The sequence below is a fragment of the Methylorubrum subtropicum genome, from assembly GCF_038442325.1.
GTDB lineage: Bacteria > Pseudomonadota > Alphaproteobacteria > Rhizobiales > Beijerinckiaceae > Methylobacterium > Methylobacterium subtropicum.
In genome coordinates this window covers 1-86,334 of the sequence record NZ_JBBXMW010000021.1, presented here as the reverse complement: position 1 = coordinate 86,334, position 86,334 = coordinate 1, and the positions used below count along the sequence as shown (strand labels likewise).

79 protein-coding genes, 1 tRNA gene and 3 pseudogenes are annotated in these 86,334 nt (G+C 70.5%); 41 read left to right on the top strand and 42 right to left on the bottom strand.

The genetic code is table 11. The annotated features are described in order from the left end of the window. Positions 1 to 133: 133 nt before the first annotated feature. Positions 134 to 559, bottom strand: a complete 426-nt coding sequence (gene mscL, locus AAHG03_RS22550; protein WP_342153372.1) for a large conductance mechanosensitive channel protein MscL — start codon at positions 557 to 559, stop codon at positions 134 to 136. A gap of 344 nt (positions 560 to 903) precedes the next feature. Here mscL and tam point away from each other — a divergent pair, with 344 nt between their 5' ends. Next, a complete protein-coding gene (tam, locus tag AAHG03_RS22545; RefSeq protein ID WP_342153370.1) occupies positions 904 to 1,683 on the top strand; it encodes a trans-aconitate 2-methyltransferase in 780 nt (259 codons plus the stop codon). Between the two features lie 111 nt (positions 1,684 to 1,794). Then, positions 1,795 to 2,013, top strand: coding sequence for a Flp family type IVb pilin (locus AAHG03_RS22540; protein ID WP_342153369.1), 219 nt, complete (start codon positions 1,795 to 1,797; stop codon positions 2,011 to 2,013). 6 nt (positions 2,014 to 2,019) lie between these two features. Here the strand turns inward: AAHG03_RS22540 and AAHG03_RS22535 are convergent, their stop codons facing one another. The 3 genes from AAHG03_RS22535 to AAHG03_RS22525 all read right to left on the bottom strand — a co-directional run bounded on the left by AAHG03_RS22535 (position 2,020) and on the right by AAHG03_RS22525 (position 6,323). Further along, the gene (locus tag AAHG03_RS22535) at positions 2,020 to 2,844 is read right to left on the bottom strand and encodes a DUF937 domain-containing protein (protein WP_342153382.1); all 825 of its coding nucleotides are present in this window, start codon (positions 2,842 to 2,844) and stop codon (positions 2,020 to 2,022) included. A gap of 151 nt (positions 2,845 to 2,995) precedes the next feature. Further along, on the bottom strand, positions 2,996 to 4,432 hold the full coding sequence (locus tag AAHG03_RS22530; protein ID WP_342153367.1) for an MATE family efflux transporter: 1,437 nt from the start codon (positions 4,430 to 4,432) through the stop codon (positions 2,996 to 2,998). Then, positions 4,425 to 6,323, bottom strand: a complete 1,899-nt coding sequence (locus AAHG03_RS22525; RefSeq protein ID WP_342153365.1) for a monovalent cation:proton antiporter-2 (CPA2) family protein — start codon at positions 6,321 to 6,323, stop codon at positions 4,425 to 4,427. The genes AAHG03_RS22530 and AAHG03_RS22525 overlap by 8 nt, the downstream gene beginning before the upstream one ends. 494 nt (positions 6,324 to 6,817) lie before the next feature. Between AAHG03_RS22525 and ispH the strand changes: the two genes are divergently transcribed. Next, the gene (gene ispH, locus AAHG03_RS22520; RefSeq protein ID WP_342153363.1) at positions 6,818 to 7,840 is read left to right on the top strand and encodes a 4-hydroxy-3-methylbut-2-enyl diphosphate reductase; all 1,023 of its coding nucleotides are present in this window, start codon (positions 6,818 to 6,820) and stop codon (positions 7,838 to 7,840) included. Positions 7,841 to 7,921: 81 nt separating this feature from the next. Beyond that, positions 7,922 to 8,893 (top strand): homoserine kinase, encoded by a 972-nt coding sequence (gene thrB / locus AAHG03_RS22515; protein WP_342153361.1) that lies wholly within the window; start codon positions 7,922 to 7,924, stop codon positions 8,891 to 8,893. Between the two features lie 172 nt (positions 8,894 to 9,065). On the opposite strand, the gene AAHG03_RS22510 is transcribed toward thrB, so the two are convergent. Further along, positions 9,066 to 9,548 (bottom strand): peroxiredoxin, encoded by a 483-nt coding sequence (locus AAHG03_RS22510; RefSeq protein WP_342153359.1) that lies wholly within the window; start codon positions 9,546 to 9,548, stop codon positions 9,066 to 9,068. 142 nt (positions 9,549 to 9,690) lie between these two features. On the opposite strand from AAHG03_RS22510, the gene AAHG03_RS22505 reads away from it, so the two are divergent. Continuing rightward, a complete protein-coding gene (locus tag AAHG03_RS22505) occupies positions 9,691 to 10,299 on the top strand; it encodes a YqgE/AlgH family protein (protein WP_342153357.1) in 609 nt (202 codons plus the stop codon). Positions 10,300 to 10,428: 129 nt separating this feature from the next. Here AAHG03_RS22505 and AAHG03_RS22500 read toward each other — a convergent pair whose 3' ends face one another. From AAHG03_RS22500 to AAHG03_RS22480, 5 genes are all read right to left on the bottom strand, one after another. Further along, positions 10,429 to 11,472 carry a sulfate/molybdate ABC transporter ATP-binding protein gene (locus AAHG03_RS22500; RefSeq protein ID WP_342153355.1) on the bottom strand — a complete coding sequence of 348 codons (1,044 nt, stop codon included), beginning with the start codon at positions 11,470 to 11,472 and terminating at the stop codon, positions 10,429 to 10,431. Between the two features lie 4 nt (positions 11,473 to 11,476). Continuing rightward, entirely contained in the window at positions 11,477 to 12,373 is an 897-nt protein-coding gene (gene cysW, locus AAHG03_RS22495) for a sulfate ABC transporter permease subunit CysW (RefSeq protein WP_342153353.1), read from the bottom strand. Next, positions 12,366 to 13,220, bottom strand: a complete 855-nt coding sequence (gene cysT, locus AAHG03_RS22490) for a sulfate ABC transporter permease subunit CysT (RefSeq protein WP_342153351.1) — start codon at positions 13,218 to 13,220, stop codon at positions 12,366 to 12,368. The genes cysW and cysT overlap by 8 nt, the downstream gene beginning before the upstream one ends. After that, entirely contained in the window at positions 13,217 to 14,254 is a 1,038-nt protein-coding gene (locus tag AAHG03_RS22485) for a sulfate ABC transporter substrate-binding protein (RefSeq protein WP_342153349.1), read from the bottom strand. Before AAHG03_RS22485 ends, cysT begins: the two co-directional genes overlap by 4 nt. 261 nt (positions 14,255 to 14,515) lie before the next feature. Then, positions 14,516 to 14,662: a hypothetical protein gene (locus tag AAHG03_RS22480; protein WP_342153347.1), complete on the bottom strand. Its 147-nt coding sequence runs from the start codon at positions 14,660 to 14,662 to the stop codon at positions 14,516 to 14,518. A 300-nt stretch (positions 14,663 to 14,962) separates the two neighbouring features. On the opposite strand from AAHG03_RS22480, the gene AAHG03_RS22475 reads away from it, so the two are divergent. Next, positions 14,963 to 15,268: a hypothetical protein gene (locus AAHG03_RS22475; protein WP_342153345.1), complete on the top strand. Its 306-nt coding sequence runs from the start codon at positions 14,963 to 14,965 to the stop codon at positions 15,266 to 15,268. A gap of 317 nt (positions 15,269 to 15,585) precedes the next feature. Here the strand turns inward: AAHG03_RS22475 and AAHG03_RS22470 are convergent, their stop codons facing one another. The 4 genes from AAHG03_RS22470 to AAHG03_RS22455 form a co-directional block, all read right to left on the bottom strand. Continuing rightward, complete coding sequence (locus AAHG03_RS22470) at positions 15,586 to 15,759, bottom strand: hypothetical protein (RefSeq protein WP_286159163.1); 174 nt, start codon at positions 15,757 to 15,759, stop codon at positions 15,586 to 15,588. Positions 15,760 to 15,943: 184 nt separating this feature from the next. After that, on the bottom strand, positions 15,944 to 16,591 hold the full coding sequence (locus AAHG03_RS22465) for a Crp/Fnr family transcriptional regulator (protein WP_342153380.1): 648 nt from the start codon (positions 16,589 to 16,591) through the stop codon (positions 15,944 to 15,946). A gap of 192 nt (positions 16,592 to 16,783) precedes the next feature. Next, positions 16,784 to 18,103: a flavin monoamine oxidase family protein gene (locus tag AAHG03_RS22460; protein ID WP_342153343.1), complete on the bottom strand. Its 1,320-nt coding sequence runs from the start codon at positions 18,101 to 18,103 to the stop codon at positions 16,784 to 16,786. A gap of 319 nt (positions 18,104 to 18,422) precedes the next feature. Beyond that, positions 18,423 to 19,373 (bottom strand): Kelch repeat-containing protein, encoded by a 951-nt coding sequence (locus tag AAHG03_RS22455; protein WP_342153341.1) that lies wholly within the window; start codon positions 19,371 to 19,373, stop codon positions 18,423 to 18,425. Between the two features lie 145 nt (positions 19,374 to 19,518). Here AAHG03_RS22455 and AAHG03_RS22450 point away from each other — a divergent pair, with 145 nt between their 5' ends. The 3 genes from AAHG03_RS22450 to AAHG03_RS22440 all read left to right on the top strand — a co-directional run bounded on the left by AAHG03_RS22450 (position 19,519) and on the right by AAHG03_RS22440 (position 23,835). Continuing rightward, on the top strand, positions 19,519 to 20,244 hold the full coding sequence (locus AAHG03_RS22450; RefSeq protein ID WP_342153339.1) for a sulfate transporter family protein: 726 nt from the start codon (positions 19,519 to 19,521) through the stop codon (positions 20,242 to 20,244). Between the two features lie 197 nt (positions 20,245 to 20,441). Beyond that, positions 20,442 to 22,535 carry a GumC family protein gene (locus AAHG03_RS22445; RefSeq protein ID WP_342153337.1) on the top strand — a complete coding sequence of 698 codons (2,094 nt, stop codon included), beginning with the start codon at positions 20,442 to 20,444 and terminating at the stop codon, positions 22,533 to 22,535. A gap of 82 nt (positions 22,536 to 22,617) precedes the next feature. Then, on the top strand, positions 22,618 to 23,835 hold the full coding sequence (locus AAHG03_RS22440) for a VpsF family polysaccharide biosynthesis protein (RefSeq protein WP_342153335.1): 1,218 nt from the start codon (positions 22,618 to 22,620) through the stop codon (positions 23,833 to 23,835). A gap of 170 nt (positions 23,836 to 24,005) precedes the next feature. Here AAHG03_RS22440 and AAHG03_RS22435 read toward each other — a convergent pair whose 3' ends face one another. Both AAHG03_RS22435 and AAHG03_RS22430 read right to left on the bottom strand, forming a co-directional pair. Then, positions 24,006 to 25,235, bottom strand: coding sequence for a glycoside hydrolase family 5 protein (locus AAHG03_RS22435; RefSeq protein WP_342153333.1), 1,230 nt, complete (start codon positions 25,233 to 25,235; stop codon positions 24,006 to 24,008). A 1-nt stretch (position 25,236) separates the two neighbouring features. Then, the gene (locus AAHG03_RS22430) at positions 25,237 to 26,412 is read right to left on the bottom strand and encodes a DUF1972 domain-containing protein (protein ID WP_342153330.1); all 1,176 of its coding nucleotides are present in this window, start codon (positions 26,410 to 26,412) and stop codon (positions 25,237 to 25,239) included. Positions 26,413 to 26,502: 90 nt separating this feature from the next. Here AAHG03_RS22430 and AAHG03_RS22425 point away from each other — a divergent pair, with 90 nt between their 5' ends. From AAHG03_RS22425 to AAHG03_RS22410, 4 genes are all read left to right on the top strand, one after another. Then, positions 26,503 to 27,786, top strand: a complete 1,284-nt coding sequence (locus AAHG03_RS22425; protein WP_342153328.1) for a glycosyltransferase family 4 protein — start codon at positions 26,503 to 26,505, stop codon at positions 27,784 to 27,786. Next, complete coding sequence (locus AAHG03_RS22420) at positions 27,783 to 29,087, top strand: MATE family efflux transporter (RefSeq protein ID WP_342153326.1); 1,305 nt, start codon at positions 27,783 to 27,785, stop codon at positions 29,085 to 29,087. The genes AAHG03_RS22425 and AAHG03_RS22420 overlap by 4 nt, the downstream gene beginning before the upstream one ends. Beyond that, positions 29,084 to 30,280 (top strand): GNAT family N-acetyltransferase, encoded by a 1,197-nt coding sequence (locus AAHG03_RS22415; protein ID WP_342153324.1) that lies wholly within the window; start codon positions 29,084 to 29,086, stop codon positions 30,278 to 30,280. The genes AAHG03_RS22420 and AAHG03_RS22415 overlap by 4 nt, the downstream gene beginning before the upstream one ends. Before the next feature lie 152 nt (positions 30,281 to 30,432). Next, positions 30,433 to 30,702 (top strand): hypothetical protein, encoded by a 270-nt coding sequence (locus tag AAHG03_RS22410; protein WP_342153322.1) that lies wholly within the window; start codon positions 30,433 to 30,435, stop codon positions 30,700 to 30,702. A 491-nt stretch (positions 30,703 to 31,193) separates the two neighbouring features. Here the strand turns inward: AAHG03_RS22410 and AAHG03_RS22405 are convergent, their stop codons facing one another. The 3 genes from AAHG03_RS22405 to AAHG03_RS22395 all read right to left on the bottom strand — a co-directional run bounded on the left by AAHG03_RS22405 (position 31,194) and on the right by AAHG03_RS22395 (position 35,051). Continuing rightward, on the bottom strand, positions 31,194 to 32,819 hold the full coding sequence (locus tag AAHG03_RS22405) for an ABC transporter permease (RefSeq protein ID WP_342153320.1): 1,626 nt from the start codon (positions 32,817 to 32,819) through the stop codon (positions 31,194 to 31,196). Positions 32,820 to 32,830: 11 nt separating this feature from the next. Beyond that, positions 32,831 to 33,847 carry an extracellular solute-binding protein gene (locus AAHG03_RS22400; RefSeq protein ID WP_412759784.1) on the bottom strand — a complete coding sequence of 339 codons (1,017 nt, stop codon included), beginning with the start codon at positions 33,845 to 33,847 and terminating at the stop codon, positions 32,831 to 32,833. A 103-nt stretch (positions 33,848 to 33,950) separates the two neighbouring features. After that, positions 33,951 to 35,051 (bottom strand): ABC transporter ATP-binding protein, encoded by a 1,101-nt coding sequence (locus tag AAHG03_RS22395; protein ID WP_342153378.1) that lies wholly within the window; start codon positions 35,049 to 35,051, stop codon positions 33,951 to 33,953. Between the two features lie 118 nt (positions 35,052 to 35,169). On the opposite strand from AAHG03_RS22395, the gene AAHG03_RS22390 reads away from it, so the two are divergent. Both AAHG03_RS22390 and AAHG03_RS22385 read left to right on the top strand, forming a co-directional pair. Continuing rightward, positions 35,170 to 35,243 (top strand) — tRNA-Gly (locus AAHG03_RS22390). 279 nt (positions 35,244 to 35,522) lie between these two features. After that, entirely contained in the window at positions 35,523 to 36,005 is a 483-nt protein-coding gene (locus AAHG03_RS22385; protein ID WP_342153318.1) for a hypothetical protein, read from the top strand. A gap of 301 nt (positions 36,006 to 36,306) precedes the next feature. On the opposite strand, the gene AAHG03_RS22380 is transcribed toward AAHG03_RS22385, so the two are convergent. The 7 genes from AAHG03_RS22380 to AAHG03_RS22350 are packed head-to-tail and all read right to left on the bottom strand — an operon-like array spanning position 36,307 to position 39,341. Continuing rightward, positions 36,307 to 36,525 carry a hypothetical protein gene (locus AAHG03_RS22380; RefSeq protein WP_342153317.1) on the bottom strand — a complete coding sequence of 73 codons (219 nt, stop codon included), beginning with the start codon at positions 36,523 to 36,525 and terminating at the stop codon, positions 36,307 to 36,309. After that, positions 36,522 to 36,788 (bottom strand): hypothetical protein, encoded by a 267-nt coding sequence (locus tag AAHG03_RS22375; RefSeq protein WP_342153316.1) that lies wholly within the window; start codon positions 36,786 to 36,788, stop codon positions 36,522 to 36,524. The genes AAHG03_RS22380 and AAHG03_RS22375 overlap by 4 nt, the downstream gene beginning before the upstream one ends. Continuing rightward, positions 36,785 to 37,093, bottom strand: coding sequence for a hypothetical protein (locus AAHG03_RS22370; RefSeq protein ID WP_342153314.1), 309 nt, complete (start codon positions 37,091 to 37,093; stop codon positions 36,785 to 36,787). Before AAHG03_RS22370 ends, AAHG03_RS22375 begins: the two co-directional genes overlap by 4 nt. 7 nt (positions 37,094 to 37,100) lie before the next feature. Next, on the bottom strand, positions 37,101 to 37,697 hold the full coding sequence (locus tag AAHG03_RS22365) for a hypothetical protein (RefSeq protein WP_342153313.1): 597 nt from the start codon (positions 37,695 to 37,697) through the stop codon (positions 37,101 to 37,103). Further along, the gene (locus tag AAHG03_RS22360) at positions 37,694 to 38,239 is read right to left on the bottom strand and encodes a hypothetical protein (protein ID WP_342153311.1); all 546 of its coding nucleotides are present in this window, start codon (positions 38,237 to 38,239) and stop codon (positions 37,694 to 37,696) included. The genes AAHG03_RS22365 and AAHG03_RS22360 overlap by 4 nt, the downstream gene beginning before the upstream one ends. A gap of 4 nt (positions 38,240 to 38,243) precedes the next feature. Beyond that, positions 38,244 to 38,843 carry a hypothetical protein gene (locus tag AAHG03_RS22355; protein WP_342153309.1) on the bottom strand — a complete coding sequence of 200 codons (600 nt, stop codon included), beginning with the start codon at positions 38,841 to 38,843 and terminating at the stop codon, positions 38,244 to 38,246. A gap of 3 nt (positions 38,844 to 38,846) precedes the next feature. Next, a complete protein-coding gene (locus tag AAHG03_RS22350) occupies positions 38,847 to 39,341 on the bottom strand; it encodes a hypothetical protein (protein WP_342153308.1) in 495 nt (164 codons plus the stop codon). Between the two features lie 101 nt (positions 39,342 to 39,442). Here AAHG03_RS22350 and AAHG03_RS22345 point away from each other — a divergent pair, with 101 nt between their 5' ends. The 8 genes from AAHG03_RS22345 (at position 39,443) to AAHG03_RS22310 (ending at position 44,887) form a co-directional block, all read left to right on the top strand. Beyond that, entirely contained in the window at positions 39,443 to 39,979 is a 537-nt protein-coding gene (locus AAHG03_RS22345) for a hypothetical protein (protein WP_342153306.1), read from the top strand. Between the two features lie 98 nt (positions 39,980 to 40,077). After that, the gene (locus AAHG03_RS22340; protein ID WP_342153304.1) at positions 40,078 to 42,666 is read left to right on the top strand and encodes an AAA family ATPase; all 2,589 of its coding nucleotides are present in this window, start codon (positions 40,078 to 40,080) and stop codon (positions 42,664 to 42,666) included. An 11-nt stretch (positions 42,667 to 42,677) separates the two neighbouring features. After that, on the top strand, positions 42,678 to 42,923 hold the full coding sequence (locus AAHG03_RS22335; RefSeq protein WP_342153303.1) for a hypothetical protein: 246 nt from the start codon (positions 42,678 to 42,680) through the stop codon (positions 42,921 to 42,923). Then, entirely contained in the window at positions 42,904 to 43,344 is a 441-nt protein-coding gene (locus AAHG03_RS22330; RefSeq protein WP_342153302.1) for a hypothetical protein, read from the top strand. Before AAHG03_RS22335 ends, AAHG03_RS22330 begins: the two co-directional genes overlap by 20 nt. An 81-nt stretch (positions 43,345 to 43,425) precedes the next feature. Next, positions 43,426 to 43,800, top strand: coding sequence for a hypothetical protein (locus AAHG03_RS27185; protein WP_459558964.1), 375 nt, complete (start codon positions 43,426 to 43,428; stop codon positions 43,798 to 43,800). After that, positions 43,797 to 44,249: a hypothetical protein gene (locus tag AAHG03_RS22320; RefSeq protein WP_342153300.1), complete on the top strand. Its 453-nt coding sequence runs from the start codon at positions 43,797 to 43,799 to the stop codon at positions 44,247 to 44,249. The genes AAHG03_RS27185 and AAHG03_RS22320 overlap by 4 nt, the downstream gene beginning before the upstream one ends. Before the next feature lie 38 nt (positions 44,250 to 44,287). Next, positions 44,288 to 44,638 carry a helix-turn-helix domain-containing protein gene (locus AAHG03_RS22315; RefSeq protein ID WP_342153299.1) on the top strand — a complete coding sequence of 117 codons (351 nt, stop codon included), beginning with the start codon at positions 44,288 to 44,290 and terminating at the stop codon, positions 44,636 to 44,638. 45 nt (positions 44,639 to 44,683) lie between these two features. Continuing rightward, entirely contained in the window at positions 44,684 to 44,887 is a 204-nt protein-coding gene (locus AAHG03_RS22310) for a hypothetical protein (RefSeq protein WP_342153297.1), read from the top strand. Between the two features lie 13 nt (positions 44,888 to 44,900). Here AAHG03_RS22310 and AAHG03_RS22305 read toward each other — a convergent pair whose 3' ends face one another. After that, complete coding sequence (locus tag AAHG03_RS22305; protein WP_342153296.1) at positions 44,901 to 45,194, bottom strand: nucleoside/nucleotide kinase family protein; 294 nt, start codon at positions 45,192 to 45,194, stop codon at positions 44,901 to 44,903. Between the two features lie 613 nt (positions 45,195 to 45,807). Here AAHG03_RS22305 and AAHG03_RS22300 point away from each other — a divergent pair. Further along, positions 45,808 to 47,973, top strand: a complete 2,166-nt coding sequence (locus AAHG03_RS22300) for a hypothetical protein (RefSeq protein ID WP_342153295.1) — start codon at positions 45,808 to 45,810, stop codon at positions 47,971 to 47,973. Between the two features lie 32 nt (positions 47,974 to 48,005). After that, the gene (locus tag AAHG03_RS22295; protein WP_342153294.1) at positions 48,006 to 48,530 is read left to right on the top strand and encodes a hypothetical protein; all 525 of its coding nucleotides are present in this window, start codon (positions 48,006 to 48,008) and stop codon (positions 48,528 to 48,530) included. Between the two features lie 112 nt (positions 48,531 to 48,642). Here the strand turns inward: AAHG03_RS22295 and AAHG03_RS22290 are convergent, their stop codons facing one another. Further along, positions 48,643 to 49,050, bottom strand: coding sequence for an AAA domain-containing protein (locus tag AAHG03_RS22290; RefSeq protein WP_342153292.1), 408 nt, complete (start codon positions 49,048 to 49,050; stop codon positions 48,643 to 48,645). Positions 49,051 to 49,744: 694 nt separating this feature from the next. On the opposite strand from AAHG03_RS22290, the gene AAHG03_RS22285 reads away from it, so the two are divergent. Both AAHG03_RS22285 and AAHG03_RS22280 read left to right on the top strand, forming a co-directional pair. Next, complete coding sequence (locus AAHG03_RS22285) at positions 49,745 to 52,750, top strand: N-6 DNA methylase (protein ID WP_342153291.1); 3,006 nt, start codon at positions 49,745 to 49,747, stop codon at positions 52,748 to 52,750. Beyond that, positions 52,750 to 53,409, top strand: coding sequence for a hypothetical protein (locus AAHG03_RS22280; RefSeq protein ID WP_342153289.1), 660 nt, complete (start codon positions 52,750 to 52,752; stop codon positions 53,407 to 53,409). The genes AAHG03_RS22285 and AAHG03_RS22280 overlap by 1 nt, the downstream gene beginning before the upstream one ends. 278 nt (positions 53,410 to 53,687) lie before the next feature. Here AAHG03_RS22280 and AAHG03_RS22275 read toward each other — a convergent pair whose 3' ends face one another. Beyond that, positions 53,688 to 53,888, bottom strand: coding sequence for a hypothetical protein (locus tag AAHG03_RS22275; RefSeq protein WP_342153287.1), 201 nt, complete (start codon positions 53,886 to 53,888; stop codon positions 53,688 to 53,690). A gap of 33 nt (positions 53,889 to 53,921) precedes the next feature. Then, positions 53,922 to 54,167, bottom strand: coding sequence for a hypothetical protein (locus tag AAHG03_RS22270; RefSeq protein WP_342153285.1), 246 nt, complete (start codon positions 54,165 to 54,167; stop codon positions 53,922 to 53,924). Between the two features lie 241 nt (positions 54,168 to 54,408). Between AAHG03_RS22270 and AAHG03_RS22265 the strand changes: the two genes are divergently transcribed. Further along, on the top strand, positions 54,409 to 55,947 hold the full coding sequence (locus tag AAHG03_RS22265; protein WP_342153283.1) for a sensor domain-containing diguanylate cyclase: 1,539 nt from the start codon (positions 54,409 to 54,411) through the stop codon (positions 55,945 to 55,947). A 321-nt stretch (positions 55,948 to 56,268) separates the two neighbouring features. Beyond that, positions 56,269 to 58,497 carry a CHASE3 domain-containing protein gene (locus AAHG03_RS22260; protein ID WP_342153282.1) on the top strand — a complete coding sequence of 743 codons (2,229 nt, stop codon included), beginning with the start codon at positions 56,269 to 56,271 and terminating at the stop codon, positions 58,495 to 58,497. A 4-nt stretch (positions 58,498 to 58,501) separates the two neighbouring features. Here the strand turns inward: AAHG03_RS22260 and AAHG03_RS22255 are convergent, their stop codons facing one another. The 3 genes from AAHG03_RS22255 to AAHG03_RS22245 form a co-directional block, all read right to left on the bottom strand. Next, positions 58,502 to 59,488: an HWE histidine kinase domain-containing protein gene (locus AAHG03_RS22255; protein WP_342153376.1), complete on the bottom strand. Its 987-nt coding sequence runs from the start codon at positions 59,486 to 59,488 to the stop codon at positions 58,502 to 58,504. A 242-nt stretch (positions 59,489 to 59,730) separates the two neighbouring features. Next, a complete protein-coding gene (locus AAHG03_RS22250) occupies positions 59,731 to 59,976 on the bottom strand; it encodes an HWE histidine kinase domain-containing protein (RefSeq protein WP_342153281.1) in 246 nt (81 codons plus the stop codon). Next, positions 59,933 to 62,320: a bifunctional diguanylate cyclase/phosphodiesterase gene (locus AAHG03_RS22245; protein ID WP_342153280.1), complete on the bottom strand. Its 2,388-nt coding sequence runs from the start codon at positions 62,318 to 62,320 to the stop codon at positions 59,933 to 59,935. The genes AAHG03_RS22250 and AAHG03_RS22245 overlap by 44 nt, the downstream gene beginning before the upstream one ends. A 342-nt stretch (positions 62,321 to 62,662) precedes the next feature. Between AAHG03_RS22245 and AAHG03_RS22240 the strand changes: the two genes are divergently transcribed. Continuing rightward, entirely contained in the window at positions 62,663 to 63,109 is a 447-nt protein-coding gene (locus AAHG03_RS22240) for a hypothetical protein (protein WP_342153279.1), read from the top strand. A gap of 23 nt (positions 63,110 to 63,132) precedes the next feature. Here the strand turns inward: AAHG03_RS22240 and AAHG03_RS22235 are convergent, their stop codons facing one another. After that, positions 63,133 to 63,864, bottom strand: a complete 732-nt coding sequence (locus AAHG03_RS22235; protein WP_342153278.1) for a Crp/Fnr family transcriptional regulator — start codon at positions 63,862 to 63,864, stop codon at positions 63,133 to 63,135. Between the two features lie 757 nt (positions 63,865 to 64,621). On the opposite strand from AAHG03_RS22235, the gene AAHG03_RS22230 reads away from it, so the two are divergent. The 3 genes and pseudogenes from AAHG03_RS22230 (at position 64,622) to AAHG03_RS22220 (ending at position 68,121) form a co-directional block, all read left to right on the top strand. Then, entirely contained in the window at positions 64,622 to 66,070 is a 1,449-nt protein-coding gene (locus AAHG03_RS22230; protein ID WP_342153277.1) for an IS1182 family transposase, read from the top strand. Between the two features lie 177 nt (positions 66,071 to 66,247). Beyond that, positions 66,248 to 67,471: pseudogene (locus AAHG03_RS22225) on the top strand (flavin monoamine oxidase family protein). A gap of 287 nt (positions 67,472 to 67,758) precedes the next feature. Continuing rightward, entirely contained in the window at positions 67,759 to 68,121 is a 363-nt protein-coding gene (locus AAHG03_RS22220; RefSeq protein ID WP_342153374.1) for a hypothetical protein, read from the top strand. Here AAHG03_RS22220 and AAHG03_RS22215 read toward each other — a convergent pair. The 7 genes and pseudogenes from AAHG03_RS22215 to AAHG03_RS22185 all read right to left on the bottom strand — a co-directional run bounded on the left by AAHG03_RS22215 (position 68,110) and on the right by AAHG03_RS22185 (position 79,935). Next, positions 68,110 to 68,817, bottom strand: coding sequence for a helix-turn-helix transcriptional regulator (locus AAHG03_RS22215; RefSeq protein WP_342153276.1), 708 nt, complete (start codon positions 68,815 to 68,817; stop codon positions 68,110 to 68,112). The two genes, AAHG03_RS22220 and AAHG03_RS22215, sit on opposite strands and share 12 nt — an antisense overlap. 25 nt (positions 68,818 to 68,842) lie before the next feature. Then, the gene (locus tag AAHG03_RS22210) at positions 68,843 to 69,259 is read right to left on the bottom strand and encodes a DUF1761 domain-containing protein (protein WP_342153275.1); all 417 of its coding nucleotides are present in this window, start codon (positions 69,257 to 69,259) and stop codon (positions 68,843 to 68,845) included. Positions 69,260 to 69,727: 468 nt separating this feature from the next. Continuing rightward, complete coding sequence (locus AAHG03_RS22205) at positions 69,728 to 72,100, bottom strand: PAS domain-containing protein (RefSeq protein WP_342153273.1); 2,373 nt, start codon at positions 72,098 to 72,100, stop codon at positions 69,728 to 69,730. A 202-nt stretch (positions 72,101 to 72,302) separates the two neighbouring features. Further along, positions 72,303 to 75,537 (bottom strand): annotated as a pseudogene (locus AAHG03_RS22200) (PAS domain S-box protein). Between the two features lie 217 nt (positions 75,538 to 75,754). After that, positions 75,755 to 78,451 carry a PAS domain-containing protein gene (locus AAHG03_RS22195; RefSeq protein ID WP_342153272.1) on the bottom strand — a complete coding sequence of 899 codons (2,697 nt, stop codon included), beginning with the start codon at positions 78,449 to 78,451 and terminating at the stop codon, positions 75,755 to 75,757. Beyond that, a complete protein-coding gene (locus AAHG03_RS22190) occupies positions 78,448 to 79,242 on the bottom strand; it encodes a Crp/Fnr family transcriptional regulator (protein WP_342153270.1) in 795 nt (264 codons plus the stop codon). Before AAHG03_RS22190 ends, AAHG03_RS22195 begins: the two co-directional genes overlap by 4 nt. A 222-nt stretch (positions 79,243 to 79,464) precedes the next feature. Further along, positions 79,465 to 79,935: a MarR family winged helix-turn-helix transcriptional regulator gene (locus AAHG03_RS22185; protein ID WP_342153269.1), complete on the bottom strand. Its 471-nt coding sequence runs from the start codon at positions 79,933 to 79,935 to the stop codon at positions 79,465 to 79,467. 127 nt (positions 79,936 to 80,062) lie between these two features. Between AAHG03_RS22185 and AAHG03_RS22180 the strand changes: the two genes are divergently transcribed. The 8 genes from AAHG03_RS22180 to AAHG03_RS22145 all read left to right on the top strand — a co-directional run bounded on the left by AAHG03_RS22180 (position 80,063) and on the right by AAHG03_RS22145 (position 86,264). Continuing rightward, entirely contained in the window at positions 80,063 to 80,539 is a 477-nt protein-coding gene (locus tag AAHG03_RS22180; protein ID WP_342153268.1) for an SRPBCC family protein, read from the top strand. A 67-nt stretch (positions 80,540 to 80,606) separates the two neighbouring features. Continuing rightward, the gene (locus AAHG03_RS22175; RefSeq protein ID WP_342153267.1) at positions 80,607 to 81,104 is read left to right on the top strand and encodes a cupin domain-containing protein; all 498 of its coding nucleotides are present in this window, start codon (positions 80,607 to 80,609) and stop codon (positions 81,102 to 81,104) included. A 46-nt stretch (positions 81,105 to 81,150) separates the two neighbouring features. Further along, complete coding sequence (locus AAHG03_RS22170) at positions 81,151 to 81,549, top strand: MAPEG family protein (RefSeq protein WP_342153266.1); 399 nt, start codon at positions 81,151 to 81,153, stop codon at positions 81,547 to 81,549. A gap of 155 nt (positions 81,550 to 81,704) precedes the next feature. Then, positions 81,705 to 82,583 (top strand): STAS domain-containing protein, encoded by an 879-nt coding sequence (locus AAHG03_RS22165; protein WP_342153265.1) that lies wholly within the window; start codon positions 81,705 to 81,707, stop codon positions 82,581 to 82,583. A gap of 4 nt (positions 82,584 to 82,587) precedes the next feature. Then, positions 82,588 to 82,989 carry an STAS domain-containing protein gene (locus AAHG03_RS22160; protein WP_342153264.1) on the top strand — a complete coding sequence of 134 codons (402 nt, stop codon included), beginning with the start codon at positions 82,588 to 82,590 and terminating at the stop codon, positions 82,987 to 82,989. After that, positions 82,973 to 83,374 carry an anti-sigma regulatory factor gene (locus tag AAHG03_RS22155; RefSeq protein WP_342153263.1) on the top strand — a complete coding sequence of 134 codons (402 nt, stop codon included), beginning with the start codon at positions 82,973 to 82,975 and terminating at the stop codon, positions 83,372 to 83,374. The genes AAHG03_RS22160 and AAHG03_RS22155 overlap by 17 nt, the downstream gene beginning before the upstream one ends. A gap of 2 nt (positions 83,375 to 83,376) precedes the next feature. Then, entirely contained in the window at positions 83,377 to 84,372 is a 996-nt protein-coding gene (locus tag AAHG03_RS22150; protein ID WP_342153261.1) for an ATP-binding protein, read from the top strand. Continuing rightward, the gene (locus AAHG03_RS22145; protein ID WP_342153259.1) at positions 84,369 to 86,264 is read left to right on the top strand and encodes an ATP-binding protein; all 1,896 of its coding nucleotides are present in this window, start codon (positions 84,369 to 84,371) and stop codon (positions 86,262 to 86,264) included. Before AAHG03_RS22150 ends, AAHG03_RS22145 begins: the two co-directional genes overlap by 4 nt. Here the strand turns inward: AAHG03_RS22145 and AAHG03_RS22140 are convergent. Continuing rightward, a pseudogene (locus tag AAHG03_RS22140) lies at positions 86,224 to 86,334 on the bottom strand (IS5/IS1182 family transposase); the annotation flags it as partial. The gene AAHG03_RS22145 and the pseudogene AAHG03_RS22140 sit on opposite strands and share 41 nt — an antisense overlap.

Here is an 86,334-nt window from a genome sequence, read left to right as displayed (position 1 = left end):
GCCATCCTGCGCCAGGACACCGCTAAGGGCTCCTTGCACACCAAGCGGCAACTGGCCGGATGGGACGACGACTTCCTCGCCGACCTCATCACCCAAATGCGATAGCCCTGCCGCAAGGGGGAGGGGACATGCGTCAGTGACGGCGCTTGGCCAGCAGGTCGCGAATCTCGCCGAGCAGCTTCACGTCCGCCGGCACCTCGGCGACGGGTTCGGGTTTGGCCTCTTCCCGGGTCTTCAGCGTGTTCATCGCGCGGATGACCATGAACAGCACGAAGGCCACGATGGTGAAATTGACGGCGAGCGTCAGGAACTGGCCGTAGCCGATCACCGCGCCGACCTTCTTGGCATCGGCATAAGCCATGCCGGCCTGCACCTTGGACGAGAGCGGGATGTAGTAGTTCGAGAAATCGAGCCCGCCGGTCACCGCGCCGATGATCGGCATGATGATGTCCTGCACCAGCGAGTTGACGATCGCCCCGAACGCCGCGCCGATGATGACGCCGACGGCGAGATCGACGACGTTGCCCCGCAGGGCGAATTTCTTGAATTCCTCGAGCATGATCCCCTCCGGGCCGGGTGCGTTCGTGAGGACCGACGCTGGCCCGCCGCGCCCGTCCGCGCCAACCCCGCACACGGGGCTGTCCACCACGAACTATGGCTTCCGGTCTGTCGCGCGCGCTTCCCCGTCATTGCGAGGCGGAGCCAAAGCAATCCAGGGCACGACGTGTTCGGAGAAGGCGCGACCGTGCCGACGAAACGGTGACCGGTGTGCCTCATCTGGACAATGCGGAGCCCTGGATTGCTTCGGCTTCGCCTCGCAATGACGGCATGGGTCGGAATCCGCAGCGAAAGGCCGTGAATCGTATACTCTGCGCCCCTCGAACCTCGCTTCGGGAGGGGAGCATGTCGGACTGGAACGCGGCGCAGTATCTCCGTTTTTCCGAGGAGCGGACCCGCCCGGCGGCCGACCTGCTGGCCCGTGTGCCGCTGGAGGACGCCGCCCACGTGGTCGATCTCGGCTGCGGGCCGGGCAACAGCACCGCGCTGCTCGCCGAGCGTTTTGCGAAGGCCGACATCGTCGGCATCGACAGCGCCCCCGACATGCTGGCCCAGGCGCGCCGCACTCTGCCGAACCTGCGCTTCGTCGCCGCCGACCTGCGTGATGCCCACCCGGACGCCCCGCCGGACCTGATCTTCGCCAACGCGGTGCTGCAATGGCTGCCCGACCACGCGAGCCTGCTGCCGCGGCTGGTGCGCCAGCTCCGGCCCGGCGGCTGCCTCGCGGTGCAGATGCCGGACAACCTCGACGAACCCTCGCACCGTCTCATGCGCGCGGTCGCCGCGGACGGGCCCTGGGCTGCGTCCATCGGCGATCCGGCCGCCGCCCGCACGCCGATCCTCGGGGCGCAGGCCTATTACGACCTGCTGCGCGGGGCCGATTGCAGCACCGTCGATCTGTGGCGGACGACCTACTTCCACCCCCTCGCCGATGCTGCGGCCATCGTGGCGTGGCTCCAGAGCACGGGCCTGCGCCCGTTCCTCGGCCCCCTCTCGCCCGAGCACCGGGCGGGCTTCCTCGCGGCCTACGAGCGGGCGCTGGAGGCGGCCTATTTGAGGGGCGGCGACGGGCGCGTGCTGCTCGCCTTTCCGCGCCTGTTCCTCGTCGCCCGGCGGGCCGTCTGAGCGCCGCTCGGCCCAGGCCGACCCCCGGAATCTCCCTGTTCGGTTTAAGCTCGTCTCAACTCGCGACCGCTAGCGTACCGTTCGACCGACACGATTCCGGGACGATCCGCCGTGCGACTGATTTCGACCGAGCGCATGGCGGCCCTCGCCGCCCGGCTGCGCATCGCCGCGACCCGGTTCACCCGCGACGCCGACGGCGCGACGATGATCGAATACTCGCTGCTCACCGCCGTCATGGCGGGGGCGGTCATCACCTGCATGCTCCTCTTCGGCAACGCGATGAAGGGCATGTTCGATTCGATCATCAAGTACTACACGCTGGCCCAGTAGGCTGCGTCAGCCCCGCGTGCCGGGCTTGCGCCGTGCGGACGGGGCCGCACCCGGCGCCGCCGTCGGCTTCGGGGCGACTTCCGGCGCGGGGGGCTCGGCGGCCGGCGCCGGCTCCGGAGGGGCCTTGCCCGGTTCGGCGGGCGCATCCTTCTGGCTCCAGAACGCGTCGAACACCTCGCGCATCGCCTTGACGTTCTGCTCCTGAACCTCGGCGCCGGTCTGGAACATCTGCGAGATCACCTCCATCGACGCCTTGGCGGCGTCCGGCTGCGGGCTCGCGCTCGGCGGCTCCCGGCGCAATTGCGGCCGGGAGGGCGGGGCGGTCTTAGGCGTGGTCTTGGCCGGGGGGGCGGTCTGGGCGGAGGCTGCGGCGCTCAGGCCGTTCAGCCAGTCGGCCCAGAGGTCGCCGAAGTTCGGGGCTGCGGGAGCGGGCTGGGCCGCCGGGGCGGTCGGCGGGTTGAGCATCAGGTGGACGATGCCGGCCACGACCATGCCGGCCATGATCGGCAGCATCTGCCGGAGCGCCTGACTGCCGACGCCGCTCGCGGCCGACGCCTGCTGGATCACCGCCTGCACCAGCATCGGCGAGCCGAACATCCCCGCCATCATGTCGGGGGTGGCGGATTTCGGTGCGGCCCCCGGCATCCCGAAGCCGAACATCCGACCAAGGCCCATCGGGTCGGCCGCCGGGTTCTGGAGGCCGAGACCGAGCGCCGGCATCAGGGCTTCCATCGCCCGCCGGGTCTGCTCCGGCGAGAGGCCGAATTGCTGCCCGAACGCCTTGAGGCTCGCGTCGCCCTGGCTCTGGAGGATGTCGAACATCGTGAACATGACAGGGCGCCTCACGCCGCCTCGGATGCGGCCCCTCGGGACAGCCTAGGGGCGAAGTGTGTCGCATCGGACCGTCCCTGACCAGCCGCGGGCCACGCTCCGGGACGATTTCGAGGGGGAAAGCGGCGTTCGAACGCCGAAATGCGGCCCGTTACATCGGCATTCCGCTCGATGGCGCCGGGGCCGACGCCCCCGTGTCGTGGCGGGCGGCCTCCTGCACCTCCGGCTCCGGCGTGGGCTCGGGCCGGTTGCCGCGCTCCAGCGTGCGAACCGTGCGGAAGGCCAGCACCAGGGCGACGAGCCCGAACGCGACCGAGCCGAGCCCCGTGCCGGCGATCACGCCCTTGGGCCCGTACGTCGCCGCACCGAGCCAGGCGGGCGGCATGGTGCCGAGCGTCGCCCGGCCCCAGTTCAGCCCGGTCGAGACGAAGGGGAAGCCGAGATTGTTGAACGAGGCGTTCGACAGGAACAGCAGCCCGTTGAAGAACCACACCGGCCCGGCCACCAGACAGAAGAAGCCGAACAAGTCGGCGGCGACCCCCGTGAGTTCGAAGGCCCGCGCCAGCGGCCCGCGGGCGAGCGCCAGCACCAGCCAGACGAGGACGATGTAGAGGGCCGTCACCAGCGCGCCCTGGATCAGCACGCCGCGCATCCGGTCGAACCGGCCCGCGCCCCAGTTCTGGCCGAGGATCGGCCCGATCGAGCCCGACATCGCGAACAGCCCGCAGAAGGCGACCGGGGCGAGGCGGTCGATCACCACGTTGCCGGCGATGGCCTCGGGGCCGAAGCCCGACAGGGCGTGGGCGATGAAGGCGCTGGCGACCGACGGCGCGAGGTTCGTCAGCACAGCAGGCAGCGCGATGCGGGTCACCTCCGGGAGGTCGCCGAGGATCGCGGGCAGGCACGGGCGCTCCAGCAGGCGGTGGTGCTGCAGCGCCCGCGTGCCGATGACCACGAAGGTGAGCCGCGCGACGCAGACCGCGATGGCCGCGCCATCGACGCCGAGGCCGAGCCCGAAGATCAGCGCCGGATCGAGGAACACGGTGACGATGGCGCCGCCCAGCGTCACCGACATGGCGTCCCGCGCCGCCCCCACCGCGCGCAACAGGCCGGTCGCCAGCATGCCGGGGCCGAGCAGCAGGTTCGAGGGCAGGCTGATCCAGAGATAGCGCTTGGCGACCTCCAGGGTGTGCCCTTCCGCCCCGATGGCCCGCAGCAGCGGGTCGAGCACGGCGAGCAGCGCCAGGACGAGCAGGCCGGAGACGACGAAGACGTGGACGTTGACCGAGGTCGCGATCCGCCGGGCGCCCGCGGTGTCGCCGCGCCCAATCGCCCGCGAGACCAGGGCGCCGGCCGCGATCATCAGGCCGATATTGATGGCGATGGCGAAGAACTGGACGATGGAGGCGAAGCCCACCGCCGCGGTGAGCGCCGGATCGCCGAGCTTCGACACGTAGAACAGCGACAGCAGATCGACGGCGAAGATCGCCATCAGCCCGACCGAGCCGGTCCCGCTCATCACCACGACGTGGCGCAGGATCGAGCCGGTGACGAAGCGCGCGCCGCCGTCCGTTTCGGCCTCAGGCATTCCGCTCGGAATCCTCGGGCTCCAGCACGCGCGTGGCGGCCTCGTGGCGCTGCGTCTCGATCAGGCCGCGGGTCTCGGCCGAGAGCGCGCGCGAGGGGCGCGTCGGCGCGGTGAGCGGCTCGGGGCGCACCTCCGGGGTGCTGCGCAGCCAGCCGGAGCCGTCCGGCATGGCGCCGGCCTGTTGCAGGACGAGGCGGGCCACATCCCGCTTGCGCACGTCCTCGACCCGGCGCGCGGCGGCCTCCGCCGAGAGCCCGAGGCCCTCCAAGGTGGCGCGGCCGAAGCCGAGGGCCGATTCGACCGTCTCGCGCAGCTGGAAATCGACGTCGCGGTTCATCAGCTCGATGGCGTGGGTGCGGTCGTAGGCGCGCACATAGGTGCGGACGTCGGCGAATTCCTCGTGGACCATGTCGACGATCTTGGTCGCGGCGCCCGCGTCGTCGATGCAGATGCAGATCAGGTCGGCCTTGGCGAGGCCGGACGCGCGCAGCACGTCGAGCCGGGTGCCGTCACCGTAATAGATGCGGAAGCCGAAGCTCGTCGCCGCGCGGATCTGGCCGACATCCTTGTCGATCACGGTGATGCTGATCCCTTCCGCCAGCAGCACCTGCGCCAGGATCTGCCCGAACCGGCCGAACCCGACGACGAGGACGCGGGTGTCGCCGGATTCCGCCACGTCCCCGACATCGGACGGTGGCTGCGCCTCGCCCGAGCGGCGGGCGAACAGCATGTCCAGGCCTTTGGCGATGATCGGCCCGACCAGCATGGTGAGTGCGGCGAGCGCCACGCAGAAGCGGGGGACGTTGCCCTCCAGGATGCGCAGGTCGGCGGCAGCCGGCAGGATCACGAAGGCGAACTCGCCGGCCGGGGCCAGCACCGCGGCGCCACGCACGGCATCCAACCAGGGCGAGCCGAACAGCCGGAACAGGCCCGCCACTAGCACCACCTTGACCGCGATGGCGGCGAGCGTCGCGCCGATCAGCGCGGCCCAGTGGTTCGCCAGCAGGCCGCCGTCGATCGACATGCCGACGCTCATGAAGAACAGGCCGAGCAGCATGCCGCGGAACGGCTCGATGTCGGCTTCCAGCTGATGCCGGAAGTTCGATTCGGCGAGCATCACGCCGGCCAGGAACGCCCCCATCGCCATGGAGAGCCCGGCCTTCTCCATCACCATGGCGGTGCCGAGCACGACGAGGAGGGCTGCCGCCGTCATCACCTCGCGCCCGCCCGCGGCGGCGAGGAGGCGGAAGAACGGGTTGAGGCCGTAGCGCCCGACGATCACCACGCCCGCCACCGCGGCGGCGGCGCGCGCGGTCGAGCGCAGGCCCTCGTCGAGCCAGCCGTCCTTCGGCGTGGCGCCGGCCGTGGCCAAGAGCGGCAGCAGCGCCAGGATCGCCACCACCGAGATGTCCTGCAAGAGTAGTACTGCGAAGGAGCGGCCACCATAGGCGCTGCCGAGATCGCCTCGTTCCTCGAGGAGTTGAAGCGCCACTGCGGTCGCCGAGAGCGCCAGCGCGATACCGACCACGGTCGCGGCGGCGGGCGTCAGGCCGAAGGCGAGGCCGGCGCCGGCCAGCGCCAGCGAGCACAGCGCCAACTGCGCGGTGCCGAGGCCAAAAATATCGCGGCGCATCGAGACGAGGCGGGAGATTTCCAGCTCCAGCCCGACGATGAACAGCAGCAGCACCACGCCGATCTCGGCGACGCTCGCCGCGGTCTCGGGTTCGGCGATGAGCGAGAGCCCGGCCGGGCCGATGACGACGCCGGCCACGAGATAGCCCAGCACCGCGCTCTGCCCGAGCAGCCGCACGATCGGCACGCCGATCACCGCCGCCGACAGGAAGGTCAGCACCGGCGGCAGGAAGCTGGCGTGGGTCGCGGCGCTCGCCATGGAAGCCTTGGGTCGCTTCGCTGGATGAAAGGAGAAGCTTCCCCTTAGCCCGCGAGGCCCGAAGCCGCGAGGCCGATTCGCGTGTCGTTCGTCACACGGCGCCCTCGGTATGGGATTTCACGCCGATGAAGCGATCGGCCTCCGCTCCACCACCGCCGTCATTCCGGGGCCGCGCAGCGGAACCCGGAATCCACGACTGGCCGCGACGGTCCGATTTCGGCCGGGTATCCCGCATCACGGGTGGATTCCGGGTTCGTTTCGCGCCCCGGAATGACGGGGGGCGGTAAGAGTGAAAACCGCCGCGCCACGGACCACCGTCTTCACCGTTCGACATCATTTCCCCCGCGCACATGCGGGTGTTCCTCAGGCGGGGGTCACGCCTCGCGCCAAACGTGCTATGTGTTGCGCAACGGACAGGCATCCCGACCCTGTCGCGGCTTTCGGGCTGGCCGCTGTTGACAGACCCGGCCACCCCTCTCCACATCCGCCGGATCATGAGCGCCGATACCATCAACCTGACCGCCGACCCGAACAGGGTCCCGCATCCGGCCGTGACGGGCGACAAGCCGCCGCTGGAAATCCTGCTCTGCGCCCCGCGCGGCTTCTGCGCCGGCGTGGTGCGGGCCATCGACGTCGTGGAGCGCGCGCTCGCGATCTACGGCGCGCCGGTCTACGTTCGCCACGAGATCGTCCACAACAAGTACGTGGTCGAGACGCTGAAGCGGAAGGGCGCGGTGTTCGTGCGCGAGCTGGACGAGGTGCCCGACAGCGGCGCCCCGGTCATCTTCTCCGCCCACGGCGTCGCCAAGACCGTGCCGCAGAACGCCGTCAGCCGCGGGCTCACCACCATCGACGCGACCTGCCCGCTGGTGACCAAGGTCCACCGCGAGGCCGAGATCCATCACAAGCGCGGGCGCCACGTGCTGCTCGTCGGCCATTCCGGCCATCCGGAGGTCGTCGGCACCATGGGCCAGCTGCCCAAGGGCTCGATCACGCTGGTCGAGGACATCGACCAGATCGAGGCGCTGAATCCGCCGGCCGAGCAGGCGCTCGCCTGGGTGACGCAGACCACCCTGTCGATCGACGACACCAAGCACATCGTCGAGGCGCTGAAGGCCAAGTTCCCGGCGATCCACGGCCCCCACAAGGACGACATCTGCTACGCCACCACCAACCGCCAGGAGGCGGTCAAGGAAGTCGCGCCGCGGGTCGATGCCCTCATCGTCGTCGGCTCCTCGAACTCCTCGAACTCGCAGCGCCTGCGCGAGGTCGCCGAGCGCGCCGGCTGCCCGATCACCCGCCTCGTCCTGCGGGCGGAAGAGATCGACTGGGACGCCTTCAAGGACATCCGCCGCCTCGGCCTGACGGCCGGCGCCTCGGCCCCCGAGGTGCTGGTGGAAGAGATCATCGACGCCTTCGCCGCCCGCTTCGACGTGACGGTGGATCAGGTCTCGGTGACGATCGAGGATATGTCCTTCCCGCTGCCGCGCGAACTGCGCAGCGAGGCGGCCGAGTAGTTTTTTGGGACTCGGGCGGCTAGACGAAACCAGGGGCGCCCCACGGCGCCCCTTTCCTTTGCGTGAACGGGCAAGCGATCCGTGGCGGTCTACACCGACGTTTCCGACGAGGCGCTGCGCGCCTTTCTCGCCGAGTACGAGATCGGCGACCTGCTCTCGTGCAAGGGCATCGCCGAGGGCGTCGAGAACTCGAACTTCTTCCTGCACACGGAGGCCGGCAACTTCATCCTCACCCTCTACGAGAAGCGGGTGAACGAGGCCGAATTGCCGTTCTTCATCAACCTGATGGGGCATCTGGCCCGCGCCGGCCTCGCCTGCCCGCAGCCGGTGCGCAACCGCGCCGGCACGGCGCTCGGGCGTCTCTGCGGTCGGCCCGCGGCCATCGTGACCTTCCTGGAGGGCGTCTCGCTGAGCCGCCCCAATGCCGGGCATTGCCGCGCGCTCGGCGCCGCGCTCGCCGGGCTGCACGCGGCCGGCCGCGATTTTCGCATGCGGCGCGAGAACAACCTGTCGGTCGGGGCGTGGCGCCCGCTGTTCGAGCAGGCGGAAGGACAAGCCGACACGGTGGCGCCGGGCCTCGCCGCGCGCACGCGGGCCGACCTCGACGTGCTGGAAGCCTCCTGGCCGAAGGGTCTGCCGTCGGGCGTCATCCACGCCGACCTCTTCACCGACAACGTGTTCTTCATCGGCGACGACGTGTCGGGGCTGATCGATTTCTACTTCGCCTGCACCGACGCCTTCGCCTACGACCTCGCCATCAGCCTCAACGCATGGTGTTTCGACGCCGACGGCACCTTCCACCGCGACAAGGCGGGCGCGATGATCGCGGGCTACGACGCGGTGCGGCGGCTGGAGCCGGCGGAGATCGCGGCGCTGCCGATCCTGGCGCGGGGCGCGGCGATGCGGTTCATGCTGACCCGGCTGGTCGATTGGCTGAACGTGCCGCCGGGCGCCCTGGTGCAGCCCAAGAACCCGCTGGAATACGACCGGCGGCTGGCGTTCCATCGCGGGGCGAAGGACGCGCGCGATTACGGGTGGACGCCGACACCCTAACCCTCCCCCCTCTGCGGGGGAGGGTGCCTCGCGGATGCGAGGCGGGAGAGGGGAGCGACGCTTCCGAAGATGTCTGGACGAACGCGGCCAAGCGGCGCCGTCGCTCCCCTCTCCCGACCCTCGCTGACGCGAGGTCCACCCTCTCGCGGAGGGGAGAGGGCTCGGAGCTTGATCAGATCACCTTCAGCAGCGCTTCCGCGCCCGAGATCTCCGCCTTCGACGGGGTGTCCTCGACGTTCAGCACCCGCACCACCCCGTCGTCCACCAGCATGGCGTAGCGCTGCGAGCGGATGCCGAGGCCGAAGCCGGTGCCGTCCATCTCCAGGCCGGTGGCCTTGGCGAACTCGGCGTTGCCGTCGGCCAGGAACTCGATGCCCTCGGCGCCGCTCTGCTGCTGCCACGCATTGAGCACGAACACGTCGTTGACCGAGGTGACCGCGATGGCGTCGATGCCGCGGGCCAGGATCGCCTCGCGGTTCGAGACGTAGCCCGGCAGGTGATTGCGGTGGCAGGCGGGGGTGAAGGCGCCGGGTACGCCGATCAGCACGACGCGGCGGCCCTTGAACAGATCGTCGGTGGTCTTGGCTTGCGGGCCCTCGGGGCCGCTCACCCGGAAGGTGACCTGGGGCAGGTGATCGCCGACCTGAATCGTCATCCGTGCTCTCCTCGCATCCTGTCGGGCAGGATTTCCACTTATGCCCGGCCAGCGTTAGCCGCGGGGCCGCCCCCTGTCGAGGCACGCTTTCGCGCGCGTTTGCCTTATGGATCAACGCCCCGAGGCGCATTAGCATGGGAGCATGCAGCGCTCCGCCTCGCCCCTCAAAGATCCGGCCTATCTCGACGGTCAGTTCCTCGTCGCCATGCCGGGCATCGGCGACGAGCGCTTCGCCCGCTCGGTGATCTATCTCTGTGCCCACTCGGCGGACGGCGCCATGGGGATCATCGTCAACAAGCCGGTGGCCGACCTCAGCATGCCGGACCTGCTGATCCAGCTCGACATCGCCAGCGAATCCGACGCGATCCGCCTGCGCGCGCAGGTCGGCCACATGCCGGTGCTGATGGGCGGCCCGGTCGATGCCAAGCGCGGCTTCGTGCTCCACACCGCCGACTTCCACATCGATCAGTCGACGCTGCAGATCGACGAAGGCGTGTGCCTGACCGCGACCGTGGAAATCCTGCGTGCCATCGCCGACGGCAAGGGGCCGTCGAACGCGGTGCTGGCGCTGGGTTACGCCGGCTGGCAGGCGGGCCAGCTCGAGAACGAGATCATGGCCAACGGCTGGCTGAACTGCCCGGCCGACCCGGAGCTGATCTTCGGCGCCGGGCTCGGCACCAAGTACGATCAGGCGCTGCGGGGGTTGGGGATCGACCCGCTGATGCTGTCGGCCGAGGCCGGGCGGGCGTAAGGCGGGCCTCTCCTCCCCCTTGCGGGGAGGAGCCGGAGGTGGGGGTGGTTCAGGATTTAGCGTTCCGGTGCCGTCTGCACCACCCCCACCCCTGACCCCTCCCCGCAAGGGGGAGGGGAACGCGTCCCGCTACGGAAACACCCACCCCCCGACGATCCGCAGCCCCACTTCGCGCCCCTGCGCCAGCCGCGCCGTGTCGGACGCCTCGACCACCACGGTCTTGGCCCCCTCCCGGTCCACCTCGATCCGCTGGCGGCCTTGCGTGCGATACGACGAGCGCACGGTGCCGTGGAGATGGGCGGCGTCCGCGTCGGCGAACTGGAGCTGCCAGGGGCGGGCGTAGAGCTTGACCGGGCCGGACACGCCGGGCGGCGCGGTCAGCGGCGTGACGCGACCGCTCACCAGCACCTGCCCGTTCTGGGCGATGGCCTCGACCTCGATCGTGTCGCCCAAAAACTTCAGCACGGTCGGGGAGACCGGGTTCTCCTGCACCTCGTCCGGCGTGCCGACCTGTTCGAGGCGACCGCGATCCAGCACCGCCACGCGATCGGAGAGTTCCAGCGCCTCGTCCTGATCGTGGGTGACGAAGATCGTGGTCTGGCCGGTGCGGTCGTGAATCTCGCGCAGCCAGCGGCGCAGGTCCTTTCGGACTTGGGCGTCGAGGGCGCCGAAGGGCTCATCCAAGAGGAGCACGCGCGGCTCCACCGCGAGCGCGCGGGCGAGCGCGATGCGCTGGCGCTGGCCGCCCGACAGCTGCGAGGGATAGCGGTCGGCGAAGCCCGAGAGCTTGATCAGGTCGAGCAGGTTGCCGACCCGGCGCTTGATCTCGGCCTTTTCCGGGCGCTCCGACCGCTTCCGGGCGTTCAACCCGTAGGCGATGTTCTGCGCCACCGTCATGTGCTTGAACAGGGCGTAGTGCTGGAACACGAAGCCGACCGAGCGCTGCTGCACGGGAACGCGCGTGGCGTCGTCGCGGCCGAAGATGATGCGGCCGCGGTCCGGAGAATCGAGCCCGGCGATGATGCGCAGCAGCGTCGTCTTGCCCGAACCCGAGGGCCCGAGCAGCGCCAGCAACTCGCCCGCGCGCACGTCGAGATTGAAGTCGTGCAGGACGGCGGCCGTCTCGAACGTCTTCGACAGGTCCTCAACGCGGATCGCGGTCGCTTGGCCCACGCGGTCAGTGGCGCCGTGTGCCCGCCGCGATGTCGTCGGCGTAGCGCCATTCGAGGAAGGATTTGATGGCGAGGGTGACAAGAGCGAGGCCGGCAAGGAGGGAGGCGACGGCGAAAGCGGCAACGAAGTTGTACTCATTGTAGAGGATCTCCACGTGCAGCGGCAGCGTATTCGTGAGGCCCCGGATGTGGCCCGAGACCACCGAGACCGCGCCGAACTCGCCCATCGCCCGGGCGTTGCAGAGCAGGACCGCGTAGAGCAGGCCCCAGCGGATGTTGGGGAGCGTCACCGTCCGGAAGGCGTGCCAGCCGGAAGCGCCGAGCGTCAGCGCGGCTTCCTCCTCGGCGGTTCCCTGCTCCTGCATCAGCGGGATCAACTGCCGGGCCACGAAGGGGAAGGTGACGAACACGGTGGCGAGCACGATGCCCGGCACCGCGAAGATGATCTGGATGTCGTGCTCGACGAGGAACGGCCCGAACAGGCCGCGCGAGCCGAACACCAGCACGTAGATCAGCCCCGAGACCACCGGCGAGACCGAGAACGGCAGGTCGATGAGCGTCACGAGCAGGTTCTTGCCGCGGAACTCGAACTTGGCGATGGCCCAGGCCGCCGCCACGCCGAAGACGAGGTTGAACGGCACCGCGATGGCCGCGACGGTGAGCGTCAGCCAGATGGCTGAGCGGGCATCCGGTTCGGTGAAGGCGGCGAGATACGCGCCCCAGCCCTTGGCCAGCGCCTGCGCGAACACCGTGATCAGCGGCAGCACCAGGAACAGCGCCAGGAAGCTCAAGGCCACCGCGATCAGCAGCCAGCGAATCCACGGCCGCTCGGTCACCACGCTCTGGGGCGGGCGGATCGTGTCGTCCCGCGTGTCGGGAAAGGGGGCGACGGCCTCAGACATAGCCGAACCTCCGCCGGCTCCAGGCCTGGACCAGGTTGATGGCGAGCAGCGTCAGGAACGAGATGCCGAGCATGATCACCGCGATGGCGCTGGCGCCCTCGTAGTCGAACTCCGAGAGCTTGATGACGATGAGCAGCGGCGCGATCTCGGAGACGTAGGGCAGGTTGCCGGCGATGAAGATGATCGAGCCGTACTCGCCGACGCCCCGGGCGAAGGCCAGCGCGAAGCCCGTCAGCACCGCCGGGATCAGCGGGGGTAGCACCACCTTGGTCAGCGTGGCGATCCGCGAGGCGCCGAGGATGGCGGAGGCCTCCTCCACCTCCTTGTCGATCTCGGCGATCAGCGGCTGCACGGTGCGCACGGCGAACGGCAGGCCGATGAACACCATGGCGATGAAGATGCCGATGGGCGTGTAGGCCGCCTCGATGCCGATCTTGATCAGCTGCGAGCCCACCGGCCCGTTCGGGGCGTAGAGCGAGGCCAGCGCGATTCCGGCGACCGCGGTCGGCAGGGCGAAGGGCAGGTCCACCACTGCGTCGGCGAGCTTGCGGCCGGGGAAGTCGTAGCGGGTCAGCACCCAGGCGACGATGCCGCCGAAGATCGAGGCGGTGAGTGCGGCGAGCAGCGACACGCCGAAGCTGACGCGCAAGGCGCTCGCCACCCGCGGATCGGTGGCGACGGCCCAGATGCCCGCCGGCCCGAGCCCGGCGGCCTTGGCCACCAGGGTCGCGAGCGGCAGCAGCACGATCACGCCGAGGCAGGTGAGCGTGTAGCCGAGCGTGAGCCCGAAGCCGGGGATCACGCTCCGCTGGCGGAAGCGCCGCCGAGGGGCCGGTGTCTCTCTCATCGCTTGCTCAGCTGGTCGAACAGGCCGCCGTTGTCGAAGTTCAGCTTCTGGATGTCGTCCCAGGAGCCCTGGATGTCCTCGATCTTGAACAGCTTGATCTCGGGCAGGAGGGCGAGATCCTCGGCCTTGGCGGCCTCGCGCTTGATCGGGCGGTAATGGTGCTTGGCGAAGATCGCCTGCGCCTTGTCGCTATAGAGGAACTGGAGATAGGCCTCGGCCTGCTTGCGGGTGCCCTTCTTGTCGACGTTGGCGTCGACCAGCGCGACCGGCGGCTCGGCGTAGATCGAGGTCGGCGGCACGACGATGTCGAACTTGTCCTTGCCGAACTCCTCCAGCACGAGGAACGCCTCGTTCTCCCAGGTGGGCAGCACGTCGCCGAGGCCCCGCTGGGCGAAGGTCACGGTCGAGCCGCGGGCGCCGGTGTCGAGCACGGGAACGTTCTTGTAGAAGGTGCCGACGAAGGCGTTGGCCTTCTCCTTGTCCTTCCCTTCCTTCTCGTAGGCGTAACCCCAGGCGGCGAGGAAGTTCCAGCGCCCGCCCGCGGACGTCTTCGGGTTCGGGGTGATGACCTTCACGTCCGGCTTGGCGAGGTCCGACCAGTCCTTGACCGCCTTCGGGTTGCCCTTGCGGACGAGGAACACCACCGTCGAGGTGTAGGGCAGGCCTTCATTTGGAAGTTTGGTGCGCCAGTCCGCGGGAATTTTTTTCGAAATCTTCGCGATGGCGTCGATGTCGGACGGGATGCCGAGCGTCACCACGTCGGCCGGGATGCCGTCGATCACCGTGCGGGCCTGCGCGCCCGAGCCGCCATGGGCCGCGCGGATCGTAATCGTCTCGCCGGTCTTGGCCTTCCATTCCTCGGCGAAGACCGCGTTGATCTCGCGGTAGAGTTCGCGCGTCGGATCGTATGAGACGTTGAGGATTTCGGTCTGCGCGCGTGCGCCGCCCACGGTGCCGAACGCCAGGGCGAGGCCGAGGAGCGCGGCCTTTCCGAGCGGGGCGCGGCCGGGTCGGGTCGGGTTGCCTGAAGTCACGTCGTCTCGCCTCCGTGGGGCGGGCCCACAGGCCCGCTCGTCATCGAAGGAAGTGTTCGTTTTAACGAACGTTGTCAAGCTGACCTAGGGCGTCCGCCGAACCCATCGACAGGCGCGATAGAGGTCATCTCATCGCCGCTTCAAGGGCAGACAGAACCCCTTCGCAACGATCTTCTCCTGCATACCGTCATGAGGGAAGAACCATCCCCTGCAGCCGCGTTCTCTAGAAAGAACGTTCGCCCGCCCTGCGCCGGGCGCCGCTCAGGCCGTCGCCCACTCGATGGCCAGCCACACGCCGCGGGCGACGATGAACCACCACGTCATCGTCAGCGCCAGCGCGCCCAGCAAGCCGAAGGTGGCGAAGCGGCGGTGGAGGAGGCGCCGGAGCGCGCCGGTGTCGGGCTGCATGGTCGGTCCTGTGGCAGGCGAGGCGTCGGTACCGGATCGGGGCGTGCGTGCCGTCCCGATCCGCCCGCCGTCCCGATCCGGGACATCGCGGCCCGGTCGAAGACGGTTTCGCTTAACCATCGCAACCCCCGAACCAGCCCGGCGCGGGGCTTTTCGCGCCCGTTTCCGCAGTGGAATCGGCGCCCCGCCCGCGGGTGGCGCCCGCCGGGGGCGCGGCGGGGCTCCGGTCTTGCAGTAAACCGGGCAACGGCCCGCCGCGCGCGGGCCTCGTCCCGGTTCTCCCGCGAAGGTTTGTCCCGCGTGCCTGCATCCGCCCGTACCCACGACACCGCGCGTCCGGCGCCCATGCTGGGCCTGTTCTCGGAGGGGTTTTCCGCGCGGCGGGGTGCGTTTCCCCGCGTCCTGCCGTTCACCCATGCCTGCGACCCGAGCCACCGCTACACCTTCTCGGTGGCGGACGACTGGTACGGCCGCTGGAGCGTCCTGCCCTGGCGGCCCCCGGCCGAGTCGGTCCCCGGCGAGGCGATCGTCGTGGTGACGCCCGCGCCGGACCGGTCGCGGCGAAACGACCGGCTTCCCCCGGCCCCGCGGCTGCTCTTAAGCTGAGGGCATGGAAGAGAACCAACTCCGCGAGTCGCGCGCGGCCCTGATCCTGATGGCGGTCGCGGTGTTCGCCGTCCTGGCCTTCGGCGCCGTGACGCTGATCGTGCAGGCGGGGTGAGGCGCCTTCACAGGGCGCCAGCGTGATCCGATTGCTCTCGCCGTCATTGCGAGGCGAAGCCGAAGCAATCCAGGGCTCCGCACGCGCAGGGCAAGGCACGCACGTGGCCGTGTCGTCGGGGCGGTCTCGCCTCTTCCGAAAAAGTCGCGCCCTGGATTGCTTCGGCTCCGCCTCGCAATGACGGCGTGAAGCGGAAGGCCGCTCAGCTCGACAGCTGCCGCAACTGCTTGTCGAAGGCTTCCAGCGCGCGGGCCTGCTCCGGGTCGGGCTGCGGGCCGCTGAGATAGGCGAGCGTCACCCGGGCGATGCGCAAAGCGGTGGCGAGGTCGCGTCCCTCTCGCCGGGCCTGCTCGATCACGGTGGCGACGTCCGCCATGACCTGGGCCTTTGCCTCGTATCCCCTCATGGTCTCTGGCCGCTTGTGCGCTCCGGGCGGTCAAGGCCGCGCTTGAATTCGTACCACTCCCGCGGGCGTTGGCGAAACACGTCCGCGCGACATGCACCGTTTTCCCCCGGCGCATGCCGTCTTGGGGCCCGAACACGGCGGGAGCGAGACCGCCTCACAGCACGTCGGTGCCGGCATTCTCCGGCCGCAGGGACTTGGCTGTGCCTTGCAGCGGCTCGGCGGCGCCCTGGAACAGGCGCTCGCTCGTCAATTTGAGGAAGTAGAAGCCGAATTCCGGGTTCTGGTAGTAGAGCTGCTTGACCTCGGAATAGCTCAGGCAGAGCGCCGAGCCCGCCTCGACGCAGGCGAGGGAGCCGGTGCGGCGGTTGCCCGGCGACAGCATGCCGAGTTCGCCGACGATGTCGCCGGGCTTCACGTCGAGCCCGTGTTCGGCGATGCGGAAGCGCCCGCTCTCGATCAGGTACATTTCGGTGGCCGGATCGCCCTGGAGAAACAGCACCTCGCCGGCCCGGAAGCGGCGCGAGGTGCCGAAGGGTTTCAGCCAGTCGAGCGACAGGTCGCCGGAGGCCGCCCGCTCTGTGTCGCGCACGAGGCGGACCATCTGGTAGAGCCGCCACGCGTTGAACGGGATCGGGATCAGCGCGGTCAGCACTACCGGCACGCTGCCGATCAGGAGGCCGTAGGTCATGACGGCGCAGCTCGCGCAGAGCGCCAGGATGCGTAAGGGGATCATCGTACCCATCGCCGTCGAGGCGACGGTGAGCCCGGTGCCGAGATAGCCGATCGCCTCGATCCAGTTCATCGCCGCCCCCGCCCCCGCCCCCGATTCCGGACAGCGACGCATCCACGCGCGCTGTCCGCCCGCGCGCAATGACATATTGCTTGGCGGCGGCGGTCGTCCGCCGGACGCGCTGATTGCGACCGCAGGTCGGAATCAGCGCCGCTTGGAATGAGGCGGCGGTTCGCATCGTTCGTGCCTCGGAGGCAATACGCGTCAGGCGCTGGCGCGCAGGCTCGGTGCAGACAGGCACTCGGCCAGGGAGTCGGCGGCCCGCGTACCCTCCTCGAAGGCGCCCCCGGCGGTGCCCCATTGCAGGCGGGAATTGGCCTCGCCCGCAAAAAAGATCCGGCCCGCCACCGGCTCGCCGAGAGTCTGGCGCGCCCCGGCATGGCCCGGCGGCACCACCGCCCAGGAGCCGCGCGCGAACGGATCGTGGCGCCATCCGCTCACCGCCGGCATGGCGAGGTCGTGGAGCGCCCGGTGGCCGAAATGCTCGGCCAGCACCGTGCGGGCGAGGCGGCGCTCGGCGTCCGGCCCGGCGCGTAGCGCATCGGCGGCCTCGGCGAAGGCGGCGTCGAGTTCGAAGTAATGGAACGGCGTGCCGTCGATCCGGGTCAGCATCCCCGGCGGCTCGTGATGTCCGCCGACGATGCTGGCGAGCCGGTCGCGGCCCCGGAACGGCGCGGACGGCCAGTGCAGCACGACATGCTCGTAGATGCCCGACAGGAACCCATCGATCGCGTCGCGGGTGCGGGCCGGCAGCGGCGGGGTGAAGCGGACGCTGCGCTGGAGCACCGGGATCGGCACGGTGACGATGACGGCGCGCACGGCGAGCGTCCCGCCGTCCTCCAGCCGGATCTTGACGCCCGGCCCGCCGGTGTCGATGGCGGCGACCGGCGCCGACAGGCGGATCGGCAGATCGAGCGCGAGACGGGCGATGTAGGCGCCGTAACCGCCGGCGACGAAGAAGTTGTCGCCGTATTCGAGGCTCGGCCAATCGTGCAGCGACACCTCCCGCAACGGCCGGCCCGACACGAGGGCGTGGACGAGGCTGATCCGCTCGCGCCAGGGGCCGAGGCTCGGCGGCACGGCGCTCGAGGCCGGCCCGTCGTCGCGCAGGCCGGCGGCCAGCGTCATCGCCCGGTCGGCGACGTCGAAGGCCCGTCCGAAGGCGGCCTGCTCGGCCGGGCGTCCCCGGCGGCGCCCGACCCAGAGATGCCCGTCCTGCGCCGCCCGCCGCAGCGGCTCGCCGCGGGCGTGCCCGAGTGCCACCAGCGGGTTGACCGGCCCGGCATGGAGCCAGTGCGCGCCGAGATCGATCGGATGCCCGCGCATCGCCGCGGTGAAGGCCCGGCCACCGACCCGGTCGCGCGCTTCCAGCACCGCCACCGAGAGCCCGCGCTCCGTGAGCCGCCGCGCCGCCGCGATGCCGGCCGCGCCCGCGCCGATCACCGCCGCGTCGGGGGCGGTGGCGAGGGGGGCGAAGCGCGGGGGGACGGTGGGGCGGAAGCGGGTGTGTTCGGGGGTGGGCATTCGGTTTTCGAAAATGTGAGTGCGCCGGTGATGTCGGACGCAACGTCGCCCACGACAAGCGCGCCCAAAGAACCCTCCCCCCACGGATATCGGGCTTGCCCGACATCCGCATCCCAAGTGCTCAAGTCGGGCAAGCCCGACTTGAGGTGGGGGAGGGTGTCCGCGGAGCGGACGGGAGAGGGGCAGCGCGACGACTCCGCTTGGCCGCCGTCGCCCAGCTATCTTCTGAAACGTCGCTCCCCTCTCCCGACCCCCTTCGGGGCCCTCCCTCCCCCGCAGAGGGGGGAGGGAGGTGCGGCGGCGTCGTGAACTCAAAAAATCACCGCCCCGGCGCCGCCCCCTTCGGATCGAGCACTTCCACGGTCCCCGACTTGTCGCCCCCCGGCCGCGGGCTCCCCGTCAAGGTGTAGATACGCCCCCCATAGGTCACCGCGCCGAAGCCGTGGCGGGCGGTGGGGAGGCGGGCGAGCGCGCGCCAGAGGTTGGCCGGCAGATCGAACGCCTCGACTTCGTCAAAAGTCTTCACCTTGGACTCGCCGCCGATCACGAAGACCTCGCGGCCGAGCACCGCCGAGGCGACGCCGCTGCGGGCGGTCGGCAGGGGGGCGGCGTCGCTCCAGCGGTCGGTCGCCGGGTCGTAGACCTGATTGGCCGTGAGGTTCTTCGACGAATCCCCGTCGACCCGCCCACCGGTGGCGACGATGCGGCCCTCCACCGTCTGCACCGCGAGATGGTCGCGCGGGGTCGGCAGCGGCGCCGCGCTCGCCCAGGAATCGGTCGCCGGATCGTAGATTTCGTGGGTGGTGACGTTGCCCCGGCCCGAGCCGCTGCCGCCGACGACGTGAATTTTTTGGCCGACCGGCGTCGCTCCGCCCGCGGCGCGGGGCGTCGGCAATCGGGCGCGCGGCTCCCAGGCGCCCTTTTTCGGGTCGTAGGCCCAGACCTTCGGGCTCGCCTCCCAGCCGTTCACGTAGCCGCCGAACACGTAGATCTTTCCGCCGCTCTCCGCCGCCATGGTGTGGTGGACCGGGTAAGGGAACGGCGCGCCCTTGCTCCAGCGGTCGGCGGCGAGATCGTAGATCAGCAATTCGGTCGCGCCGTTGTAGTCGCCGACGACGTAGGCCTTGCCGTCGAGCGCCGCGACCGCGACCTCGGAGCGCTCAGCCGGCGCCGAACTCGCCCCGGCCCAGGCCCCGACTTCGTGGGCGGCGGCCGGGCCTGCGGAGAGGAGCCCGAGCAGGATCAGGCAGGCGTAAGGGCGTCGGGTCATCGCGTGTCTCCGGCGTCTGTGCCGGCATCAACGCGGCAAACGGCCGGAGGAGCCTGAAACCCGCGGGGCTTGCGCGGATGGGCGGTTGCGGCGAGAACCCCGGCGGGGCGGGTGCGAAGCAGTTTTTCCACGGACGGATCGGGCGATGCTCATCAAGGCCGCCGCCGCGGCTCTGCGCCAGGTGTTGTCCCCGGCGCTGCGCGGCATCCTGCTCAAGTCGCTGGCGCTGACGATCGGGCTCCTGATTGCGGTGTGGTTCGGCCTCACCCGCCTGATCCAGGCGTTTCAGGCGAGCCACCACATCTCGGCGGATTACCCGTTCCTCGATACGATCGCCTACTTCCTGGCCGGCGCCGGGCTGTTCGTGGCGCTCGCCTACGTCATGCCCGCGGTCTCGATCCTGGTGGCGGGCTTCTTCCTCGACGACGTCGCCGAGATCGTCGAGCGCACCGACTTTCCCGCCGAGCCGCGGGGCCGCGCGCTGCCCTTCGGCGAGGCGATGTGGTCGGCGCTGCGCTTCGCCGGGCTCGCCTTGCTCGTGAACCTCGTGGCGCTGATCCTCGTCTTCGTGCCGGGGGTGAACCTGATCGCGTTCTTCGGCGCCAACGCCTATCTGCTCGGCCGCGAGTATTTCGAACTCGCCGCCGGCCGCTTCCGGCCGCTCGCGGACGCGCGGGCCATGCGCGAGCATTTCGGGGGCACGGTGATCCTCGCGGGCTGCCTGCTCGCCGGGATGATGGTGATCCCGGTCGTCAACCTCGTCACGCCGCTGTTCGGCGTCGCCCTGATGGTCCATCTGCACAAGGGCCTGGAGCGCAAGGCGATGCTGTCCGGCCCCGGCTCGAAGGCGCGGCTGCCGCACCGGGGCTGAGCGTCCGTTCGAGCGGCCCCTCAGGATGAGGGGGTTGTATGGGATGAGCCCGTCAGACAACCTCTGAGAGTCCCGGTCCGGGACGTTGCTTAACGAAATCGATACGGAATCCCCGCGCACGCCGATTGCAGTCTTGTGCCCGCGCCGTCCCTTCGACGGCGATCGACGCGGATTCTGTCCCGAGGCGGTCACCGACCATGTTGCAGATCGAGAGCAGGGAGGCGACCGGCCGCGCCCTGGCGCTGACGGCGCCCGTGGCGGGCGAGATCGACCGCACCGCCGAGATCGGCGACCTGTGGCGCATCCTGTGGCGGCGCCGGGCCACCATCGTCCTGACGACGCTGGCGCTCGTCGCCGCGACGTTGGCCTATTGCGTGCTGACGCCGCCGCTCTACACCGCGACCGCGCAGATCCTGATCGATCCCCGCGACCGGCAGGTTCTGACGAACGACATCAACCCGACCATGGTGGCGCCCGACGGCGGCGTCACCCAGGTCGAGAGTCAGGCCCGCGTGCTCGAATCGGCCGGCGTGCTGACCCGCGCCGCCGCCGCGACCGGCCTCGACCGGGACCCCGAATTCACCGGCAAGGGTGACATCGGCACGCTGGTCTCGGACCTGCGCGACGCGATCGGCTGGCCGGAGCCCGCGGATTCGGTGACCGACCGGGAGGACCGGCTGCTGCGCAACATGCGCAAGCGCCTCGCGGTGAAGCGCGCCGACAAGGTGTTCGTGATCGACATCGTGTTCACGGCCAAGTCCGCCGAGAAGGCGGCGCGCACCGCCAACGCCATCGCGGCGGCCTACCTCGCCGACCAGAGCGACGCCCGCACGGAAGCCTCCAAGCGCGCCTCCGGCTCGCTCACCGACCGCCTCGCCGAGCAGCGCGAGCGGGTGCGGCAGGCGGAAGAGCGGGCCGAGGCCTACCGGGCGAAGAAGGATCTGGTGCGCTCCAACGGGCGCCTCGTCACCGAGCAGCAACTCGGCGAGATCAATGTCTCCTTGAGCGCCGCCCAGGCCAAGACCGCCGAGCTGAAGGCCCGCCTCGACCAGATCGAGCAGGCCCGCCGCACCGGCGCGCCGGAGGCGATCAACGAGGCGATCCAGTCCAACACCATCGGGAAGCTGCGGGCGCAATACGCCGAACTGGTCGAACGGCAGGCGGATCTGCGCACGCAGCTCGGCGCCCGCCATCCGTCCATCGTCGCGGTGAGCGCGCAGATGCAGGACGTGCGCGCGCTGATCGTCTCTGAGCTTGCCCGCATCGCCCAGTCGGCGCGGGCCGATTACGAGCGGGCGGCGGCGAGCGAGCGCGCCCTGTCGAAGAATCTCGACCGTCTCCGGGGCGAGAGCACGGCGACGAACCAAGCGGCGGTGAAGCTGCGCGAGCTGGAGCGCGAGGTCGAGGCGAGCCGCAGCGTCTACACCTCGTTCCTCACCCGCGCCCGCGAGATCGAGGAGCGCGCCAACATCGACGCCACCAACGCCCGCGTCGTCACGCAGGCGATCCCGCCGCAGGAGAAGAGCTGGCCGATGCCGGGCCTGTTCGCGCTCGCGGCTGCCGCCGCCGGGATGGGGCTCGGCACCGGGCTCGCGCTGGTGCGCGAATATGCCAACCCGGTGCTGCTCTCCCGCGGTCAGCTCCAGGGCCTCACCGGCGCGCCCGTCATCGGCACCGTGCCGGACGGTCCGCGCCGCCGCACCCGCAAGGCCGCGCAGGCCGCGCGCGAGGCCGCGGGCGCGCTCGCGCTGACGCGGTTGCTCGGCATCCGCACCGGTACGCTCGGGACCGCGACCAGCGTGTTCGTCACCTCGGCCGCCGCCGACGGCACCGAGCGCCGCCGCATCTCGCAACTGCTGGCTTCCCTCGGTGAGGCGCGCGGCCTGCAGGTGCTGATGATCGAGGCCGACATGCTCGGCCCCGAGGCGACGCCGGGCCTGCTCGACGTGCTGCGCGGCGACGAGCCGCTTGCCACGGTGATGCGGCGCGAGCCGTCGAGCGGCGTGCGCTTCCTCGGCGTCGGCCGCCCCAAGCGCGCCCCGACCGAGCGCGGCCGCGAGGCCCGCGAGCGCTTCCTCGCCGAGATCGGCCGCCGCTTCGACCTCGTCATCGTCGATGGCGGCGCCATCACCGAGAACCCCCAGGCCGCGAGCCTGATGCCCCTGTCCGACGGCGTCCTCCTCGTCGCCCGCCTCGGCACCACGCCGCAGCGCGACGTCGCCGATCTGGTGGAGGCGGCGGGGCTCGCCGGGCATCCGGTCAGCGCCGGGTTGATCGTGACGCGGGCGTGAGGCGGCTCACGTGACCGCCGGCCCGCAACTCCCGTCCTCGACCTGGGCCGTCCCGGTCCGCCAAACCCGCACGCGTACCCGGATGAGCCCGTCGGCCGCCCCGGCGATCCTGCTGCTGCTCGTGCTCTTCCTCCTGTCCGGCGGCGTGCTGTGGCATCTCGGCGTCAATTACGACGGCATGACCGGGGGGGCGGCGGCCAAGGTCCATCCGGCGTCCTACCTCGCGCCGCTCTGCCTCGTCTGGGTCATGCTCGCGTCGGGCGATCCGGTCGGGTTCATGGTGCGCACCGCCCGCGACGCGCCCGCGAGCCTGCTGCTGCTCGTGACCGGCACGGCGCTCCTCGTGCAGATCGCCCTGCGCTCCGGCACGGGGCTCGCCGGCTCCATCGACACCTTCGTCGGCCCGGCCCTCGTCATGATGCTGCTGGTGCGGATCGACCCCGCCCGGCTCGGGCCCCTGGAAGCCGCCCTGCACGGCGTGTTGCTGGCCAATGCCGGGCTCGGGCTTGCCGAGTTCGCCCTCGGCGAGCGCGTCTTCCCCTACCGCCTCGACGGCGAGGCGTTTCCCACCGACACCCGCTCCACCGCCCTCCAGGGCCATCCCCTGGTCAACGCGCTGGTCACCGCGACCTACATCCTCGCCCTGATCGCGGGCGGCGGACGGCTGCGGCCGTGGCAGCGTTTTGCGATGCTGGTGGTGCAGATGGGGGCGCTCGTCACCTTCGGCGGGCGCTCGGCCATCGTCGCCGTGGCGCTACTCGGCGGACTTTACGGATTGGTCGCGACCCTGCGGGTGCTGCGCACCGGCCGGGTGCCGCTGCTCGGGGCCGCGGCCGGGCTGTCGCTCCTGACCATGGCGCCGCTGGCCGTCGTGGCGCTCGCATTCGGTGGGTTCTTCGACACGCTCGCCGAGCGCTTCGTCTCCGACGGCGGCAGCGCCAACGCCCGCATCGAGATGCTGGCGCTCCTCGACCGCATCCCCCTGCACGAGCTGATGCTCGGCCCCGATACCGGCTTCGTCGAGACCCTGCGGCGGATGCACGGCCTGGAATGGGGCATCGAGAACCCGATCGTCCGGATGGTGCTCTACCAGGGCGTGGTCATGACCGCGCTGCTGACGCTCGCCGTGATCCTGTTCGTCGCCGAAATCGTCCGCCGCTGCCGTCCGGGGACGTTCCTGCCGGTGCTGGGCTTCGCGCTGCTGCTCAACACCTCGGAGAGCATCGCCAGCAAGACGACGGTGCTGGCGAAGTTCGCGATCCTGATGGTCGCGCTCTACCGGCCGCTGCTCCGTCGGTAGACGCCCGGCGCCTCCCATACAAACCCCTCATCCTGAGGTGCGGAGCGTAGCGGAGCCTCGAAGGAGGGCTCCAGGGATCGCGCGGCAGGCTGGAGCCCTCCTTCGAGGCCTTCGCTTCGCTCCGGCACCTCAGGATGAGAGGAAGGGTGGGAGGCGCCGGGTGGTGGGCCTCAGCGGGGCATCCGCAGACCCAGCGCGGCGACGACGGCCGGGTCGAAATCCCGCGTCGCGTCGTCGGTGACGAGGCCGAAGCCGTCGAAAAAATTCCAGTAGGCCCAGCCGAAGCCGTAGCCCTCGATGGTCTCGCGCAAGTCGCGGATGTAGCGCGCCCGGTCGGCGGCGCCTGCCGCGACGTAGCGGGCGTCGCTGCGCAAGGCCCCGAACTCGCCGATCAGGATTCTTTCCGGCGCGACCCCGTTGGCCTTCGCCCAGTCGCGCACGCCTGAGAGGCCGTGGATCAGGAAATCGCGGTCCGGGCGGGCGTCGAAATACTCCTGCATCTTGGCCTCGGTCTCGGCATAGGCCGCCTTCGCCTCGGCCGCCGGGCGTTCCCTGTCCTGCGCCATGCGGCGGCGCACGGCCGCCAGCGTCTCTTCGAGTGTGCCGGCGCTCGCCGGCCAGGGCACGGCGTTGAGGGCGCGGTAGATCGGCTCGCCGCGCATCCACGGCGCGCCCTGGTGGGTGAACAGGTACGGCTCGTAGAAGTGGACGATATACGTCAGCGGCCTGAGCCCGGCGAGCGGCTTGGGATCGAGCGCCTGCAACCCCGGCACCATGCTGCCGCAGGCGCCGGTCGTGGTGAGCGTCAGGGCGGGCGCCGCCGCGCGGGCCGCCGCCAGGAGGTCGCGTTGCAGGGCGGCCCACTCGGCCGAGCCGCAGGCCTGCGGCGGCTCGTTGACCGGCTCCAGCACCGTCCGGGCCGGATCGAGGCGCCGGGCCAGCTCGACCACGAGGGCGCGGTAGGCCGGATAATCGGCCGCCTCGCGGCTGGCGATCAGCCGGCGCGAATTCCAGTGGTGCGTCGCCTCGTTGATCTGGACGTTGACGATCGTATCGAGCCCCGCCGCGAGGCAGAGCCCGACCGCGTCCTCCACCTCGTCGAGCAGTCGGCGGCGGAACGGCGTGCCTTCAAAGGCGAGGAACGGCCCCGGATCGACCGGGATGCGCACGAAATCGAAGCCGGCCTGCGCGAGGCGCCGCAGGTCGTCCCGCCGCGGCACCGGGCGCTGGACCTGGAACGGCGGCCACGCGTAGTCGGTGCGCGGGGCCGGATACTCCTTGGTGAGCGAGAACCACGGCCACAGGCTGATGCCCCGCCGCAGCCGGGGGCCGGCCGGGCCGGCCCGCGCCGGCAAGGCGGCGGCGAGGGCCGCGGCGAGCAGGGTGCGGCGGGTCGGCATCTCAGCGCGGGCGCGGCGCGGCGTCCGGCCGGACCGAAACGGGCGTAGCCTGCCGGCTTCCCGCCAGCTCGGCCAGCGCGATCAGCTCCGCCTCGTAGCGGGCCAGCACCTCGGACCACGCGAACGCCTCCGCCGCCCGCCGCCGCGCGGCGGCGCGGGCGGGGGCGAGGCTTTCCGGTTCGGTCAGCGCCAAGTGGATCGCGGCCTCCAACGCGTCCTCGTCGCGGAAGGCGAACTGCCCCGGCCCGGTGGTCCAGGCGTTGAAGACGTTGTCGTGGGCGATCACCGCGTTGCCGGCCCACAGGGCCTCGACCAGCGAGGGATTGGTGCCGCCGACCCGATGGCCGTGGAGATAGGCGCGGGCGTGGAAGCGCAGCGCCCGCACCTGCGCCGGATCGTAGATTCCGCCGGGAAACAGAACCTCGTCACCCGCCGCCGCCCGCACGGCGCGGTGATAGGGGTTTGCGTCACTGAGGCAGCCGAGCACGACGAGGCGCGCCCCCCGGCGGCGGCGCGAGAAGGCCCGCACGATCGGCAGGATCGAGTTGTCGGGCTCGATCCGTGCCACGCTCAGCAGGTAGTTCTGAGGCGTCAGGCCCAGCGCGTCGAGCGGGGCGGTGGGCGCCTCCGTCACGGGATCGCCGCCGTAGGGAATCGTCGCGATGGCACTGCGCGGGCGCCGTGTGGCGAGATGGTCGGCGATGGCCGGATGGTCGGCGATGAGCCGGTGCGAGGCCCAGGCCGCGATCCATTCGCTCACCCAGAAATAGCCCCGCACCGCGTGGTTCCACTTGGGCCGGCGCCACTCGATCCCGTCCATGTTCGTCAGGATCGTCCGGCCGCGCAGCCGCAGCCAGGGCAGGAACGGGGCGCCGTTGTAGCCGAGCACGAGGCAGAGCGCGTCGCGCCCGGCGGCGTGGCGGGTGCAGTGCCAGTCGAAGGCCAGCGTCGCGAGCGCCCCTTTTCGCGCCACCTCGACATGGACGAGTTCGATGCCCCGCCACGTCGATGGGGTGAAGCGGCGCCCGAGGCTCGCGACCTCGTGCTGGCAATAGACCGTGACGCGCCAGCCGCGGTTGGCCAGATGCTGCGCCAGCCGCTCGGCCAGGGTCTCGAAGCCGCCATGCGCCGCCGGGATGCCGCGGGTGCCCAGGATCGCCACGGCGGGACGACCCATGCCCGTAGCGCGCGGGCCCGGCGCTTGCTCCGTCTCCGTCAGCGGCGCCGGTTCGGTGCCGAAACGGGACGAGTCGAGGGCAGTGACCCCATGCGCATTGCCTGCATCCATCAGGGCTACGAACTCTACGGCTCGGACCGATGCTTCATCGAAACCGTCGGTGCCATACGCGATACGGTGCCCGCGGCGGACCTGAGCGTGGTCCTGCCTCGAGAAGGGCCGATCGTACCGTTCTTGGAAGGTTTCGCGACGCGGGTGGACTACGCACCTCTGTGGGTCCTGCGCCGAAAAAACTTTTTGCGGCTCGCGACCTTGGGCTTGCTCGCGCTGCCCTTCGCGCTGCTGCGCGCCATGCGGCGCTTCGCGAAGAACGATCTCGTCTACATCAACACCGCGGTGGTGGCCGACCATCTCCTCGCCGCCCGGTTCTTTCCCGGTAAGGCGATCCTGCACGTCCACGAGATCCCGCAGGGGCTCGCGCTCAAGGTGCTACGCGGGCTGATCCGCTGGAGCCGGGCCGAGATCGTGTTCAACTCGCAGGCGACGCGGGCTGCCTTCGCCCTGCCGGAATCCGTCCAGCAACGGGTGATCCATAACGGCATCGCCGGCCCGTCGGCTTCCCTGCCGCGAACCTATGACGGCGCGCGGCCCTTGCGGGTGCTGATGCTGGGGCGCCTCAGCCGGATCAAGGGACAGGACGTGCTGCTCGACGCCCTCGACGCCCTGTCGCCGCAGACCGCCCGGCGGATCGAACTGCGCATCGTCGGCAGCGCCTTCGAGGACCCGGAGCGGGAGCGGCGTCTCACCGCCCGCATCGCCGAAGGCCCGCACGCCGCGCGGGTGACGCTCATGCCCTTCGCCTCTGATCCCGATCCGCATTATCGCTGGGCCGACATCGTCGCCGTGCCCTCGCGCCTGCCCGAATCGCTCGGGCGCGTCGCCATCGAGGCGATGGCCTACGGCCGCCCGCCGCTCGTCTCGGCCATCGGCGGCCTTGCGGAGGTGGTCGAGGACGGCCGCACCGGCTGGTGCGTGCCGCCCGGCCGGGCCGATCTTTTGGCCGCGGCTCTGGCTCGGATCGTCGAGGCGCCGGAGGCGTGGGCGGCTCTTCCGGGGGCTGGGCGGCGGCGGTACGAGGCTCTGTTCACGGAGGACGTGGCGCGGCGGGCGGTCGGGGCGTTGGTGCGGGAACGATGCCCCGACGCCCATTCCCACCCTCACCCTCATCCTGAGGTGCGCAGCGAAGCGAAGCCTCGAAGGAGGGCTCCGGGGATCGCGCGGCTGGCTGGAGCCTTCCTTCGAGGCCCGCTCACGCGGGCACCTCAGGATAAGGGTGAGGGTGGGAGGACGGGACGGGAGACGCCCGCCCCATGACGCGTTCGATGACCCGCCCCGATCTCCATCGCCTCGCCCGCCGCTTCGCCGTGATGCTGGGCGGCGAGGTGTTGCAGAGCCTGTTCCATCTCGGGCTCAACCTCGCCCTGGTGCGGGTGCTGTCGGCGCACGGCTACGGCGTGTTCGCCATCGTGTTCGGGCTGGGCGCCGTCGCGCTCACCTTCGTGCGGGCCCTGTGCGGCGTGCCGGCCGCGACCTTCATCCCGCAGGCCCGCTCGCGGAGCGCGGCACAGGCCGAGGCGACCGCCTTCGGCACCGGGGCGCTCGCCCTCTGCCTTGCGCTGGGCCTCGGCACGGCCGCCGCCTTCGCGCCGTTCGTCGGAGCCGGCGCGCTCGCCGTGGGCGCGTTCGTGGCGGCGTGGTCGCTGCGCAGCTTCCTGCGCAACCTGCTCTTCGCTCAGCGACGCGCCGGGATCGCGGGCCTGAGCGACCTCGCCTTCACGGCGAGCGGCACCGCGATGCTCTTGCTTCTTCTTCACGGCGAGGCGACGGACGCATTGCTGTGGGACAGCCTGTGGCTGCTCGCGAGCGCGCACGGGCTCGGCCTCACGGTCGGTCTCGCGATCCTGCGCGAGCCCCTGCGCATCGCCCCACGCCATGCGTGGCGGCGCTACGGTCGGCTGTGGCGCTCGCTGGCGTGGTCGGTCGCCGGCACCGCGACCGCCAACGTGCAGGCGCAGGGGCAGATGTTCCTCATCGCCGGGCTCGCCGGGCCGGCGGCCTACGCGCCGGTCGCGGCGGTGCTGGTGCTGTTCGCGCCGCTGCGGCTGCTCGGCACCGTCGTGGTCAACCTGATCCAGCCCGAGATGGCCCGCCTGATCGCGGCGGACGACCGGCGCCGCCTGCGCCTCGTGCTCGCCGCCGGCACCGCCTTGCTCACCGCTGCCTGCCTCGCCTACGGCGCGGCCCTGTTCCTGCTGTTCGACCGGGTCGAGCACCATCTCTTCGCCGACCGGTTCGCGGGCGAGCCGCTCGGCCTCATCGCCGCGCTGGTCTGGGCGACGGTGACGCTCACCATGCTCTACGCCGCGCCGAAGACGCTGATCGAGACGCGCCGCGCCTTTCCCGAACTCGCCGCCATGGCGCTCGCCAGCGCCGCGCTCGGCATGGCGGCGGTGGCCGGCATCGTGGCGCTCGCCGCGCCCGCGTGGTCGATGGCCGGGGTCGCGGCCTCGGAAGTCGTCGTGCTCGTCTGGTGCTGGTGGGCGCTGCGGCGGCGCGACGCCTCGGCCGCCACGCCCGCGTCCATCGCCCTGCCGCTCGCCAGGAGAGCCCCGTGATCGTCGCGGCCGAACCGATCCGCCCGCCCGAGGCGGAAGCACGCGCGCCCTACGCCGCCGTGCTCCATCGCGACGTGGCGGCGCTCGCTCCCCTCTGGGGGCGCCTTCAGGACGAGGGCGCCTGCACCGCCTATCAGCGGATCGAGTGGGTCGAACCCTTGATCGCGCACCTCGCCGCCGCGCGGGGCGCCGAGCCGCTGATCGTGGAGGTCCACTGTGGCGGGCGCCCGATCCTGCTGCTGCCGCTGGCGCGCCGCCGCCGCCGCGGCGTGCGCATCATCGAGGCGCTCGATCTCGGCACCTGCGACTACGCCGCGCCGCTCCTCGCCCCCGGCGTCTCGCCCGCGCCCGAGGAATCCGAACAAATCTGGCAGGCTTTGCGCGCCGTGCTGCCGCCGGCGGACCTGATCCGCCTCACTCGGATGCCCGCTGATCTCGGCGCGGTCGCCAACCCGCTGGCGCTGATTGGTTGCGCCCGGCCGATCCCGCTCACCCGCTCCGGCTTCGCGCTCGAAGGCGAGCCCGAGACCCTGCTGAAGCGGGTGTGCAGCGCCTCGACCCACCGCGACCTGACGCGGCGCGCCAAGCGCCTCGAACGCCACGCCGATGTCGCCTTCGTCGCCCCGACCGAGCCCGGCGAGATCGCCGCCCTGCTCGACACCCTGGTGGCGCAGCGCCGGGAGCGGTTCCGCGAGATCGGCCGGTTCGAGCCCCTGGACGAGCCGGCCGTGACCGCCTTCTACCGCGCGGCCGCGCTCGCCGAGCCCGGCTCCAGCCTCGTGCGGGTGTTCGGCCTGCGGGCGGAAGGCGAATGGATCGCCACCGCCTACGGCCTCGTCCACGGCGGCGCCTTCCACGGCGTGCTGCTCGCCATGGCGGGCGGGCCGTGGCGCGCGGCGGCGCCCGGCCTGCTCATCGCCTCCCGCATCATGGTGTGGGCGCGGCGCGAGGGGCTGACCTATTTCGACTTCACCATCGGAGCGCAGCCCTACAAGGCGGGCTTCGGCCCGGTCGAGCGCCCGCTGTTCGAGATCGCGCAGGCCCCGACCCTGCGCGGGCGGCTCGCCCTCGCGGCGGAGCGCGCTACTGTCAAGGCCAAGGCGGAGCTGGAGCGCCGGCCCGCCCTGTTCGAGCGCCTGCGCACCCTCGTCCGCTGGCTGCGCCGTCAGCGCCGGCCGGCCGATCCATCATGAACCATTTTTCATAAGACGAGCGAAAACTTTAATCCGTTCAGGGGCGTGCGGGGTGTCACATCCGAAATGGAAGGCGATGCCTATATTCGTCTTCAGCAGAGAGAAACAGGCCCGATCCCAGGGATGTGCTGCAAAAGGAGAATGAACACCTCATGAAGACGCGAGTCACCGCCGTCGCTGCCGCCGTGTTGCTCATTGCCACCGCTCCGGTCGCTTCCGCCTTGGCCTTCAGCGCGCCCGCTCCGATCGCGGGAACCGCGCCCGTCACGACCTTCGGGCCGGAGGTGACGGGGTCGCTGGGTGTTCACGACGACCGCAAGTTCACCCGCTGCCCGATGAGCTCGGCCGCGGAGGGCAACGCCAACCAGCAGCACTTCCCGGTCAAGCAGTACGGTCAGGTCGCGGGCGGCGCCCGCTGCTGACCGGAACGGTCCGCCCGATGAGGGCGGGCCAACCCCCGGCAGAATACTGCCGAATCCTCGATAAGATCGGAGTTTTCCGGTCGAAACCGGCACGATGTGTCAGGCCCATCTTGCGAAAATCTCACGAATCCCCGGTTCGATCCCACTTCACGCCGTTGTGATGGATCGTGCCGCCCCCCGGCCCGCATTGTGCCTGTGAGCCCGTAGCCGTCCGGCTCGGGCCGCGCGTGCCCTGCGGACGCCATCGAAACCCGAACCTTCTCACAGAATCTCAGGAGTCGATCGACGATGCAGCTGAAGCCCGTTTCCTACGCCATGATCGCCGCCTTCGCCTGCGGCATCATCGTGACGGCCGTCGGCTCGTACAGCGTGCTGATGGGCAGCTGATCGGGTACGCCCGTTGTGACGTTCTATCTCTATGTGGTCGCACGATGATTTCGGAAAACCGGATTCCACTTTTCCGCATCGTGCTCTAGCCTGACCGGTCCCGGTCATCCTCGGCGCAAGCCCGCATCGCGGTCGAGCCGCAGCAGGAGGATGACCGGGATCAGTCCGATTGCGACGATCAGGAGCGCGGCGGCGGCCCCGTCCTCGTAGGTGCCGCGGGCCGCCTCCCCGTAGAGATGCGTGCTCAGCGTCTCGACGTTGAGCGGGCGCAGCAGCAGCGTCAGCGGCAGCTCCTTGGCGATGTCCACGAAGGCGAGCAGCGCCCCGCTCAGGATGGCGGGCCATGCCAGCGGGATCTGCACCGCGAACAGGGTGGCGAGCCGTCCCCGCCCGAGCATCCGCGCCGCGTCGGGAACCGTGCGCGGGATGCGGGCCAAGCCGGCTTCCGTTGCCCCGACCGAGACGGTGAGGAAGCGTATCCCATAGCCCATCACCAGTGCGCCGCCGGTGCCGAGGCCCACGAGCCCCACCGCCGAGCCCGCGACCGCCGACAACCCTGAATCCATCAGCGCCAGCGGCCCGAGCAGGCCGACCGCCAGCACCGTGCCGGGCATGGCGTAGCCGAGCGCCGCGGTGCGGATCAGCGCCGTGCCGGAGCGGCGCCCGAGCAGGCCCGGCGCCGCCGCGATCATCAGTCCCAACGCCACCGTCACCAGCGTCGCCGCGCCCGCATAGAGCACGGTGTTGCCGGCCTCCGCCAGCAGCGTGGCGGGCAGGCCCGCGCCCTGGACGCGGCGCCACGCCGAGACCGCGAGATAGCCCGCGGGCAGGCCGAAGCCGACGATCACCGGCACGCTTCCGAGCGCGAACGCGGCGGCGGCGCGCCAGCCGTCGAGGCGGCGGCGCGCGGTCGGACGCTCGCGCTGGCCCGTGCCGGCATAGCCGCGCTCGCCGCGGGCGAGCCGCTCCAGCCCGACGAGGAGCAGCACGCAAGCCAGCATCACCAGCGCGATCTGCGCAGCGCCCGGTAGGTCCGAGCGGTTCACCCAGGTGGCGTAGACCTGCACCGTGAGGGTGCGAACCCCTAAGAACTCCGCGGCGCCGACATCGTTGAGCGCCTCCATCAGGGCGAGCCCGGTGCCGAGCGCCACGGCGGGCCGGGCGAGCGGCAGCGCCACGCGGAAGAACGTGCGCCCCGGCCCGGCGCCGAGCATGCGCGCGGCCTCCAACAGGCTGCCGGCCCGCATCAGGAACAGCGCCCGCGTCGGCAGGTAGACGTAGGGGTAGAGCACGAAGCCGAGCAGTAAGATGCAGCCGGGGAGCGAGCGCAGCTCCGGCAGCACGAGGTCGCGCGGGCTCGTCAGCCCCAGCATCGCCCGGAGGCCGCTCTGCGCGGGCCCGAGCGGATGCATCAGGTCGAGATAGGCGAAAGCGACGACGTAGGTCGGCACCGCCAGCGGCAGCAGCAGCGCCGCGTCGAGGAGGCGCCGGCCGGGGAAGTCGAAGGCCGAGACCAGCCACGCCGTCCCGGTGCCGAGCCCGATCACGACGAGCCCGACGCCCGCGAGCAGCAGGCCCGTATCGCGGATCGCCTGCGGCAGGACGTAGGCCGCGAGATGGGGCCACAGCGCGCCGTCGCCCTCCGCGGCGGTGAGGGCCAGCGAGACCACGGGGGCCACCAGCAGGACGCCGAGCGCGAGGGCCGCCGCCCAGCCGAGGCCGCGGGCCATGGGAGGGCGCGTCAGTTGTCGAAGCCCACCTTGTCCACGAGCAGGCTCGCGGCCTTGCGATTGCGGGCGATCTCGACCAGCGGCGTGGTGTCGATGGTGAGCGTCCCGAAGGCGGAAAGCAGCGGATCGACCACGGCGCCCGGCTTCACCGGATACTCGTAATCGGTCTTGGCGTAGAGCGCCTGGGCCTCGTCGGAGACGAGGTATTCCAAGAGCTTCACCGCCTCGTCGCGGTTGGGCGCGTTCTTGGCGACGATGGCGCCCGAGACGTTGACGTGGGTGCCGCCGCCCTCAAAGGTCGGCAGCACGACCTTGATCGCCTCGCCCCATTTCTGCTGGTCCGGCCCGCCGCGGCCCGAGCGCATCAGCCCGACATAGTAGGAGTTGGCCAAGCCCACCTCGCAGAGGTCGGCGGCGATGTCGCGGGCCACGTCCCGGTCGCCGCCCGCGGCCTTGCGGGCGAGGTTGGCCTTCACGCCGTTGAGCCAGGCCTCCGTCTTCTCCGCGCCGTGGCGGACGAGGAAGGCGGCGATCAGGGCGGTGTTGTAGGGGTGCTGGCCGGGGCGGATGCAGATCTTGCCCTTCCAGGCCGGGTCGGCGAGCGATTCGTAGGTGGCGGCGGTGAGGTCGTTCAGCCCCTTGTCGGCGTAGAGCACGCGGGCGCGCATCGACAGGCCGAACCAGCGCCCGTCCGCATCCCGCAGCGGGGCCGGCACCGCGGCCTCCAGGGTGGGGGAGCGCACTGCTTGAGCGAGCCCGCGATCGACCAGCTCGATCAGGTTGCCGATATCGACCGTCATGACGACGTCGGCCTTGGAGCGCTCGCCCTCGGCGGCGACGCGCTCGGCCAGCCCCTTGTCGACGAAGACGGTGTTGACCGTGACCCCGCTCCTGGCGGTGTAGGCGTCGAGCAGGGGGCGGATCAGGCCGGGCTCGCGGGTGGTGTAGAGGTTGACCTCCGCGGCCTGCGCCGCACTTGCGAGCGCGAAGAGGCATGCGAGTGAACCAGTCCAGCGCAGGCGCGACACGATGAAAACCCCCGGGATCGTCGAGACGATCAGGGTGTTATACAGAGCGTGACTGTCCGGCAAGGCGGTTTTGTTTGTAATTATTCCAAGTATATTGTGCGCCTCAGCCTGCCTCCATTCCCTGGGGGAAGACCAGCGCCCGCTCGGCGACGAGGCTGAGGCCGACGATGTCGGCGGCCTCAAGGTCGTGGGGCAGGTTGAGGCGCAGCGGCGCGGAAAGGCCGTCCACCGCGAGGTCGAGGCGCAGGTTCGACCCGGCGAAGGCGCGGCGCAGCACGTGGGCCGGCCGGCCCTCGCCCGCGGGGCCGACGCGGATCGCCTCCGGCCGCAGGCAGACCCGGACAGGTCCATCATCGAGCGCGGCCGGGCCGGGGAGGGGGCCGAGCGGCGTCTCGACGCGGCCCGCGGCGGCGCGGCCCTCGATCTCCAGCACCTCGCCGAGCGCGCGGGCGGCGGCCGGGCTCGCGGGGGCGCGGTAGAGCGCCTCCGCCGTACCGCACTGGATGAGGCGGCCGGCGCGCATCAGGGCGATGCGGTCGGCGACCTCGACGGCCTCGGCCGCGTCGTGGGTGACGAGGATCGCGCTGGCGCCGACCTGCCGCAGCACCGCGACGGTGTCGGCCCGCACCCGGTCGCGGGTGCCCGCGTCGAGGTTCGAGAACGGCTCGTCGAGCAGTAGCACCCGCGGGCGCGGCGCGAGCGCGCGGGCGAGCGCCACCCGCTGCGCCTCGCCCCCTGACAGAGTCGCCGGATAGCACCCGGCCCGGTCGCTCAGGCCGACTTCGCCGAGCCGTTCCAGCGCGACCCGGTGGGCCTCCGCGCGGCCGAGGCGCTTGAGGCCGAAGCCGACATTGGCCAGCACGGTCAGATGGGGGAACAGGGCGTAGTCCTGGAACATCAGCCCGACGCCGCGGGCCTCCGGCGGCACCGCGCGCCGGGCATCCGCCACGAGGCGACCGTCGATGCGGATTTCGCCCACATCCGGCCGGTCGAGCCCGGCGACGAGGCGCAGCAGGGTGCTCTTGCCGCAGCCGGAATCGCCGAGCACTGCCAGGATCTCGCCCGCGCCCAGCGCCAGCGACACCCGGTCGAGGGCGAGGCTGCGCCCGTAACGCCGGCTCACCGCCTCGACGGCGAGCCGCGGCGGCGCATCCTCACCCAACCTCGCGCCACCGGACACGCCGCTTCCCCCGCTCGAACCCATCGGCTTGCGTTTCACGAGCGAACGCGCCGCGCCAGCCCCATCATCCCGCGCCCGGTGAAAACCCCGTGAGGAGCGACGATCTTCTCAAACCCCGCGCCCCGTGATATCCGGCCCTTACGCGGGTGTAGCTCAATGGTAGAGCAGCAGCCTTCCAAGCTGAATACGAGGGTTCGATTCCCTTCACCCGCTCCACTCTCCCCAGAGCCGTTTCCTGAAGCCTGGACAGGCGCTTAGCCGCCGTCCCCGTACGGCTCCGTCTCGGGCCCGAAACCTCGCTATACAACATCGATACAACACGCGGCCCATGCTGCTGCGACCGCGCAATTCATGGGGATAGCGCGTCAGAGCGCCCGCTCGATAGCGACGGGGGCACTCGGTTATTCGGGGCGTAGCCATGATGCGCGCCAGCAGGTGACGGGGGCGGAAGTGCTGAAGGGGGTCAATGTATCGCGGGGAGCCTTCCGGGTCTGGGTGGTGCTGACCGCGCTCTGGCTGGCGCTGGTCGGGTTCCTGGCGTGGGAGGGGGTCTCCGACGCGACGCGAGGGCGCTACCAGTACGCCGCCGAGCTCAAGGACGACGTGAAGCCCTGGGAGGAGTACGACAACAAGAAGTCCATCTCCGAGCTTTTCAAAAAGCCATCCGAGGCCAAGTGGCCGGCGAGCTTCTCCAAGATCGAATATCAGTATCAAGCGAACTTCGACGCCTCCGTGAAGGATGGCAGCCAGACCGTCGTCGACTTCCCCGACGGCACATCGCTCTACCTCTACACCGCCTTCGGCAAGCCGGAGCAGGAGATCGTCAGCCGGTGGTTCTGGAAAAAGCGCTGGCAGCGCCGCCTGGACGCCATGGGAGGGCAAGGACCGCTGCTCGCGTTCGCCCTCGTCCCGCCGCTGCTGCTGCTCGCGTTCTGGTTCGTCGGCCGGTGGGTGATCGCGGGCTTCCGCCGGGCGTAGCCCTTGCGGTCCCCCGATTCGAGGTCGATCCTCCCGTTGGCGGCGCAAACGGCGTGATGGGTTCGATCCCCATGCCTGGTGGCACTCACGTCAGGCGCGCCGCCCCGCTGCAAGGGCAGACAGAGGGCTCGGGTCGCTCCCGGGCCCTCTCGCTTACGTCAGCCGGACCCCGGGCGTGGGAGAGCCGGCGCCATCGGGCCTACGGGCTCGGTACCCCAGCCGGGGGTCAGGGTATCCCCCGAGAGCTTCGCCCCGAGGCCGATCCCGGCCGGACGGCCCCCGAAAGGGGGCCGCTCTCGTTTCAGGCTGCCGCCGGCATGGCTGCGGCCGCGAGCCGGGCCTCCCAGGTCGACATGGCGGCCTCGTAGTCCGGGTAGGAGGTCTGCTCGTCCCATCCTGCCCGGTCCTCGATGTAGACCGTCGCGGTTCGGTCCGCCTCGGCGGTGACCGCGATCCGGTACCCGAGGGCGCGCCAGCCAGCCTCCAGGGCGTCCCGGCTACCGTCGTAGCTGAGGCTCACGGCTGTTCCCCCCGCTCCGCCAGGTCAAACGAGGGTGGCGCGGGAGCATTCCAGTCGGCCCGCAGCGTGACCGTGGCGGCAGGAGCTCCAGGCACTGGCTCCGCGTCCATCTCCCACTTGCACCCGGCGTCCTCCTCGGCCGGGAAGTACCGGAAGGACGTGATCCGCATGGGCATGGGGCGGAATTCGAAGCGCATGTCGTCAGGGGGCAACGTAACCGACGCCCCGTTGGTGAAGATGCGTCCGGCCCACGGTTCGGTCATGCCCGGTTCTCCCCGTCCTGCAGGATGGCGATGACCTTCATCGCCTCCTCGGTCGCCTGGTCGACGTGCCAGCTAGAGCTCACAATGCTCTCCAGCTTCTCGACCGCCGCCGCGGCGCGCCCGGCCGGGAGCACCCGCTCGATCAGGCGCACCTGGCACCGGTCGAAGTCGTCGGCGGCGATGCTCGGTGCCCCTGCCTCGCAGACGTAAGCCGGCTTGCCGTCCTCGAAGGTCACCTCGACGACGTCGGGTCGGTCTCGGCCGTGGAGGCTGGCCCACCAGAACTGGTACTGGTTCTCGGTCATGACGCCCTCAGCCGTAGTACCGTGAGAAGTCGAGCTCGCGGGACTTGAGCGCGGCCGCCGCGATGGCCGGGGCGTCCCGGTTTCCGTCGACGACCGCCCGCAGGGCCTCGCGGTGCAGCCAGTCCTCGACGATGTGGTCCGCGCAGCCCCAATGGATGCCGTTCTGGTTGGCCAGGGCGGCCACGATGGCGTCGACGGCCTCGACGGAGAACGACAGGCGCTCCTCGACGTCGATCCAGCAGACGACGTGGCCGTACCGGTCCCAGTCGCCCTTGTGCTGAACGGTGAACACCTCGCCGTCCTCGTCCGAGACGCCGCGCAGCAGCATGACGTCCTCGTCCTCGCCGCTGCCGCTTTCGAAAAAGATCGCCCACACTGGCCGGTCGGTCGGGATGCCTTTGTGGCCGCTCTGCCAGGTCTCCCGCTTGGCCGACTGCGCCGCCTGGAGCTCCGCCTCCTTGTGCTCCAAGGTCGCGATGATGCCCTTGGCCTGCACGCCGAACAGGAAGTCGTCCTCGCGGCGGCCGTCGGCGAGCTGGTCCCGCCAATGGGCGAGGTGGGCCTGAACCTGCGCCAGGTTGTCCATGTCGTCGAAGACGCTCACGCCCCCACCCCCATCAGCTTCCGTAAGTCGCCGGCGAGCGCGGCGCGCCCCTCGACCCGGCCGTCCTTCCGGCCCGCGCGCTCGCCCGCCGCGAACGCCAGCAGCAGGGCGACGAGGACCTCGACGGGCGGGTCGTCGCCGACGTCGCGCTTGCGGGCCTGGAACAGGGGGCGGTTGCGCTTGACGTCGTGGAACAGCCACGTGCCCGGCCAAGCGAGCTTCGGGTTCCGCCAGTCGTAGTCCGTGACGAATACGTCGTCGCCGATCTGCGCGAAGGGCTCCGGGCCGGTCGCGGGCGCCCGGGGCCGGACGCCGCCGGCCTTGTTGAGCTCGGCCTGCGCGGTCTCCTGGCAGAGCTTGGCGAGCCGCGGGCCCAAGCTGTTCATGAAGCGCATGTTGGAGAAGGTCGCGATGCGGGTGCCGCCTTCCCTCACCCCGGCGTCGTCGCGCTCCTCCAGCACCAGCACGATGTCGTCGCGGTTCTCGTGGTCGCCCCAGCAGGTGTCGCCGGCACGCACTAGCTCGAAGCTCTCGGTCGTCATGCGCTTACCCATGGAAGGACCCCACTTGCGGCAGGTCGGCGTCCCGCGTTGGCTTGGGCTCGCTGGTCCACGGCATGCCCCGGACGCTCGCCAGGAAGGCGGCATGCTCAGCCGGCTTCGGCGTCAGGTTGGTCCAGAGCTCGTAGCGGTGCCGGCCGGTCGTGGGCTCGTCGACGCGGACGATGGCCGCCCCGGGCCGCAGGTGCTGGATGACCGCCCGCAGCGCCTCGGCGTCCGCAGCGTGCCGGGCGCGCTCCTCGCGGAGCTCGGCGGCCGCCTTGACCTGGCGGGCCCCCGCCTCCCCAAGGCTCTTGCACATCCGCTCCCGGGCGTCGCGCAGGTAGGCGACGCAAGCCGGGACGTCGGCGAGGTACTCACGCTCGGCGGCCCGGTCCGGGTTTCGCCGGTAGAACTCGGACCCGTCCGGCGTCAGCCCAACGAGGGCGCTCTCCGCGGCCAGGGCGCGGGCCTCGGCCGCCTCCCGCCGGGCTTGCTCGCGGTCGAGCACGTCGTGAAGCTCCAGGACGCATGAGGCGAGCACGTCCTTCGTGCGGTTCATCAGGCTGCGGCGGGTGACGCGCGAGTGGATCTCGAAGGTGGGCATGGCTCAGGACCTCCGCCCGGTGACGCGTTGCAGCATCTCCGCCCGGTGCGCGTCCCGCATCTCCTCGGGGACGAGGGCCGCGACATGAGCGAGCAGCTTGGTCGCTTCGAAAGGGCCCATCCCGTTGACGGCGCACCAGGCGATCTGGTCGCAGAACGCCTCCCATGACCCGCAGGCGGTCGTGCCGTCGGCCATGGTCCGGATGGGGACGTCCCGGAAGCAGAAGGCCCCCGCCGGCTGCGCAGGCTGCCGCACGAACCCCGCGTCTCGGAGGACCTTTAGGCCTGCCTGTGGGTGCCCGAGCATCACGACGTCAGACATGGCCGCTTCGAAGGCTTGCTCGTCCGAAAGAGACCGCAGCCATGCGCGGATGCCTTCCTCCGCTTCAACCTTAGCCCGGCGCCGCTCGCGGACCGCCCTGTCGAGGCGCCCGGCATCCTCGTCGTCGAGCGAGGCGACGGCGCGCGCGAGCTCGTCCAGTTCGGTGTCCTTCAGCATGTCCCGGTCCCTTCCCATCGGAAGGGTACGGGGATCCCTCGATTCGTACAGGGACGCCGCCGGGCCGCTGGCGCGCCGCGGGGGCCGTGCTATCCCGGGGCATGGAGATCACCCTTCAATACGTGTCGCCGGAGCTCTGGTCCCGCCCCGAGGGCTGGACCGCCGTCGGGCTGATCGGGCGCCAGGCGCTCGCCTACGACCCGGAGCGGCGCCCGTTCCTCGTCGGCGAAGGGGAGCCGCAGCCGCTCGACGCCGACGAGGTCAACGCATCCCTCTACCCCGCCATCGAGGCGGCCGCGTCCAGGCTGTGGCCCAGCGGATGGGCGGCACCCCTGTCCGACGTCTTCAAGCTCGACCGGCGCGCCGTGACGCCGAGCCGGATCGGGAAGAAGGGCCTGCCCCCGCGCGTGTTGCGCGCCCTCGCCAGCCTGGCCGACGACGACGAAGCCGCCAGCCGGGGCTATCTCCTCGTGGCGCTGGCCCGCTACGTCGACCGCTATTCCTATCCGCGCCAGGGCCTGGAGGAGAGCCGCGATGACGTGCGCCGCGACGTCGACGCCTGCATGGATGCGCTGCTCGATGCACGGAGGCGTGGACCGATCTTCCCGTCCCGGCGGACGGAGGCCGACGAGGACTGACGCGGTAACGGTTCTGAAAGGTTTGTCGGTCTAGTCCTTGGGATGAACGGTTGGTTTTGACCAGCCGTCACTCGGACAGGTCCTAGGAGACCAGACTGATGACGAAGCCCCCCTCGAAGGGTGCGGCGCCGCTTGAGCACGTCCTGGCCGGGAAGGCCGGACTGTACCGTGGCCGCATCCCCAGCGACCTCTCAGCCCGCATCCTCGCCATCGCGCCCTCGACGGCGCGCCGCAACCGCGCGGCCGTCCTGCGCGAATGCGGTGGCGATGCGTTCCTCGCCGCCCTCTGCCTGTCCCTGCACGCGTCCGGCCTGGACACGCTCGCCTCGCCTGCCGGGACCGGCGACGAGGCCATGTTGGAGCCCCTGTCCCTCGCCTGGGACTCGCTCCGGCGCACCGAGGCCACCTGGCGCGACGCAGGGGCGGCCGCTTGGCTGTCCGCAGCGGGGGTCAACGCTCCGGCCCGGGCCATCCTGCACGACGCCCTGACGCTGTATCTGCACGCCCTCGGCTACCCCGTGGCGACGCCGGTCCTCGTCGAGACGCTGTGGGCCTGCGCCCGGGCTGGGGGCGAGCATGCCCCCGCCTTCGTCCTGCGCGCGTCCGGAGTGGCTCTTCTCGACGAGGGGGGCGACGACGCGCTGCCGGAGATCATCCCCTTCTACGACCCGACGGACCCGCTGGGCATCGCGGAGGTCCACGCCAAGACGTTCCTGCGGTCGACGAACGCGGCGGCCCTGCCGGCGCGCCCGACGCACGCCGAGGAGATGGATGACGACCGTGCGGGCGTGAACCGCGAGGAGGCGTCGGACCCGGACGCGACCGACGAGACCTTCTCCCCGGTCGAGTTCGCCGTCCTCCGCCAGCTCGCCCGCACGCTCGACGCGGTCCCGGGGCTGCGGCAGGCGCTTGCGGAACGGGACGTCGTCGTCACGGTCGACGTCCCGGAGGCCTTGTCGCTCCTCGCCCTGGACGGCAGGTCGAGCATCGCGCTCGGCCTGCCGCTCGGGCTGCGGAAGCATCTCGTCAAGGACGCGCCCAAGGGGAGCGACCGGGACCGGCGGGCGCGCGAGTTCCTGGCCCTGCTGCGTCAGCCGGGCGCGATCCTGTGCCTGTCACCGGACGCGGCGTCCCACCTGCCGGCGGCGGCGCTGCTGGCGGCGGAGCACCGCCTGACGCTGGCCCACATCGACGCGTCCGACGTCGCCGCCGCGATCCGCTCGACGACGGGCGCCGCCTGCTCCCCCCAGGAACGGCGCGCGCTCGACGGGCTGCGCGTCTCCGCGGAGCACCTGGCGGTGTCCATCCGGCCCGGGCGGGCGCCGGCGGACTGCGTCGCCCACCTCGTCCGCCTAGCGGCACCGCCGGCGCCGACGGGCCGCGGTCGGGACATCACGCTGGACGAGCTCTACGGCTGCCGCGAGGTCGTGGCGTGGGGCCGTGAGGTCATCCGCGACCTCCAGGCATGGAGGGACGGTGCACCCTGGTCTTCGGTCGCAAGCGGCGCGCTTCTGTCCGGGCCGCCCGGGACGGGCAAGACCTTGGGCGCTCAGGCCATCGCCGCCAGCGCGGGGATTCCCCTCCTGGCCGCGTCGCTGGCGCAGTGGCAGTCCGAGGACCAGGCCCATCTCGGCACGACGCTGCGGGCGATGAGGCGCTTCTTCGCCGAGGCCAAGGCTCTGGCGGCCGGGAAGTGCGGATGCCTGGTCCTTGTCGACGAGTGCGATGTTTTCGTCGACAGGCGCACCGTCAGGCACGCGCACGCCGACTACGTCCTGGAGATCATCAACGCGTTCCTCGAATGCCTGGACGGCGTGGGCGGCCGGGAAGGCGTCATCGTCATCGGGACGACCAACGACGCCAACCGCATCGACCCGGCCATCCGTCGCCCGGGACGGCTGGGGCGCCACATCGAGATCGGGCTGCCGGACGCCGGGGAACGCGTCGAGATGCTGCGCGTGCGCCTCGGCGACGACCTGCCCGGCACCTACCTGATGCCGGTCGCGTACCGGACCGAGCGCTACACCGGGGCCATGATCGAGGCCCTCGTCGAGGACGCCCGCCGCCGGGCAAGGCATGCCGGGCGCCCGCTGGCCCTCGACGACCTGCTCGCGGTGGCGGGCACGGGCGACGAGGCGACCCCGGCCGCCGTCCTCGACCGGATCGCCGTCCACGAGGCCGGTCACGCCCTGCTGGCTTACCTGGAGGAGCCCGGACGGGAGATGGTCCTGGCCCTGCAGACGCGCGGCGAAGAGCGCGGATGGATGGCGGCCAAGGACCCGCACCAGGGCATCTGGACGCACGCCGCCGTCGAGGAGCACGTCCGGATCATGCTGGGCGGGCGGGCGGCCGAGGAGACGCTCCTCGACAGCGCGAGCTCCGGGGCGCGCCAGGACCTCCTGACGGCGACCCGCATGGCCGTCGGCCTGATCGGCGAGTGGGGGATGGGCGGCCGCGGCCTCGTCGCCGTCGAGCAGGAGCCATCGATGGCGCTGGCGACGGACCCCCTTCTGCGGCGGGACGTGCAGGAGCTCCTCGACCGGCTCTACGGCGAGACCCTGGCCACGGTCCGCCGGCACGCCGGCGCGGTCCGCCGCGTCGCCGACGCCCTGGTCGAGCGGCGCAGGCTCGACGGCGACGAGGTGGCCCGGCTCGTCGCCGGGCCCGCCGCGGCCCCGGTCCGCTAGGAGGGGCCATCATGTCGAAGACCCCTGGCCTGGACGCCGTCCAGGAACGCCTCCGTGCGGCCCAACGCGAGCGCCGCGCCTCCCTCCTCGTCCTCGGCGCCGTCGGCATCGAGATCCAGCGCATGCAGGCCGACGTCCGCGCCGGCCGGGCCCGCGAGGACGACCTCATCCGCGACGCCGGCGTCCTGCTCGGCGCCGCCCTGTCCACACCCTACCGCCCCCTCATGGAGACCCGCGATGTCCGCACCAGCCTCTAAGCCCGCCAAGAAGCCGCCCTTCGTCGTCGGCGACCACCTGTTGCTCGGCTACGCGTGCCTCCGCGCGATGGCGCGGATCGGCCGCGCCCAGCGGGATGGCGAGCACTCGCGCCGGGCCGCCAACGCCGCCAAGCGCCGCATCTACGACATCCCCCGCGAGGTCGGTGAAGGACGGCTAACTCCGGGCGAGGCGGCGCTCGAAATGCTCCGCATCGAGATCACGCTCAAGCGCCGCGCACCCCAGCCGGCGAAGGTGGCCGTCGCCGAGACGTCGTCGGACGCCGTTCGGGAGCCTCACGAGCCCATCGTCCACTACGACCCCGATCCGCCGGGGATCGTGTTCATGGACTTGTACGACACGCCCGAGGATCGGGCCGCCATCAGGAAGGCCAGGGAGGCCTGGGAGGCCCGCGATGCCTGACGCCGCCCCCGCACGAATAGCGCGCCTCCCCCGGCCATCCCTGGCCGGGGCTCCCGTCCCCTTGCTTCCGGAGCGCCCGCCATGACTACCGAAACATCCCCTGTACGCATCCACTGGAATTTGCATTCTTTGTCGTGGAGCATCATCCGCAAGCGCCGCGTCATCGGACACGCGCCCTCCCTGGTCCTCGCTGGGTGCGTCATGCGCGCCAGCGAGGCAGGCAGGCTCCGGTGCCAGGCCGCGGCGCGCCGCGAGGTCGTGGCGACCATCGAGGGCATCATCGCCGACGGCGCCCGGCCCGACGACGCCATCCGTATCGGCTACCGCCCCTCGCAGTCCGGCTTCCGCCGCCGCGACACGGACGAGATCGTCGTCGCCGCCAGCGCCGTGTGGTTCGAGCCTGACGGCACCGCCTGGGCCCTCGCCCCCATTCCCTCCCCGGAGACCTGCCAATGACCGCTACCCGCTTCCTCGTGGCCCTCGCCGCGGTCCTGCTCGCTACCACCGTCCCGGTCGAGGCGGCGCGCCAGGCCCAGCCCGCGCCGGAGGCGCCGCCCTTCCCGCAGGCCGGCGACAGGTGGTTCCTGTCCGTGCGCGGGCCGGCCGCCGGCGGCCGCGCGGGATTCGCGAGGATCTACGCGGACCCGGTCGAAGGCACCGACCGCTGGGCGACGATGGTGACGTGCGGGACGGTCGATCTGAAGACCGGGCGCGAGGTCATCGTCCTGCAGGCCACCGGCGTGGCGGGCCGGAGCCGGCGCGGTGACCTTGGGGGCACGTGGACGCCCGTCGGCGGCGGTGAAACCGGCGGCTTTGGCTTCGAGACGGAAAAGGACCTGGTGGCCCACGTCGTGATGGCGGCCCCGTGCCTGACGGGTCGCGGGGACGTCTCGACTGGTGACTAGCCAGGGCCAAGGCTACCCTCGACCGAAGGAGACCGACGATGCGCAGCAGCCGGTGGGACGACGAGACGACGGACGGCCCGGAACCGTCGGCCGAGGAACACGCGACCGCCGAGGCCGCCCGGCGCCGGCGCGACGTTGGAGAGGCGGTGCGGGGCGTCCGCCTCGCGCGTCGACTGCCCGTCCGCCGCCTGGCCGTCGTCACCGGCATCCCCGAGCGCGTCATCGATGACCTGGAGGCGGGGCGGCCGGTCGACGTCGGCACCGCCATCCTCGTCGCGGAGGCAGTGGGCCTCGATGCCGTGTCGGTCATGACACGCCTCGCGCGAAACCCGACCTGGGCCGCCCCGCAGGTCGACGAGGACGCCCTTCTCCCGTCCCCGCTGGACTAGCGCGGCCGTTGGGATCCTCGATCATCCCGCCAGGAGGACCTCGTCATGGACAGGACATTGGCGACGTGGGCGATCTGCGCCATCGGCCCGGCGATGGCCGGATGGGCCGCCGTGGGCACGCCGCGGATCACGGTGAGCACTTCCGAGCATCGCGGCGGCATCCCGCGTGTGCGCGCCGAAACCCACAACGGGGAAATCGACTCTTCGGCGACATTCGTCGTCACGCGGGCTGCGACATCTGCGCGCTGAGCCCCCAACGATTTCACCAACAGGATGGTGTCGAAGGCGTTGTTGAATTGGCGTCCCGTGTTGGGGGTTCGCTAAGCGGCGATCCCGCTGTGTGCCGGGCGAAGATGAAGGCCGAGGTCAGCGCCATCTCCAGGTCGAGCAGGTCGCCCTCGTTCCGGACGGTCCAGTAGGCCACGATCCGGGCCTGCTCCTGCTCGGACGGGTGCTCCCCGGCGACGAGCCCGGAACGGTCGACGCGGATGAGGAACCCGCCCATCGCCTCGATGGCGTCGGCCTCGTTAACGGACCGAACGTCGTTGACGACCACGCGCTTGCCCTCGCTCCAGGCCCGCTCGACCTGCGCCCGGGCGAGCCGGAGCCGGAGCCAGAGGCCTAACCTCCGCTTCCCCATCCCGAGCGACGACAGTCCTTACCGGACGGCGATGGCGGGCGGTCAAGGCCGGCCCGGGATCGGCCCTTCGTCCCGGGGACGTGACAACCGGAACGGGGGGGCTGTCGAGAGGAGCGGCCCATCCCATGCGGATGGAGTGGTATAAGGATCGGGGGGAAGGACTGACCGTCTCGGGTCCCACGGTCCGGGCTACCGTCCCAGGGGTCACGTGGGGCTGCGCGGGAGGGGGCTCGGCAACCGGCGTGACAACTCGAACGGGGGTCGCGTCGAGTGGACCGGGGCGTCCCGTGCGGATGGAGGGATATAGAAGTCGGGGGAGGAATGGGACGGCCGGGGACCTCCGGTTCGGGTTTCCATCCCCGGGGTCTCGTCAAGGCCTCCGGCTGGGGGCTACCGGCGAACCGGCGTGACAACACGAATCCTCGTAAAACCTGCCCTTCGCGTAGACGAAATGCGCGATTGGCCGTTGCGGTATGCGGATGCACCCGTATAGTTGTCAGTGGGGAATGGTCACCGGAGCAGCGTCGCCGTGTCAGCGTCAGTCGAGATCTTCGACGTCCTCCGCCTCCAGGCCTACGCATTCGTGAGCCGCGTCCACCGGAAGACCGGCGCCCCGGTCACGGAGGAGGCCATGGCGTCGTTCCTCGGCGAGGCCGTGAAGCGGTACGTGGCCGGCGGCGGCGTCGGCGAGCTCACCGACGCGGTCATCGAGGACACGTGCCGGTCCATCACCCGCTTCTGCGTCGCCATGCCGGTGCGGGTTCAGAGCGCTGCGCGGAAGCGCCTGTTCGACGCCATGAGCCCGAGGGGCAAGGCTTGGGCGAAGGCGGACCTGCAGCGGCAGGCTCGGGCGACGAAGGGCCGGAAGGCACACAGGAGCCTACGGGTCGACCGCACCCGGCTCCGGTCCTACGTCGAGCGCGAGGCTGCGCTGTTCTGCGCCGTTCCCGGGCAGGCGTGCACCGACGAGGAGCGGATCGCCGTCGTCGACGCCGTAACCCAGTTTTCGGGGAACATGAGACCGGGCCGCCCCGCCGCCGCCGTCCGTCCGAACCGCACCGCGAAGGGGATGCAGGAGACGGACTTCCAGATCGGGCAAGTCCTCGGCTACGAGAAGGCGATGGCGGAAGATGAGAGGCGCGAGCCTCGCCGTCTCTCCATCGACGTCATCTACTCCCGTCTGCAGACGGAGTGGGTCGTCCTGGACGGCGGCCGGACGTCGAAGGGGCTGCCCGGCGTGACGCGGGCCTCGGTCCGCGGCGCCGTCGAGCGGTCGCTGGGGCAGCCTCGGCGGGGCGCCGCCCTCGACCGCCTGCCCCCGACCGCACGCGACCTCGCCAGCGCCCTGGAAGCCGAGCTCCCGCGGAACCGCATCTCGGTCGTCGAGACCGACGCCGTCGCCCGGAAACTCTGGGCCCCGGCCAGGACGCCCGAGGGCCGTCGCCAGCATGTCCGCCGCCTGCGCGTCGCCACCGCGGCCATCGAGGACGCAGGCATCGGCCTGCACCTCGCCGTCGTCGGATCGCATGTGGTCGTCGGGCGCGGCCGGAAGCTTCCCGAAGGCGACGCGCTCCAAATTCTCGTCGACGGCGCCGTCAACCCGGTGCGCGGGCGCCGTCGCGTCACGGTTCTGTCGAGGGGCCTTGTGCCGTCCCGCCAGGGCCTGTGGGGGACCGAGGAAGGCAACATCGCCAAGTCTGTGTGTCGCGTCGCCGCGAGCCAAGGCGGGCACGACGACGTGTACGTGACCCTTTCCGCCGCCGGGCAGGGCGGGGCCGCGGACGACTTCTCGGCCGTCTGGGACGGGGCCGGCGAGCCCGTGCAGCACGACAGCCTCGTCCTGGCCGACGCCGTCGAGAAGGCGGCGCAGAGCTATGCCTACGGGAAGCTCTCGCCCCAGTCCTCGTCCGGCGTCGAGCTCGTCCGCACCGTCGTCACCAAGGCGCGGGACGCGGGGCTCGACCAGGCTTGGGCCGCCTACGTCGCCAAGGGCGCCATCGCCGACCGCCTCCTCCGCAGCACGAACGGCGCGCGGGAGCGTGTCCGGCGCATCGGGGCGGCCCTGTCCCGGGCCACGTGCCCGGAGGCCTGGGAGGCGGCGATCTTGCTCGATGCCTATTCCGTCCGCCCCGGCCGCCGCCACTCGCACCCGGTCGTTACGATGCCCCGCGCGCCCAAGCCCGTCGTTGCCCCCGCGCCAGCCCCGCAGGCCGAGTTCTACCCGACGCACGTCAAGGACGCCTCGCTCTCGAAGGACATGATCGACGAGATCAAGGCCCACTGGAGCGTCAACGCGGTGCGGCCGGCGATGCAGGCCATGCGGGCCATCTACCTCGGCTACGACATCGAGGACGCGAAGCAGTTCGACCTCGACGAGCTCGCGGTCCCGGCGACCGTGGATGAAGTCGCGGAGGGACTCCGGCGCGTCTTGAGGTGGTGGAAGACGCCGGAGCTCGCGATGGTCGCGAGCCTCGACGAGGAACTGAAGGGCGCGCTGCGCCAGGCCATCGTCAACGCGGGCGTCGCCCTGCGCGAGCACGGCAGCCTGGCGTTCCGCTACGCCGCCGGCGTTGTCCTGGTCATCGCGGCCTATGCCGGTTCGGTCGACGGTGCGCGCAGCCTGCCCCGTCGCCTCGCCGAGGCGGACGAGCGGTTCCGGTGGGGGATCACGCGCATGGCGGACGCAGCCGCCTGACGCCCTAGTGGGATGCATGGTCGAGGGGCACGATGCTCTCCATGACCGAGCCCCGCACCCCCGAACGCGAGACGTCCGCCGCAGCCCGCCGCCGCGCCGCCGCCGCCGACCGCGCCCGCCGGTGGCGCGAGGAGCAGCGCAAGGCCGAGCTCGCCCGCGAGGCCGAGAACGCCGCCCTGCGGACCGAGGTCACCGCGCTGCGGGCCGAGTGCCAGGCCGCCGCAGTCCGCGAGGATAAGCCCGCCCGGCTGCGTGCGGAGCTCTACACTCTGCGCGACGAGCGTGACCGGCTCTGGACGCACTCCGACCGTCTGGCCAAGGCCGACACCGTCGACGAGGACGTCATCAGGGCCCTCATCAAGATGGGCGCGATCCGCCGCTCCCCGGCCGGTCCGCTCGCCATCGGCCGGCCCACGGTCTCGGTAAGCGACGTCATCAGCGTGGCGGGCCTGGTTCGGTGCGGCGGACAGGAAGCAGGGCAGGCAGCGTACGACGCGGCTCGCGCCCATGTCCTTGAGCGCGTCGCCATGCTCGTCCCGACGTCCTACGATGCGTAGGGGCACCGCCTGCGTCGCGCGGAGGCGTGGGAGGGTGTCACCGAGATCAAGAGCCGCTTCCATCTTGGTGGAGCCGGCATCGGCGTTTGGACAGCTTTCCACCTCGCGGCCATTAGGTTGGCTCGCGCAACTCCAACGATGTGGGCCAGCTCCTCGCCAGGCGGGCGAACACACCGGCATCGGCCCAGGCCGGGCGGGACCCGACCACGTAGAGGTTCTCCTGGGCCCGGGTCGCGGCGGCGTTGAGGATGTTGGGCGCCTCTCCCGCCCATCCCCGAGTACCCCGCTGGGCTGGCATCGGGGTCCCAAGGACGAGGATCACGCTGTCGGCCTCGCGGCCCTGAACGGTATAGACGGTGCCGATCCGCTCGCGCTTCCAGCGGTACGTGTCCTGGGTCCACTTCGACAGGACGCCCGATGCCAAGATGCGTTCGCGAAGGCGCCGGGCCACAATGAGGAAGGGGCTAATCACGTGGAGGTCGAGATCCGGCAACCCGGCATCGGAGAGGCGGCGCAGCATGTCGAGACCACGGCCCCTCGGCGTCCGACCACTTGTCCTCGGTGTGCCCGCCGGCCAAGTCGAGCCATTGGCAAGGTCCCAGGACGTCGCGGATGGCGGAGGCCCGGCTTGGCGTCGCCCGGGCACGCTCAAGAAGAAGATGGGCGTTCGGGTCGCGTTCGGGCGCTGTTTCGAACCCTGCGATGAGGGCCGCTACGCTCGCCGGGCCCGCTGAGGACGGGAGGCCCGGACGGCCCGGGCGCTTCCGGTTCATGCCATGCCTTGAGGATGCGGGCTTGGGGCGAAAGCCACACGCCAGGGCCCCTGCGGCATCGGCCGAACGCGGGACAGATGCGCCCTCTCCGTGCAGAAGGCTCGTCGGCGCCGGGGTGGCGCGGCCCCGATGCTGTGAAACGCCAAGCCTGGACCCATAATGGCGTCGGCCCCTCGATCCGTTCACTCCATCGCAAACCCGACGCCTCACACTCAAGCTTCCCCGGCCGGCGCAAGCCGTCCCATCCCCTCGTGCCCCGCCTTCCATGCAGAGCCACGCCACCTCTCCCAGACGCCGGGACGACCGTGCCGCGACCTCACTCGGGCGGGCGGCGTGGGAAGGCGTCGCGCCCGTCGTCCGCATCCGCAGCCCAGCCCGCGCGGCCGGCCGTCGCGGCGACGTAGCAGGCGCTAGGAAAGCCGCCCTTTTGGGAGGGTCGTCATGAGCGACCTCCTCGAACGCGTCCTGTCGCGGACCGGCTTCGTCGATGCCGGCTGCGGCGACATGCCGGGGCTCCGCCGGCATGCGGTCGGCAACCCGCACCTCGAAGCGGCCTTCTCCCCCAGGGCTGGCCTCCAGGCGGACGCGGTCTACGAGACCGATGACGGCGCCAAGCTGATCGTGAAGGAGACCGGCGCCGGTGAGGCCGGGGAGATGCACGAGCGGGCCTGGAACCTCGGCTTGGCCCCGCTCCTCTGGATCGTTACGCCTTACGAGGTCCGGGTCTACGACGCGTTCCGCGGCGTTGGGACCGAGGAGGACCGGGGGCCGGTCGCGACCTATCGTACGGACGTCAAGGCCGAGATGGCAGCCCTCGACGAGTTCTGCGGCCGCTTCTCGCTGGACACCGGGACGTTCTGGGCCTCCGACCTGGCGAAGGGCATCCATCGCGCAGGCAAGGTCGACCAGGTCCTGCTCCAGGAGATCCAGTCCCTCGAACAGCACCTGGTGGAAGTCTCGGTGGCCCAGCCGGGAGGCATGGGCATGGCGGAGGCCCGGGGCGCCTGCCAGGAGCTTGTGACCGCGACCTTGTTCGCGAGCTACGTCACGGACAGAGGCGACATCGCGACGCCCTTCGACGGGTCCTATCGCATCGGGGATGTGGGCCTGGCCGAGCTCTTCCGCTCGCGGTCGTCGGCCCTGGCGCTGTTCGACTGGCTGCACGAGACCTTCAACGGCGACGTGTTCCCGCAGGGCATGGGGGAGAGCCTGCGGGACGAGCACCTGCCGCTGCTCGAAGACTTCGCCCGGGGTACGAGCCTCAGGAAGCGCGACGCGGGGCAGATGCAGCTCTTCCGCTTCCGGTTTGACACGGTCCCCATTGAGCTTATCAGCGCGGTCTATGAGGCGTTTGCCCGGCGGGCGGCGTCGGATATGGCGCGCGAGCTGGGGCTTCACTACACCCCGGTCGAGCTCGTCCACATGGCGCTCGACCCCGTCTTCGAGGACCTCGACGGCACGGCGCGCATTCTCGATCCCACATGCGGCTCGGGCCTCTTCCTCGTGCAATCCCTGCGACGCTTGGCATGGAAGTGCTGCGGCGACGGCCCGAGGCCGCGTTCCGTGGTGCGCGACATCCTTTACCAACAGGTGCACGGCATCGACATCCAGAGGGCGGCGCTGCGGATCGCGGCCTTCAGCCTCTACCTGGCCGCCTTGGAACTGGAGACTACGGCCGATCCCGGGGAGAGTATCCGGTTCGAGCCGCTCATCGGCCGCACCCTGCACGAGATGGACTTCCTCTCCGCCGCGGCGCGCGACCTCGCGCGCGGGCTCGGCGTCGACGCGGTCGTCGGCAACCCGCCCTGGACGCACGCCGCCAAGGGCGGGGACGAGGGACGCACCAGGAAGGCCAGGGCCAAGCACGACGACGGCGGCTCGGGCCGCTCGCCCGACCATCGATTCCTGCTGGCCGCGGTCGACATCGTCGGTCGGGGTGGGCGCATCGCGATGTACCTGAAGGCCACGCCCTTCATGTCGAGGATGTGGTCGGCTCGGCTCTTCCTGGAGCGGCTGCTGAATGGCCTCGACCGGGTCGCCCTCATCAACATGTCGCCCCTGCGCATGTCGGGGCTGTTCTCGGAGGCCAAGGCCCCGGGCCTGTTCCTCTGCGCCAATTGCGGGAACCTGCCGCCGTCCGACAGGATCCTCGTTGGCACGTTCCCTTGGACGGATGACTTCGAGCGGAGCGGCGCGCTCGCCCTGTCCTCCGCAGACATCGCCGAGGCCGGGAAGGCCGATGTCATCGCGAACCCTTCGTACCTCAAGGCGTCGTCGCTGGGCACGCCGCGCGACATCGCACTGATCGAGCGGTTCGAGCACGAACTCGTGCCCCTCGGGTCCTTCCTCTCGGAGGCGGGCGTCGTCTCCGGGCAGGGCTTCCAGGTCAAGGGCGAGGCCCGCGACAAGCCCAAGGCCGTGCCGGAGGCCATCCTGGACCTGCCGTCCGTCAAGCCCGAGGATTACGCACCCCTGAGCCTGGAAGGGCGGCCCAAGCCGAGCCTGCGCCAACGCGGGCACCTGGAGCTCCTGCATGCCCGGAGCCGTGATCTGTACCGCGCGCCGCTAGTGGTGTTCCCGAAGTCCGCGCACAGGCTCGCCCTCCATCCCGGCAGGACTAGCGCCGCGCTCTCCGGTGAGGACCTTGCCTTCTCGCACGGCTTCTACGGGTTCTCGTTCGCCGAGGCCGACCCAAGGCTGCCGGCCATCGTCTGCGCCCTGCTAAACTCGGCGATGCCGAGCTACCAGTTCCTCCTAGGGGCCGGTCCCATCGGCATGGAACGACCGAACGTGCTGCTGCAGGACCTCCGGGCCCTGCGCATCCCGCGGTTCGTCCCGACCGACGCCCTGGCGGAGAAGGCGGGACGCGCCCTGGCGAGCGCCCGATACGACGGCTGTGAGGCCGTCGACGCTCTCGTCGCTGACCTCTACAGTCTGAGGGGCGACGAACGCGCTCTCGTCCGCGACGCAGTGGCCCGCGGGCGCTCGACGCTCCTTGGGACCGCCTTGGCGCGCCTCCAAGACGTCGAGCCCCCTGAGAGGCGGCAACTCGTCGATTACGCCGCCGCCGCGTGCCGCACGGTGAACGCCGTCCTCAGGATCTCCGGCCGCCAGCACCTCGTCGCCGAGGTCGCGCCCGGCTCGAAGCTGGGCGACGACCGACTCGACCGGTTCGCCACCGTTCGGTTCCGGACCGAGCCGGGGCGCGCCCCGGCGGACGTGGTGTCAGCGATGCCGGATACGGAGGCCGGGCGGCTTCTCCACGACCTCCGCCACCATCTCCTGCGGTCGCCGACCCCCTACCTGCGGGAACGCCGCTCGGTCCGCATCTACGACGGGGCGCAGGTCACCATGGTCAAGCCGGCACAGCGACGTTACTGGACGGTCGCCGCCGGGTTGCAGGACGGCGACGCCATCCTCGCGGACCATGCCCCGGGGCGCGCCTGATGCCGTTCCAGCGACAGGGCGTCCGGCCGGTGGGGCGCGGCGACCTCGGCATCTCGGGCGACAACATAGTCCTGATCGTCCAACTGATCGTGCAGGCGGCTAGGCGCACGCGCCGGCGCCTGTACGCGAGCGGCGTGGCTTTCGACGAGAACAAGATCACCATCGAGCTGCACAAAGAGATCGTCCGCATCATACGGCGGCGCGGCTTCTACCACCTCGCGTTCATGCTGGAGGCGAGCCTGAACAACCCGGACGGCGAACTCGGCAAGGTGGACGGCCGGATCGACCTGCAGGTCGTATTCGCGGAGTGGCTGCGGCCGGAGGAGTATTACTTCGGCGTAGAGTGCAAGAGGCTGCGGCCGGGTGATTCCGGCACGTTCCGTTACTACGTCGACGCGGGCGTGGGGAAATTCGCTGACGGGACCTACGCCCCGGGCCATCCCGCGGGGATGCTCGTGGGCTACCTCATGGCCAACGCCGAGGGGGCCGTGACGGATGAGCTCTCGCGCAGGGTGTCCTCGAAGTATCCCGGGGCTGTCACGCTGAACGGCTGGCCGGACAAGTCGTACCGCGATGCCGACATCGTCGCCGGGGATGTGCCCCGCGCCGCCGGGCAGCCCATCAACATCCTGCATACCGTCGTGCGGATGCACGGCTGAGGCGGTTGGGCCAGCGGAGGGTTCAAGCCCTCCTGTCGCGGGCCACTGTCGACTTTGCTGGGACGCGTAACACCTTCGAGCGGGAGAGTCGAAATAGTAGGGTAGCAGTTCGCCAACCGCTTGTTCAGCTATGCGCCATCAGCGGACCTTCGACCCAAGACACTGGAATGGTCGCTTGCAGCCCAACAGCTGCCATTGAGATGGAATGGTTGGTCCGGCAGCCACAACATCCTCCGGCCGTGACCGCACTGACGCTCGGCGTCGTCGGTAAGAAGGCATTACCGGAGCTGCAATGGCGCAACCCAGCCTTCCGCCATCTGAGCGTGCTCCTCGCCGCCGGACTGATCAGCCTTGGCGCGGATTGGCTCGCTCTCGGCCAGACGGTCGCGTTCTGGATTGTCGCCGTCATGGCGGCGGGCGCAATTCTGGCGAGAGGTGACCTGACCGGCATGTCGACGATGCGGCACCTGATCGGCCAAGCCATGTCCCCGTTCCGGTCACCTGCTGTGGCCTCAGGTCGAAAGACGCCGCGTGTTGGCCGCGACCAGCTCCCGGTAGCGGGCCACGACCTCGTCCTGTGATCCGCCGGCCAGCAAGGTGTTGGCGGCTTCCATCGCGGCCACGACCTTCTCGCCCACCATCGAGATCATCTCGGCCTGGGCTTCCGCGCCGCCCCAGGCAATTCGCACCAGCCACAACTCGATGACCTTCTGCGCCTCGATGGCGAGCAGGAACGCGGCATAGAAGGTGTTCGACATGCAAGCTCCGGCGTGGACGGCGCAACCTGTAACGCACCGAGCGCGGTCGTAGTGCCGCCGGAGGGATACGCAGGGGGCTCGGGAATGCCGAGGGCCGCTCTCAAAAATCCTCCGCATCGCGGGTACCCCTCGTTAGGCACGACGAAGTTAAAACGCCAGGAGCGGATTCGGCGGAAAGCACCCGTCAGCGTCTCGCATCTTATCAATCAAGCAACGACGACGAAGCTCGGGAGAGCCGCTGATGGTCCTGCCTTCACGCCTCGCGCGCCTGCTCCGCTCCACCCATACTTGGATCGGGCTGGGCGTGCTCGCGCCGCTCGGCATGCTCCTGGTTTCGGGACTGATGCTGCTCGACCTGCGCCAGGACGCCTGGGACAAGGCCGAGCAGACATCGAGGAACCTGCTCCAGGTCATCGAGCGCGACATCGCCCGGAACGTAGAGGTCATCGACCTCACCCTTCGGGCCGTGCAGGACAACATGCGGATGCCGGGTCTCGCCAAGCTCGACCCGGACATGCGCCAGCTCGTGCTGTTCGACCGGGCCACGAGCGCGCGCGACCTCGGCGTCATGTTCGTCCTCGACGAGAATGGCGACGTCGTCGAGGACGCGGCGGCCTCGCCACCGCGCAAGGGCAACTACGCCGACCGCGACTACTTCCAGGCGCACAAGGCCAACCGCCATCTCGGCCTGTACGTCGGCCGCCCCATCGTCTCGCGCCTGACTGGCGAGCGTATGGTCAACTTCAGCCGGCGCATCGACAAGCCCAACGGCTCGTTCGGCGGGTTGGTCCTGGGCAGCCTGAAGCTCACCTACTTCGCCCGCCTCTTCGACCAGATCGGCCTTGGGCAAGAGGGCGCGATCAACCTCTACCTGCGCGACGGCACTCGCATCACCCGCCACCCCTATCTTGAGGCCGACGTCGGCGTGAACATCGCCGGGTCCCGGACCTTCGACCGATTCGCGCGGGAGGGCGCCGGCAAGTTCGTCGAGACCTCCGTCCGCGACGGCGTCCGGCGGCTCTACACGTTCAGCCAGGTTGGCGACCTCCCCCTGATCCTGAACGTGGCGCTCGCCGTCGACGAGGTCGAGGCCGGGTGGCGGGCGAAGGCCGTCGTGATCGGGACCGTCGTGCTCCTGCTGTGCGGCCTCACCGTCGTGCTGTCCCTCCTGTTCGGACGCGAGCTCCGCCACCGTGCCGGCATGCAGGCCGAACTCGCCCGGTTGTCACTCACCGACGCGCTGACGGGACTGCCGAACCGGCGCCGCTTCGAGGAGGCGTTCGAGCTGAACAGGGACGGCGCGCGGCGCACCGGCAGGCCGCTGTCGCTGCTCGTCGTCGATGCCGACCACTTCAAGCGCTACAACGACCGTTACGGCCACGCGGTGGGCGACGAGGTGCTCAAGGGGCTCGCCCAGTCCCTCTCCGCCGCCGTGCAGCGGCCGGACGACCTCGTGGCCCGCGTCGGCGGCGAGGAGTTCGCGATCCTGCTTCCCGACACGGACGGGGACGGCGCCATGCGCATCGCCGGCAATGTGCACCGGGCGGTCGCGAGGCTGGCGGTGCCATCGGCGGGCATCAGGGCCGGCGCGGTGACCGTCAGCATCGGCCTCGCGACCGACCACGGCTCTGCACAGGAGCGGCCGGAAGGATTGTACCAAGCCGCCGACGCGGCCCTGTACGAGGCCAAGTCCGGCGGGCGCAACCGGACCCGCTGCGCTTCCGGCCCCGTCGGGACTGGCGCGAGCAAGATGCCCCCGCTGCGCCTCGCCAGCGCCTGACGCACCATGATCGGGCGGGCCGCCGTCGGCGTCATGCGCCCACCTCCGCACGGGTAGCGGGCCGATCCGAACGTCCGTGCCCCATGGCCGAGACCTTGTCAGTGACCGGCGACCGTGGACCGGTCGGCGCCTCCCGAAACGCACCACGCGGTTGCGAACGCACGGACGGACACGCCCTTAATCCGCAATTCCCCCGCAATCGTGCTGCATCGGCGTCACCGGGCCAGCCGGCATCCGCCCGGCCGCGCAGGCCGACTCCCGAGCCAGGTGCATCGACGGCATCGCTCGGCCGTCGGCGGGGACGGCACGGACATTCCAAGCATGAGCCAGTACCTCGTCAGGGGCGCCAACGTCCTCGTCCTCGTCGTCCCGCTGCTCTTCCTGGGCCTGATCGGGGCCCTCAGTTGGGAGCGGCTCAACGCCTCCCGCGACGCCCGCATGTGGTCGCAGCACAGCTACCGCGTGCTCGCCACGATGAAGGACCTTGCAATCGCCTTGCGCGACGCCGAGCGCGGCCAGAGAGGCTACGTGCTCACCGGTAAGGACGAATACCTTGTCCCCTACCGCGAGGGACGCGACCGCATCGCCCTCCTGCAAGGCGAGTTGCAGAAGCTCACCGCCGACAACGCGACCCACCAGGAGCGCCTGCGCACCCTGGCGCCCGTCGTCCAGCACAAGCTGGAGGAGCTCGCCCAGACCGTGCAGGCCCGTCGCGACGGCGGGTTCGAGACGGCGCTGCGCATCGTCGACACGGACGAGGGCCGCAACCACATGCGGGAGGCGGAGGCCGTGCTCGCCACCATGCTGAGCGTGGAGCAGCGGCTGCTCGACGAGCGCCTCGCCCAGAACGACGCCCGCGCCTGGTGGGTGCGCTGGCTGGTCGTCGCAGGATCGGCGCTCGCCGTCCTGACGCTGCTTTGGGCCGCGCGCCTCCTGAACCAAGCGTGGTCGCGCTCCTACGAAACGGAGGCCGAGCAGCGCGACTTGGCGCTGCGCCTGCGCACCACGCTGGACAGCCTGAGCCAAGGCGTCGCGGTGTTCGGGTCCGACCGCAGGCTGGCAAACTCGAACGCGTGTTTTCAAGTGCTCCTCGATCTGCCGAAGGCGATGCTGCGGCCGGGAACCGCCTATGCCGCCTTCGCCGAGCACACGGCGGAGCCGGGCCGACCCGCGCTGGAGACCGAGGACCAGATCCGCCACGGCAGCCGGAACCCGCGCGAGGCGGTCACCTACGAGCGGGAGCGGGCGGACGGGCACCACCTGGAGATCCGCCGGACCCCGATGCCGGACGGCGGCTTCGTCCTGACCATCTCCGACATGACCAAACGCGCCCAGGCCGAGGGGGTGCTCCGCGAGGCGCAGAAGATGCAGGCCATCGGGCAGTTGACCGGTGGCATCGCGCACGACTTCAACAACCTGCTGCAGGTCATCCTCGGGAACCTGGAGTTCGTCCGGGCCAAGCTCGACGGCGACGCCAAGCTGCAGAGCCGCATCGAACGGGCCTCGTGGGCGGCCCAGCGAGGAGCCACGCTGACCGGCCAACTCCTCGCCTTCGCGCGCAAGCAGCCGTTGGCGCCGGCCGCCATCGACCTCGCCGCGACGATGCCCGACCTCGTGCCGCTGCTTCGGCGGACGCTGGGCGAGCACATCGAGGTCCGCTACGTCGAGACCGCGGGCCTGTGGCCGGCGATGGCCGATCCGGCGCAGCTTGAAAGCGCGGTCCTGAACCTCGCCCTGAACGCCCGGGACGCCATGCCTGGCGGCGGCCGCCTGACCATCGAGCTCGGTAACAAGGTGCTCGACGAGGAGTATGCGCGGCACCACGCCGAGGTCGTGCCCGGCGACTACGCCATGGTGGCTGTCTCCGATACCGGCCACGGCATGACGCCAGAGGTGGTCGCTCGCGTCTTCGAGCCCTTCTTCACGACCAAGCCCGACGGCAAGGGCACCGGGCTCGGTCTCGCCATGGTGTTCGGCTTCGTGAAGCAGTCGGGCGGCCACGTGAAGATTTACTCGGAGCCCGGCGAGGGCACGACGGTGAAGATCTACCTGCCGCGTGCAATTGGGGCCGCGGCCGTCCTGCCCCCGCGGACCGGCTCGCCGGTGGAGTTGCCGCGTGGGTCGGCGACGGTGCTGGTCGTCGAGGACGAGCCGGCGGTGCGCGAGATCGCCTGCGCGATCCTGGCCAACCTCGGCTACCGGGTGCTGGAGGCGGCCGACGGCGAGGAGGCGCTGCGCGTCTTCGGTGCCAACGCCGCGTCCGTCGAACTCCTGCTCACCGACGTGGTGCTACCCGGCAAGGTGCGGGGCCGCGAGCTTGCCGAGCGGGTCCGGGCCGTCCGGCCGGAAGTGCGGGTGGTGTTCATGTCGGGCTACACCGAGAACAGCATCGTGCACCACGGACGCCTGGACGACGGGGTGCAACTCATCGGCAAGCCGTTCAAGCGCGAGCAACTCGCCCGGAAGGTCGCCGAGACGCTCGGGACCGATTCCGTGCCGGTCGCAGAGGCCGGAAACGTCGTCGCGCTACGTCTCAGGCCGGAGGCGTAGACGGTCAGCCGGACCCGGCGGGCAACGGGATGCGCACGGAGACCCGCAGCCCGTCGGGCGCGAAGTCGACGTCGACCTCGGCGCCGGTCTGGGAAGCCAGCACCTTCTTCAGCAGGCGGTGGCCGAAGCCCTCTCGCGTGGGATGCGCGGCGGGCGGGCCGTCGTGCTCGTTCCAGGCCCAGCGCAAGACGCGGCCGGCAGGCCCGTCCTCGACCCGCCAAGACACCTGGAGGCGGCCGTTCGGATCGGCGAGCGAACCGTGCCTGAGGGCGTTGGTGGTCAACTCATGCAAGGCCATGCCGACCGGCACGGCGAGCTCGGACGGCAGAACGACCCTCGGTCCGTCCAGGGCGAGGCGGCCCCGCTCGTCGTAGGGGTCGAGCTCCGCCCTCAGCAGCCCGTCGAAAGAGGCGGCCTGGGCGAGGTCCTCCGTGATCAGCGCATGAGTTCGGGCGAGCGAGCCGATCCGACCGGAGAAGGCGCGTGTGAACTCGGCGACGGTGAGCGAGGAGCGCGCCGTGGCGTTCACCACGGCCTGCACCGTGGCAAGAGTGTTCTTCACCCGGTGATGAAGTTCCCGCACCATCAGCGCCTGCCGGTCCTCGCCGCCGCGCCGCTCGGTGATGTCACGCTGGGCGGAGACCCAGTGCGTAATGCAGCCATCTGCATCCCTCACCGGGGTGATCAGCCACTCCACCATGTAGGTCGAGCCGTCCTTGCGGTAGTTCACGGCCTCGCCCTGGAACGGCTCGCCGGCGAGCAACGCGGCCCTCATGCGGTCGAGCACTGTGCGTTCCGTTCCGGGTCCCTGCAGCAGGCGCGGCGTCCGGTCGACGACCTCGTGCGCCTCGTAGCCGGTCATGCGGGTGAAGGCCGGGTTCACGTATTCGATGCAGGGACCCGGCTCCTCAAGCTCCGCCGAGGTGATGACGATGGCCTCACCGGAAGCCTCGACGGCGGCGCGCAGCAGCCTCGGGTCCGCGGTCCCCATACGCGAATTGTCCTGCACGGCCCGCCCGTCCTCCAGGATCAGCCGTCATCGAACGGCCCGCGAATCTGCCCGCCCAAAATCGGGCCCGCGATGCCTAACCTTCGGCCGCGCTGTGGGTTGCCGCGCCTTTTCGCCCAGACGGGGTCCAGGGACGGTGCCGGGGTGGGGCAATCGCGAGGAGCCGCGGCACGCCTCGCGACCGGGGCCTTTGCCCCCGTCATGCCGCGGCCTCGTGGTTGGCCTCATGCATGAAGGCGAGCGACGTTGCAGCGCGGCAAATGTGGCCGTGTGAGGATGTCGTGCGCGCGGCCCGGCGAGATCAGGCGGGCGGAGAAGGCCTCGTTGGCCGCGGCGTGGTCGTAAGCGTTGCGGGAGGTCTGGCCAGCGATGGCCCGGACCGGCGCGAGCATGCTCTTGACCGGATGCTGTCCCTCGTCGACGGGCTCAGGCGCTTTTTCGGTCGTCGGCGATGAGCGGCCCCTTGCCATGCGTGTACCGGGCGAACTGCCCGATGGGGGATGGCCGGCCCATCAGATAGCCCTGTGCGGCGTGGCACTGCTCGGCGACGAGGAAGCCGAGTTCGGCCTCGGTCTCGACGCCTTCGGCCAGGACCGGCAGCCCGAGGCCGCGTCCCAGGCCAAGCACCGAGCGCACGATGGCGGCGGTCTGCTCGTTGCTGTCGACGGACCGCACGAACGAGCCATCGATCTTGATCTTGTCGAACGGAAACGAGCGAAGGTTCGAGAGCGACGAGTACCCCGTGCCGAAGTCGTCCATGGCGATGCGAAGGCCGAGCGCTTTCAACTGGCGCAGGGTGAGGAGCGCCCGGTTCGGGTCGCTGATGAGGGCGGTCTCCGTCACCTCGACCTCAAGCCGGTGCGGCGCCAGCCCGGTCCGGAGCAGCACCTCGTGCACGAGGCCGACGAAGTGGGGGCTGTGGATCTGCACCGCCGAGACGTTGACGGCGATGGACAGGGGCTGCGGCCAGGTCGCGGCCTCGCGGCACGCCTCGCGCAGCACCCACTCGCCGATCTGCAGGACGGCATCGCTCTCCTCGGCGATGGGGATGAACACGGCGGGCGAGACGAAGCCGCGCTCGGGGTGCCTCCACCGCAGCAGCGCCTCGAAGCCGATGACCTCGCCGGTGCCGACGTCGGTCTGGGGCTGGTAGACGAGGTGCATCTCGCCGCGGGCCACGGCGTGGCGCAGGTCGTGTTCCAGGAGGCGGCGCTCGCGCACCTCGATGCCCATCCTCGCCTCGAAGAACCGGTAGGTGCCGCGGCCCTCCGACTTGGCGCGATACAGGGCGGTGTCGGCGTAGCTGAGGAGTGCCGCCCGCTCCTGCGCGTCGTCGGGGTAGAGGGCGATGCCGATGCTGGTGGCGATCTGCGGTCCGTTGCCTTCCGCCTTGCCGGCGCGCAGCGCCTCCAGGATGCGCTCGGCGAGGCGGCCGGCCTCCGAAGGCCCGTCGCACGGCATCAGGACGGCGAACTCGTCGCCGCCGAGCCGGGCCATCGTTTGGGTATCGTCGAGCGCGGCCGAGACGATGCGGGCGACGCTCTCCAGCATGGCGTCGCCGGCCGCATGGCCGAAGAGGTCGTTGACCTCCTTGAAGCGGTCGAGGTCGAGGCAGAGCACCGCGAGCTTGCGCCCGCCCGCGTCGGCGACGCGCATCTCCTGGTCGAGGCGCTTGCCGAAGCTGGCGCGGTTGGCGAGCCCGGTGAGCGCGTCGTGGTGGGCGAGGAACTGGATCTGGCTCTCGGCCTGTCGGCGGTCCCGGAGGTCGCGCACGGCGACGGCGTAGTGCGGCCGGCCGGCGTGCTCGACCGGCTGCATGATGACCTCGACCGGAACGAGCGTGCCGTCGGCCTGCCGAAGCTCGGCCTCGACGGCGCGCTCGGGCTGCCCGGCCATGGCGAGCCTGGCCGCGTCGCCCGGCAGGTAGCCCGACAGCGCCGTGCCCGCCAGCGCGCCCTGCGGCAGGCCGACGAGCCTGGCGAAGCTCCGGTTGGCGGACACCACGGTGCCGCCGGTGCAGACGACGAGTCCCTCGACCGCGGCGTTCGCGAGGCTGTGCAGGCGCTCGGCCTCCGTCCTGGCGTGCCGGCGGTCGCGGACGTCGAGCGCCAGGGCGGCCCCGGCGAGCAGCAGGATGGCGAAGCTCGCGAGCGCCACGGCCACCGCGAGCCACGCGTTCGGGACGGCGGACGCCGAGACGGAGAGCGTCGGGTCGGGCGTGACCGTGACGGCTCCCATGGCGGTGAAGTGGTGGCTGCAGATGGCGAGCAGCAGCAGGAGGGCTGCCGGCAATTGGCGGGCGAGGCCGCGGGCGCCGAGCTGTGCCGCCAGCGCCGCGCCGCCAAGGATGCTCCCCAGGGCGAGAGAGGCACCGACCGTCGCAGGGGCCCATGCCTTGTGGCCGGCGACGTCGTATGCGGCCATGCCGGTGTAGTGCATCGCGGCGATGCCGAGTCCGAGGACCGCGCCTCCGGCCCAAGCCGCCGCCCGGCCGCCGACGAGGACCGCGAGCGACAGCCCGGAGCCGGCCAGCGCGATGGCGATGACAAGCGAGAGGCCAGTGAGCGCGAGGTCGTAGCCGCTCGGCACGCCGGGCGCGAAGGCAAGCATGGCGATGAAGTGGGTCGCCCAGATGCCCGAGCCGCCGGCCGCCGCGGCGACGGCGAGCCAACCCGTCTGGGCCCACCCCCTGGCACGCCGCGCATGGCTGACGAGGCAGACCGTCGTGAGCGCGGACAAGGCGCAGATGCCGGCCGCGAGTGCGACGAGCCGGAAATCATGGGCCTCGACGAGGCAGCCGACGACGGTGAGCATGGAGTGGTCCTGGGGGCTTTCGAGTCGCGAGGATGGCCCAAGTCAGTTTAGGCCGATTTAATCGTACGCAACCGGAAGGCGGATCCACAGGTATATCGGCGCCCCGGAGGGCATCGGCCCGGCACGACCGTCCCACACCTGCGCGGCGGCCCCGAAAGCGTCGACCGCGAACTCGTCCGGCGAGGCGTAGGGCATCGGCCAGACCCGTACGGAGCTTCGGCCCCGCCCGCGTCGGTCGGGACCGGCATCCTGGTCGATTGCGATCTGCGGCCGTAGCCTCCGCGGGTGTGCGAGATGCTCCGGGCCCGGCCGCGGCCCGGGCGGATGCCGAGGAAGCCGATCATGCGCAGCACGTCCGCCCGCATCCTGAAGGGTCTGCACGACGGCTTCGTCCTGCAGGTCTTCGTGGGCCGGGGCAGTAGGGACCCGGACACCTATCGGTTTGTGACTTGGCAGGTCGACGAGGTCGAGGGCGAGGCCTTCCGCCGGACCGAGCGCGTGGCGGAGGGCCATCGCAGGGGATTCTCCCACGCGGCGGCGGATGACCTTGGCGTGGACTGCCTGATCGCATGGCTGCCGAACACCGACACGAACGCCTTGCACTCCCTGACGCCCGCCGGCCTCGCAGAGGCGCAGGCGCTCTACGGGCCCATCGTAGCCGAGGTCCTGGTGAAGCACGAGGCGGACGCCGAGTTGGTCTCCCCGATTCCCGATGGCGCCGCCGCCGTGCCGGCGGGAACGATGGACGTGCCGGACTTCACGGAAGACGACGCTGCCCCGTCGCTTTGAGGAAGCCCGCCCGCCATTTGGCGCTAAGGCGTCGGGTGGGCCACGGCCCGGTGCAAGTAGCCGGGGTCGAAGGCCGCGAGCTTCCGTAGCCCGGCCACGTCCAACACCTCGATGCGCCGGCCCTTGCCATCGATCAGCTTCCGTTTGCGCAGGCTGCGCAGCGAGCGGTTCACGTGCACGGTCGTCATCCCGGTCGCGTCGGCGAGGTCTACCTGGGTCAGGGGCAACTCGAAGCCGCCGTCCGTCGCGCGGCCCGCCGCCGCCAGCCGGACGAGGAGCTCGCACAGCAAGTGCGCCAGTCGCTCCTCGCACGAGCGGCGCCCCACGCTCGCCAGCCACTGCCGCGCGGTCGCCGCCTCCACCAGCGCGGCAAGCCGCAGCCCGCGGGCGATGCCGGGCCGGTGGTCCAGCAGGTCGCGCACCGTCCCGGTCGGGATCAGCACGATCCCCGATTGCGCCAGGGTGCCGATGGCATGATCCATGGCGTCGAGGAGCGCCACGTCGATGTCGCAGAAGTCTCCCGGAAGGAGGTAGGCGAGCACTTGGCGGTTGCCGTTCGGCAGGAGCTTGTAGCGGCAGGCGAGGCCGTCCATGACGAGATAGACACCCCGCGGCGCATCGCCTTCACGGATCAGGTCCGTCCGTGCGGGGACCGCCATGGGGTTGGCCGTGACCCGTTCGAGTAGGTGCCGGTCGTCGTCCGTGAGGGGCGCGAAGCTCGCGAGCTTGCGGACCAGGGGGTTGTCGTCGGTCATAGACGGGCGCCTGTCGGACGGCGGGCCCGATCTGGGTAACGTAGGTCGCGGCGGCCCGGCGTGCAGTGCCGGTCCGGGGCGTCTCGTTGGCTCTCATCAGTCTTCAATGCCCGGGGACGTGCGACCTCCGCCGACTTGCGCATCGTGGTCTGCCCTCCCGCGCACGGACGAAGGATGGTCGACGCACGTCAAAGCAGAGTTTCCTGGGGTTTGCCCTCCCGCGTGAGGGAGAGGGTTCGTAGATGCCAGGGTGAATGTTGTCGAAGTGGGTTTGCCCTCACGCGCACGAGAGGAGGACTTCATGCGAAGCATTGCCACCGTTCGGCATGACCGCGGAAGCCACAACGGCCTTGGGGCGGGGGTAGCGAGGCCGACGATTTCAAAGAACGTCTGCTGGCATCGGAGTCAATTTGGCGCGGCCTGTCGACGGCGGCCAGCGCCCACGGTTAACGGACCGCGGGTGCCCACCCGGCAAAGCGGCAGCCGACGTGTCCCCACGGACAAATGCCGCGATCTGTCACCTCGGCATCTCTCTGGTTGATCTCAGCCGCGAGCCAACTCGCAACCGTTCCCACACGCGAAGTGCCCACGCATGATAATGAGCCCCGACATGCTGATGTCGTGACCAACCCGGGGAGGTCCGCTTCTCCACTCGAAGCAGATACCTCATCCGGCCAGCAGCTAGGTCTGCAAAGGGTCCAGGCTGTGTGAAAACGCCCTGATCTGGTAGAGTAATTTCCGATCCGGGGAGGTCGGGATGAAGCGCTTCATCGCAGGCGAAGATCGTCAGCAGATCACGCTCCTTCCCGACTGCCTGGACGACTACATCACCGCCGACAATCCGGTTCGCCTCGTCGAAGTGTTCGTTGATGAACTCGATCTGGTCGCGCTCGGCTTTGCGGGTGCGGTGCCGGAGGCGACGGGCCGCCCCGCCTACCATCCGGCGACCCTGCTCAAAATCTATCTCTACGGCTACCTCAACCGCGTCCCGTCGAGCCGTCGCCTCGAACGCGAGAGCCAACGCAATATCGAGCTGATCTGGCTGACCGGCCGGCTGATGCCCGACTTCAAGACGCTGGCCGACTTCCGCAGGGACAACGGCCCGGCCATCCAGGCCGCCTGCGCGCAGTTCGTGGTGCTGTGCCGCCGGCTGAACCTGTTTAGCAAGGCTGTGGTCGCGATCGACGGCAGCAAGTTCAAGGCGGTCAACAACCGCGACAAGAACTTCACCGCCGCCAAGGTCGAAGCCCGGCTGGCGCAGGTCGAGGCGAGCATCGGCCGGTATCTCGCGGCGCTGGATCGGGCCGACCGCGAGCCGAGCGACATCGCCGAGGCGCGCACAGTGCGGCTCAACGAGAAGATCGCGGGCCTACGCGAGCAGATGCAGGTCCTCCAGGCGATGGGTCGGCAGGTCGAGGCCGCCCCCGACGGCCAGGTCTCGCTGACCGATCCCGACGCGCGCTCCATGGCGACCAGCGGCAAGGGCACCGGCCTAGTCGGCTACAACGTCCAGGCCGCGGTCGATGCCGAGCATCACCTGATCGTGGCCCACGCGGTGACCAACGTCGGCAGCGACCGGGCGCAGCTCGCGCCGATGGGGCTCTTGGCGCAGGCGGCGACGGGATGCACCACGCTCACGGTGCTGGCCGACCGGGGCTACCTCAGCGGGGAGCAAGTGCTGGCCTGCGAAGGCACCGGCGTGCTGCCCTGTGTGCCCAAGACCCTGACCTCGGGCCACGCCAAGCGCGGCCTCTTCACGGGACAGGACTTCGTCTACGACGCCGAACAGGACCACTACACCTGTCCCGCCGGCCAGCACCTGACCAAGGGGGCCGCCCGGTCCGATCGTCGGACCGAGGACGACGCGATGGATCACTACCGCAACCTAACGGCTTGCCTCGGCTGCGCGCTCAAGCCCCGCTGCACGCCGACGGACACGCGCCGGGTCAAGCGCTGGGTGCACGAGGGCGTGCTCGACGCGATGCAGGCGCGGCTCGACCGGATGCCGGATGCGATGAAGATCCGTCGCCAGACCGTGGAGCACCCGTTCGGCACGCTGAAGGCCTGGATGGGTGCAACCCACTTCCTGACCCGGACCTTGGCGAAGGTCAGAACCGAGATGAGCTTGCAGGTTCTGGCCTACAACATGAAGCGGATGATCCAGATCTTCGGGGTCGGTCCGCTGCTGGCGACCATCCGGGCCTGAGGCTCGCCAGTTCAATCTCCCCCGCGGCTCCATGCGGACGACTCAAGCCTGAACGGTTGGCGTTCTCACACGGCCTCGGTCAGGAGTTCGCCCTCCACTTGTTCGGCTGTGCGCCATCAGCGGACCTCCGGCGGAAACCTCTGAAATGACCGCTTGAAGCCCGGCAGCTGCCGTTGAGTGGACAACGCGTTCGACATCATCAGTCGTAGGGGGAGGCGCAGCCGGCATCAGCGCCGCGCGGCGGCTTGCGGCCTATGGCTCGTCAGCCTTGCTGCTGGAGGCGCCTTCGCGTCTGGGAGGCCGCGCGTACACGCAGTACCTTTCAGGGTACCCGCTCGACCTGGGGTGCGAGCGGCTCCACTCCGGCGACCGCAACGCATGGGTCGGCATCGCCGATGCATCGGGCTTCCCGGTTGACCGTGGCGAGCCGCCATCGGCGAAGGCGCATCCCGGAATCGTCCAAGGCGAGGGCGCCCAGGAAATGGCGCGCAGGGCGTTCGGCGACTGGGAGGAGCGGTTACGCGGGGTCGCGCCGGGTAGCGACCGGGGCAGTGACGCACTTGAGGCCGGCGGCACCTGGAACGCCTACGTGCGGGCAATCGCCGGCTTCATGAGCGGCGTCGCACCCGAAGATATCTCCGCGACCGACTACCTCGCCTACGACGATGCCTCAACGGGCAATAACTGGCACCTGCCGCTCGGCTACGGCACGCTGGTCGCCGCCAGCCTGCCGTCCTCCACGGCGCTGCGGCTCGCCACCCCCGCCGAGCGGATCGACCTGACGGCGGACGGGGTCGCGGGCGTCACGATCCTCACAGTCTCGACCGCGGTCCTGGCCGGCGACGCGATGCGCCTTCCCTCCGGTGTCGACCCATGGCGCCAAGCCGCCGCCGCCCTGCCGCTCGGCCGCAACGAGAAGGTCTTCCTGGAGATCGAGCGCAACAGCGCGTTCGGGCCGGACACCCATGCCTACGGGAACCTGCGCGACCCGAGGTCCGCAGCCTACTCGATCCGCCCCAATGGCTGGCCGGTGATCGAGGCGTTCCTCGGGGGCGACGGTGCCCGGATCGTGGAGGATGACGGCCCAGCCGCAGGATCCGCCTTCGTCTCGGCCGAATTGGCGTCCCTGTTCGGCAGCGACGTGGCCTCTATTATCCGACCGCTCGCGGCAACTTCCTGGAGCCGGATGCCGTCCATCGGCGGGGCCTACAGTTGCGCCTTGCCGGGCCGATCCCAAGCCCGGGCACGGTTGGCCCAGCCCTTCGAGGACCGGCTTTCTTCGCGGGCGAGGCGACGCACCCCTTCGACTTCACCACCGCCCACGGGGCCCACGACAGCGGACGGAGGGCCGCCGACGAGGCTGTAGCGGCGCTCGGGGACAGGCACGGTCTCAAGCGGTGAGCCCCTCTCGCCACCACTGGAACGAAAGCGGCCCGTTAAGGGTCACGTTTCAGGCTTCACAGCAAATCGACCGGCGACGCAGGAGCGGCCCTCCAGCCGGCGCGGCCGGAACACCGACGGGTGCCTTCGCCTTGCCCTAGGCGGGGCATGTCCCGCACGGAAGGGCATCCGCGATGCAAGGCTATGCAACTTCGTTCGGTCTCGGCTTCGTGGCTGGGATGCGCAACATGACGGCGTGCGCTGCCTTGGCCAGGGCCGCCTAGGAAGGCCGGACACGTGGGAATTTCATCCCTGGCGGCCCCGGTGCCCGCACCCTCGCGACGGCGGCGGTTGCCGCCGAGATGGCGGGGGACAAGTTGCCGTTCGCCCCCGACCGCCGCATCCCGCCGTCCTTCGCGTTCCGGCTCGCGGTCGGCGCGGTCGGCGGATGGGCGTTGGCCGGTCGCCGCGCGTCGCCCGAGACCGGTGCGTTGGCAGGCATGGCTGGCGCAATCGCCGGCACGCTCCTCGGCCGGGCCGCCCGAGGTCCCGATTCCCGCACCACCCCAGGGCGCGCCAAGGGCCTCGTCGAGGATGCGGCCGCCGTTGGCCTCGCCGTCCTGGTCGTCTCCTTGGCCCAGCGTCATCCCAGGCCGCTCTCAGGCGGTTGACGGGGCCCGGGCCAGCTTTTCGCGCCTCGTCGCCAACCAGCGGCGACGCAGCGCGACGGAACGCTCGGGGTAACGCGCGTCGAGGAAGGCAATCGCCGTCATCCGGTCCGTGCGGAACACCCGGAAGTCCCCTCGCAACTCGCACCACGCCATGACGACGCGGACGGTCGCGACGTAGCCGACCATGAACGGGCGGACGATGCGCTGGCTCACCGACCCGGTCTCGTCCACGTATCCGATGTCGAGCTTGCGTCCCTCGCGGCACCACGTCCTCAGGCGCGCGACGTCGACGTGGTCGTCGTCGCGACGACGTGGCGGCGGTGTACCAACCGCGGGATCGTCGATGACCGGCCGCAGGTCCTCGGGGACAATCGCCGCGATTTTGGCGAGGACGCCGAGCGCGGCCTTCGCCAGCCCTTCATCGGCATGGGCGACCACCCACTGCGCGCCGAGCGCGACCGCCTCGACCTCGTCCGTGGTCAACATGAGCGGCGGCAGGTCGAAGCCGCGTTCCAGGACATAGCCGACGCCCGCCTCGCCCCTGATCGGCACGCGCTGGGCGACCAGGGCATCGATGTCGCGGTAGATCGTGCGCTTGCTCGTCTCCAGTTCGGCGGCGATCCGGTCGGCCGTCAGCGGGCCGGATGCGCGGCGCAGGACCTGGATGATCTCGAAGAGGCGGTCGGCGCGGCGCATGGCCCGTATCCGATGATGGGCGACCCTACGACATCGCCAAGAGGATCGCGCACGACATCAGGCTGCCGATGACGAAGAAGGGGGCGTTAAGGGCGGTGTACGCGAAGGGTCGCGGGAAGAGCGGGTTGATGGCGATGTTGAGGGTCATCGGGACAAGGTAGCCGATGCCGACGAGGGCACCGAGGACGAGCGCATCGCCGTATGTCGTGATGCCGAGCGCGCGCAGCAGGATGGCACTGGCGGCGACGGTGACCGCGGTGCACAGAAACGGGCCGATCAGGGACAGGGGGCCGGGCTTTTCCTGCGGCCGGTCGGCGATGCCGAGCACGACCGGGTAGTGCTTGCCGACCAGTCCCACGAACCAGGCCGCGCCCAGGATGAAGTGGGCGACGCTGGCGACCGCGACGGCGAGCCAGTTCACGTGGGAGAGAGCTTCGTTCATGGGTCCCGCTTCCTTGCACCGGCCGTTGCTGAGGTCCCTTCGATAGCGGAGCGCTGTTGCCACCGTGCTGTCAGCAGTGTCGGCCCACCGGATCGTTACCCGAGACCGTATGTTGCCCGACAGACGGTCCGACGCGACGTAGGCGACCGGCCAACGTGTACCGGGACCGGCCCCGGTCCGGACTCGCGTTCAATCCGGACGATCCGGGCGATGGTCGGAACCGACGGATGGCACCAATGCCCTGGGTCCGCGCGCGTTCGGAGAGAACCTTGCAAACGGAAGCCAAGGTCAGGTTTGGCTCGTCAGGACGTCAGCGCCGTTCGGATGACGCCGTCGTGCGCGTCGCCCGACGGCGCACCCTCGTGGCGCCGACCGTTCACGAACAGCGTCGACGTCGCGTGCACGCCGAGGCCGGCATGCGCTCCTCGATGGCCGTGAGGCGGGCGGGTGAGATGAGGTCGGCCGCGCTCACGCACCGAGCGCACCCTTGCGCCGTCGCCAGGTCGCCGCCTTTCGCAGCATGCGCGACAGTTGCTCGACCGAGTACGGCTTGTGCAGGAGTTCGAAGCCGTAGGTGCCGTTCCTGGCCAGCACGTGGCTGTATCCGGAGGTCAGAACCACCGGCAGGTCGTGGTACAGCCGGCGGATCTCGTGGGCGAGCTCGATCCCGTCCATCCCGGGCATGACCACGTCGGAGAACACCACGTCGAAGCGGTGCGCGTCCCGCCCGAGCTCGGCCAGCGCCTCGGCGGCGTTGCCGGCCCAGACCGTGCCGTAGCCGAGCTCGGTCAGGGACCGGGTCGTGAAGGTCCCGACGTCGACGTTGTCCTCGACCACCAGCACGCACATTCCGTGGCCGTCCACGAGGGCCTCCGGCTCGGCGGTCACGGCGGCGTCGGGCATGGGATCGGCCACCCGCGGCAGGTACAGCGTGAACGTCGTGCCGTGGCCGGGCACGCTCTCCACCGCGACGTCGCCGCCGGACTGCTTGGCGAAGCCGAACACCTGGGACAGGCCGAGCCCCGTCCCGTGCCCGACCCCCTTGGTCGTGAAGAACGGCTCGAAGATGCGCCCCATGTCGTCGTCCGCGATGCCGGCGCCGGTGTCGGCTATGCTCACGGCGACGTAGGGGCCGGACGCGGAGGCGTGCCCGCGGATGCCCGGAAGTCCCTCGACCTCGCGCATCGCGATCACGAGGCGACCCTCGCCGCCCATCGCGTCGCGGGCGTTCACGACCATGTTGACGACCGCCGTGTCGAACTGGCTCGGGTCGGCGTCGACGAAGCACGCCGTCCCCGCGACCTGGACGTCGACGGCGATGCGCGAGCCGGTCAGGGTGCCCACCATGTCGCCGACCGCGGCGAGGCTGCGCCCGACCTCGAAGACCTCCGGCTTGAGCGCCTGCCGGCGGGCGAAGGCGAGGAGCTGCGCCGTGAGCTTGGCGGCGCGGTCGACCGTCTCGGAGATCGCGCCGACGTAGCGGAGCCGGCGCTCGTCGGGGAGCTCGGGTCTCTTGAGCAGGTCGGTCGACGACTTGATGACGGTGAGCAGGTTGTTGAAGTCGTGCGCGACGCCCCCGGTCAACTGACCGATGGCCTCCATCTTCTGGGCTTGGCGCAGCGACTCCTCGGCGACCTTGAGGGCCTCCACCCGCTCGCGCTCGACCGTGAAGTCGCGACCGACGGCGTTGACGACGCCGGCATCGGGGCGCGTCGACCAGGAGATCCAGCGGTAGTGCCCGTCCTTGTGCCGGTAGCGGTTGTCGAAGCGGGCGTAGGCGTGTCCCTCCGAGGACGTGCGCGCGCCCTCGATGGTGCGGGCCATGTCGTCGGGGTGGATCAGGTCGAAGAGGTTCGTGCCGACCAACTCCCCTTCGGTCCAGCCAAGGACGGTCTCCCAGGCCGGGTTCACGGCGATGATCGCCCCGTCGAAGCCGCAGCGGAGCATGATGTCCGAGGAGAGTTGCCACAGGGCGTTCCGGTCCAGGGTGCGCTCGGCCACGCGCCGTTCCAGGTCGTCGTTCGCCTCCCGCAGGCGGACCTCGGCCTGCTTGGCGTCGGTGACGTCGAGGACGAACACGTAGAAGCCGTCGACCATGCCGTCGGCGCCGCGCCGCGGCAGGTAGCGGATGTCGGCCACGCGCGGGCGCCCGTCCCGATGCGGCCAGTCGAGCTCGATCCGGGCCGGCTCGCCGCCGAGGACCGCGGCGAACGCGGGCTGCCGGGCGGCGAAGCCCGCCGCGTCGACCATCTCGCGGACGTTCCGTCCGACCACGTCCGCCGGCGTCGTTCCGAACCAATCCTCGTAGGCCCGGTTGGCGAAACGGTAGACCAGGTCGCGGTCGATGAACGCGATCAGCACCGGCAGGGCGTCGGTGACGAGCAGGAGTTCCGCCTCCCGCGCGCGCAGGGCGCGCTCCGAGAGGACGCGCTGCGTCGTCTCGGTCACCACGCACAACATGCCCGCGACCTCGTCGTCGGCCCCGTGGACCGGGAAATACGAGAACGACCACCAAGTCTCCTCGGGCACGCCGCGCCGCGCCATGGTCAGCGGCAGGTCCTCGAACCGGCTCGCGGTCCCCGAGAGCGCCCTCTCCACCACGGGCCGGACCTGTTCCCAGGCATCGGACCAGAGCTCCGGCAGCGAGGCCCCGAGTGCGCCGTCGAGCCGCGGCCCGAGGATGGGCCGGTAGGCATCGTTGAAGAAGAACGTCAGGTCCGGTCCCCAGGCCAGGAACATGCACTCGGGCGAGGCCAGCATCAGCCGGAGCGCGGCCTTCAGGTCGTGCGGCCAGCGTCGGGGCGGGCCGAGTGGGCAACCGACCCAGTCATGGGAACGCATGAGGGCGCCCATCTCCCCGCCGCCTTGCGGAAAGCCTTTTTCTCCGGACGCGAATTCAGCCGCCATATGCCGTCCCAGACCACCCTCGGAACCGACGGCGGAACGACAACGGCGAAGCCTGACCTATGTTGCGCCGTCGCTTCAAGGTGCGTCCTGGAATTTGCGGGGACGAGGAATCGTCAGGGACGGGTCGCGGGCCGGGTCAGCCCTGGCCCTCGATGATGCCGCGGATGCGGGCCGCGAGCGCCTCCAGGGCGAAGGGCTTGGTCATCACCTGGGTGCCGTGGGCGAGGTGCCCATGGTTGAGAACGGCGTTCTCGGCGTAGCCGGTGATGTAGAGGACCTTCAGGTCCGGGCGGTGCTGACGGGCCGCGTCCGCCATCTGGCGCCCGTTCAACCCGTCGGGCAGGCCGACGTCGGTGACGAGCAGGTCGATGCGCACGTCCGATTGCAGCACCTTCAGGCCCGAGGCGCCGTCGCCCGCCTCGATGGCCGCGTAGCCGAGGTCCTCCAGCACCTCGGTGACCAGCATGCGTACGGTCGGCTCGTCGTCGACCACCAGCACGGTCTCGCCGGCCTTGGCGCGGGCCGCCTCGGCGAGATCGGCCCCGGTCTCGGCGGCCTCGGCGTCCCCAAGGTGCCGGGGCAGGTAGACGCAGACCATCGTGCCCTGGCCGACCTCGGAGTAGATCCGGACCTGGCCGCCCGACTGCTTGGCGAAGCCGTAGATCATCGACAGGCCGAGACCCGTACCCTCCCCGATGGGCTTGGTGGTGAAGAACGGGTCGAACGCCTTGGCGACGACGTCGGCGGTCATGCCCGTGCCGTTGTCCGAGACGCAGAGCGACACGTACTGCCCCGGGGAGAGGTCGCGCTCGCGGGCGCCGCGCTCGTCGAGCCAGCGGTTGCCGGTCTCGACCGTGATGCGGCCGCCGTCCGGCATGGCGTCGCGGGCGTTGATGCACAGGTTGAGCAGCGCGTTCTACAACTGGCTCGGATCGACCAGCGTCGGCCACAGGCCACCCGCGCCGACGAATTCCACCGGGATCGCGGGGCCGACGGTGCGGCGCACGAGATCGAGCATGCCCTCGGCGAGGCGGTTCACGTCGGTGGGCTTGGGGTCGAGGGTCTGGCGGCGGGAGAAGGCGAGCAGGCGGTGCGTCAGCGCGGCGGCGCGCTTGGCCGCCCCCTGGGCCGCGCCGATGTAGCGCTCGATGTCGGCCATCCGGCCCTGGAGCATGCGGGTCTGCATCAGCTCCAACGAGCCGACGATTCCGGCCAGCATGTTGTTGAAGTCATGGGCCAGGCCTCCGGTCAATTGCCCGACCGCCTCCATCTTCTGGGACTGGCGCAGCGCCTCCTCGGCCGCCATCAGGTCGTTCGTCCGTGACGCGACCCGCTCCTCCAGGGTCGCGTTCAGGGTCGAGAGTTCCTCGGCCTGGCGTCGGCGCTCGTCGATGTCGGTGTTGGTTCCGACCCAGCGCAGGATGGCGCCCTCCGCGTCCCGGACCGGCTCGGCCCGGACCAGGAACCACCGGTAGGCGCCATCGGCTCGCCGGATGCGGAACTCGGTCGCGTAGACCTCGCCGCTCGCCAGGGATCGCGCCCACGCCTCGCCGGCTGCGGCGAGATCGTCCGGATGCAGCACCTTCGACCACTCGACGACGCCGTCGAGGTCTCCGGGCGCGGCGCCGCTGTAGGCGTAGACCTGCTGGTTGAACCAATAGAGGTGTCCGTCCGGACGGCTCGCCCAGACGTGGTTCGGCACCGCCTGGGCGAAGGCACGGAATTGTTCCTCGCTCGCCCGCAACCCTTCCTCGGCCAGCCGGCGGTCGTGGATGTCCTCGACCACCCCGTACCAGGCCACGATGCCGCCGCCCGGGTCGCGGCGAGGCCAGGCCCTTGCCCGCATCCAGCGGTAAGTCCCGCTCGCCGCGACGTCGATGCGGTAGTCTACGTCGACCGGCTCCCCCGAGGCGAGGCAAGCCGAGAACACCGCGACGGTATGCGGGACGTCGTCCGGATGCAGGGCCTTCATCCAGCCGGCGCCGTCCGGCTCACCGGGCGCCTGTCCCGTCAATTCGAGCCAGCGGGTCGAGTACGACGTGATGTTGCCTTGCGGGTCGGCGGTCCACGGAACCTGGGGGTTCAACTCGACAGTGTGCCGGAAGTGGTCCTCGCTCTCTTGCAGCGCCTCCTGGGCGGCGCGCTGATCGGTGACATCGCGTGATGCGCCGGAAAACCGGACGGGCCGCGCTTCCTCGTCGAACTCGACCTCGCCCTTGCGCGCGATCCAGCGCACCGCACCGTCGTCGGCGCGACGGATGCGATAGGCGACGTCGCGCGGGGGGGGCGCCGGCCGAGCGGGTCTCCGCCGTGGACACGAGATGGGCATCCTCCGGGACGACCAAGCCCTCGAAGGCGGTCGACGGATAGCTCTCGCGTTCGGGAAGGCCGTAGAGGCGGCAGAACTCGGGCGTGGGCTCCAGCACGTTGTCGGAGAGGCGCACGGTGAACAGCCCGACGCCGCCGGCCTCCTGGGCACGGCGCAGACGCGCCTCGGCGTCGGCCAGCGCCTTGCCGGCGAGGTGCTCGGCCGTCCTGTCACGGGCGATCTTGGTGAACCCGAAATGCCCGCCGACCTCGTCGAGCAACGGCATCATCTCGCCCGATGCCCAGAACCGGCTGCCGTCCTTGCGGACGTGCCAGCGCTCGTCCGAGGCGCGGCCCTCCTCCCGGGCCAGGCGCATTTCCAGTTCGGCGCAGCCTTCCGCGCGATCCTCCGGCGTGAAGAAGCGGTCGGCGGGTCGTCCGCGCATCTCCTCGGCCGTCCACCCGAAGACCCGCTCGGCGCCGGAGTTCCAGTCCGTGACCAGGCCATCGCGGTCGGTGACGACGATGGCGAAGTCCACGGCGCTGTCGAAGACCGCCCGCTGACGCCGTTCGTTGGCGGCGAGCTGCCGCCCGGCGTCCCGGTACCGCGTGACGTCGACCTGGCTTCCGAAGTGGTAGAGCACGTGCCCGTCCCGATCCAGGATCGGGCTGATGAAGAGCTCGTTGAGGAAGGGCGTCCCGTCGCGCTTGTAGTTCACGATGTCGATGGCGGTGTCGCGCTTGGCCGCCAACGCATCCCGGATGTCCTGGATTTGCCCGGGGTCCGTGCCGGGTCCCTGCAGGAAGCGGCAATTGCGGCCGAGCAATTCGTCGGAGTCGTAGCCGGACAATTCCTGAAAGGCCCGGTTGGCGAAGACGATGGGATCGTCCGGGAGGTTCGGGTCGGTCAGGATCATCGGCAGGCGCGTCTTCTCGACCGCCGCGAACAGCTCGTCCCGCTTGGCCGGCGTCGAGAACAGCTTTCGGCCGAATGCCTCCCCTGGGGCATCCGGGTGCGGTGACCGCAGGCGCAGCACCTCCGCCTCAAGTTCCTCGCGCGACATCGCGCCGACGTCCGATGTGCCCAATGTCAGTGGCTCTCTATTGGCCGGGGTCTCCCCTCGATGCCGAGCGTGCGGTAGCCAAGCCTTTGGCACATGGCCTGTTCCGATCCGGCGGTCCCGCAGCCGTCCGCAAGCGGAGCGCGTCGCACCCCACGGATCAAGGGTTGAGACCGACGGACGAAACGCATCCGGATATTGGCGAAGGCTGCCCGTCCCATCAGGCGGTGGACTGGAATTCGGAAAGACGGGATTCGACCACGCACCGCAGGCCTAGCGGCGCGTAGTCCATGGACAGCGTGCCGCCGACCTGGGCCGTGAGGCCCCGCTCGATCAATCGGGAGCCGAACCCCTTACGGGACGGCGCCGTCACCCGAGGGCCGCCGACCTCCGTCCAGGCGATGCGGAGGCGCGGACCGTCACGGGCGTCAATCACGGTCGCGGTTACGGTGACGCGCCCTTCGGGCACCGAGAGGGCTCCGTACTTCACGGCGTTGGTCGTGAGTTCGTGCAGCGTCAACGCCAGGGCCAGCGCGGGCTTCGGCCCGATCTCGACGTCGGGACCCTCGTAGGCCACGCGTCCCCCGGCCTCCTGGACGCCGACGCCCTGGCGGACCACGGCCTCCAGCATGGCGCCGTCGGCCGCGCCGCCGAGCAGGATGTCGTGCGCCGTTCCAAGGGCGATCAGCCGACCCGCCAGCACCTCGCGCGCGGCCTCGACGTCGGTCGCGCCGCGAAGGGTCGAGGAGGCGATGGCCTGCACCATGGCGAGCAGGTTCTTCATCCGGTGGGAGAGCTCGTTGTTGAGCAGGTCTTGCAGGGCCTCGGCCCGCTTGCGGTCGGCGATGTCCCGCGAGACCGTCGCGAATCCCGAGAACGCGCCGTCAGGCGACCTCAGGGAAAACTGGTTGTAGTGGACCGGCACCGGCTCGCCGGTGGTGAAGTTGCGGAAGCGGTAGTCGCCGACCCAGCTCCGGCCCTCCATGATGGTCGGTACGATCTCGGCCTCGACGTGGGGGAGATCCTCCGGGAAGAAGAAGTCGCGGACCTTCGCGGCCTGCACCGCCCCGTCGGTCAGGCCGACGAGGGTCCGGCCGGCCGGGTTCACGTACTCGACGCGCCCCCCCTCGTCGGCGATGCCGATGAAGTCGCCCGACTGCTCGACGATGGTGGCGAGACGTGTCGCCTGCGCCTCCGCGCGGAGCCGGTCCTCGACGTCGACGAGCACGGTGACCGCCGCCAGGGTCACCCCCGCCTCGTCGCGGACGGGGGCGCTCGAAACCGACAGGCGCCGGACCTCGCCGGTCCGGGCGTTGCGGTAGCGCATCGGCTCCTCTCGCACCGTCTCGCCATTCCGCAGGGCTCGCATCGTCGGGTAATCGGCTGGGACGTAGGGGCGGCCGTCGGGGTGGAGCGCACCGTACCCGGCGTAGCGGTCTTCGCCCGGCACGCCGACCCCGTGCCCGAGCATCCGCTCGGCCTGGGCGTTGATCATCGTCGTCCAGTTCGACGAGGCGTCCGCGATGGAGATGCCGACCGGGGCCTGTTGGAAGATCGCCCGCAGCATGGCCCGCTCCATCCCGAGCAGGCGCTGGCTGTCGCGCAGCGCCGCCTCGGCCGCGCGCACCGCGGACAGGTCGAGCATCGCCCCGATCATGCGGCAGGCACGCCCCTCCGCGTCGCGTATGAGGTAGCCGCGGTCGAGCACGGGGGCGTAGGAACCGTCGGCGCGCAGGAACCGATACTCGTCCGTCCAGGCCGTGCCGGCCCCGTCGATGACCGCGTGGATCGAGGCGTCGATGCGCGGGCGGTCGTCCGGGTGGATGTGCGCGATCCACCAGTCGCCGGTCGGCTCCACAGCGGCTGGGGCGTGGCCGTAGGCCCCCTCCAGCGCCTCGTTCCAGAGGACGTGGTTGGTCGCGAGATCCCAGTCCCAGATCGCGTCGGTCGTGGCGCGGGCCGCGAGGCGATAGCGCTCCTCGGTCTCGGAGAGGGACGCAAGGGCGGCCCTGCGGCGGGTTACGTCCCTGACGGTGCCGATGAAGCGGATGGTTCGTCCGGCCTCGGCGAAGCCCTGACCGCGGGCGGCGAGCCACCGCTCCTCGCCGGTGTCGGCGGCCAGCACCCGGTACTCGATGTCGAACTGGAGCGGCCCCTCCGGGTCGAGGGCGGCCTGCACGGCGGCGTCGGTCCGCTCGCGGTCGTCCGGGTGCAGGTTTGCCAGGAACGACGTCTCGTAGGAGACGACGCCGCGCTCCGGGACGCCGAACAGCGCCCGCACGCGCTGGTCCCAGCGCAGGTCGCCCGTCGTGACGTCGAGGTCCCAGACGCCGATGCCGGCCGCCGCCGTGGCCAGTCGCATCTGCTCCTCGGCCCTGCCCTTGGCGGCGAGCGCCTGGCCGCGATTGTCGACCGCCCGGTGAAGCTCCAGCTGCACCATGACCTGCCGAGCCAGGGCGCGGAGCGCGTCGGCCTGTTCCGGCGCCAGGCCCTCGGCCCGGGCCTCGTGGTCGATCACGCACAGGGTCCCGAGGGCAATGCCCTCGGGTGTGTGCAGGGGCGCGCCGGCGTAGAAGCGCAGGTACGGCTCCCCGGTCACCAGGGTGTTCGTGGCGGTGCGGGGGTCGAGCGTCAGGTCGGGGATCACCAGCAGGTCGTCGAGGCCGAGCGCGTGGGAGCAGACGGATTGGGACAGCGGCGTCTCGCACGCGTCGAACCCGACCCGCGCCTTGAACCATTGCCGGTCGCGGGCGACGAAGCTGACGAGCGCGACCGGGGTCCGGCACAGTTGGCAGGCGAGCGAGACGATATCGTCGAAGCCGCGCTCGGCCGGGGTGTCGAGGATGTCGTAGCCGTCGAGGGCCGAGAGGCGTTCCGGGTCGTGGACCGAACCCAGGGCGGTGGGCGAGGCGGTCATTCCCCGGCCTCCAGTTTCTCGACGGCGGGACCGGCATCGACGGCGACGATCTTTCCGCCTTTCCCGTAGACGGCGCCCAACACCTCGCCGAAGTGCCGCCGGACGTTGGCGTGGCACTCGCAGGATGCGCGCTCGGCCTTCGCGCGGTCGACCAGGCCGAGTTGCCCGCGTCCGATCCGGATCAGGCCGTCGCGCTGCATCCGCCCGAGCACCTCGGTCAGGTAGGGGCGCTTCACGCCGAGCATCTCGGCCAGGACCTCGTGGGTGACCGGCAGGTCGGGGGTGCCGAGCCGGTCCTGCAGGGTGAGCAGCCAGCGAAGGGTACGCTGCTCCAGGGAGTGGACCGCGTTGCAGGCGACGGACTGCAGGAGTTGCGACAGCAGGCAGTCCGAGTAGCGCACGAACAGGTCGCGGATCGCGTGCGATGACCGCTTGGCCTGCTGCAGCCTCTCGGCCTCGATGCGCAGGACCGTCCCCTCGACCTGGACGACGGCCTGGGAGAATGCCGGCAGGTAGCCCTGGCTGACGACGCCACCGATGGCGCCCTCGCGCCCGACCGTGGCTGTCTCGACGGTCCTGCCGTCATGCAGCGGCACCAGCAGGGTCACGATGGTGCGGTTCATCGGGAAGGTGACGTGCGAGACGTCCTCGCCGGCCTGGAACAGGACGTCGCCGCGGGCGACCTCGCAGGGTTCGAGCGCGCGCGAAAGCAGGCTGCGGTCGCGCGCGTCCAACGCCTTAAGCAGGAGGTTGCCCTCGAAGACGGACGGGGAGCTGTCGAAGGCCTTCACGGGAAACCCTGCACGGGGACGTCGATGTCAGATAGGGGACAATCCGGCCGGTGTCAGTCAGGTGTCTGACAATGCCTGGTAACATTTCGTACAGGCTGGCCGCCTTGGTCACGCCCTGCTCCGGGTGTCCGTGATACCTCGGTCGCATTGGCGCTTCCTCCTGTTCGCCCCTGGCGTGGGCCCGTTCCGCGCACCGTCATTGCGGCGCGCGGCGAACCCCTTTTAGGCGGGCTCGTCGCTTGGCACCGCCCTCGTGGCGGCGATGCGGTCGGTGAGATCCTCCAGTTCTTGACGCAGGTCGGCGAGGTCACGGTCGCCGAGGCCGGTGCGGCAGACGACGGCCTGCTGCGCCGTCGCGACCTTGTCCTCCAATTGCCGCCCGATCTCGGTCAGGGAGACAAGGACGACGCGGCGGTCCGAGGCACGCGCCCGCGCCACGAAGCCCGCCGCCTCCAAACGGTCGACGAGGGGCGTGATCGCGCTCGGCGCCTGCTGCAGCCGCGATGCCAGGTCGTGCACCGCCATCCCCCCGTCCTGCCAGAGTGCCAGCATGACGAGGTACTGCGGGTAGGTCAGGCCGAGTTCGCCGAGCAGCGGCCGGTAGGCGCGCACCACCGCGTTTGTCGCGGCGTAGAGGGCGAAGCAGAGCTGGTCGTCAAGCTTCAGCCTCGGCTGTTTCGACGTCGTCGCCATTGACCTATGTTTCCTTCAGACGCTAACCATTCACGCGTGAACGGTGGTGTCAACTCTTCGACGCTCATCCCCCCGTCCGCGCCATGCGAGACCTGACGCAAGGGTCCGCGATAGGAGAGGAAACACGATGCCCAAGACAATCCTGCTTGCCACGGCTGCGCTCGCCGCCCTGGCCGCCACGCCCGCCCTTGCCCTCGACGTCACCAAGACGGCGACCGTCGCCGCCCCGCCTGCCAAGGTCTGGCAGACCATCGGCGCGTTCTGCGGCATCGGCGATTGGCATCCGGCCGTCGAGAAATGCGTGCTGTCCGAGAAGGGGGGCAAGAAGATCCGCACCCTCAGCCTGAAGGGCGGCGGCACCATCGTCGAGGAGGAGGTGTCCCGCGACGACAAGGCGATGGCCTACACCTACGCGATCCTGGAGAGCCCGCTTCCGGTCGAGGGCTACAAGTCGACCCTCAGCGTCGCGCCGGACGGCTCGGGCTCCAAGCTGACCTGGATGGGTAACTTCAAGGCGAAGGGCGCACCCGACGCCAAGGCCGAGGAAGTGGTCGGCGGCATCTACGATGGCGGCCTGAAGGGCATCGGCGACAAGGCCAAGTAGCATCGCATCCGCTGCCCGCGGCGGTGCCAGCCCTCGCGGGCAGAACGATACCAGGGAAGGATCGACCATGAGCCATCATAAGCGTGCCGGTGCCCTCGGCGTCGCAGCCCTGCTCGCCGGCATCGGCATGGCGCTGGCGGAAGGCAGGCACGACGCGCTCGGGATGGTATCCATCGAGGACGGCGCCGGCGTCGTCTACGGAGCCGGACCGGCCAACCTCCCCAAGGGCACCCAATTGAGCAAGCTGGCGGGGGACCCGGCCAAGCCCGGGCCGTTCGTGCTCCGCATCAAGTTCCCGGCCAATACGGTCATCGCGCCGCACACCCACTCCCTGCCCGAGACGCTCACCATCCTGTCCGGCTCGATCCATCACCAGCACGGCGAGACCCTCGACAAGGCGAGCGGCAAGCTCCTGAGGGCCGGCGGCTTCGTCTACCTGCCCCAGGACATGCCGCATTCGCTCTGGACCACGGAAGAACTCGTGGAACTCCAGGTGAATGGCTCGGGCCCCTTCGGCCTGAACTACGTCAACCCGGCCGACGACCCGAGCCGCAAGGCGGATTGAATCCGTCGTCGGACACGATTGACCCAGCCTTCGCTCAGGAAGCCCGATGAGCTATCCCGCCCTGACCGCCTTTTATGCTGCTGTATTCGCGCTGATCTATGTCGGCCTGTCCGGCTGGGTCGTGGCGGGGCGTCTCTCCGCGGATACGCTGCACGGCGATGGCGGGAACGAGGGCCTGGAGAAGCGCATCCGCACCCAGGGCAACTTCGGCGAATACGTACCGCTCGCCCTCCTGGTCATCGCGTTCCTCGAAGCCGGTGGCGGGGGGCCGACGCTGGTTCGCTGGTTGCTGATCGTCCTGCTCGCCGCGCGGGTCCTGCATCCCTTCGGTATGTTCGCCCCCAAGAACTCGCCGGTGCAGTTCGCTTGCCGCGGCGGCGGCATCTTCGCAACCTTCGGCGTCATCGCCGTCGCCGCCATCGCCCTTCTTCTCCGGGTTGGATGACGACCCCCGGAATCGGCGCAGAGCGTCGTTGCAGGCGGGTTCAGGGGCTGGAGGCCAGGGACAACTCGTTTTCAGGCGATCTTCGACATCGGCGTTGCCTTAAGAACGTATTCAGGCCCGGGTAGACGGATGAACGTGATGACAGGAACGACGCGATGACCATGGACGGTGCCGAGGTCCTTCTCAGGACCGTCACGGAGGATGCGACCGCGATCCTCGACGAATGGATCGCGGCCTTGCGGCAAAGCGGGACCCTGCAGAGCGGCCGCATCCGCGAGGCCGAGCTCCGGACGCAGGCCGAGGCGGTCTTCACTCAATTCCGCGAGGCGCTGTCGTCGGATGGCCTCGACACCACCGCGAAGGGCTTCGCTCCCGTGCTGGATACGCTCGGCGATGCCTCGCGCTCCCGGGCGCTCCAGGGTTTCACCCCGACCGACACCGCGAACTTCGTACTGGCGCTGAAGGAGCCGATCTTCGCGGCGTTGCGACGGACCTGCGGATTGGACGCGTCGGGCCTGGCCGCCGGCGTCAGCGCCACCGGGGCGGTTCTCGACCGCCTCTCGCTCCATACCATGGAAGTGTACATGGCGAGCCGCGAGGCGGTGATCGGACGCCAGGGCCAGGAAATCACCGAACTCTCGACGCCCGTGGTCCGGCTCTGGGACGGCATCCTGGCGCTGCCGCTCATCGGAACCCTCGACAGCGCCCGCACCGGCGTCGTCATGGAGACGCTGCTCCAGGCCATCGTGGAGGAGGAAGCGGAGATCGCCATCATCGACATCACCGGGGTGCCGACCGTGGACACCCTGGTGGCGCAGCATCTCCTGAAGACCGTGGCCGCGGCCCGCCTGATGGGGGCCGACTGCATCGTCTCCGGCATCCGTCCGCAGATCGCACAGACCATGGTGCATCTGGGCGTGGAGCTCAACGTGGTCTCGAAGGCGACGATGGCCGATGCCTTCGCCGTCGCGCTGAGGCGGACCGGCCGCAAGGTCGTTCGCCGGCAGGCCGCCCCGGACGGGGAGCGCCGCTGAGATCATGGACCGCATCCCGATCCTCAAGCTGGGTGGCGTGCTCATCGTCACCATCCAGGTCGACATGCACGACCGCCTCGCCCTCGCCCTGGAGGAGGACCTCACGGCGATGGTCGTGCGCACCGGCGCGCGCGGTGTGCTCCTGGAAATCTCCGCGCTGGAGATCGTCGATTCCTTCATCGGCCGCATGCTGGTGAGCATCGCCGCCGTCTCGCGCGTCCTCGATGCCGAGACGGTCGTGGCCGGGATGCGCCCGGCCGTCGCCATCACGCTGGTCGAACTCGGCTTGGAACTGACCGGCATCCGGACCGCGCTCAACGTCGAACGGGGCATGGCCATTCTCCAGGCGCGCCTTTCCGAGGACGACGAGGATCACGGGAGCGCCCGTGATGACGACGAGGACTGAGACCCAGCCGATCCGTTCGGGCGACGACGTGGTTCGGGTGCGCCAGCGGGTGCGCGCGCTCGCCGTCGAGGTCGGCTTCGGCCTCGTCGACCAGACCAAGATCGTCACCGCGGCGAGCGAACTCGCGCGCAACACCCTCGACTATGGCGGGGGCGGCGACATGCGCGTGGAGATCGTCCAGGCCGGGATGCGCAAGGGCTTGCGGTTGACCTTCGAGGACCAGGGGCCAGGCATCGCCGACATCGAGCAGGCGCTAACCGACCACTACACCACCGGCGGAGGTCTCGGGCTTGGATTGGGTGGGGCCAGGCGCCTTTCGAACGAGTTCCACATCGAATCGACGCCTGGCGCGGGTACGCGCGTGACCATCGCGCGCTGGAAATGACGATGGATCGGGTTGCCGTCACGGAAGCGAGCCAGGTGGCCGAAGCACGGCGGAAGGCGGTCGCCATCGCCCTTGCCAACGGCTTCGACGAAACTTCGGCGGGGCGAGTCGCCATTGTCGCCACCGAACTCGCCACCAACATCGTCAAGTACGGCACGCCCGGCGAGATCCTCATCGGGACCTATGACGATGCGACCGGGATTGGCGTGGAGATCCTGGCTTTGGACAGGGGGCCCGGCCTGTCGGATCTCGGCTCGGCGTTGCGCGACGGCCATTCGACAGGTGGTAGCGCCGGATCCGGCCTCGGGGCCGTGCGACGGCTCTCCGGCACCTTCGACATCGCGTCCCGACTGGAACTGGGCACCGCCGTGCTGGCGCGCCTCTCGGGCGCCCGGTCGACCAAAGCACCAATCGAGGCGACCTTCGGGGCGGTGTCGGTGCCGCTCAGGGGCGAGACCGCCAACGGGGACGCCCTTGCCGTCCGTGAACGCGCCGACGGCTGGACCGTCATCGTCTGCGACGGACTCGGCCACGGCCCGGAGGCCGCCAAGGCATCGGACGAGGCCATAGGATTGTTCCGGCGGCACTGGGACGAGCCGCCCGCCGCGATCCTATCCGTCATCCATGCCGGCTTGGGTCATACGCGCGGTGGTGCGGTGTCGGTCGCACGCTACGCGCGGGGCACGGGCAATCTCGTCTTTTCCGGCATCGGCAACGTGGGCGGGGCGGTCCTTTCGGGTGGCTCGGCCAAGCGTACGGTCAGCCTCGCCGGTACGGCCGGTCATGCTGCTCGACGCATCCAGGAGTTCGAATACCCCATGCGACCGGAAGACCTGTTCGTCCTGTGCTCCGACGGCATCGGTACGGGGTGGTCCCTCGACGATCATCCCGGCATCGCCGGCGCCCATCCGACGCTGGTCGCCGGCGTGATCTATCGCGACTTCGCGCGGGCCCGCGATGACGCCACCGTCCTCGTCGTGCGTGGGGATGCGGCATGAGGTGGCCGCTGCTGACCAGCGTCGTCGAGCACGAGGACGACATCCTCATGGTGCGTCAGCGCGTCCGTAGCCTGGCCGAGCGCCTCGGCTTCGCGCTCCAGGACCAGACGCGGATCGCCACCGCGGTATCGGAGATCGCGCGCAACGCCTACAGCTATGCCGGTGGCGGCCGCGTCGAGTATGGGCTCGACGACGCGGACGAGGGCCAGTCCCTGGTGATCCGTCTCAGCGACCAGGGTCCCGGCATCGCCGAGCTCGATGCGATCCTGGAGGGGCGCTACCGCTCGACGACCGGTCTCGGTATCGGCATCACCGGCTCCCGCCGCCTGATGGACCGCTTCGAGGTCGAGACCGCACCCGGCCGCGGTACGAGCGTGACGTTCGCCAAGAGGTTGCCCGCCGGCACGGAGACCTTCACCGGACCGCGGCTCGCGACCCTGGCGGAGGCCGTCGCCCGCGCCAGGACCGACGAACCGCTGGTGGCCCTGCGCGAGCAGAACCGCGAGCTCATGCGCAGCCTGGCCGAACTCGCCGAACGCCGGGACGAGGCCGAACGGCTCAATCGCGAGCTCGCGGAGACGAACAGGGGCGTCGTGGCGCTCTACGCCGAACTGGAGGATCGAGCCGCACGATTGCGCGAGGCCGGAGCCTCGTTGGAAGGCCAGGTCGCCGCCCGTACCGCGGAACTCGCGCAAGCCAACGCCCGCCTGCTCGCCGAGGCGGTGGAGCGGGAGCGCATGGAGCAGGACCTCCGCCAGTCGCAGAAGCTTGAGGCGGTCGGGCAACTCACCGGGGGCGTGGCGCATGACTTCAACAACCTGCTGACCATCATCCGCTCGTCCGTGGACTTCCTGCGGCGCCCGGACCTCCCGGAGGACAGGCGCAAGCGGTACATGGATGCGGTCTCCGACACGGTCGACCGGGCGGCCAAGCTCACGGGGCAGCTCCTCGCCTTCGCCCGCCGGCAGGCCCTGAAGCCGGAGGTGTTCGACGTCGGCGAGCGCCTGCGTGCCGTGGCCGATATGCTCGACACCGTCACCGGCGCCCGCATCCGGGTAAGCGTGGAAGCAGGCGAGGAACCGGCCCTAGTCCGTGCCGACCTCAACCAGTTCGAGACTGCGCTCGTGAACATGGCGGTGAACGCCAGGGATGCCATGGACGGGACCGGGGCGCTGACGATGAGCGTCCGGGCCGGACAGGCCATGCCGTCGATACGCGGGCAAGCCGGCGCGCGGGGACCGTTCGCGGCCGTATCGCTCACCGACACCGGCTCGGGCATCGACGAGGATGTCCTCCTGCGCATCTTCGAGCCGTTCTTCACGACGAAGGAAGTCGGCCGCGGCACCGGTCTGGGCCTGTCCCAGGTGTTCGGCTTCGCCAAGCAGTCGGGCGGGGACATCGAGGTCACGAGCGAGGTCGGGACCGGTACCACCTTCACCCTCTACCTACCCGAGGTCATCGACGCTGCCGTCGCGACGGCGGCCACCGAAGCGGAGGCGGATTTGGCGCCTAACGGGCACGGGCAGCGCATCCTCGTGGTCGAGGACAACCTGGATGTCGGACGCTTCTGCACCCAGATCCTCGAAGACCTGGGCTACGCCCCGGAATGGGTCGTGAACGCCGAGGAGGCGCTCGAACGTCTCGGATCGACCGGCGGCGAGTTCCGGGCGGTCTTCTCCGACGTCGTGATGCCGGGCATGGGGGGCATCGAACTCGCCAAGGCGCTGCGCATCCGACTGCCCGACATGCCCGTCGTGCTCGCGTCGGGTTACAGCCACGTTCTCGCCTCAGAGGAAGGTCACGGATTCGAGCTTCTCAACAAGCCTTACTCCGCCGCTCTAGGTCGCGGACTCATAAAATCCGAAGCCAGATGCGGACGGCGGCGAGCTTGACGCTGGCAAGGAAGTTTTCCGGGTCCTTGTCGTATCGGGTCGCGACCGCACGGAAGTGCTTAATTTTGCT

Coding starts and splice junctions, on each gene's coding strand:
- AAHG03_RS22285 (WP_342153291.1), top strand. CDS start 49,745: ATGAGCGACCTCCTCGAACGCGTCCTGTCGCGGACCGGCTTCGTCGAT.
- AAHG03_RS22240 (WP_342153279.1), top strand. CDS start 62,663: ATGCGCAGCACGTCCGCCCGCATCCTGAAGGGTCTGCACGACGGCTTC.
- mscL (WP_342153372.1), bottom strand. CDS start 559: ATGCTCGAGGAATTCAAGAAATTCGCCCTGCGGGGCAACGTCGTCGAT.
- AAHG03_RS22210 (WP_342153275.1), bottom strand. CDS start 69,259: ATGAACGAAGCTCTCTCCCACGTGAACTGGCTCGCCGTCGCGGTCGCC.
- AAHG03_RS22170 (WP_342153266.1), top strand. CDS start 81,151: ATGAGCTATCCCGCCCTGACCGCCTTTTATGCTGCTGTATTCGCGCTG.
- AAHG03_RS22405 (WP_342153320.1), bottom strand. CDS start 32,819: ATGGCCCGCGGCCTCGGCTGGGCGGCGGCCCTCGCGCTCGGCGTCCTG.
- tam (WP_342153370.1), top strand. CDS start 904: ATGTCGGACTGGAACGCGGCGCAGTATCTCCGTTTTTCCGAGGAGCGG.
- AAHG03_RS22180 (WP_342153268.1), top strand. CDS start 80,063: ATGCCCAAGACAATCCTGCTTGCCACGGCTGCGCTCGCCGCCCTGGCC.
- AAHG03_RS22195 (WP_342153272.1), bottom strand. CDS start 78,451: ATGACCGCCTCGCCCACCGCCCTGGGTTCGGTCCACGACCCGGAACGC.
- AAHG03_RS22345 (WP_342153306.1), top strand. CDS start 39,443: ATGGAGATCACCCTTCAATACGTGTCGCCGGAGCTCTGGTCCCGCCCC.
- AAHG03_RS22470 (WP_286159163.1), bottom strand. CDS start 15,759: ATGGCGGACGTCGCCACCGTGATCGAGCAGGCCCGGCGAGAGGGACGC.
- AAHG03_RS22370 (WP_342153314.1), bottom strand. CDS start 37,093: ATGACCGAGAACCAGTACCAGTTCTGGTGGGCCAGCCTCCACGGCCGA.
- AAHG03_RS22480 (WP_342153347.1), bottom strand. CDS start 14,662: ATGCAGCCCGACACCGGCGCGCTCCGGCGCCTCCTCCACCGCCGCTTC.
- AAHG03_RS22265 (WP_342153283.1), top strand. CDS start 54,409: ATGGTCCTGCCTTCACGCCTCGCGCGCCTGCTCCGCTCCACCCATACT.
- AAHG03_RS22350 (WP_342153308.1), bottom strand. CDS start 39,341: ATGCTGAAGGACACCGAACTGGACGAGCTCGCGCGCGCCGTCGCCTCG.
- AAHG03_RS22360 (WP_342153311.1), bottom strand. CDS start 38,239: ATGACGACCGAGAGCTTCGAGCTAGTGCGTGCCGGCGACACCTGCTGG.
- AAHG03_RS22310 (WP_342153297.1), top strand. CDS start 44,684: ATGGACAGGACATTGGCGACGTGGGCGATCTGCGCCATCGGCCCGGCG.
- AAHG03_RS22525 (WP_342153365.1), bottom strand. CDS start 6,323: ATGGCGAGCGCCGCGACCCACGCCAGCTTCCTGCCGCCGGTGCTGACC.
- AAHG03_RS22155 (WP_342153263.1), top strand. CDS start 82,973: ATGACGACGAGGACTGAGACCCAGCCGATCCGTTCGGGCGACGACGTG.
- AAHG03_RS22295 (WP_342153294.1), top strand. CDS start 48,006: ATGCTCTCCATGACCGAGCCCCGCACCCCCGAACGCGAGACGTCCGCC.
- AAHG03_RS22145 (WP_342153259.1), top strand. CDS start 84,369: ATGAGGTGGCCGCTGCTGACCAGCGTCGTCGAGCACGAGGACGACATC.
- AAHG03_RS22165 (WP_342153265.1), top strand. CDS start 81,705: ATGACCATGGACGGTGCCGAGGTCCTTCTCAGGACCGTCACGGAGGAT.
- cysT (WP_342153351.1), bottom strand. CDS start 13,220: ATGAGAGAGACACCGGCCCCTCGGCGGCGCTTCCGCCAGCGGAGCGTG.
- AAHG03_RS22335 (WP_342153303.1), top strand. CDS start 42,678: ATGTCGAAGACCCCTGGCCTGGACGCCGTCCAGGAACGCCTCCGTGCG.
- AAHG03_RS27185 (WP_459558964.1), top strand. CDS start 43,426: ATGACTACCGAAACATCCCCTGTACGCATCCACTGGAATTTGCATTCT.
- AAHG03_RS22245 (WP_342153280.1), bottom strand. CDS start 62,320: ATGCTCACCGTCGTCGGCTGCCTCGTCGAGGCCCATGATTTCCGGCTC.
- AAHG03_RS22505 (WP_342153357.1), top strand. CDS start 9,691: ATGCAGCGCTCCGCCTCGCCCCTCAAAGATCCGGCCTATCTCGACGGT.
- AAHG03_RS22410 (WP_342153322.1), top strand. CDS start 30,433: ATGAAGACGCGAGTCACCGCCGTCGCTGCCGCCGTGTTGCTCATTGCC.
- AAHG03_RS22250 (WP_342153281.1), bottom strand. CDS start 59,976: ATGGCAAGGGGCCGCTCATCGCCGACGACCGAAAAAGCGCCTGAGCCC.
- AAHG03_RS22215 (WP_342153276.1), bottom strand. CDS start 68,817: ATGCGCCGCGCCGACCGCCTCTTCGAGATCATCCAGGTCCTGCGCCGC.
- AAHG03_RS22270 (WP_342153285.1), bottom strand. CDS start 54,167: ATGTCGAACACCTTCTATGCCGCGTTCCTGCTCGCCATCGAGGCGCAG.
- AAHG03_RS22320 (WP_342153300.1), top strand. CDS start 43,797: ATGACCGCTACCCGCTTCCTCGTGGCCCTCGCCGCGGTCCTGCTCGCT.
- AAHG03_RS22455 (WP_342153341.1), bottom strand. CDS start 19,373: ATGACCCGACGCCCTTACGCCTGCCTGATCCTGCTCGGGCTCCTCTCC.
- AAHG03_RS22510 (WP_342153359.1), bottom strand. CDS start 9,548: ATGACGATTCAGGTCGGCGATCACCTGCCCCAGGTCACCTTCCGGGTG.
- AAHG03_RS22160 (WP_342153264.1), top strand. CDS start 82,588: ATGGACCGCATCCCGATCCTCAAGCTGGGTGGCGTGCTCATCGTCACC.
- AAHG03_RS22175 (WP_342153267.1), top strand. CDS start 80,607: ATGAGCCATCATAAGCGTGCCGGTGCCCTCGGCGTCGCAGCCCTGCTC.
- AAHG03_RS22535 (WP_342153382.1), bottom strand. CDS start 2,844: ATGTTCACGATGTTCGACATCCTCCAGAGCCAGGGCGACGCGAGCCTC.
- AAHG03_RS22150 (WP_342153261.1), top strand. CDS start 83,377: ATGGATCGGGTTGCCGTCACGGAAGCGAGCCAGGTGGCCGAAGCACGG.
- AAHG03_RS22445 (WP_342153337.1), top strand. CDS start 20,442: ATGTTGCAGATCGAGAGCAGGGAGGCGACCGGCCGCGCCCTGGCGCTG.
- AAHG03_RS22290 (WP_342153292.1), bottom strand. CDS start 49,050: ATGCTGCGCCGCCTCTCCGATGCCGGGTTGCCGGATCTCGACCTCCAC.
- AAHG03_RS22450 (WP_342153339.1), top strand. CDS start 19,519: ATGCTCATCAAGGCCGCCGCCGCGGCTCTGCGCCAGGTGTTGTCCCCG.
- AAHG03_RS22460 (WP_342153343.1), bottom strand. CDS start 18,103: ATGCCCACCCCCGAACACACCCGCTTCCGCCCCACCGTCCCCCCGCGC.
- AAHG03_RS22375 (WP_342153316.1), bottom strand. CDS start 36,788: ATGACCGAACCGTGGGCCGGACGCATCTTCACCAACGGGGCGTCGGTT.
- AAHG03_RS22435 (WP_342153333.1), bottom strand. CDS start 25,235: ATGCCGACCCGCCGCACCCTGCTCGCCGCGGCCCTCGCCGCCGCCTTG.
- AAHG03_RS22340 (WP_342153304.1), top strand. CDS start 40,078: ATGACGAAGCCCCCCTCGAAGGGTGCGGCGCCGCTTGAGCACGTCCTG.
- AAHG03_RS22260 (WP_342153282.1), top strand. CDS start 56,269: ATGAGCCAGTACCTCGTCAGGGGCGCCAACGTCCTCGTCCTCGTCGTC.
- AAHG03_RS22280 (WP_342153289.1), top strand. CDS start 52,750: ATGCCGTTCCAGCGACAGGGCGTCCGGCCGGTGGGGCGCGGCGACCTC.
- AAHG03_RS22440 (WP_342153335.1), top strand. CDS start 22,618: ATGAGCCCGTCGGCCGCCCCGGCGATCCTGCTGCTGCTCGTGCTCTTC.
- AAHG03_RS22235 (WP_342153278.1), bottom strand. CDS start 63,864: ATGACCGACGACAACCCCCTGGTCCGCAAGCTCGCGAGCTTCGCGCCC.
- AAHG03_RS22205 (WP_342153273.1), bottom strand. CDS start 72,100: ATGCGTTCCCATGACTGGGTCGGTTGCCCACTCGGCCCGCCCCGACGC.
- AAHG03_RS22395 (WP_342153378.1), bottom strand. CDS start 35,051: ATGGGTTCGAGCGGGGGAAGCGGCGTGTCCGGTGGCGCGAGGTTGGGT.
- AAHG03_RS22430 (WP_342153330.1), bottom strand. CDS start 26,412: ATGGGTCGTCCCGCCGTGGCGATCCTGGGCACCCGCGGCATCCCGGCG.
- ispH (WP_342153363.1), top strand. CDS start 6,818: ATGAGCGCCGATACCATCAACCTGACCGCCGACCCGAACAGGGTCCCG.
- AAHG03_RS22465 (WP_342153380.1), bottom strand. CDS start 16,591: ATGAACTGGATCGAGGCGATCGGCTATCTCGGCACCGGGCTCACCGTC.
- AAHG03_RS22230 (WP_342153277.1), top strand. CDS start 64,622: ATGAAGCGCTTCATCGCAGGCGAAGATCGTCAGCAGATCACGCTCCTT.
- AAHG03_RS22255 (WP_342153376.1), bottom strand. CDS start 59,488: ATGGGGACCGCGGACCCGAGGCTGCTGCGCGCCGCCGTCGAGGCTTCC.
- AAHG03_RS22420 (WP_342153326.1), top strand. CDS start 27,783: ATGACGCGTTCGATGACCCGCCCCGATCTCCATCGCCTCGCCCGCCGC.
- AAHG03_RS22530 (WP_342153367.1), bottom strand. CDS start 4,432: ATGCCTGAGGCCGAAACGGACGGCGGCGCGCGCTTCGTCACCGGCTCG.
- AAHG03_RS22355 (WP_342153309.1), bottom strand. CDS start 38,843: ATGCCCACCTTCGAGATCCACTCGCGCGTCACCCGCCGCAGCCTGATG.
- AAHG03_RS22330 (WP_342153302.1), top strand. CDS start 42,904: ATGTCCGCACCAGCCTCTAAGCCCGCCAAGAAGCCGCCCTTCGTCGTC.
- AAHG03_RS22185 (WP_342153269.1), bottom strand. CDS start 79,935: ATGGCGACGACGTCGAAACAGCCGAGGCTGAAGCTTGACGACCAGCTC.
- AAHG03_RS22315 (WP_342153299.1), top strand. CDS start 44,288: ATGCGCAGCAGCCGGTGGGACGACGAGACGACGGACGGCCCGGAACCG.
- cysW (WP_342153353.1), bottom strand. CDS start 12,373: ATGTCTGAGGCCGTCGCCCCCTTTCCCGACACGCGGGACGACACGATC.
- AAHG03_RS22425 (WP_342153328.1), top strand. CDS start 26,503: ATGCGCATTGCCTGCATCCATCAGGGCTACGAACTCTACGGCTCGGAC.